The sequence below is a fragment of the Streptomyces sp. 378 genome (assembly GCF_030124145.1).
Taxonomy (GTDB): Bacteria; Actinomycetota; Actinomycetes; order Streptomycetales; family Streptomycetaceae; genus Streptomyces.
The window spans coordinates 1-97,436 of record NZ_JASKMS010000033.1 but is presented as its reverse complement, the minus strand read 5'-3'; the positions used below and the strand labels follow the sequence as shown (position 1 = coordinate 97,436).

The 97,436-nt window shown below is 67.7% G+C and carries 106 protein-coding genes, 5 tRNA genes and 1 pseudogene; 73 read left to right on the top strand and 39 right to left on the bottom strand.

Annotated features, from left to right (window positions below; translation table 11 throughout):
• The first annotated feature begins 192 nt into the window (after positions 1 to 192).
• Entirely contained in the window at positions 193 to 960 is a 768-nt protein-coding gene (locus QNO09_RS33005; protein ID WP_283973906.1) for a helix-turn-helix domain-containing protein, read from the top strand.
• Here QNO09_RS33005 and QNO09_RS33000 read toward each other — a convergent pair whose 3' ends face one another.
• From QNO09_RS33000 to QNO09_RS32970, 7 genes are all read right to left on the bottom strand, one after another.
• Positions 961 to 1,218 (bottom strand): hypothetical protein, encoded by a 258-nt coding sequence (locus QNO09_RS33000; protein WP_283973905.1) that lies wholly within the window; start codon positions 1,216 to 1,218, stop codon positions 961 to 963.
• Entirely contained in the window at positions 1,215 to 1,706 is a 492-nt protein-coding gene (locus QNO09_RS32995) for a phage terminase small subunit P27 family (RefSeq protein WP_283973904.1), read from the bottom strand. The genes QNO09_RS33000 and QNO09_RS32995 overlap by 4 nt, the downstream gene beginning before the upstream one ends.
• Positions 1,707 to 1,993: 287 nt before the next feature.
• Entirely contained in the window at positions 1,994 to 2,329 is a 336-nt protein-coding gene (locus QNO09_RS32990) for a hypothetical protein (RefSeq protein WP_283973903.1), read from the bottom strand.
• A complete protein-coding gene (locus tag QNO09_RS32985) occupies positions 2,326 to 3,693 on the bottom strand; it encodes a phage major capsid protein (protein WP_283973902.1) in 1,368 nt (455 codons plus the stop codon). The genes QNO09_RS32990 and QNO09_RS32985 overlap by 4 nt, the downstream gene beginning before the upstream one ends.
• Before the next feature lie 153 nt (positions 3,694 to 3,846).
• A complete protein-coding gene (locus QNO09_RS32980; protein WP_283973901.1) occupies positions 3,847 to 4,122 on the bottom strand; it encodes a hypothetical protein in 276 nt (91 codons plus the stop codon).
• Positions 4,119 to 4,856, bottom strand: coding sequence for a hypothetical protein (locus tag QNO09_RS32975; RefSeq protein WP_283973900.1), 738 nt, complete (start codon positions 4,854 to 4,856; stop codon positions 4,119 to 4,121). The genes QNO09_RS32980 and QNO09_RS32975 overlap by 4 nt, the downstream gene beginning before the upstream one ends.
• 47 nt (positions 4,857 to 4,903) lie before the next feature.
• Positions 4,904 to 5,116: a helix-turn-helix transcriptional regulator gene (locus tag QNO09_RS32970; RefSeq protein ID WP_283973899.1), complete on the bottom strand. Its 213-nt coding sequence runs from the start codon at positions 5,114 to 5,116 to the stop codon at positions 4,904 to 4,906.
• Positions 5,117 to 5,278: 162 nt separating this feature from the next.
• Here QNO09_RS32970 and QNO09_RS32965 point away from each other — a divergent pair, with 162 nt between their 5' ends.
• Together QNO09_RS32965 and QNO09_RS32960 are read left to right on the top strand one after the other, a co-directional pair.
• Positions 5,279 to 5,722, top strand: a complete 444-nt coding sequence (locus tag QNO09_RS32965) for a helix-turn-helix domain-containing protein (RefSeq protein ID WP_283973898.1) — start codon at positions 5,279 to 5,281, stop codon at positions 5,720 to 5,722.
• Positions 5,715 to 7,073, top strand: a complete 1,359-nt coding sequence (locus QNO09_RS32960; protein ID WP_283973897.1) for a tyrosine-type recombinase/integrase — start codon at positions 5,715 to 5,717, stop codon at positions 7,071 to 7,073. Before QNO09_RS32965 ends, QNO09_RS32960 begins: the two co-directional genes overlap by 8 nt.
• A gap of 19 nt (positions 7,074 to 7,092) precedes the next feature.
• On the opposite strand, the gene QNO09_RS32955 is transcribed toward QNO09_RS32960, so the two are convergent.
• Entirely contained in the window at positions 7,093 to 7,581 is a 489-nt protein-coding gene (locus tag QNO09_RS32955; protein WP_283973896.1) for a YajQ family cyclic di-GMP-binding protein, read from the bottom strand.
• A 220-nt stretch (positions 7,582 to 7,801) separates the two neighbouring features.
• Between QNO09_RS32955 and QNO09_RS32950 the strand changes: the two genes are divergently transcribed.
• A tRNA-Tyr gene (locus QNO09_RS32950) sits at positions 7,802 to 7,883 on the top strand.
• A gap of 163 nt (positions 7,884 to 8,046) precedes the next feature.
• On the opposite strand, the gene QNO09_RS32945 is transcribed toward QNO09_RS32950, so the two are convergent.
• From QNO09_RS32945 to QNO09_RS32885, 13 genes are all read right to left on the bottom strand, one after another.
• Positions 8,047 to 9,414: a tyrosine-type recombinase/integrase gene (locus QNO09_RS32945; RefSeq protein WP_283973895.1), complete on the bottom strand. Its 1,368-nt coding sequence runs from the start codon at positions 9,412 to 9,414 to the stop codon at positions 8,047 to 8,049.
• 69 nt (positions 9,415 to 9,483) lie between these two features.
• A complete protein-coding gene (locus tag QNO09_RS32940) occupies positions 9,484 to 9,672 on the bottom strand; it encodes a helix-turn-helix transcriptional regulator (protein WP_283973894.1) in 189 nt (62 codons plus the stop codon).
• A 474-nt stretch (positions 9,673 to 10,146) separates the two neighbouring features.
• Entirely contained in the window at positions 10,147 to 11,625 is a 1,479-nt protein-coding gene (locus QNO09_RS32935; protein WP_283973893.1) for an AICE element replication initiation protein, read from the bottom strand.
• A gap of 3 nt (positions 11,626 to 11,628) precedes the next feature.
• Positions 11,629 to 12,477: a bifunctional DNA primase/polymerase gene (locus QNO09_RS32930; protein ID WP_283973892.1), complete on the bottom strand. Its 849-nt coding sequence runs from the start codon at positions 12,475 to 12,477 to the stop codon at positions 11,629 to 11,631.
• Positions 12,474 to 13,223, bottom strand: coding sequence for a class I SAM-dependent methyltransferase (locus QNO09_RS32925; RefSeq protein WP_283973891.1), 750 nt, complete (start codon positions 13,221 to 13,223; stop codon positions 12,474 to 12,476). The genes QNO09_RS32930 and QNO09_RS32925 overlap by 4 nt, the downstream gene beginning before the upstream one ends.
• 91 nt (positions 13,224 to 13,314) lie before the next feature.
• Complete coding sequence (locus QNO09_RS32920; protein ID WP_283973890.1) at positions 13,315 to 13,779, bottom strand: hypothetical protein; 465 nt, start codon at positions 13,777 to 13,779, stop codon at positions 13,315 to 13,317.
• Between the two features lie 204 nt (positions 13,780 to 13,983).
• Positions 13,984 to 16,110, bottom strand: a complete 2,127-nt coding sequence (locus QNO09_RS32915) for an FtsK/SpoIIIE domain-containing protein (RefSeq protein ID WP_283973889.1) — start codon at positions 16,108 to 16,110, stop codon at positions 13,984 to 13,986.
• A gap of 98 nt (positions 16,111 to 16,208) precedes the next feature.
• The gene (locus QNO09_RS32910; RefSeq protein ID WP_283973888.1) at positions 16,209 to 16,526 is read right to left on the bottom strand and encodes a hypothetical protein; all 318 of its coding nucleotides are present in this window, start codon (positions 16,524 to 16,526) and stop codon (positions 16,209 to 16,211) included.
• Positions 16,527 to 16,528: 2 nt separating this feature from the next.
• Positions 16,529 to 16,876: an RRQRL motif-containing zinc-binding protein gene (locus QNO09_RS32905; RefSeq protein WP_283973887.1), complete on the bottom strand. Its 348-nt coding sequence runs from the start codon at positions 16,874 to 16,876 to the stop codon at positions 16,529 to 16,531.
• Entirely contained in the window at positions 16,876 to 17,733 is an 858-nt protein-coding gene (locus QNO09_RS32900) for a protein spdB (RefSeq protein WP_283973886.1), read from the bottom strand. The genes QNO09_RS32905 and QNO09_RS32900 overlap by 1 nt, the downstream gene beginning before the upstream one ends.
• Entirely contained in the window at positions 17,730 to 18,008 is a 279-nt protein-coding gene (locus tag QNO09_RS32895; RefSeq protein ID WP_283973885.1) for a DUF6303 family protein, read from the bottom strand. Before QNO09_RS32895 ends, QNO09_RS32900 begins: the two co-directional genes overlap by 4 nt.
• Positions 17,996 to 18,454 (bottom strand): Pycsar system effector family protein, encoded by a 459-nt coding sequence (locus QNO09_RS32890; RefSeq protein ID WP_283973884.1) that lies wholly within the window; start codon positions 18,452 to 18,454, stop codon positions 17,996 to 17,998. The genes QNO09_RS32895 and QNO09_RS32890 overlap by 13 nt, the downstream gene beginning before the upstream one ends.
• Complete coding sequence (locus QNO09_RS32885) at positions 18,451 to 18,720, bottom strand: DUF6284 family protein (protein ID WP_283973883.1); 270 nt, start codon at positions 18,718 to 18,720, stop codon at positions 18,451 to 18,453. Before QNO09_RS32885 ends, QNO09_RS32890 begins: the two co-directional genes overlap by 4 nt.
• A 473-nt stretch (positions 18,721 to 19,193) precedes the next feature.
• On the opposite strand from QNO09_RS32885, the gene QNO09_RS32880 reads away from it, so the two are divergent.
• The 3 genes from QNO09_RS32880 to QNO09_RS32870 all read left to right on the top strand — a co-directional run bounded on the left by QNO09_RS32880 (position 19,194) and on the right by QNO09_RS32870 (position 22,443).
• On the top strand, positions 19,194 to 19,952 hold the full coding sequence (locus QNO09_RS32880; protein WP_030954611.1) for a GntR family transcriptional regulator: 759 nt from the start codon (positions 19,194 to 19,196) through the stop codon (positions 19,950 to 19,952).
• Between the two features lie 40 nt (positions 19,953 to 19,992).
• On the top strand, positions 19,993 to 20,568 hold the full coding sequence (locus QNO09_RS32875) for a GNAT family N-acetyltransferase (protein ID WP_502962375.1): 576 nt from the start codon (positions 19,993 to 19,995) through the stop codon (positions 20,566 to 20,568).
• Positions 20,569 to 20,865: 297 nt separating this feature from the next.
• Positions 20,866 to 22,443 carry a HEPN domain-containing protein gene (locus QNO09_RS32870; RefSeq protein ID WP_283973881.1) on the top strand — a complete coding sequence of 526 codons (1,578 nt, stop codon included), beginning with the start codon at positions 20,866 to 20,868 and terminating at the stop codon, positions 22,441 to 22,443.
• Positions 22,444 to 22,754: 311 nt separating this feature from the next.
• Here the strand turns inward: QNO09_RS32870 and QNO09_RS32865 are convergent, their stop codons facing one another.
• From QNO09_RS32865 to QNO09_RS32835, 7 genes are all read right to left on the bottom strand, one after another.
• Positions 22,755 to 24,503 (bottom strand): phosphorothioated DNA-binding restriction endonuclease family protein, encoded by a 1,749-nt coding sequence (locus QNO09_RS32865; RefSeq protein WP_283973880.1) that lies wholly within the window; start codon positions 24,501 to 24,503, stop codon positions 22,755 to 22,757.
• A gap of 238 nt (positions 24,504 to 24,741) precedes the next feature.
• Complete coding sequence (locus QNO09_RS32860; protein WP_283973879.1) at positions 24,742 to 25,512, bottom strand: DUF6339 family protein; 771 nt, start codon at positions 25,510 to 25,512, stop codon at positions 24,742 to 24,744.
• Entirely contained in the window at positions 25,509 to 26,429 is a 921-nt protein-coding gene (locus QNO09_RS32855; RefSeq protein ID WP_283973878.1) for a hypothetical protein, read from the bottom strand. The genes QNO09_RS32860 and QNO09_RS32855 overlap by 4 nt, the downstream gene beginning before the upstream one ends.
• Complete coding sequence (locus QNO09_RS32850) at positions 26,429 to 28,267, bottom strand: hypothetical protein (protein ID WP_283973877.1); 1,839 nt, start codon at positions 28,265 to 28,267, stop codon at positions 26,429 to 26,431. The genes QNO09_RS32855 and QNO09_RS32850 overlap by 1 nt, the downstream gene beginning before the upstream one ends.
• Complete coding sequence (locus QNO09_RS32845; protein WP_283973876.1) at positions 28,264 to 29,280, bottom strand: PD-(D/E)XK motif protein; 1,017 nt, start codon at positions 29,278 to 29,280, stop codon at positions 28,264 to 28,266. Before QNO09_RS32845 ends, QNO09_RS32850 begins: the two co-directional genes overlap by 4 nt.
• Positions 29,277 to 31,859 carry a Z1 domain-containing protein gene (locus QNO09_RS32840; RefSeq protein WP_283973875.1) on the bottom strand — a complete coding sequence of 861 codons (2,583 nt, stop codon included), beginning with the start codon at positions 31,857 to 31,859 and terminating at the stop codon, positions 29,277 to 29,279. Before QNO09_RS32840 ends, QNO09_RS32845 begins: the two co-directional genes overlap by 4 nt.
• Positions 31,860 to 32,287: 428 nt before the next feature.
• Complete coding sequence (locus tag QNO09_RS32835; protein ID WP_283973874.1) at positions 32,288 to 32,788, bottom strand: hypothetical protein; 501 nt, start codon at positions 32,786 to 32,788, stop codon at positions 32,288 to 32,290.
• Between the two features lie 145 nt (positions 32,789 to 32,933).
• Here QNO09_RS32835 and fxsT point away from each other — a divergent pair, with 145 nt between their 5' ends.
• The 5 genes from fxsT (at position 32,934) to QNO09_RS32810 (ending at position 38,783) form a co-directional block, all read left to right on the top strand.
• Positions 32,934 to 35,834 (top strand): FxSxx-COOH system tetratricopeptide repeat protein, encoded by a 2,901-nt coding sequence (gene fxsT / locus QNO09_RS32830; RefSeq protein WP_283973907.1) that lies wholly within the window; start codon positions 32,934 to 32,936, stop codon positions 35,832 to 35,834.
• Between the two features lie 144 nt (positions 35,835 to 35,978).
• Positions 35,979 to 36,069 (top strand) — tRNA-OTHER (locus QNO09_RS32825).
• A gap of 158 nt (positions 36,070 to 36,227) precedes the next feature.
• Entirely contained in the window at positions 36,228 to 36,407 is a 180-nt protein-coding gene (locus QNO09_RS32820) for a hypothetical protein (protein WP_283973873.1), read from the top strand.
• 604 nt (positions 36,408 to 37,011) lie between these two features.
• Entirely contained in the window at positions 37,012 to 38,436 is a 1,425-nt protein-coding gene (gene rox / locus QNO09_RS32815) for a rifampin monooxygenase (RefSeq protein WP_283973872.1), read from the top strand.
• Positions 38,437 to 38,570: 134 nt separating this feature from the next.
• A complete protein-coding gene (locus QNO09_RS32810) occupies positions 38,571 to 38,783 on the top strand; it encodes a hypothetical protein (protein ID WP_283973871.1) in 213 nt (70 codons plus the stop codon).
• Between the two features lie 26 nt (positions 38,784 to 38,809).
• On the opposite strand, the gene QNO09_RS32805 is transcribed toward QNO09_RS32810, so the two are convergent.
• Positions 38,810 to 39,466 carry an NAD(P)H-binding protein gene (locus QNO09_RS32805; protein WP_283973870.1) on the bottom strand — a complete coding sequence of 219 codons (657 nt, stop codon included), beginning with the start codon at positions 39,464 to 39,466 and terminating at the stop codon, positions 38,810 to 38,812.
• Positions 39,467 to 39,530: 64 nt separating this feature from the next.
• Positions 39,531 to 40,787: an amidohydrolase family protein gene (locus QNO09_RS32800; RefSeq protein ID WP_283973869.1), complete on the bottom strand. Its 1,257-nt coding sequence runs from the start codon at positions 40,785 to 40,787 to the stop codon at positions 39,531 to 39,533.
• 237 nt (positions 40,788 to 41,024) lie between these two features.
• Here QNO09_RS32800 and QNO09_RS32795 point away from each other — a divergent pair.
• The 9 genes from QNO09_RS32795 to QNO09_RS32755 all read left to right on the top strand — a co-directional run bounded on the left by QNO09_RS32795 (position 41,025) and on the right by QNO09_RS32755 (position 46,168).
• Positions 41,025 to 41,097: transfer RNA gene (locus QNO09_RS32795), tRNA-Thr, on the top strand.
• 46 nt (positions 41,098 to 41,143) lie between these two features.
• A tRNA-Met gene (locus tag QNO09_RS32790) sits at positions 41,144 to 41,216 on the top strand.
• 88 nt (positions 41,217 to 41,304) lie between these two features.
• Complete coding sequence (gene rpmG / locus QNO09_RS32785; protein WP_003948671.1) at positions 41,305 to 41,469, top strand: 50S ribosomal protein L33; 165 nt, start codon at positions 41,305 to 41,307, stop codon at positions 41,467 to 41,469.
• A 102-nt stretch (positions 41,470 to 41,571) separates the two neighbouring features.
• Positions 41,572 to 42,024 (top strand): FAS1-like dehydratase domain-containing protein, encoded by a 453-nt coding sequence (locus QNO09_RS32780; protein WP_283973868.1) that lies wholly within the window; start codon positions 41,572 to 41,574, stop codon positions 42,022 to 42,024.
• A gap of 5 nt (positions 42,025 to 42,029) precedes the next feature.
• A complete protein-coding gene (locus QNO09_RS32775; protein ID WP_031141254.1) occupies positions 42,030 to 42,458 on the top strand; it encodes a MaoC family dehydratase in 429 nt (142 codons plus the stop codon).
• 112 nt (positions 42,459 to 42,570) lie between these two features.
• Positions 42,571 to 43,140 carry a TetR/AcrR family transcriptional regulator gene (locus QNO09_RS32770; protein ID WP_283973867.1) on the top strand — a complete coding sequence of 190 codons (570 nt, stop codon included), beginning with the start codon at positions 42,571 to 42,573 and terminating at the stop codon, positions 43,138 to 43,140.
• 92 nt (positions 43,141 to 43,232) lie between these two features.
• Positions 43,233 to 44,669, top strand: a complete 1,437-nt coding sequence (locus QNO09_RS32765) for an MFS transporter (RefSeq protein WP_283973866.1) — start codon at positions 43,233 to 43,235, stop codon at positions 44,667 to 44,669.
• Between the two features lie 31 nt (positions 44,670 to 44,700).
• A complete protein-coding gene (locus QNO09_RS32760; protein ID WP_283973865.1) occupies positions 44,701 to 45,102 on the top strand; it encodes a DUF3291 domain-containing protein in 402 nt (133 codons plus the stop codon).
• Positions 45,103 to 45,112: 10 nt separating this feature from the next.
• Positions 45,113 to 46,168, top strand: a complete 1,056-nt coding sequence (locus QNO09_RS32755; RefSeq protein WP_283973864.1) for a UDP-N-acetylmuramate dehydrogenase — start codon at positions 45,113 to 45,115, stop codon at positions 46,166 to 46,168.
• Between the two features lie 667 nt (positions 46,169 to 46,835).
• Here the strand turns inward: QNO09_RS32755 and QNO09_RS32750 are convergent.
• Positions 46,836 to 47,867, bottom strand: a complete 1,032-nt coding sequence (locus tag QNO09_RS32750; RefSeq protein ID WP_283973863.1) for an adenosine deaminase — start codon at positions 47,865 to 47,867, stop codon at positions 46,836 to 46,838.
• A gap of 131 nt (positions 47,868 to 47,998) precedes the next feature.
• Positions 47,999 to 49,225: a pyridoxal phosphate-dependent aminotransferase gene (locus QNO09_RS32745; RefSeq protein ID WP_283973862.1), complete on the bottom strand. Its 1,227-nt coding sequence runs from the start codon at positions 49,223 to 49,225 to the stop codon at positions 47,999 to 48,001.
• 306 nt (positions 49,226 to 49,531) lie between these two features.
• Here QNO09_RS32745 and QNO09_RS32740 point away from each other — a divergent pair.
• The 16 genes from QNO09_RS32740 to tuf all read left to right on the top strand — a co-directional run bounded on the left by QNO09_RS32740 (position 49,532) and on the right by tuf (position 69,098).
• A tRNA-Trp gene (locus tag QNO09_RS32740) sits at positions 49,532 to 49,604 on the top strand.
• A gap of 108 nt (positions 49,605 to 49,712) precedes the next feature.
• Positions 49,713 to 49,997: a preprotein translocase subunit SecE gene (secE, locus tag QNO09_RS32735; protein WP_215119482.1), complete on the top strand. Its 285-nt coding sequence runs from the start codon at positions 49,713 to 49,715 to the stop codon at positions 49,995 to 49,997.
• 80 nt (positions 49,998 to 50,077) lie between these two features.
• Complete coding sequence (gene nusG, locus QNO09_RS32730; protein WP_283973861.1) at positions 50,078 to 50,902, top strand: transcription termination/antitermination protein NusG; 825 nt, start codon at positions 50,078 to 50,080, stop codon at positions 50,900 to 50,902.
• A gap of 171 nt (positions 50,903 to 51,073) precedes the next feature.
• Entirely contained in the window at positions 51,074 to 51,508 is a 435-nt protein-coding gene (gene rplK / locus QNO09_RS32725; protein WP_003992325.1) for a 50S ribosomal protein L11, read from the top strand.
• A gap of 76 nt (positions 51,509 to 51,584) precedes the next feature.
• Positions 51,585 to 52,310 carry a 50S ribosomal protein L1 gene (rplA, locus tag QNO09_RS32720; RefSeq protein WP_283973860.1) on the top strand — a complete coding sequence of 242 codons (726 nt, stop codon included), beginning with the start codon at positions 51,585 to 51,587 and terminating at the stop codon, positions 52,308 to 52,310.
• Positions 52,311 to 52,437: 127 nt separating this feature from the next.
• Positions 52,438 to 53,292, top strand: a complete 855-nt coding sequence (locus QNO09_RS32715) for an SCO4651 family lipoprotein (RefSeq protein ID WP_283973859.1) — start codon at positions 52,438 to 52,440, stop codon at positions 53,290 to 53,292.
• 93 nt (positions 53,293 to 53,385) lie between these two features.
• Entirely contained in the window at positions 53,386 to 54,210 is an 825-nt protein-coding gene (locus QNO09_RS32710) for an SCO4651 family lipoprotein (protein WP_283973858.1), read from the top strand.
• 308 nt (positions 54,211 to 54,518) lie between these two features.
• The gene (rplJ, locus tag QNO09_RS32705; RefSeq protein ID WP_283973857.1) at positions 54,519 to 55,049 is read left to right on the top strand and encodes a 50S ribosomal protein L10; all 531 of its coding nucleotides are present in this window, start codon (positions 54,519 to 54,521) and stop codon (positions 55,047 to 55,049) included.
• Positions 55,050 to 55,163: 114 nt separating this feature from the next.
• Complete coding sequence (gene rplL / locus QNO09_RS32700; RefSeq protein ID WP_030839722.1) at positions 55,164 to 55,547, top strand: 50S ribosomal protein L7/L12; 384 nt, start codon at positions 55,164 to 55,166, stop codon at positions 55,545 to 55,547.
• A gap of 570 nt (positions 55,548 to 56,117) precedes the next feature.
• Positions 56,118 to 59,603, top strand: coding sequence for a DNA-directed RNA polymerase subunit beta (gene rpoB / locus QNO09_RS32695; RefSeq protein WP_283973856.1), 3,486 nt, complete (start codon positions 56,118 to 56,120; stop codon positions 59,601 to 59,603).
• Between the two features lie 94 nt (positions 59,604 to 59,697).
• Positions 59,698 to 63,615, top strand: a complete 3,918-nt coding sequence (locus QNO09_RS32690; protein ID WP_283973855.1) for a DNA-directed RNA polymerase subunit beta' — start codon at positions 59,698 to 59,700, stop codon at positions 63,613 to 63,615.
• Positions 63,616 to 63,883: 268 nt separating this feature from the next.
• Complete coding sequence (locus QNO09_RS32685) at positions 63,884 to 64,414, top strand: DUF1707 and DUF4190 domain-containing protein (protein WP_283973854.1); 531 nt, start codon at positions 63,884 to 63,886, stop codon at positions 64,412 to 64,414.
• A 323-nt stretch (positions 64,415 to 64,737) separates the two neighbouring features.
• Complete coding sequence (gene rpsL / locus QNO09_RS32680; protein WP_003948652.1) at positions 64,738 to 65,109, top strand: 30S ribosomal protein S12; 372 nt, start codon at positions 64,738 to 64,740, stop codon at positions 65,107 to 65,109.
• Between the two features lie 2 nt (positions 65,110 to 65,111).
• On the top strand, positions 65,112 to 65,582 hold the full coding sequence (gene rpsG / locus QNO09_RS32675) for a 30S ribosomal protein S7 (RefSeq protein WP_003992340.1): 471 nt from the start codon (positions 65,112 to 65,114) through the stop codon (positions 65,580 to 65,582).
• Positions 65,583 to 65,621: 39 nt separating this feature from the next.
• Complete coding sequence (gene fusA / locus QNO09_RS32670; RefSeq protein ID WP_283973853.1) at positions 65,622 to 67,748, top strand: elongation factor G; 2,127 nt, start codon at positions 65,622 to 65,624, stop codon at positions 67,746 to 67,748.
• A gap of 156 nt (positions 67,749 to 67,904) precedes the next feature.
• Complete coding sequence (tuf, locus tag QNO09_RS32665; RefSeq protein WP_030839706.1) at positions 67,905 to 69,098, top strand: elongation factor Tu; 1,194 nt, start codon at positions 67,905 to 67,907, stop codon at positions 69,096 to 69,098.
• A gap of 254 nt (positions 69,099 to 69,352) precedes the next feature.
• On the opposite strand, the gene QNO09_RS32660 is transcribed toward tuf, so the two are convergent.
• The 4 genes from QNO09_RS32660 to QNO09_RS32645 form a co-directional block, all read right to left on the bottom strand.
• On the bottom strand, positions 69,353 to 69,610 hold the full coding sequence (locus QNO09_RS32660; protein ID WP_283973852.1) for a hypothetical protein: 258 nt from the start codon (positions 69,608 to 69,610) through the stop codon (positions 69,353 to 69,355).
• Positions 69,607 to 69,954 carry a hypothetical protein gene (locus QNO09_RS32655; protein ID WP_283973851.1) on the bottom strand — a complete coding sequence of 116 codons (348 nt, stop codon included), beginning with the start codon at positions 69,952 to 69,954 and terminating at the stop codon, positions 69,607 to 69,609. Before QNO09_RS32655 ends, QNO09_RS32660 begins: the two co-directional genes overlap by 4 nt.
• Before the next feature lie 86 nt (positions 69,955 to 70,040).
• The gene (locus QNO09_RS32650) at positions 70,041 to 70,904 is read right to left on the bottom strand and encodes a helix-turn-helix domain-containing protein (protein WP_283973850.1); all 864 of its coding nucleotides are present in this window, start codon (positions 70,902 to 70,904) and stop codon (positions 70,041 to 70,043) included.
• A gap of 203 nt (positions 70,905 to 71,107) precedes the next feature.
• Positions 71,108 to 71,560: an ATP-binding protein gene (locus QNO09_RS32645; protein WP_283973849.1), complete on the bottom strand. Its 453-nt coding sequence runs from the start codon at positions 71,558 to 71,560 to the stop codon at positions 71,108 to 71,110.
• 155 nt (positions 71,561 to 71,715) lie between these two features.
• Between QNO09_RS32645 and QNO09_RS32640 the strand changes: the two genes are divergently transcribed.
• The 5 genes from QNO09_RS32640 to QNO09_RS32620 all read left to right on the top strand — a co-directional run bounded on the left by QNO09_RS32640 (position 71,716) and on the right by QNO09_RS32620 (position 75,112).
• A complete protein-coding gene (locus tag QNO09_RS32640; protein ID WP_283973848.1) occupies positions 71,716 to 72,591 on the top strand; it encodes a helix-turn-helix domain-containing protein in 876 nt (291 codons plus the stop codon).
• Positions 72,588 to 72,788, top strand: coding sequence for a DUF397 domain-containing protein (locus tag QNO09_RS32635; protein ID WP_283973847.1), 201 nt, complete (start codon positions 72,588 to 72,590; stop codon positions 72,786 to 72,788). Before QNO09_RS32640 ends, QNO09_RS32635 begins: the two co-directional genes overlap by 4 nt.
• Positions 72,789 to 72,965: 177 nt before the next feature.
• Complete coding sequence (locus QNO09_RS32630) at positions 72,966 to 73,661, top strand: hypothetical protein (protein WP_283973846.1); 696 nt, start codon at positions 72,966 to 72,968, stop codon at positions 73,659 to 73,661.
• A 48-nt stretch (positions 73,662 to 73,709) separates the two neighbouring features.
• A complete protein-coding gene (locus QNO09_RS32625; RefSeq protein ID WP_283973845.1) occupies positions 73,710 to 74,357 on the top strand; it encodes a hypothetical protein in 648 nt (215 codons plus the stop codon).
• Positions 74,358 to 74,731: 374 nt separating this feature from the next.
• Positions 74,732 to 75,112 (top strand): SMI1/KNR4 family protein, encoded by a 381-nt coding sequence (locus QNO09_RS32620; RefSeq protein ID WP_283973844.1) that lies wholly within the window; start codon positions 74,732 to 74,734, stop codon positions 75,110 to 75,112.
• Between the two features lie 29 nt (positions 75,113 to 75,141).
• Here QNO09_RS32620 and QNO09_RS32615 read toward each other — a convergent pair whose 3' ends face one another.
• From QNO09_RS32615 to QNO09_RS32605, 3 genes are all read right to left on the bottom strand, one after another.
• A complete protein-coding gene (locus tag QNO09_RS32615) occupies positions 75,142 to 75,648 on the bottom strand; it encodes a hypothetical protein (RefSeq protein ID WP_283973843.1) in 507 nt (168 codons plus the stop codon).
• Positions 75,649 to 76,373: 725 nt separating this feature from the next.
• On the bottom strand, positions 76,374 to 76,502 hold the full coding sequence (locus tag QNO09_RS32610; protein ID WP_283973842.1) for a hypothetical protein: 129 nt from the start codon (positions 76,500 to 76,502) through the stop codon (positions 76,374 to 76,376).
• 41 nt (positions 76,503 to 76,543) lie between these two features.
• Positions 76,544 to 76,717, bottom strand: a complete 174-nt coding sequence (locus QNO09_RS32605) for a DEAD/DEAH box helicase family protein (RefSeq protein WP_283973841.1) — start codon at positions 76,715 to 76,717, stop codon at positions 76,544 to 76,546.
• A gap of 147 nt (positions 76,718 to 76,864) precedes the next feature.
• Between QNO09_RS32605 and QNO09_RS32600 the strand changes: the two genes are divergently transcribed.
• The 31 genes and pseudogenes from QNO09_RS32600 to QNO09_RS32450 form a co-directional block, all read left to right on the top strand.
• On the top strand, positions 76,865 to 81,397 hold the full coding sequence (locus QNO09_RS32600) for a DUF6531 domain-containing protein (RefSeq protein ID WP_349637004.1): 4,533 nt from the start codon (positions 76,865 to 76,867) through the stop codon (positions 81,395 to 81,397).
• 46 nt (positions 81,398 to 81,443) lie between these two features.
• Positions 81,444 to 81,944 carry a hypothetical protein gene (locus QNO09_RS32595; RefSeq protein WP_283973839.1) on the top strand — a complete coding sequence of 167 codons (501 nt, stop codon included), beginning with the start codon at positions 81,444 to 81,446 and terminating at the stop codon, positions 81,942 to 81,944.
• A 406-nt stretch (positions 81,945 to 82,350) separates the two neighbouring features.
• Positions 82,351 to 82,659: a 30S ribosomal protein S10 gene (rpsJ, locus tag QNO09_RS32590; RefSeq protein WP_003948644.1), complete on the top strand. Its 309-nt coding sequence runs from the start codon at positions 82,351 to 82,353 to the stop codon at positions 82,657 to 82,659.
• A gap of 17 nt (positions 82,660 to 82,676) precedes the next feature.
• Positions 82,677 to 83,321 (top strand): 50S ribosomal protein L3, encoded by a 645-nt coding sequence (gene rplC / locus QNO09_RS32585; protein WP_102909540.1) that lies wholly within the window; start codon positions 82,677 to 82,679, stop codon positions 83,319 to 83,321.
• Between the two features lie 5 nt (positions 83,322 to 83,326).
• Positions 83,327 to 83,983, top strand: coding sequence for a 50S ribosomal protein L4 (rplD, locus tag QNO09_RS32580; RefSeq protein WP_283973838.1), 657 nt, complete (start codon positions 83,327 to 83,329; stop codon positions 83,981 to 83,983).
• The gene (rplW, locus tag QNO09_RS32575) at positions 83,983 to 84,402 is read left to right on the top strand and encodes a 50S ribosomal protein L23 (RefSeq protein WP_283973837.1); all 420 of its coding nucleotides are present in this window, start codon (positions 83,983 to 83,985) and stop codon (positions 84,400 to 84,402) included. Before rplD ends, rplW begins: the two co-directional genes overlap by 1 nt.
• 40 nt (positions 84,403 to 84,442) lie before the next feature.
• Positions 84,443 to 85,279 carry a 50S ribosomal protein L2 gene (gene rplB, locus QNO09_RS32570; RefSeq protein ID WP_145867745.1) on the top strand — a complete coding sequence of 279 codons (837 nt, stop codon included), beginning with the start codon at positions 84,443 to 84,445 and terminating at the stop codon, positions 85,277 to 85,279.
• Between the two features lie 12 nt (positions 85,280 to 85,291).
• Entirely contained in the window at positions 85,292 to 85,573 is a 282-nt protein-coding gene (gene rpsS, locus QNO09_RS32565; protein WP_003992359.1) for a 30S ribosomal protein S19, read from the top strand.
• A gap of 42 nt (positions 85,574 to 85,615) precedes the next feature.
• The gene (rplV, locus tag QNO09_RS32560; RefSeq protein WP_010036727.1) at positions 85,616 to 85,963 is read left to right on the top strand and encodes a 50S ribosomal protein L22; all 348 of its coding nucleotides are present in this window, start codon (positions 85,616 to 85,618) and stop codon (positions 85,961 to 85,963) included.
• On the top strand, positions 85,963 to 86,790 hold the full coding sequence (gene rpsC / locus QNO09_RS32555; protein WP_030860973.1) for a 30S ribosomal protein S3: 828 nt from the start codon (positions 85,963 to 85,965) through the stop codon (positions 86,788 to 86,790). The genes rplV and rpsC overlap by 1 nt, the downstream gene beginning before the upstream one ends.
• A 5-nt stretch (positions 86,791 to 86,795) precedes the next feature.
• Positions 86,796 to 87,215, top strand: a complete 420-nt coding sequence (rplP, locus tag QNO09_RS32550) for a 50S ribosomal protein L16 (protein ID WP_030839663.1) — start codon at positions 86,796 to 86,798, stop codon at positions 87,213 to 87,215.
• The gene (rpmC, locus tag QNO09_RS32545; RefSeq protein WP_003974259.1) at positions 87,215 to 87,439 is read left to right on the top strand and encodes a 50S ribosomal protein L29; all 225 of its coding nucleotides are present in this window, start codon (positions 87,215 to 87,217) and stop codon (positions 87,437 to 87,439) included. Before rplP ends, rpmC begins: the two co-directional genes overlap by 1 nt.
• On the top strand, positions 87,439 to 87,726 hold the full coding sequence (gene rpsQ / locus QNO09_RS32540; protein WP_030839660.1) for a 30S ribosomal protein S17: 288 nt from the start codon (positions 87,439 to 87,441) through the stop codon (positions 87,724 to 87,726). Before rpmC ends, rpsQ begins: the two co-directional genes overlap by 1 nt.
• Before the next feature lie 104 nt (positions 87,727 to 87,830).
• Positions 87,831 to 88,199: a 50S ribosomal protein L14 gene (gene rplN, locus QNO09_RS32535; protein WP_003992364.1), complete on the top strand. Its 369-nt coding sequence runs from the start codon at positions 87,831 to 87,833 to the stop codon at positions 88,197 to 88,199.
• A gap of 2 nt (positions 88,200 to 88,201) precedes the next feature.
• A complete protein-coding gene (gene rplX / locus QNO09_RS32530; RefSeq protein ID WP_003992365.1) occupies positions 88,202 to 88,525 on the top strand; it encodes a 50S ribosomal protein L24 in 324 nt (107 codons plus the stop codon).
• Positions 88,525 to 89,082 carry a 50S ribosomal protein L5 gene (rplE, locus tag QNO09_RS32525; RefSeq protein ID WP_283973836.1) on the top strand — a complete coding sequence of 186 codons (558 nt, stop codon included), beginning with the start codon at positions 88,525 to 88,527 and terminating at the stop codon, positions 89,080 to 89,082. Before rplX ends, rplE begins: the two co-directional genes overlap by 1 nt.
• A gap of 5 nt (positions 89,083 to 89,087) precedes the next feature.
• Positions 89,088 to 89,273, top strand: a complete 186-nt coding sequence (locus QNO09_RS32520; protein ID WP_003948630.1) for a type Z 30S ribosomal protein S14 — start codon at positions 89,088 to 89,090, stop codon at positions 89,271 to 89,273.
• 213 nt (positions 89,274 to 89,486) lie between these two features.
• Positions 89,487 to 89,885, top strand: a complete 399-nt coding sequence (gene rpsH / locus QNO09_RS32515) for a 30S ribosomal protein S8 (protein WP_030839654.1) — start codon at positions 89,487 to 89,489, stop codon at positions 89,883 to 89,885.
• 24 nt (positions 89,886 to 89,909) lie between these two features.
• Complete coding sequence (gene rplF, locus QNO09_RS32510; protein ID WP_003992368.1) at positions 89,910 to 90,449, top strand: 50S ribosomal protein L6; 540 nt, start codon at positions 89,910 to 89,912, stop codon at positions 90,447 to 90,449.
• 3 nt (positions 90,450 to 90,452) lie between these two features.
• Positions 90,453 to 90,836, top strand: a complete 384-nt coding sequence (gene rplR, locus QNO09_RS32505; RefSeq protein WP_007494754.1) for a 50S ribosomal protein L18 — start codon at positions 90,453 to 90,455, stop codon at positions 90,834 to 90,836.
• 66 nt (positions 90,837 to 90,902) lie between these two features.
• Positions 90,903 to 91,511, top strand: a complete 609-nt coding sequence (gene rpsE / locus QNO09_RS32500) for a 30S ribosomal protein S5 (RefSeq protein ID WP_007384078.1) — start codon at positions 90,903 to 90,905, stop codon at positions 91,509 to 91,511.
• Positions 91,511 to 91,693, top strand: a complete 183-nt coding sequence (gene rpmD / locus QNO09_RS32495; protein ID WP_005481207.1) for a 50S ribosomal protein L30 — start codon at positions 91,511 to 91,513, stop codon at positions 91,691 to 91,693. Before rpsE ends, rpmD begins: the two co-directional genes overlap by 1 nt.
• A gap of 2 nt (positions 91,694 to 91,695) precedes the next feature.
• On the top strand, positions 91,696 to 92,151 hold the full coding sequence (gene rplO, locus QNO09_RS32490; protein ID WP_031141307.1) for a 50S ribosomal protein L15: 456 nt from the start codon (positions 91,696 to 91,698) through the stop codon (positions 92,149 to 92,151).
• Positions 92,152 to 92,386: 235 nt separating this feature from the next.
• Entirely contained in the window at positions 92,387 to 93,700 is a 1,314-nt protein-coding gene (gene secY / locus QNO09_RS32485; RefSeq protein ID WP_283973835.1) for a preprotein translocase subunit SecY, read from the top strand.
• The gene (locus tag QNO09_RS32480; protein ID WP_266455466.1) at positions 93,700 to 94,362 is read left to right on the top strand and encodes an adenylate kinase; all 663 of its coding nucleotides are present in this window, start codon (positions 93,700 to 93,702) and stop codon (positions 94,360 to 94,362) included. The genes secY and QNO09_RS32480 overlap by 1 nt, the downstream gene beginning before the upstream one ends.
• Before the next feature lie 131 nt (positions 94,363 to 94,493).
• Positions 94,494 to 95,330 carry a type I methionyl aminopeptidase gene (gene map / locus QNO09_RS32475; protein ID WP_283973834.1) on the top strand — a complete coding sequence of 279 codons (837 nt, stop codon included), beginning with the start codon at positions 94,494 to 94,496 and terminating at the stop codon, positions 95,328 to 95,330.
• A 236-nt stretch (positions 95,331 to 95,566) separates the two neighbouring features.
• Positions 95,567 to 95,788, top strand: a complete 222-nt coding sequence (gene infA, locus QNO09_RS32470; RefSeq protein WP_003948620.1) for a translation initiation factor IF-1 — start codon at positions 95,567 to 95,569, stop codon at positions 95,786 to 95,788.
• A gap of 64 nt (positions 95,789 to 95,852) precedes the next feature.
• Complete coding sequence (rpmJ, locus tag QNO09_RS32465) at positions 95,853 to 95,966, top strand: 50S ribosomal protein L36 (RefSeq protein WP_003974245.1); 114 nt, start codon at positions 95,853 to 95,855, stop codon at positions 95,964 to 95,966.
• 194 nt (positions 95,967 to 96,160) lie between these two features.
• Positions 96,161 to 96,541, top strand: a complete 381-nt coding sequence (gene rpsM / locus QNO09_RS32460) for a 30S ribosomal protein S13 (protein ID WP_003974244.1) — start codon at positions 96,161 to 96,163, stop codon at positions 96,539 to 96,541.
• 64 nt (positions 96,542 to 96,605) lie between these two features.
• The gene (gene rpsK / locus QNO09_RS32455) at positions 96,606 to 97,010 is read left to right on the top strand and encodes a 30S ribosomal protein S11 (RefSeq protein ID WP_003956432.1); all 405 of its coding nucleotides are present in this window, start codon (positions 96,606 to 96,608) and stop codon (positions 97,008 to 97,010) included.
• 255 nt (positions 97,011 to 97,265) lie between these two features.
• Positions 97,266 to 97,436: pseudogene (locus QNO09_RS32450) on the top strand (DNA-directed RNA polymerase subunit alpha); the annotation flags it as partial.

The window sequence follows — 97,436 nt, the reverse complement described above, 5'->3', positions numbered from 1 at the left end:
TCATGATGTCGCAGCTCCTTTGCAGCTGTGGCCACGCCCCGGGAGGCCTCCACCTCGCCGGGGTCTTTCTGTGATCACCCACCGTGGCGGGACCATGACCGGTTGCGCGACGACGGTAGAGGCGTCATATCGGCGGCATACGGGGTGACATTCCGGTGTCATTGACGCCGCTACGGGTCTACGGTTGATCACATGACGACACCGAACAGCACCCTCCGGGCAGTCCGTATGGGGCTGCGCATGTCCCAGGACGAGTTCGCCCGCGAGATCCGGGAAGCGGGCCAGCGGGCAGGCCACCAGAACGACGCCTCCAAGCGGCTCGTGCAGCGCTGGGAGAGCGGCGAGACGGCTGCACCCCGTCCGGTGTACGCCCGGGCCCTCGAGACGGTCACCGGCATGCCCATTGAGGCCCTCGGCTTCACCCTGCCCTCCGTGCTCGCGCGAGTCTCCGACGACGGACACGGCGGCCACGACCTCGAGGACTTGCCCGTCGGCATCCCGACGTCGGCCGGCGCCCCGGCCGCGCAGCCCGCCCCGGCCCGCGGGAACTACTCGGGCGTGTGGCTGAGCACCTACGAGTACTTCTCGTCCGGCCGCAGCGACACCTTCACCGGCAAGCACTACGTCGTGCTCCTGCAGCACGGCAACCGGCTCACCGCCCGGAGCCTGCAGAACGCCTCCCTCAACCCTGACAGCCCGCTGACGCTCGATCTCCAGCTGGACGGCAACACCGTCACCGGCACATGGACCGAGCAGACCGCGAGCGACGGCTACTACCGCGGGGCGCGGTACTTCGGCGCGCTGCAGCTGCTCGTGGAGCCCACCGGCCGCCGCATGGCCGGTAAGTGGGTCGGGTTCGGCAAGGAGTTCGACGTGAACACCGGGCCGTGGGAACTGCGGCTCATGGACTCGTCGACGAGCAAGGCGACGCTCGACGCGTACAACCGCCCTCCTGAGTGATCAGGTTGCCGTGGCTGCCCAATCGGCCGCGAGGGACGGCAGGTCGAAGATGTGGCCGTCGATGTCGACCACGCTGCCGATCCGGATCGTGAACGTGCCGTCCTGACGGCGGTGAGCGAGCACGGCACCGGCGCGCATCGCGTCCTTCGCGTTCTCGACGTCGTCGGCGCTCAAGGTGCCGTTCTCGAGGGCCTGGCGCAGGGCGCTGGCGCTGTAGCGGGCGAGGTCCTCGCTGAAGCTGAGGGGCTGTTCGGTCATGTCAGTAGCCTTTCTGCTCCTGCTCCCATGTTGGGTGGGCTGATCTTGAGTTGGGCGCGGTCACTCGGTGTCAGTCCGAAGCGTCCGCCGAGGCTGGCGATGATCGTGCTGGACTCGCGGAAGACCTGTACCGCCGGGTTGCGTCTGAGGTCGTAGACGAGCGTGCCGTCCGCCAGCTCGCGGACCACCGTGGTGCACGTCGTGCCGTTGGTGTCGATGTCGGCGGCGGCGTCCTGGTTGATGACAACCGCCGAGCAGAGGGCGGCGAAAGCATCGACATCCCAGGGGGTGAGGACGTGCTTGTCGATGAGGTCGGGGGCGAGGCGGTCCCAGACGTCGGCTGCTCGCTCGGGCAGCCACTCGGGGCACTGGACGTCGCCGACGGCGGGGACGGGCTCGCCCCGGTTGATCCGCTGCGGGTTCTTCTTGTCGTCGCCGTGCAACAGCTTGAGCGCAGTCGGCTTCGGCGCGGGTCCGCGCTTGCCCATGGAACACCTCCGGTAGCTACACAGAGTCGCTGTAAACGATCTCCGGGGTTGATTTCGGAAACCCGTGGAGGCAGGAGGGGGCTCCCCCCCGCGTTCCGACCCCTCCCAGACCCAGAAATCCTCATAGCCCTGGTGTCACGCTGCGTGGTCGTCGTGGCGGTCGGTGGTTGGCGGGCCGGCCGCGACGCACACCCACGTCGTGGCCGGCCCGCCGGTGCCCGCGCGGGTGCTGCACCGCGGGCGCACAGCGGACGGAGGTGCCGCGCGCCCGGACACCCGCGCGGGAGTCAGTCGTGCCGGATGCTGCGTCCGCCCAGCGGGTCGAACACGGCGGGCTGTACGTCGGGGTTGTAGAACGGGTCTTCGGCCGGTGGCTTGGCACGCCTGCCTCGCCCTGACCTGACGGGCGTTGCCCCGCCCGCGCGCTTGGTGCGCTTGGGCTCGCTGTCCTCCTGGCCGTCGGCCTGGCCGTCGACGTCGGTGGCGGGCGGGGCGTCGGCCAGTGTGGCGCGGCCGGCACTGACCAGGCGCCGGGCGGCAGCGTCCTCGAGCTCGAGGACCTGGCCGGGTACGCCGCGGGCTGCACGGCTGAGGTACGGCACGCGCAGCCTGACTCGGGTCACGGGGTGGGCCCGATCGCCTGGATGAGGGCCAGGTGCGCGGGGCGGCCGATGGCCATGTCGGCGCGGCCCCACACGCGGACCTTGCGACCGAGGTTCTCGAAGGCGTTCCCGGCCTGGTTGGACACCTCGACTTTGAACGCCGACTGGATGCCGATGATCACGAATCCGGTGGCGAAGTTGCCCACGACGCTCACCGACTCGTCGCCTCCGGCACCCAGGGTCACGGGTGTCTGCGTGGTCCTGAAGTGGCGCAGCGCGGCGACCGAGGGCGGCGGGCTGATGTACAGCCCTTCGGTGGCGGACTTCAACTTGCTCAGCTGCGCGGCGGTGCGCGGGGAGTCGATGCGGACGTCGGCCGTGCCGTTGGCGTCCTCGACGAGCTGGATGGCGTCGATCCACTCGTCGTAGTCGGTGGGCGCGGCGCCGGCCAGGTCGACGGTTCCGACGTCGGGGTCGTCGAGGATGCCGGTGAAGTAGCGGCCTGCGACGTCGTTGCCACCGGTGCCGCCCGTCAGGCCGCGCCAGAACGAGCGGTCGAGGCTGTTGGCGACGGCCGCGGACAGTACGGCCTCGATCTGCGCCGCGGCGTTCGCGCCGTCCTGGATGAGCTCCTCGCTGATGTCGGCGACGCAGCCGAGGACCTTGGGCATGAGGGTCACCGCGTCGAACCGGACGTCGGTGTTGTTGAGCGGGCCGAGCTCCGGCTTCCACTCTGCGGTGGGGTCGGTGGCGGTGCGCAGGATTCTGGTTTCGCCGGAGCCGAGCGGGATCGTCATTGCGCCGGCCTGCGAGATGACGGACTGCGAGCGGGCCAGGTCGATGAACAGGTTGCCCAGGGTCGGGGTCACGAAGAATCCGCCGGCGGGGTCCTGGGCGACGACCTGAGCGCGCAGCTCGCGTTCCATCATCGCGTGGTCGCCTCGGAGGATGCCGACCAGGGCGCGGCCGAGCGAGAGGTCCTCGCCGTCGACGCCGACCGGGCGCGGGGCGCCCGCGGCCTGGGCGAACGACTCGCCGTTCCGTACGCCGCGGACCTTGCGGCCGTCCGCGGTGTGGAAGTACAGGTCCGGGGTGTCGCGGCGGCCCGTGGGCCGGTCATCACCGCGGCCGCGGTCGGTCTCGAGGCGTTCCTCGGCCTGCGTGACCATCTCGTCGAGGTCGTCGCGCTCGTCCATCAGCCGGTCGAACTCGCGCTGTTCGGCGCTGTTCGGCCTGTCGCCGGCGCGGGTCATGACCTGGCGGGCCTGGTCCTCGCGCTCGGTGCGCTTGCTCTTGAGTTCCCGGATCAGCAGCGGACCGTTCGCGCGTACGCCGAAGCGCTCGCACATGCTTTCGAAACTGCCGGGCAGGGTTCTCCTGGCCATCGTGGCTCCCGTGGGGTGCGGGTGCGCGCAGCAGCGCGCACCAAGGGGTGGTGTGGTTTGCTGCCGCCCACGGGGAGCGGTACGTATGCGCCGCGGAGCATGGCCCGCCTTCGGGAAGCGGGCGCCGGGGCTCGAACGCGGCGTATGGCCATGCTAGCGGTCCGTACGGACACCGGGGGTGAACTCCTGCACCCTCGCGCTGTCCGGCTCGCTGTGACGGCCGCTGCCGGTCTTGCAGGCCTCGCACAGCACGCCCTTGCGGATGCGGATTGCCGCGCTGAGGTCCGTCTCGTCGACGTCGCCGAGCTCGGCGCGCAGCTGCCGGTTCCCGCCGGTGATGTGCACGGGCGCCCGGAGGTAGCCCAGCTCGTCCATGAGCTCGTCGACCTCTGTGGGAAGCGTCGACTCGATAGCGGTGTGATCGATCATGAAACGGCTCCTGTCTGGCTCATGAGCCCGCAGTGCGGGCATGCGGGGCGCGACCGCAGGAAGGCCCGCATGCAGCCCTCACAGCGGCCGTACGGGACTGCGTCGTCGTCCTGGTCGTCGAGGCCCTCGCGCGCGTCCTGTGGCTGAGGTACTGCAGCAACCCCGTTCGTCTTCCTCGTGTTCTTGATTGTTTTCTCTTTTGACGTACCACCGTGTGGCACGTCGGTAGGCGGTACGTCGGTGCGACCTGCGGAAACGTCCGTTGTCGCAGGTGGGCCCGAGGTGCCACGTGGCGGTACGTCGGTAGGTGGGTTGCCGGTAGGTGAATCCGGCGTACCAACGTGTGGCACGTCGGTGCGACCTGCGGAAACTTCGGAATGCGCTGGTTGCTCCGATGTACCGGCTGGTGGCACATCGGTGCCGACTGGCACGTCGTACAGCGTCAGGACCGTGCCGAAGCGTCCGCGGCCGAGGCTCTCGCGTTCGGTGATGAGGTAGCCGGCGTCCTTGAGTTCGGCGAAGACGGCCCGCATGACCCGTCGTCCTTCGGCCTTCGCGCCGCGCGACTCGGTGGCCTTCCTCCAGAGATCGTCGGCCGTGGCCTCCCAGGGGTCGGGACGGCTCAGCAGCTCGGCGAGTACGCCACGTGCGGCGTAACTGAGCCTGTCGTCTCGCACCGTCCGGTTGGGGATCTGCACGAATTCGCTCGTAGGGCGCGACCGGCGGATCTTCATAGGAAGTGATCACCTCCTCTCGAGAACCTGAGCCACGGGGTGAGCCCTCATCGGCCGGTCTGCTGCTCGAGGTAGGCCTCAACGTCCTCCCACCGGGCGCGGAGATGACGGCCCACCTTGATGAACTTCGGTCCGTCCCCGCGGTACTTCCAGTTGTAGACCGTGGCGACCGGGACCCCGAGGTACTCGGCCACCTCCTGGGCGGTCGCGAGTGGCCGACGCTGGGAACCGCTGGCGGGGGCCTGCTTGCTGCGAGACATACCTCTCCCCTTGCTCGTCGCCACGACTGCGAGACTCGTCGATTCGTTGTAAGCAACTCGTCGATTCGGCATGCCGCATAGCTTCACACCGCCTCTTGCTACTCGTCAAGGTGGTGTCGTACGCTCGTCGCTATGACGAGTGCTCGCACGTTCAGTGACGTTGTGGCCGAGCGGGTCAGGGAAGTGCGCAGAAAGCAGGGCATGACGGCCGCCCAGCTTGCGGAGGTCTGCGCGAACCTCGGATACCCGGAGCTGACGACTCAGGCCCTGTCCAACATCGAGTCAGGGCGCCGGGACAAGGACGGAAGGCGCCGGCGGTACGTGACTGTCGACGAACTGATCGGCTTGGCGCGTGCCCTCGAGGTGGCTCCTGTGTACCTGCTGATTCCGCCGCTGCCTTCACCAGACCAGCCCCTGCCCGACGACGCGGCTGAGGCGAACGCTCTGACGCACGTCTGGCAGGCGTTCATCAAGGGAGAGCGTCCCCTGCCGGGCATGGACCCGCAGCGCTTCCTGTCCGAAGTGCCGCGCGAGGAGTTCACACGCCTCCTTCACCGCTTGGTCGAGGCGAACGACACGGGGGAGGCAGGAGGACCCCGTGGCTAGCGTCTACGACCGGTGGCACCTCTCCCGTCCGAAGAAGGGCGCCGAGCCCTGCGCCGAGCACTCCAGCAAGACCCGCGTCCCGGTGCCCAGCGCGGACCACGGCAAGGGGAAGCGCTGGCAGGTTCGTTGGCGTGACGCAGCTGGCGAACAGCAGAAGGAGAACTTCGCCAAGCGCAGCCAGGCCGACACCCGCGCGGCCACCATCGAGGCTGACCTCGCCCGCGGCCTGTACGTCGACCCGGCGGCCGGCAAGGAGAGCTTCCGGGCCGTTGCCGAGCGCTGGCGCACCACGGCTGTGCACCGCAGCGGCACCGCCTCGCGCGTGGAGCGGGCCCTGCGGATCCACATCTACCCGACGTTCGGTGACCGGCCGATCGTGTCCATCCGCCCGTCGGAGGTGCAGGCCTGGGTCAAGGACCGGTCGCAGGTCCTCGCCCCGTCCACGCTGCGCATCACGTTCGCCTACCTCGTGACTGTGATGCACACGGCCGTGCGGGACCGCACGATCGCGGTGAACCCGTGCGCCGGCATCAAACTGCCCGAGGTGCGCCGCCCGGAGATCGTGCCCCTGCACAAGGACGCGGTGCGCGCCCTGATCGAGGCGGCGCCGCCCCGGTACCGCGCGATGATCCTGCTGGCCGTGGCCTCCGGGCTGCGGCAGGGGGAGGTGTTCGGCCTGGAGGTCGACTGCATCGACTTCCTGCGCCGGGAGGTGACGGTGCGCCAGCAGCTCATCGTGCCGGACAAGGACGCCGATGCCGCCGAGGACGAGACACCCGAGCCGTACCTTGGCGAGCCCAAGACCCACGAGAGCTACCGCACGGTGCCCCTGGTCGGCCTGGCGGTCGACGCCCTGGCGGCGCACCTGCAGCAGTACCCGGCCGCGGTGGTGGACATCGAGGACCGGACGGACCCGCGCAAGCCGAAGCGGCGGAAGGCGCGCCTGCTGTTCACGACGGAGCGCGCCGACGTCATCAAGCGCGCCAGCTGGTCGCACGTCTGGGCGCGGATGGAGGAGAGGGCGAACGAGGCCCTCGGCAAGGCCTACGGCGAGGCCTACGCGGCGTGGGTGCAGCGCGGCCGGCCGGACGGCCAGGAGCCCGCGCCCGTGCGCGTGCCGGACGGGGCCAGCATGCACGACCTGCGCCACTTCTACGCCTCAGCGCTGATCAAGAACCGCGAGAGCGTGAAGACGGTTCAGCGGCGACTGGGCCACTCGAAGCCGTCGATCACGCTCGACATTTACACCCACCTGTGGCCCGACGACGAGGACACAACGCGAGCGGCCGTGGAGGCCGTGCTTGGCGATGTGCCCGCGTTGTGCCCTCCCGCCGTGATCACTTCCAGATAGCGCAGGTCGGCCGGTTGGGTCAGCGGTAGTTCACGAACTGCATCGCGAAGTCGAAGTCCTTGCCCTTGAGCAGGTTGATGACGGCCTGCAGGTCGTCACGGCTCTTGGAGCTGACCCGCAGCTCCTCGCCCTGGACCTGCGCCTTCACGCCCTTGGGGCCCTCGTCGCGGATGGTCTTCGCCACCTTCTTGGCGTTCTCCTGGGAGATGCCCTCCTTGATCGACGAGAAGATCTTGTACTCCTTGCCGGAGAGCTGGGGCTCGCCGGCGTCCAGAGCCTTCAGCGAGATGCCCCGCTTGATCAGCTTGGACTGGAAGACGTCGAGGATGGCCTTCACCCGGTCCTCGGAGTTCGCCTCCATGAGGATCTGCTCACCGGACCACGAGATCGAGGCGCCCACGCCCTTGAAGTCGTAGCGCTGCGAGATCTCCTTGGCGGCCTGGTTGAGTGCGTTGTCGACCTCCTGCCGCTCGACCTTCGAGACGATGTCGAAACTGGAGTCGGCCATGTCCTGTGGCTCCTTGTATCGGGGTGCGTATCGTGCGTACCGGCGTATGCGGGCGGCCGCAGGGCCCGTTCGGGTCCCGGGCCGCATCCGGACAAGCCTAGCCACCCCCGGCCCTCCGAGCGCCGATCAATCGGGTGGCGAAGCACCCCTCCGCATCGGGTATTGTTTACGTCGTTGCCACGGAGCGCCGCGGAAAAGCGGCTCGACGGGCAGCTACCCCGGCGGTGTGCCCGAGCGGCCAAAGGGAGCAGACTGTAAATCTGCCGGCTCAGCCTTCCCAGGTTCGAATCCTGGCGCCGCCACAAGACCGAAAGGGTCTGTGACCAGCAGCAATGCTGATCGCAGACCCTTTCGGCGTTCACGAGCCCGACCTGATCGTTATGGGTGCTTTTTCCCAGTGTGTCTCACCCTGATTCGGGCGTTGATCAGTGCGTGTGGGGCAGGCGTGGGGCAGCTTCCGGCGTCCTAGCTGCCGTTCTTCAGCGCCCACTCGATCCGGGCGTTGGCTGTGGCGGCGCCGCCATCCAGGCACTTCGCGTACACCCGGAACAACACGGCCACACTGTGGCCGGCGCGTGCGGCCACCTCCTGTGGTTCCACCCCGGAGCTGAGCCACGTGGACACGGCGGCGTGGCGAAGATCATATGGGCGCTTCGCTAGCAGCGACGCGCACTGAGCGGGCGCGAGCGCACGCGTGCGGGCTTCGGCCCACACCTCGCCGTATCCGGTGTCCTGGATGAGTCCGCCGCGTTGCGTCCGGAACAGCCGCCCGTCGGGGGCAACACCGTACGCCGTGACGTGCCACCGGAGCAGACTCACGAGATCGGGCGGGATCGGCACGGTGCGGACTGCCTTCCGGGGCCGGTGCTTGAGCCCTCGCCGGTCGTGAGCCTCACCGCTGTCAGTCCAGGCCGACCCAGAACGCGGGCGGGTCTCTCGGAGTCGCAGAGTGCCCCACCCTCGGCGAGGCAGGTCGCAGTCCTGGAGCCGGAGGCCGATGACTTCCGCTGGCCGTGCCGCCGCGTAGTACATGCAGCCGAAGAACGCGACTAGGCGCCGCCCGCGGGGGCTCTGCGTGCGCACGGCATCGAGCAGCGCGAGGGCCTGCCGGGGGTCTGGCACTGAGGCGGGGTCCAGTTCCTCCGTTACCTGCTCCGGAGCTTTCCACTGCACCAGTGGCAGCGGGTTGTCCGTCAGACGGCCGGCGTCGACGGCATAGCCGAGTGCGTTGTGGAAGATGGCTCGCTTCCGGCGAATGGTCGATGCCGCCGCCGTGGTGCCGTCCAGCTTCTTGGTCAGGGCGTCCAGGGCAGCGCGTACCTGCATGCGGTCGGCCAGCGCGGAAGTGGGCAGGGACTTCCGCTCGAACCACGCCAGCACGGCGGCCACCTCGTCGGGCGGGTCCTGGTCGCGGCGGCTCACGTTGAATGCCCAGCTATAGAGAGCCGTCCGAACCGTCGTGGCGTCGGCCATGCCCTTAGTGTCCTTGACGAGAGCCGGCGTCACGGTGGCCATGGCTTCCGCGAGCGTCCGGCGAGTCGAGCCGGGGGAGTGCTGCCACTTCATCTCGATGTACTCGCGGGCGTGCTGGTACCAGCTCACATCGTTGCGCTGTCGCAGCTCAGAGAGCGGCACCCCGGTGGACTCGTCGAACGGCTCACCGGCGTGTGCTGCCCGCAGCAACTCAGCTCGACGGCCCTCGGCCAGCGTCTTGGTGCGGAATGTCTGAGAGTGCGGAGTCTCACCCGTCTTCCAGCGCAGTTCTGCGGAGGTCTGTCCACGGTCCTTCCGCTGCCGGACGGACCAGATTCGAACGTCGTACGTCTTCCCCATCGGGGGCCTTCCTGCGAACGGGGCCCGGTATGAGCCGGGCCCCGATGGTGGGTTGGTCAGTCGGTGCGATCAGTAGGCAGGGGAGTCCAGATTGCTGAGCCAGTCGTCCAGATCGTTGCGGCGGACCCGCAGGTGACCGTTGGGCAGCTTCACGAGTCGCGGCGCCTGCCCACGGGCGCGCATGCGGTAGAAGGCGGCGCGGCTCATGCCGATCTCGGTGAGGACTTCGGGGAGCTTGAGCATCTTGGGGGCAGCCAAGTCAAAGACTCCTTCTCAGGGTTCGGCGGTGAGGGGGGCGAACCTCCCGGGGCGAGAGAGTCCGCACCTGTCCGAGGTGCAGATTTCTGCGTCACCTGCGTCATCTGCGTCATTCGCGCCTCTGACCTGCGGTTTCGGGGTGACGCAGGGTCCGGAGGGTGCGTCACCGGTGACGTAGACCTTCGTCATCGGGTGACGTGGGTGACGCGGGGTGACGCAGAAAGCGACCGTCTGCGTCACCCCTCTTTCGGCGGGTCACAAGCCGTTATCGGGGTGTGGGTGACGCAGGTGACGCAGGGTCTCTCTACTTCGGACAAGAGAGGGGGTGTCTGTTGTGGTGCGCGGCTCAGAGAGTGAAGAACGTGCCGCTTCGCGGCGCGACCATTGCAGGGCGGCGCCGCCGCCGAACAGCAAGAAGAGCACGCGCCGCCGGGGTGCTCCTCTTGCTGTGCGAGCGGTCGGGGCACCGCGCGGTCAGAAAGCCGCTGCCTGCTCGTGCGGAGGCGATGCAGCGGACGGCCGCGCGATTTCGATGTAGCGGGACGTGTTGGTGCGTCCCCAGTCGATGAGGACGCCCCGGGCAGCGAGGGTGGGTTGAAGGCGCTTGAGGCGGTCTGAGAGCACCTTGCCGGTGGTCGGCCAGCCTTTAGGCAGGGGACGGAAGTCCTCGCCCGCGTAGAGGCTCGTGAGGCAGTGCAGCCATTCGGCTGACGTCATCCGCTGCTCGGTGCCCGGGTCGATGCCGGCGGCGTGCTTGAGGACGGTCTGCGCCAGCAGGTCGCCCTCGATGACGTCGTCGTTGAGGTCGTCCAGGCTGGCCCGGTAGGCGGCGAGCGCCCCCAGACCGGTGGCCGCGTCGAGCTGCGCGCACAGGTGCGCGAAGTCGGCCATGCGCAGGTCCGTCGGGATGTCCGCCTCAGCTGCGCGCACCTGCACGGTGAGGTCCAGCAGCGAGCCGAGGATGACGGGCAGCACCTCTGCGAAGTCCGACCACAGTTCCGCCTCAGTGCGCCGGACCCGGGGGCGTTCCAGACGGAGGGGCAGGAGCCGTTCGGCGAGGTCGGGCCGGATCACGCCGACGTCGATGCCGGTCAGGAGCAGGGGGCGGCGGTAGCCGATGCGGAAGACGTCCCCGTCTGTGAACAGCGCGCGTTTGACGTTCTCCGCCCCGGTCACGATGCAGCACATCGCATCGGACAACTCCGGGGTCATGTGGGAGAGGTTGTCCAGGGCGGTGACCCAACCGGCCGCGACCGCCGTGATCAGGTTCTCCTCATCTTTGGGTGCCCGGCGCAGGTCGCCGCTCATGCCCTCGATGATCCGCACGAGCATCCGCCCGCCGGTGGATTTGCCCGCGCCCTGCGGTCCGGTGAGGAACGGGGCCGGGACGGGGACCGTCGGCCCCAGGCAGCCGATGAGCCAGGCGATGGCCAGGCACTCGGCCTCCGCGGTGGCGAAGTTGCACAGCCGCATCAGCAGATCGATGCCCTTGCCGTCGGTGTCCTTGACCGGCAGGGGCAGTTCTCCGGTGAGCTGGGTACGCCGCCAGCACACCTCACGCGGGTCCGGGGTGCGGATGTCCCATCCGGTGGGGTGGATACGCACGGACTGCCCGTCGCTGCGCCCGAGGTCGAGCCAGGTGGCCCCGTCGAATCCGGGGGCGACGCGGATGTGTACGGGTTGGACGTTCTCGGTCAGCGCGAGTGCCTCGATCAGGTCGAGCGCCTCTTTCATGGCGGTGCCGTTGAACACGCCGATGCCGTCCTTGAACAGTCCGACCATGAGTTCCTGCCGGTGGCTGCCCGTGGTGCCCTGGGAGCGGATCGGGCGGGCCACGGGGTGGCGGTTACGCTGCGCGTACACGGTGCCGTCGGCGGTGCGGAAGTACCGGAAGTGCGATTGCGCGTAGTCGGTGATGACCTCGCGGGCGGGGTTCTTGTCGTCGTCGGACACGGGTCACAGTCCCAACGTGGTGGAGGCGTTGTTCCAGGCGTCCATGCAGTGCCGCGGGGACTCCCCCTTGGACTGCGCGGCGGTGAAGAGCCGGGCGATGTGGGTGTCGGTGAGGCAGCCGCACCGGCCGTGCGTGGACAGCACCGCCAGGAACGTCCGATACACGGTGGCGTGGATCGCGCTGCGGGCCTGTGTGATGCGCTGCTCGGCCATGGCGATGCCACGCTCCAGGAAGACGGGCGTGCGGTGCGGGCACTGCCCGCCGCCGGAGTGTGCGGGCAGCGAGACGGAACGGGGCGCCGGCCGGACAGCGGGCGGCTCTTTCATGGCCAGCGCGCGCACGGCGTCCGGCAGGGCGGTCATGGTGCCTGCGCCGGGCCCGAGCCATCGTGCGTATGCCATGGTCGACTTGATGTCGACGCCGGGCCGGACCGCGTTGTGCGACGACATGGCGCCCCGGTAGATCCAGTGCTCACCGCGCGTTGTCTGCACGGTCCGTGTGGCGGGCAGCGTCTCGCGGGCCCACCCGACGGCCGCCGTGTCGTCGAGGTCGACCACGGTCAGCCTGGCGGCGCCCGGGTGGTAGGCGACGCAGACGGCCCGCCGCCATGCGGCCGTCCAGGCCGGGGAGGTGAGCACGTCTGGGTCGGTGGTGGCGGCGGCCCACGCGTGGCAGACGCCAGAGCATCGGCAGTGGCCTGCGCTCTTCATGTTGGGCCGGCCGCCGCACACGTTGTTCGCGCACTGGGTGCAGTTGCCGAACGGTGCCTTGCCCGCGCGCAGGGGCAGCACCGGCACACCGGCAGCGGCCAGCTCCAGCGCGGTCTGCAGAAGCTCGGGAAGCGTGCTCATGCGGCCACCTCCAGCGCGGGTGCGAGGGTGGTGAGGAAGGCGCGGCCGATCCACTCGGTGTAGGCGGGCGGGAGCGCCTCGCGCAGCCGAAGGTGATCGGTCGACCAGTCGATGCCCTTGGCCGCGCGGATCTCCTCAATGGTGGCCTTGCCGCCGCCCTTGCCGTACGCGGCGACGTAGGGGCCGTCGAAGTACTGGCCGTGCCGGTAGCCGCGCACCCGGCCCCGGTGCCGGGGGTGGGGCGGCTGCACGGTCGTCCAGCCGCCCAGTTCGAAGTAGCGGTGCATGATCACGTCGAGCCCGAACTGTTCCCCACACAGGCGGATGTCCTTACGGACCTCGGAGCCCGCCACGTTCTCGATCACGTACGGCCGGCCCGTGGCCTCCAGCGCTTTGCGGGCGGGGCCGATGAGGCGGGGGTAGGTGCGGCCGATCGCCGCGTTGCGGGCCCTGTTGGTGCCCTTGGTCGGAGCCCCTTCCCCCTGGCAGGGCGGAGAGACGTGGATGAAGTCGAACTCGTGGCCGTGGGCGCGGATGAACTCGATCGCGTCGCCCTGGTGGAAGTCGTCGCCCCGGTAGTCCGGTTGGGGCTCGATGTCGACGCCGGTGATGTGGCAGTCGGGGCCGAACGCGCGCCGGTAGCCCTCGCTGCCGCCGCCGATGCAGCAACAGCCGTCCAGCACCCGGAAGGGACGGGACGGGGCGAGTAAGGCGAGCGCTCGCCTGATGTCGGTGGGTTGGGTCATGCTGGATGTCTCCAGTTCGTCGTCAGCGTGCTGGATGGTCAGGGCGGCCCCGGTTTCATTGGCGTGAGGTTGGGGGCCGCCCTTGGCGTAGCTAGCCGTTGAAGTGGTTGCGCTTGAACGTGGCCTTGCGGATGTTCACGGTGGTGCCGCTCTGGTGGCCGCTCGCGCTGAAGATCTGCACGGCGATCCAGCCGCCGAAGATCACGGCGGCGAGGGTGATGAGTTGGGTGATGAACGCGGTGAGTGCGGCGATGAACGAGGTGAGCAGCAGCAGGCCGCCGCACACCGCGAGGAAGCCCACGCCCCCGAGGGCGACGTTCACGGCCGTCCGGGACACGGCCGGCTTGGCCGTGACCGGTTCGGGCTGGGCGGGGTTGATGGCGTAGCCGGTGACGACACGGCCGTCCGGCAGGACGATGCTCGCCACCGCTGGAACACTGCCGGGCTGCACTGGCACGACCGGTGCCGACACGGCCACGGCGGGCGGGAGCGGGGTGGGCTGGTGGACTTCCACGGCCCGCTGTGCGGGCACGTGCGGGGTGTGGTCGGGGTACATGCGGAATCCCTTCCGGTACTCGGCCGGGGAGGTGGAAGCACCCCGTTCGGGGTGCCGTGTGGAGGGGTGTTTCAGGGGTCCGAGCAGGGCGCCTCCCCGCCTCCCCGAAACGATGTTTGTACTGATCAACGCGGGGAAGCGGGCCCGGGGAGGGGATTGGGGAGTTCTCCCCGCCTCCCCGGGCCGGACCCTCGTTCCTCCCCGCTACTCGGCGGCGGAAGTGGAACCGTCGGCGTCGCGGTTGGCGAGGGCGCGGGCCACGTCGTCGCGGCGCACGACCATGACCCCGTGGGACTTCTTCGGCTCCTCGCCGTGCTCCTCCAGCAGCCGCTTCAGGCGGACGTTGTTCCACTCGCGGTAGACGGCCGTGTCCAGCGCGTGCAGCCGCTTCAGCACCTCATCCGTGCGCATGCGGGCCGCGTCGCCGATGACGGCGGCCACGTCGGCGAGCGGGTCACGCTCTTCGTCACGGTCGATGGCGTGCAGGGTGGCTACGCCATCGCGCAGCGCCTTGGCCCGGGCGGCGATCTCGGCGGCTGGCTCGTCGTCGATGAAGTGGGTCCGCACGGTGATGGAGGACTGGCCGGCGGGGATGGCGATGCCGTCGGAGGCGACCACGAGGGTGCCCTTGTCCAGGCCCTGACGCAGCAGGTGCGGGGCGGCGCCAGCGTTGACGGCCTTGGCCCCGAGCGCCATCTCAGCCTGCGATTCGGTGCCGACCACGAGGGAGGCGCGGGTGTGGGCGCCCTCGCGGACCAGCTTGGGAAGGTTCTGGTCGGTCGGGTCCTGGGTGCCCTGCCACATCAGCACGTCGACCGCACGACCCTGGTTGTGGATCTCGCGCACCGCCATGAAGTACCGGGAGGTGGCCTTGGCGCCGCCGTAGGGGCGGCCGTCCTCGCCCTTGGCCGGGCACATGAACGCCTTCTGCGCCTCATCCACCAGCACGATCAGCGGCGGGAACACGATGGACGGGTCCTTGCGAACCGCCTCGATCCGCCGGTTCATCTCCTCCACCGCGTCCTCGACCATCTCGGTCGCCTGAATGCAGTGGCTGTCCGAGGGACCCTCGATCAGGACTTTGGCGATGCCGTCGAAGGGTGCCCAGTCGCCGACGCCCTTGAGGTCGGCGATCCAGAACTGCACCGTTCGGTCCAGGGCCAGCCACAGTGCCAGGGCGCGCAGGGCGGCGGTCTTGCCCTGGTTGGACAGGCCCGTGACCAGCAGGTGACGCTGATACACGCTCAGCTCAGCGGCATCGCCGCGCAGGTCTTGGCCCCACGGGGCCCGGCCGGTTTTGTAGTTCGCGGTCAGCGTCTCGTCGGTGACCAGTGGAGAGGGGCCGATCGGCTCGTCCAGCGCCCCAGAGTCGGCGATCCACAGTCGCACCGTCCGTGCGGCCTCCGGGATGGTGATGAACACCTCGTGTTCGTGCCGGGTCAGGTTCTCGGCGAGCTTGCGGCGCTTGCCCTGCACCTCGTTCGTGGCCACCCCGGAAGGCAAGGTCACGTCGACTTCCACGCCGCATCCGGCGATCCGGATCGGCCCGAGCATGGAGGCGCCGGCGTCGCCCATCTCCTTGATGGCTCGCGCCAGGGCGGGCACTCCGAGGTCGCGCAGAGCCTTGACCACGATGGACGGGGTGATCGGCTCTCCCTCGCCGTTGCGGACGTTCGCCGGGAGTGCCCAGTTGGGGGCGGCTTGCTGCTTGCGGCCGACTGACCACAGGGCGAGCAGGGCCAGGAAGGGGCCGATCGTGAGGGCCGGGCCCCAGACGATCTGAACGATCCGGATGAGCAGGGCGATGAAGTCGATGGTCGCCGTGAGCGGGGTGATGACGTCGCCCACGTTGCCGGTACTGATGGCCATGATGACGCCGAGGGCGACCAGGACGCCGATGCTCATGCCTGCGCCGACGGCCACGCCCTTTGCGGCCTCCACCGGGGAGTGCAGCAGGTCCATACGGCGGTGGTGGCGGGCAGCGCGAAAGCGCTGCAACCGCTCCTCCCACTCCTCGGCCGCTTCCAGGTTCCCCGCGGCTTCCGCCGCCCGGATCATCCGCTCATACCGGGACCCGGTGCGGCCGTCCCATGCACGACGGGTCACGATCCGGCCGCCGTTGAGGGTGTAGAGGCTGTGCCGGGCCACCGTCTGCACCGTCGACTTTGTGCGCTCGTGCGTGACGCCGGTCTTGATGGCGCGGCCGGAGCGGACCCACAGCGGCACGGGCCGCGCCGGGGGCGTGTCGGGCACGACCGTGAGCACGGTGGGGGCGGTGTGGGGGGACGGGGGGTCGGTGGGCTTGTGGAGGTGGACGACGTTCTCAGACATGCTGGAAGTTCTCCTGACTGCCCCAATGGGGCGGGAGTGAGGGAGAGCCGGGGTGGCCGGGTCCGTGGAAAGAGCGGCCACCCCGGTGTGATGGCTGGTTAGAACCAGCCGGAAGACTTCTTCTTGGCTTTGTCGCGGGCGGCCTCGGTGATGAGCCGCTGCCGCTCGCTGTGCAGGGCGTTCAGTTCCGCGTTCAGCCGGATCTCGGCAGAGCTGCCGGTGGCGTCCATGCGCTGCTCTTCACGGCCCGCGCTACGGCCCCGGGCCACCTTGTAGGCGCCCCCGGCCAGGGCACGGGCCATCGCCCGGCGCTCACTTCCGTTCAGCGGCCACCACTCACCCCGGCGGACCGCTTCCAGCTTCTTCGTCGTCGCCTGAATCTCGCGGTCCAGACGGCGGATGTCGGCGTTACGCATGGTCAGGCACTCCTCGGAGGGGTGGCGGGGTCGGGGTAGGCGCAGGGCACGCAGGTGCCGAGGGACGGCGGGATGACGTAGCCCGCATCGGTCCGGCAGGCGGGGCAGATGCGGCGGGCGGCGTTGGCCTTGGCCAGTGCTGCCCACCGGCCCGGGGTCATCGGCCGCACGGGCTTGGCCAGGTCGACGCGGTAGAGGTAGGCGACCAGCGGCCCTTTGCGGCGCCGGGAGCGTTCGAGCTGCGCAGCCACGCCCTGGCCGCCGGGCCGAAGTCCACGGGCGCGGAGTTGGCGTCGGGTGGCGTAGCCGTCCGGTGCGAGGTGCCACCGGTAGACCGGCAGCGTGGCCATCAGGCGACGCGCTTCCACGCAGCCCGCAACCGGACCTCGGATGCGGAGTGGCCGGCCGCGCGGAAGCGGGCGGCCATCTCCCGGTACGACAGGGCCGGAACCTCACTGGTACGGATCTCGTCGACCAGCGCGTCAAGCGCTTCATCCGACAGCGCGGGGGCGGCTGTCTCCAGCGCCGGGACCGGCTCCGTTGGGCCCCAGACGGGCAGTTCCCAGTGGGGTGTGACGTCGGGCGTGACGGGGGTCGTCACGCTGGTCAGCGCCCTGCCGGTCTCCTCGCCCTTGCGTGCCGTCTCCAGCGTCGACCACGCCCCGGCAAGGGTCTGCGCGGTCTTCGCCTGGACGCGTGCGACGCGTGCCCCGGCGGCCGTCACGGCCGTCAGTCGCGTCTCCTCGGTGGCCGCTTCTGCCCGCAGCCGGGCGCGGGCCACGGCCGCCTCGTCGCGCGCTTCCTGTTGGATGCCTCGGATTGCGTCCAGCGCGAGCGGGGTGAGCGCCGTGCGCTCCCACAGGCTGTGGACGAGCCACAGGGCCTTGGCGGCGATGGGCAGCCACGCGACGGCCAGCCACGCCCCGGCGGAATGTTCAGCGGTTAGCGCGTGTGCCACGAGGACGCCGGCGGCGAGGATGCCGAAGGACCAGCCGACGGCCGTCACCGTGCGGTTGTGGTCGCCCTGCGCGGCAAGTCGGCGTTCGTAGGCGAGGGTGGCCAGCCATCCGCCGTCGATACCGAGACCGACGACCAGGGCGACCGACCACGGTACGGCTGTGCCCAGCCACATCACGACCACGGCGAGGGTCAGCACCATGGACACGGCCGTCATCGCGACGGCCGGCAGAACAGTCTTCGCGCTCATGCGGTGGCCCCTTCCTGCTCGCGCACGTCCACGGCCGCGATGAGGACGACCGGCGTGCTGTCGTCGTCGGGCTTCTGGCTGTCCTCGACCCAGGACCACTCGGCACCGGGTGCGACCTCGTAGCCGAGGGAAGCCAGTGCTTCCCGGCGCTGCGCTCCGGTGGGCACCGGGCCGGACTCCCACCGGACTGTGGGCCACTCGCTCTCGCCGTACAGGACGACGTACAGGCGCCACGGCCCGCCGTCGCTCGCCATCTGCGCGGTCAGCGTCCCCATGCGGCACCGCCCGCCGTGAGCAGGCCGGCGAGGATGAGCAGGGCCCCGCCGGACAAGGTGAGGTCGACCGCGCGGCGCAGGCAGGTGAACTTGACGACCGCGAGTCGGGACAGCCCGGCGATATCGGCCGCCAGGTCCCGCTCTACGGCGGTGGTGATCTCCTCGGCGGTGAGCGTGGCCCACAGCGGGAAACCGTGTCGGCCGCTCAGGTTCGGGCGGGTCGAGCGCAGCAGCAGACCGGCCGCCGAGACCAGCAGCAGCATCCCGAACCCGCCCGCCACGTAGGCGGGGAGCGTCAAGAGAAGCTCTTGAGCGACCGTCCAGGCGCCGGCGAGCACCGCGCCGACGAACGCCAGCAGCAGACCGGTCTTCGTGTCGGTCCGCGTGATCTCCGCCTTCACCTCAGTGTGCGCGGCGGTCAGGTTCTTCTCCGTCGCGGTGCTCACGCGGCACCCCCGGGCAGGCTCGTACCGGCCGCGCGGTTGACCAGCGCGACCCGCGCGGCGAGCGCCCGGCGGCGGGCCCGGCGGATGCGCCGCTCGTCCAGCTCGGACGGGCTGCGGTCGATCGTGATGATCTGCGCGTCCAGCAGCTCGACGTCCGCCAGGATGACGGGCATCTCCTGCTCGATCGCGTCCAGCTCCGCGTCCGTCGGCTCCATCCAGGGAGCGAACGCGGTAACAGCGTCCTGAACAGTAACGATGTGGTCCATTGGGTCTGGTTCCTCTCACACAGGAACGGCCCGAACAGCGGCTCCGGTGTTCCCGCACCGGGGCCGCGCGCCGTTGAAGTCGGAACATCCGGCTCCCCTCAGCGCTGCTCGTACGAGACGAGCAGCGGAGGCAACCGGCCGCAGCGAAGCGCTGCGGAGGCTGGTCGTGCAGTCGCGTACGGGGTGCACCCGCACGCATCCGTCCACTTGCTGGCAGGGGAGGGACGGCCTCCCCGGCACGCTGTTGAGTTGTCAAGCCACGAGGGCTCACTTCGTACTCACCCCGCCTGAGCTGGGCTTTCCTCCGGGCACCACGCATGTACGGCAGAACCGTACGTGACACCCCGTCCGCCTTGTCTGGAGGAGTGCCTCGGCAAGAGACTGCATGAGTCGCGCTTGGAGAGTCAAGCCCCCTGGTCTAACTTGTACGGAGGAGTCGGAGTAGAGGGGTTGCCTTGGCAGTGCGACGCGGTATGACGAAGGCGCAGGAAATCGCCTATGACCTGCGCGAACAGATCCAGTCCGGCAGGCTGACGGCTGGTGAGGCCCTGCCCAGTGAATCCAAGATGATGAGTCAGTACGGCTATAGCCGCGAGACGATTCGTGCCGGCGTGCGCCTCTTGATTGAGGAAGGCCTAGTCGTCACCGGTCAGGGCCAGGGCAAGTACGTCCGCGAGGACTACCCGCCGGTTGTCTGGAACTGGACGACGTTGGAGAGCCGGAGTCGTCACGCGAACGCGGTTGAAGGGCGGACGGCCGGCGACCAGTGGGCAAGCGTGATCGCGGAGAACGGCAATGCTCCCCGCCAGGACATCACGGTGTCCATCGTGGAACCGCCGCCGCACGTGCGGGAGCGTCTACAACTCCCCGCCGACGGTCTAGCCGTGGCGCGCAAGCGTGTCCGGTACATAGACAACCGGCCCTATGCCCTCGCCGATTCGTACTTTCCTCAGGAACTCGTGGTCGGTACGCCTCTGATGGAGCCCCGGGACGTCTCCGCGCCCGGCGGCATCCTCGCGTCTGTGGGACTCGTGCAAGCCAAGTACGTGGATGAAATCTCGGTCCGTATGCCGACTCACCAGGAAGCGGAGCAACTTGGCCTTCCCGCGGCTACTCCAGTCGCAGAACACACCCGAACGGGCTATGACGCGGACGATCGCCCCCTACGCTGCATGGTCACCATCCTCCCCGGAGACAGGCACAAGATCCTCTATGAAGTCAGCACGGACTGAGTACCTCCGCCCTGCAGCGGCGGAGGACGTACCCGCCCTCTTGACGCTCCGTACAGAGGCGGAAGAGTGGCTACGCAGCAAAGGCACGGACCAGTGGAGCGACCCTGAGACCGGCGAGAAGGCCATCGCGAAGTGGCGCGCCAGCATAGATGAGGGGCGCGCCTGGGTCGTGGTCGACGAGCGTGACGAGGTGCTCGCGACGGTCAGTCGCGGGCCCGTCGATCGTGACTTCTGGAGGGATGCAGACCGCCCTGAGTCAGCCCTGTACCTGTACAAGCTGATCGTCGCGCGGCAAGCATCCGGGCGGCACCTCGGCACACGGGTGATCGATTGGATGTGCCGTCTGGCGGCGCTGGAGGGACGCACGTGGGTGCGCATCGACACGTGGCGCACGAACACGGAGTTGCACACCTACTACGAGCGTCTGGGATTTAAGCACGTGCGCACCGAGGCGCCAGCGCATAGGCGCTCGGGGTGGCTTGCGCAACGGCCGGTGGGCAAGGTCGTCATGCCAGACGACCCGTTGCTGATCTCCGGCGAGGGGGCGCATAGAGACGCGGCCTCGCACATCGAGGTGCCGGTTCAAAGGCGAAAGACGCAGCATGAGCGCCCTTAACTCCCGTTCGCCTGGACCGTAAATAGGTGCCTGGTTCGGGCAGGCAATACGTAGCGCGAAATTCGCTCCACCTCCCCGTCATCCGTCATCTGGATGGCAGGGAGATGCTTCTAGGCTTGCGCGGCCAGGATCTGACCACATTCTTCGATTACGCCGAGATGGCGTCGTGCTTCCCGGTACTGTCAGGTTTCGCGGCACTGGCCATCTAAGGCGAGTAAAGCCTACAATCCGCACTCTTGGAGCTACTGAGGGGGAACCATGCCTTCGGCATTTCAGGTAGTTAATAACGTCTTCAGTGTGGACTTCTTGCGCTATGTGCTTGCACTTGATGCTGACGACTCAGTTGAGTCGGGTTTTGAGAGTGGAGACCCGCAAGTAAGCGAAGCAATATTCCAATTGGCTCTTACTCAACAAACAACTAGCAATGATCGGGACGCATATCTGAACACAATGCAAATTCTCACTAGCCACCCGGAAGGGGCATCTACCACAGTAGTGAATGACATGCGTTTGCGTAACGGTGGAGAAATCCCTGAAACCCCAAGCGTAGAAGGTGACAAATTTCTCGCCGCGCTATTGATTCTAGCGCGTGATATTTGGGCCGCCTATCTGGTGGTACCGCCCTCCTCCATGCTCGCGAACACTTTTTTCGCGGCGGCGCCTGTTGGGCTAATTCAGCACCCTATTCGTGCGGAAATGGGCCTTGCATTCGCCGAAGATCCGGCCCTGTCGAAACTCTTTCCTGACATCCCGCAGGCTGCCTCTTCTACCGATGTGCTGGGCCATATGGCGATGTGGTTTGCGACTGCCGGCTCAAACGGCAGTAAGTCACCTATGGGTGTCCTGTCTGGTCTTCTTTTCGATGCCAGCGTCCGCATGAGGTTTTCCTCCTCAGAGAGGAGCTATGACGCGTATTCGGAAGCCTTGACATCGTGCGTAGGTGATCTGCGTCTCCTGTCTCAGGGGCAGACCGTCCACGTCCCAGCCATTGTGGGATTTAGCGGCATAACCTTTCCTGGTGGAGCGGAACTATCGCTTACCAGCGGAATCATGCGTTCCCCTCGTCCCATCGAAAAGGAACTGCTGCTCGCTTCAGGCGATTCGGTCACAGCCGTTTTTGAGACGACCTTCCCTCTACGGATTATCCGCATCACGCAAAATGACCCAAGTGGACTTTCCGATGCCGAAGCAGAAAAGACGCGTGAATGCGTTCGAATCGCGTATGCGGAGTTCGAGGAAAAGCTCGACAAGGTGCGTCTAAGTCTGCTTCTGAGCTCCGATGGAAAGGACTTCCTCGCCTCGCTTGAGCACTCTAGATTCATTTTCGATCTGACTAGCGTGGGAGGATCTGCCGGGGCGCAGATGGTAGGTAACACTCTTAATTGTAGAAGTCTAGAGAATCGTACTATCAACGAGGTGGAGCGGATGCACGACACCATCTGTTCTAACCATCCAAACTCGCTCAATATTGCAATGCAGAGGGTGCTTCAAGCGGCCTCTGCGCGAGGTGATGATAGTGATGGTCTCATTGATGCCCTTATCGCCTGGGAAAACATGTTCGGTGCATCAACGGAGACTACTTTTCGCGTAACTGCATCGCTCGCCAAGCTGATCGAAAGTGGTGCGGAGCAACGGCGAGAAAAAAGGAAGGAGCTGGCCAAGATTTATGCCAGCCGCAGCAAAATCGTCCACGGTGCAAAAGAAATTCCAAGTCACACAGTGTACGAGCAGCGTCAAGAAGCAATTCTTATTGCTTGTCTAGCTCTCCGTATGCTCTACATGCACCGTACGGACCTGTTGGAGCTAAAATCAGAGGAGCGGGGAATCTGGCTGCTACTGGAAGACGCGCCCCCGCTGAGGGCCCAAGGCCAATAACGTGCTCTGGAATGGTGAGGTTAGACGGCAACCTCTGTCTGCCGCTTCGGCAGACAGATACGCCACCAACCGTCTCCGTTCTCAGCTAGTGGCTACGGCAGGGAGTGCGGTCGACCGAACTCCGGACCGGTCCCGACGCCTGTCCTGGCTGCCGGTGCAGACCCGTGGCTTCAATCTCGCTTCCCCCAGGTGTTCCCCAGGCACCAGCAGCGCACGTAAGGCCGCAGGTCGTAGCAGGTAAACGGGGCCCGCTGAAAAGCTGCTGCGTCGTCGCCTGCTGGCCGTCTGAAGAGGGCAGCAGGCTCGTGCTGTTATTCGTCGTCCCTGCCACATAGTGCGCGGTGGTAGCGGAGGTGTGCTTCGTTGATCTGGTGGGCGGGATGCCGGCGGAGTTGGCCTATGGGGTTGCCGTCGGCGGTCACGCGCACGGTGTCCTCGGTGTCGACGTAGATGGCAAGTGCGTCGAACTGCACGTGGTGATTGGGGCAGAGGACGAGCAGGTTGGATAGCTTGTCCGGGCCGTTGTGGGGGCGACCGAGGCCGCGGATGTGGGCTGCTTCGCTGTAGGTAGTGAAGCGGGTCGACAACTGCAGACCGCAGACCTGGCAGCGGTCGCCGTGCAGTCTCTTCACTGTGGCCGTCAGCTCAGGATCACGGACGATGCGGGAGAGGGTGACCGTGCGCCTTGATGCCGGGCCTGGTTCCATCTCTCGTTCCTCCCCGCCGTCGGGGACTCCGCTTGCGTTCTCGTAGCCGGCCAGTCCCAACCGGTCCATCAGCTCGGAGTGGTCGACATCAGCGAGGTAGGTCTCCCGTAGGACAGCAACTGCCTGAGAGCGCACGAAGGAATCACTCAGCAGGTGCGCGGCTTGCTCGTTCAGCCCGCCCTTGGCGTTGAACCGTTCGAGCGTTGCGATAGAGGGCTCGACGGATGAATCCGACGGGAAGCCTGTGACCTGCCACAGGTGGCTCGTCTTCAAGCGCCAGAACGGGTACTCAGGGGTCACGGAAGACTCGGGAAGGCCGAACTCGGCCAGTAGACCTCCCACTTCGTCGCGGAACTCCCGCCAGGGGGCGAGACGGGCTTTCCCCGCGGCGATCCGAGAGATCCCCCACAGCAGTGACAAGGGCTTGTGCCTGCTCGGGCGGCCGTTCAACCGATGGACTTTGAGGTTCCTCAGCCTGTCCACGAGGGCCGTCGCGGTCAGTTCCTCCTGCTGCTCAGTCGGGCCGAAGGAGACTGTGCCTGCGCTGTCTGGTTGGCGAGGTGCAGGAAACAGCCCTGCCGTTTCGTAGCTGTCCTCGGCCGAGTGAGAACGAGAAGCCGGGTCCCCTTCAGAGCGGACTTTCTGCCGTCGTACATCAGGCAGTGCCGGATGACCGTGCTTCACCCATTGACGCCAGGCACGCGGAGCGAGCTCGAGCGCGTCGCTGGCAGAGAGAGAAGGATTGCCTCGGGCTTCGATCCACGCCCAGTCGACCTGATCGTCTTCTGCGCTCAGGTCCAGGACAACCAGGTCATAGCGATAGTTGGGGAAGGGGCGTCCCTTGGTCTCCTGCTCTATCTGCTCGACCCGCTCGATGACCGCCACGCCACAGAACTCGACGTACCCCTTGGGGGTCTTGTTGCGCGTGACCGCTGCGAACAAAAGCAACGGCACGGCCAGGGCACGCTGCTCGGCGGTAGGTGCCTGGTGCTCTGCGAAGGCTTCCAGCAGCACCGCATTGCCCTGGGTGCTTCCCACGGGGACGGGGTGGTCGACTCGGTGATCGCCGAAGTAGCGCACGCGACCGTTGTCCAGGTCGAACACGTCATGCCACGGAGTCTCAGCCGTGCCGGCCTTCCACGGGCTGGACCGGATCAGAATCGCCGGACGGCGGCGCCCGCCCGGCGCCCTCACTTTGGCGACAGGGTTGATGCCTTTGCTCAACTGGATCTGAGCAAGAGTGCGGGAAGCGGTGACGTGGTGGATGTTCCGGTACCCATCGATGACCGGTGTGGAGGGATCCCGATTCTGCGCGGACCGCAGCACTTCACCGACACGCAGATGGCTTCCCACCAAGAACCTCCCCCATGACGCCACGGCTCTATGTGAAAGATCTTGTCATACCTGGCCAACCTAGTTTTGAAGTACAGCAGTTGGGCTCCTCTTGTGGTGGGCCTGACGAAGGAGGGCACACGGAACGCCGCAGGTCGTCGGTGGTGAACGGAGCCCGCAGTAAGTCTGCCGACAGGGCTCCCTTGAGCAGTTCAGAGGATTGGGCAGTCGATGCGGCAGTGGTTGTTAGCGGGTGGTGTCAGGGGTGAGTGCTGGCGTGTTGCAGGGCTTGGATGGATTGGGTGATGAGGGTGTGGATTCTGTTTTGGATGACGATTTCGTCGAGGGAGGTGAAGGAGGTATAGGGCAGGAGGCGGCGTAGGCGTTTGGTGGTGTCGCGGACGATGGCGCGGCGGGGGACAGACAGGGTGGTGAGGTGGGGGGCGGTCAGTTCGCGGGCGAGGGCGCGGGCGAGGGGTGGTGTGCCGCCGATGGTGCGGCGTTCGAAGATCTGGTTGAGGTCAGACTCGGTGAGTCGGTCGAGCAGGTCGTAGTGGGTGGCGCCGTCCCGGGTCTCGGCGAGGGCATGGGCCTGCCACCACAGGCGGGCGAGGGTGTGACGGACCAGGCCGGTGCCGATCCAGCGTTCGGGGGTGCGGGTACCGAAGCGCCAGGCGGTGACGTCGGGGACGAGGCACGTGGCGAGGTAGGTCCACATGTCGCCTTGGCCAGCCTCGGCGGGGGTGATGTCCATCGTGGTGTGCAGGGCTTTAGCCGCGGCGCGGTCGAAGAGGATCTTATTGTGGTCGCCGGCCGGGGCCGGCTGACCGGCGCGCCGTGCACACTCGCGCAGGGTGTCGGCGAGATGGTCGAGGTGGGCGGGGGTAACGGGGGTGCCGCCGGTGGTGCCGTAGAAGGCCGTGGGGGAGTGGCCAGCGTGGTTCTTGATGTCCTGTGGGTTCAGAGTCGTGTAGTGGGCCAGGAGCGTCGTGGCCTCGGCGGGGGTGATCCGTGGATAGAGCAGGCTCATGGCGTCTCCTGGCGCATTTGATGCTGGCGGCGCAGGGCGCCCTGCAGGGCAGCGGCGAAAACGGAGGGTTCGGCTTCACGCCAGGTAGCCACGGTTTGCAGTGACGCGCCGTGGAACAGATTGGAGACCAATACCGTCAGGCTTTCGGCCAGGCTGCCAGGTTCGTCGGCCGCGTCGGTGACGGCGTCGCGCCAGGCGGGGCGCAGACAGGCTTCCACCAGTTGGCGGGCGATGTCGTCGTACATCGTTTCGAGCAGACGGCGCTGCATCGAGGTGGGGGCTGCTGCCCGGGTGGCGGCGGTGACCAGTTCGGTGTCGGTCCGGTTGAGGTAGAGGCGGATGCCGCCGGTGACGGGGACGGCGGGGTCCTCGGGCAGGCTCAGCGCCCATCGGGCGTTCTCGTCGAAGCCGTGCAGAGGGAAGTGGATCACGGAGATGGGGAAGCGAGAGGCGCTGCCCTCCAGGCGGACTTCTGTGCTCTGTTCGCACAGGATCTCCCCGGCGTGAAAGGGGGTGAAGGGCGGCGCCGCATCGGGGTGGGGGACGTCGTCGGCGAGCACCAGGCGTGTGTGGATCACGAGGGTGCCGCCGAGGTCAGTGCCCGACAGTTTGATCTGCACGGTCAGGGTCGTCGCGTCGACCACGAGGCGGCGGAAGGCTGATCCCGTGTAGTGCGTGGCTGAGGAGTGCCAGTCGACGACTAGGGCGAGCGGGGTGTCGGCGGGCAACCTGCAGTCGGCCAGCGCCCACGGGTGGTCGACGGTGACGTGACGGGAAAGGGCGAGGTCGGCCTGGGGGTCCCAGTCCGGCAGCAGCGCGGGCAGCTCTCGGGTGCCCTCGGTGTCGTCGATCTGCCAGGGTCCGCACGTCAGGACCTGGGGGGCGGGCTGCAGGAAGGGCATGACGTCGTGTGCCATCAGCGGGCGCCTTCCTGCACGAGGTGGGCGCTGACGCGGACTCGCGTGGCAGCGCCCGCGACGGGGCGCACCATCACGACCCAGTCGCGTCGGTCGGCAGCGGTGAGGGTCAGAACGTCGCCCTCGCGCATCTCCGCCGCGTCGGGGCTGCGGAAGCCGACCACCTCCGGGCCGATCGCGCCGGCCGGTGGATCGTTCTCGCTGCCGTGGTCCAGGGCCACTGAAGCCATCGCCAGGACGCGGATGGGTGCGGCGGCCGAGGAGACGGTGATGTCGGTGATGACGTAGAAGGCGCCGTCGATCTCGACGAGTCGGGGCGGGGTGAGGGTGCGCAGTAGACTGCCCGTTCCCCCGCCCCCTGGCCGCCCTGGGGCGGGGGGCGGATGGTCGGCGCCCTGGCCGCTGCCGGTGGGCACCAGGGAAGCGAAGCGGTGGGACAGGGCGCCCAACGGCGGTTGGGGGCCTGCGGCCGACACCCGTTCGGGTTCGGCGAGGGCGTACTCGCGCATGCGGTTGTCGATCGTGCGCAGCGCCGAGCGCACCAGCTTCCTGGCGTCTGGGTCGGGCATGTTCTTGGGCACCCAGGCGTCGTGGGTGGGCGGTTCGGCGGCAGCGAAGGCGTCGTCCACGCCCACCGCGGTGCGGAAGACCGCGCCGTAGGAGACGTCGGTGTCGGGGAGTTGGGGGCCCGGTCGGTAGTGCACCACGAGGCCCGCCTGCCGCATCAGGGCGCAGTGGTGCATGGGCCCCTCGGATGGGGCGGCTACGTCCGTCCAGTGAGGGCGCACCGGTGTCATGAACGCCTCGAGGGCGAAGCGGCCGAGGTCGACGGCGGGATTCCTGCTGCGCACGTGACGCCCGTCGGTGTGGGCGCTTCGATGGGCGCGGATGAACGGTTGCAGCCGGGGGACCCGGTCCGGGTCGGGCAGGTCCAGCGGCCGGCCATCGACGCTGATGCGGCAGCGCATGCGCGGGGCGCCCGGGGCGTTGTTGATCATCACGGGCCACAGTTCCCAGAGCATGGCGGAGCCGAGGAATTGGGCGGCTTCCTCCATCGTGCGGGGGCGCTCGGGTTCGTCAGCCTCCACGGGGGCGCTCGAGCCGAGCCGGGCACCCACGATCACGATGTCGGTGCCCAGTTCGTCGCCAGCGCGTTCCGGCAGGCCCAGGGCGTCGGCGACGGCGTCGGCGTCTTCGTCCAGCAGCGGGTCGGGGATGTTGTCCACGGCGATGCGTCCCCACCAGTGGCGGCCGGTGTAACGGCGCTCGGCGTGGTCGAAGCCCGTTCCCAGCGCGGCGGCGATCAGGCGGGTCTGGACGCGGTCCTGCCACCGGCATCTGGTGCGCACCAGGACGGTGCCGGCCGCGCTGGTGGTGAACAGCACGCCCTTGCCGAATCCGTATGTCCCTCCGCTGTGCGCGCGGCGGTTGGTGCGGCCGATGTCGCGGACCAGTCCCACGAAGTCTGTACTGCCGTGGTACACGCGGTCGCCCCGCAGTGGGCCGCCCAGACCGCCGGTGCCGCGGTCGCTGACGGTCAGCAGCACGGTGTCGGGGTCGTGCAGCACTGCTGCCAGGCCCAGCGACGTGTCGTCGCCGAACACCGGCAACAGGGCATCGATCCAGGGCGCTAGACCGGTCTTGCCCGGTCGGGCGAGCGCTAGATCGAAACCGACCTCCCCGGCGCCCAGGCGGGCGTCCCACGTGTTTTGCGCGGCCTCCCGCACCAGGACCTGCAGGGGATCCAGGTCGGGGCGGCCGAGCTGTTTGCGGATGCCCTCCGCGTCGGAGGCACCCTCAGGGGCGGAAGGCTGGGCCCACCACACGGGAGCATTCATGGCGTCGACCGTCCCTCGAGCCGGGCCACGACCTGTTCGTGGTCGAAGGCGTCGGGCAGTCGGTCAGCCACGTCCAGGGTGTAGTGGACGGCGTCGATGCCGGGCGCCAGGGGGCCGCGCAGGTCGGCCGGTGTCAGGGCGGGGAAGCCGGCATCGACGGCGAGCCCGAGCAGCTGAGGCTGGCCGTAGCGCGCGCCGGCGTACAGATCCGCGTCCGCCGTGCTGTATCCGGCCTTGGCCAACTGCTCGATCACGCCGCGGGAGTCGGCGGCCGCGGCAACCACACGCTCGGCGAGCTCGGGCAGCGACGTGCCGGACGCGTCCTCGACCAGGCGGACCAGGACCAGCGTCAACCGGCCGCCGGGCGGAAGGGCCAGCTGGTCCAGACCGTGGATCTCCACGGTGGAGCCGCCCCGACCCAGCGTCTTGACCTCCACATCCCAGGTGCCGGGCAGGCGGAAGTCGTGGGGCAGCCGGTCGGGCCCGGTCCAGATCTGGGTGGGCCGCAGGAACGCATCGCCGTGCAGGACGTGCTCCAGCACGGTCAACTCTCCGAACAAACCGCGCTGTTCGGAGGTCGCCAGCCGCCCTCCGCGGCCCTGGAACATCTCCCGCCAGGCGTCCAGGGTCTGCCGGCAGGTCTGCGCGGGAGCGCCGCCGTCCTCGGCCAGGCGCTGCAGGACCTCGCTGACCACGTCGTCGAAGAGGTCGCCCAGGTCCGTGCGGTGGCACACCAGGTCCGCGTAGTGCTGCACCCGGCCCTCGACCCGCAGACTGTCCCGCTTGAGCCGCACGTGGGCCGAGCGCAGGTCCTCGTGTACCTCCTCCGGGCGGGCGACGGGCAGCAGCAGATGGCGATCCCCCCGGGCGTCCAGCCCCACCTGCACCTCGCCCGCCGTCACGGCCAGGCCGATCGGCGCCATCGTCATGTGCTCGCCGGCTATCCGCCTCGCCCCCACCACCGGCCAGGTGAACCGCAGCTCGCGCCGCCAGTCGGTGTCCGCGCCGCTCATGCGTCGTCCGCCTCGTCGTCGAGGGCGTTGGCCTGGTCGTCGTACTCCGCGTCATCGACCGCCTGGTGATCGACGCCCACCTGCACGTACCGGTTGGGGACCGTGTCCTTGGAGTTGCCGGGGAAGACGAAGGCGGCGCCGACGACGTGCTCGACGGCCTGAAGCGGCCGACGGGTGTCCCGGTTGGCCTCGTCGGGCGGGGAGTCCTTGGCGATCGGATACAGCAGGAGCAGACCCCGATCCTGGAAGTCCGGGTGGTCGTTGCGCAGCGCCACGAGGCCCGCCTCGGACCGGCGCCGTGCCTCGGCCGCGGGCACGTCCATGTCGACGACCCGGTGCTCCTTCGTCATCAGCGTCTTAATGTCGGCCTTCACACCGCCGCTGTCCTTCAACTTGGACCGGTTGATGGTGCCGACCCGCACCCGCTCGTCGAGCTCCACCACGTGCCGGGCGTCCGCGGCGGGGCCGCCCATGACGGCGACGGTCCAACTGAGCAGGCTCTGCGGCGAACGCCGGTTCTCGGTCTCAATGTAGGCGCGGATCAGACGCGGCTCGAGGTCCGGCGAGTCTTCGTGCACCCGATAGCTATCCAGGAAGTGCAGGACGTGACGCACGTCCACGTCACGCAAAAGCACCTCCCCGGAGCCGCGGTCGTCCAGCGCCGCGCCGTCGCGGAGCGCGTCGCCGACCAGGGTGCGAGCCGCGCGCAGGTTGCCGGCCAGCCACTCCCGCTCGTCCTCGGGGAAGTAACGGGTCTGCACCCGGCGACCGCCGTAGGAGGCGTATGCCGTCCGGGCCCGCCCCATCTTCGCCGTCACGTTCAGCACCGGGTGCGTGCGGATGCGCACCCCCACCTCGCCGGGCGGGATGTCGTCCTCCTCATAACGCCTGATGTCCAGGCGAATTTCGTGCTCGACCGTCGCCAGATGCCGGAAGTACTCCTTGAGCTGCTGCGTCATCCAGATCCGGGGCAGGTCCTCGTAGCCGGGACGGAACCCGAACCAGCGGCCCATCTGCAGCAGCGTGTCGTAGGTGCGGGCCGAACGGACGAAGAAGCTCACCACCAGCCCCTCGAGCGTCAAGCCCCGCGAGAGGGTGTTGCCACCCACCGCAATCGCCACCACCGGCTCGGGCCCGGAGTAGTCCAACCGGTCGCGGCTGCGGTGGTTGTCGAGGACCACATCGGTCTGCGCCACGATGCCGGGTAGGTGCTCGCGCAGTTCGTCGAAGGGGACGAAACGATTGCCGAACTGAGCGGCGGGAACCTTGCGGCTCTCCTCCTCCCACTGCTGGCGCAACCCTCCCACCACATCCTCGTCGTCCTGCTCCAGGGCGCGGACCATGGCCTGGCGCATCCGCTCCAGTGGCTCCCGGTAGGCCTCGTGCACCACCGTCTGCATGCTGGGATGCACGAGCATGGTGGAGTGCTCGTGGTCCCCGCGGCAGCGGCGGGCTGCGGTCGCCAGCCAGAAGTAGTGCACCGCCGCGGTCAGTTCGTCGGTCATGGTCGGGACGAAGCCGGCGGTGTCTGCCCGCCGGCGCGGCCGCAGCCGGTCGACCGTGGCAGTGGGAACGATGCGGATCATGTCGTGGCCGTCGAGATCACTGCCCGTCGCCTCGCCCTCGACCGCCTCCCGGCCGAAGATCTTCTCGGCGCCGAAGTACCCGTCTGGCTGGGGCAGGCTGAGGATGAACGTCTCCGGGTACAGATCACCGGCCGAGGGGTCGATGAGGACGTTGGCGAAGGGGGTGGCGGTGTAGCCCAGGTAGGTCCGCTTGTCGAACAGGTCGAGCAACTGGCGGATCTGCGGATTGATGATGGGGGTGTCCACGCTCGCCTGGTCGGCCTCGTCGTCGATGATCAGCACCGGCAGGTCGGCGAACGTCCCGGCCTTGACCGCAGGCCTGAGCCACTCGATCAACCGCTGCAGCCGTTTGTGGTTTTTCTTCACCACGCACAGGGTCACCCCGGTGCCGCTTTGATGCAGATACGCGGCCGCCTTGGAGTTCTGCTCCTCGAAGTCCGCCTCTGCGGACGTCAGGGTGAACCACCCGTCGTCCTTGCGGGCCAACAGTTGCTCGGCCAACCGCTCCTGGGTCTGCCGGCGCAACCCGTTGTGAATGCCGGACAGCACGATGATCAACCGGTACCCCACGTCGGCCGCCTTCGCGATCACCGCCGTGTAGTTCGTCGTCTTGCCCGACTGCACGTGCCCGACGACCAGGCCCTTCGTCAAGAACGTCGCGTGCGAGGGGTCGTTGGTGTACGCGATGATCTTCGAGGAGGCCTCGTCCAGCACCTCCAGGCGATCCGTGGGCCAGCCGTCCTGTCGCAGGAACTCGGCGTACGGCACCCAATAGGGATCATCCGCCAACGGCCCCGGATACCAGGGCTTCATCCCTGGCGCGGCAAGGATCTTCGGCGGGTAACCCACCCGGACCGATTCCGCACGCCTTTGGAACTCCCGGACGTAGCCCTCGATCTCGTCCGGGTCGAACCGCTTCTGGAACTTGAGCACCGTCTGCTCCAGACCATTGCGCTGAGCCTGAGCTGCAAAGACGTCGAAGAAGTCATCCACGGACCCGACTTTAGGGCAACCTACTGACACGCAGGTGCACTTGGGGCACTCCAGGCACTCGGGGTGTTTCCCGAACAGGACGGCGCCCGGGTCGGTGCGTTCCATGAGCCGTGGCGTCCGTCCGGGCCGAGGACGCATGGACTTGTGACTGCCACACGACTGTCATGGCGACAGAGCTGACTGAGCCGGAGCGGAAGGTCGAGAACCCACCTCATTCACTGCAGTAAGGTCCGCAGACGGCCTGCTGCGCTCGCTCGATGAGTGGACGTTCCCCAGGCGTCCCCCGACAACCTCAACTGCACGCAACACTGCAGGCCGCAGGTGATGGGCGGAGCCCGCTGTAAATCTGCTGCCGAGCCGAGCCAGGGCGACGGGTGCCATGTTCACTCGCGATCACGAGGAACGCCCTCCTCCCGCCTCGTGGTGCGTCAGGAGCGGGGGTTGGGATAGGCGCCGAGGAGGTTGGGTACGCCGCAGGCGGTGGCGAGGAGGTCGGCGTACGCAGCAAGGATGCGACGGGTGTCGTCCAAGGCAGTTCGCAGCTGAGCTGACTGGGGCCAGGCACGCTCATGGTCGCGGCGGGAGCGGTCCGCAGGGCGGCGGCTCTCCCAATCCTCCAACGCAGGGTGCCAGGCGGCTAGGAGCGGGCGTACACCGTAGTTGAGCGTAGCCACCGCCAGGTACCCGAAGTTGTACTCGCCGTTCCGTTTCGGTTCGGCGACTTGCGGCCCGTGACGGCGCAGGATCTCGCGACTGGTGCCGAACAGCGAGTGCAAGCTCGTCAGCGCCTCTCGCAGCAGACCCTCGTCCTCCCGCAGTGGCACCACAGACACTCGGGTGATCAGCTCTACATACAGCTCCCAGGCAGCTCGCCGCTCCGCGTCGTTCGGCTCCCAGCTGCCGGCGATCTCGAGCATCGGCAGCTTCAACCTGACTTCAACGTTCCTTGGCGCCTGGGCCACTTCACTCCCTCTTCCTATCACCGATCTCGGTGTTCTTCGCCTGCTACCAGGCTATACGCGAGATCATGGCTGTCGGTTAACGTGACAATTATCAGAGGATGGGGGGTCAATGGTGACCGACACCGCGCAGCGGTTCTTCGTCAGCTATGCGGGCCCGGACCGTGTCTGGGCGGAGTGGGTGGGCTGGCAGCTCAAGCGGGCGGGGCATGAGGTTGAGCTGGACAGGTGGGACTGGCGCACTGGGGACGACTTCGTCCAGAAGATGAACGTTGCTCTTGTCAGGGCCGACGCGATGGTGGCCCTGTTCTCCAAGAACTACTTCGCCGCCGGACGGTGGACCCAAGAAGAGTGGTCGGCCACCGTGGCCAAGCGGGGGCGGCTCGTTCCGGTGGTGATCGAGCCTCTGGCCGACGACGACATCCCAGCCCTCCTGGCTGGGAGGCTGCGTACGGACCTCCACGGGCTGGACGAATCTGCCGCTACTGCTTCCCTGCTCGAAGCGGTTCATGGACCGGTTCCCCCTGCTGGTCCGGTCGCCTTTCCTGGCGCTGCCTTGGCTGACTCAGATACAGAATCCGACCCACAGCGCCCCCGGCTACCTAGCAGTGTCGGTCTGCCCAAGGTATGGAACGTCCGCCGCCGTAATCCAGACTTCTTCGGTCGCGAGGCTGAAATGATTCAGCTTCGTGCCGGATTGCTCAGCGGACGCCAGGCAGTGGTCCAGGCACTGCACGGCATGGGCGGCATTGGTAAGACCCAGATTGCTTTGGAGTATGCCCACCGCTTCGCCAGCCAGTACGACCTCGTGTGGTGGGTTGATGCCGAACAAGCCGACCAGTTACCCGTCCGCTACACCGAACTCGCCGAACGCCTCGGCATCGCCAAATCCGACGCCGGTACCGAAGCGAATGCACGTGCTCTTCTCCAGTATCTGCGGGCGCGGCACCGATGGCTTCTCATCCTAGACAACGCTGAAAAGCCTGATCAGATCGAGCCTTGGCTCCCAGAGGGGACCGGCCACGTTCTGATCACCTCACGCGACCCAGACTGGCATGGGATTGCTCACCAGAGTGACCTGGGTGTGTTTACCCGCGCCGACTCCCTGGCCTACGTTCAGGCTCGTATCCCGACAATCGCCACGGAACAGGCCGACCTCCTCGCGCAGGACCTCGGCGACCTGCCCCTTGCGCTCGCCCAAGCTGCGGGAGTTTTGCGCAGCGGCATGACCGTGGACCGCTATCGTCAACTCCTGACCACCAACACCGCCCGCCTCCTTCAGGAGAGCGATGTTCGCGACTACCCCGCGCCGCTGGCTGCGACAGTTAACATCGCCGTCACCCGCCTCATGGACGACGGCCACCCCGATGCCACTGCTCTGCTCCGCCTCGGAGCGTTCCTCGGCCCCGAACCCATTCCCACCGCCTGGCTGGAGACAGCCCGCTCCCGACTGACCAGCATTCCCGGTGATCCAGACGACCCGATGTGGCTACGCAGCGCCCTTCAGCCCCTCAGCCGCTTTGGACTGGCCCGCACTGACGTCAACGCCTGCCAAATCCATCGACTGACTCAGGCCATCGTCCGCACGGAGACCAGCTCTGATCTGGCTGTAGCGATTGGCGACGACGTCATTGCCGTCCTCATGGCAGCAAACCCGGGCGACCCACAATCCCCAGCTGAATGGTCGGTGTGGGCATCCCTTACTGCCCACCTCACCATTCCCCACGTTTCCACTGCGGTTATCGACCGACCCGAAATGCGTCCAACGCTTTCCAAGGCTGTCCATTTTCTCCTCAGCAGCGGTCAACCACGCGTCGCCTATGACCTTAGTGCGACGCTGCATCAGGTGTGGATTAACGCATTGGGGCCAGATCACCCTGACGTGCTCACCTGCGCACAGCGTGTGGGACATGCCAGCGCTGACCTTGGCGACTACGCCAAAGCCCGCTCAGTCATTGAGGACCTTGTTGCTCGTCGTCGCCGTATTTTGGGGGAGGACCATCCTGACACCCTTCAATCCGCCAACAACCTTGCCAACACCTTGCATGCCATGGGGGATTACGCGGAGGCTCGGCGGATGCAGGAGGAGGTCCTTGCTCGTCGTCGCCATGTTTTGGGGGAGGACCACCCCGGCACCCTCGAATCCGCCATGAACCTCGCCAACATGTTGGACGATTTGGGAGAGTACGCGGAGGCTCGGGCGATGCAGGACGACGCCCTCGCACGTTGTCGCCGGGTCTTGGGTGAGGACCATCCTGACACCCTCCAATCCGCCAGCAACCTCACCACCACCCTGAGCGCATTGGAGGAGTACGCGGAGGCTCGGCGGATGCAGGAGGACGTTCTCGCTCGTCGTCGCCGTATTTTGGGGGAGGACCACCCCAGCACTCTCACCTCCGCCAACAATCTCGGCAACTCCCTGCGCGAATTGGGGAAATGCGCGGAGGCTCGGGCGATGCAGGAAGATGTCGTTTTTCGTCGTCGTCGTGTTTTGGGGGAGGACCACCCTCACACCCTCGCCTCTGTCAGCAACCTCGCCACCACCTTGAACGCCATGGGGGAGCACGTGGGGGCTCGGCGGATGCAGGAGGACGTTCTCGCTCGTTGCCGTCGTGTTTTGGGGGAGGACCACCCCAACACCCTCTCCTCCGTCAGCAACCTCGCCACCACCTTGAACGCCATGGGGGAGCACGTGGAGGCTCGGCGGATGCAGGAGGACGTTCTCGCTCGTCGTCGCCGTATTTTGGGGGAGGACCACCCCAATACCCTCCTCTCTGCCAGTAACCTCGCCAAAACCCTGCGCGATCTCCGTCGTAACTCGGAGGCCGTTGAGCTCCTGAAGGACGTACATGCTCGCTGCCCTCGCGTCCTCGGCGAGAAGCACCCCGGCACTGCGCGTGTCACCCGGAGTCTCGCTGCTGCGCTGACGGCGATGGGCAGGACATATGAGGCCCAACAACTGACGGGCCGAAAGCTCGGCAAAAGCAGGCGCCGTTTCGGCCGCAAGCGGCGGTGACCTCGCGGGTGCCGGCGCTTACCGTGTGCAATGCAAGACCGCGCTCACACTGTGACCAGTTGCTAGAGCAGATACGACACGAAAGCGGATGTTCCCTGATGGTCTCAGCTCTCTGTGGGGCAGGCCTGGGGCAATGCACTCTGTGGCAGTTCAATCTGCTGGTCATGAGCAGGGGCGCGCGCAGACTGTAAATCTGCCGGCTCAGCCTTCCCAGGTTCGAATCCTGGCGCCGCCACACTGGGGAAGACCCCCTCCGATCAGGTCGTTGACCTGCTCAGAGGGGGTTTTTCGTTATGTCGAAGTCTGCCGGGCGTGGAGCGCGGCTATCGGCCGGACGGCATGCGCGCGTCAGATGGGCTGCCGCCTCTCGAAAGGGCATCCTCCTGACGCGATGTGAATGAAGTCGACTCCAACCACGCCGAGTGCGAGGGCAACCTCTACATCGACCCGCACCCGAGCCAGGAGCACGTCGACTCCGACAGCACCGCCACGACCTGGAAGGTCGGCGTCGCGCGGCGGCTGTGGAAGGCCGAGGGCGACCTCGAGACGGGGAACGGGAGACGACGTCCATGACCGCCCAGCTCAAGCGCGCGGCCAAGGCCACCACCAACGTCTCGCCGGAGCCGGTCACCAAGGGCAAGCGGGGGTCTTTCGCCTTCGCCGCGGGGCGTCAAATGCCCTGGTGTCCCGGAGGAACGGCTGGGCGCAACAGCGGACACAGATATCCACGGTGTTGAGTGCGGCTCGCGGAGGGACAGCACCGCCGACACCGCCCGGGCCGGGGCCGTGACGATGTGGCGGCCGAAGCCGTCGATTCCGTCAACCGGCAGCGCGCCCAGACTGATTGACCGCCTGTGCGGCTGCGGGCCTCGTCGCCGAGAACATCGCCGCCAACCCCGGAACACCCGCGTCCGCCGTCCGCACCTGGGCGACATTCCCCAGCGACGGACCACATCCGGACCCGCCGTCACCCACGCGGGGGCCGGCGTCGCGAAGCCTGCGCCGTCGGTCCATTCCGCAAGGGAAAGGAGGCAGGAGCAGCAAAAGAAAGGGCAAGGAGCCACCTGCTCCTCGCCACTTTCAACCTATAGCGCACGGGGGGCCTTGCGACAAGGCCCCCGGGGTGCCGCAGAATCCTCGGCCTGAAGCCGGAAACCGGCGAGAACCGGGGGATGTCGTGATCGAAGTGATCATCGTCGGCGGTGGTCCGACCGGGATGATGTTGGCCGGGGAGCTGCGGCTGCACGGCGTGCGGGTGCTCGTGCTGGAGAAGGAGGCGGAGCCGGCCCCCTACGTGCGTGCGCTCGGTCTGCACGTGCGCAGCATCGAGGTGCTGGACCAGCGCGGTCTGCTGGAGCGCTTCCTCGCTGAGGGCAGCAGGCACCCGGTCGGCGGCTTCGCCGGCCTCACCAAGCCGCCGCCCGGCAGGCTCGACACCGCACACGGGTACGTCCTCGGTATCCCGCAGCCCGTGACCGACCGTCTGCTGGCCGAGCACGCCGCCGAGCTCGGAGCCGAGATCCGGCGCGGCTGCGCGCTGGCCGGGCTGAGCCAGGACGGCGACGGTGTGACCGCCGAGCTGGCCGACGGCACGCGGCTGCGCTCCCGCTACCTCGTCGGCTGCGACGGCGGCCGCAGCACGGTGCGCACACTGCTCGGCGTCGGTTTCCCCGGTGAGCCCTCCAGGGTCGAGACGCTGCTGGGCGAGATGGAGCCGGCCGCGTCGCCGCAGGAGCTGGCGGCCGTGACGGCCGAAGTCCGCAAGAGGCAACTCCGGTTCGGCGCCATGCCCGTGCGGGACGGGGTGTACCGCGTCATCGTGCCCGCCGAGGGAGTGGCCGAGGACCGCACGGTTCCGCCGACCTTCGAGGAGTTCAAGCGGCAGCTGCGGAAGTTCGCCGGCACCGACTTCGGTGTGCACTCGCCGCGCTGGCTCTCCCGCTTCGGTGACGCCACCCGGCTGGCCGAGCGCTATCGCGTCGACCGGGTCCTGCTGGCCGGCGACGCCGCGCACATCCACCCGCCGACCGGCGGGCAGGGGCTCAACCTCGGTATCCAGGACGCGTTCAACCTCGGCTGGAAACTGGCCGCCGAACTGCGCGGCTGGGCCCCGGAAGGACTGCTGGACGGCTACCACACCGAACGCCACCCGGTGGCCGCCGCCGTGCTGGACCACACCCGTGCGCAGATGCACCTGTTGTCGCCCGAGCCGGGGCCGCGGGCCGTGCGCCGGCTGATGGGGGAACTGATGGACTTCGAGGAGGTGAACCGGTACCTGATCGAGAAGACCACCGCCATGGCCGTCCGCTACGACGTCGGCGAGGGTCACGAACTGCTCGGACGGCGGCTGCGCGACGTGGCGTTGCGGCGGGGCCGCCTCTACGAGCGGATGCGCGGTGGTCGCGGACTGCTGCTCGATCAGACCGGCGGACTGTCTCCGGCGGGCTGGGCGGACCGGGTCGACCACCTCGTCGACGTCAGTGACGAACTCGACGTGCCCGCGGTGCTGCTGCGACCGGACGGCCATGTGGCCTGGGCCGGTGACAACCAGCAGGACCTGCTCGACCGGCTGCCGAGGTGGTTCGGAAGGGCAACCGGCTGAGCGGCCCCGGTGGTCCGGCCGGGGCGGGGGTGTGCGAGGCGACCGTACGCTCCCGCCCGTCCTGACCGCCCCGGAGAGGGCGGTCGCCGCAGGGGAGAGGCGTGGCAGGGCCGCTTGCGCGGCACACTGGCTCCATGTCCTCCCGCCGCAGGATCTGCCCCGAGTGCCGCCGCGAGATCGCCGTCGTCGCGGGGCGGTACGCGCGCCACGACCCGCCCGGCGCCCGCGAGCACGGTGAACTCACCTCGTGTCCGGGCTCCCGCCGCCAGGCCCGCCCGGGCCCCGAGCAACCGTCCCTCGACGGCTACACGGTCCCGGACTTCCCCGGCCAACTGCCCCTGTTCTGAACCCGTCGAGCGGCCGGCCGCGAACCTCAGTTCCCAGCGACGGACTTCACCGCGACGGACACCGGTGCGGACCCGCTGATCAGTTCCAGGGTGAGTCCGGCCGTCGCCGAGGTGTCCACCAGCTCCGCCAGTACGGCGGCCACGTCGTCGCGCGGAATCGGGCCGCGGCCCGTCCGCGCCTCCAGGCGCACCAGACCGGTGCCGGCGTCGTCGGTGAGCTGACCGGGGCGCAGGATCGTCCAGTCCAGAGCGTCCAGCCCGCGTACATACGCGTCCGCCTCGCCCTTGGCGCGCAGGTACACGTCGAAGATCTCGTCGCCCTGGTGGCGCGGGTCGGCGCCCATGGACGACACGATCACGAACCGCCGTACGCCCGCCGCAACAGCAGCGTCGGCGAAGAGGACCGCCGCGGCCTTGTCCACCGTGTCCTTGCGGGTCGCCCCACTGCCCGGGCCCGCGCCCGCCGCGAAGACCGCGGCGTCGGCACCCCTCAGCCGCTCCGCGACCTCGTCCACGGACGCCGACTCCAGGTCGAGCACGACCGGTTCGGCACCGGCCTGTCGCAGATCGTCGGCCTGCTCGGGCTTGCGGATGATTCCCGCCACTTCGTCCCCGCGCGCGGCGAGCAGCCGCTCCAGCCGCAACGCGATCTGACCATGACCACCAGCAATGACAATGCGCATGCCTCCGACCGTACGCCCGGACGGCACCGCGCGCCGCGCGACACCGGCCCCGCTCCGCCACCGCTTACGGCACTTCGCCCCGCCCCTGCCGCGGCAGCCCCAGTTCCACCGAGGCCGCCGAACTGCAGTACTCCCGCACCGCGCTGGTCCGCGCCACCACGCGCCCCTGGTGCACGACGATCCGGCTGTACCCCAGGGACAGCACCCCCGACAGCCGGTCCCCGCGCACCGCGAGCAACTCGGCCGGAAAACCCGCCTCCACCCGCACCTCGGGCAGCCCCAGCACCGCCCGTGCCGAGGAACTCACCCCGTCGTACGCCTCCTCGGGCGACAGCCCGTAGCGCGAGGCCAGCAGGAAGGCCGCCTCCAGGGGATCACCGCGCCCCACCGGGTTGGACACGTCCCGCAGCGCCCCGCTCCCGGCGGCCACCCGCACCCCGGCCGCGCGCAGCAGCCGTACCGGGGCCGCCCCGCGCCGGTCGACACCGCCGCAGCCGCCCTGTGGCAGGCACACCACCGCCACCCCGGCCGCCGCGAGCTGGTCGGCGGTGCGCGAGGCCACGTCGGACGGCAGCCGGCCGAGGTCGCCGCACGGGCTGAGGGTCACCCCGGGGCGCAGTCCGCCGGCCATCGCCGCGAGCCGGGCCAGCCGGGCCGGATCCGCGGCGTCCGTGTGCAGGTCGACGGGGCAGCCGTGCTCGGAGGCCACCTCCAGGACGGCTTCCGCGTAGCCGGTCGGGTCCGGGTCCAGGTCCGGCCGCCCGCCCACCACCGAGGCGCCCATCTTCACCGCGTCCCGCAGCATCGCCAGCCCGTCCGCACCGGCCACCCCGGTCAGCACCCGGGGCATCGCCACCGTCGTCAGCTCCGCCAGCCCCCGCAGCGCCCGCCGCGCCCCCAACACGGCCGCCAGCGCGCCGAGCCCCTGGACGTCGCCCACGCGCACGTGCGCCCGCGTCGCCGTCGCCCCGTGCCCGAGCTGGAGCAGCGCGGCCTCGGTGGCCCGGCGCTGCACGTCCTGCGGCTCGTACGAGACGGGTCCTTCGGTGGCGGCCGACAGGGCGGTGTCGGCGTGGGCGTGCGGCTCGGCCGGGGCCGGCAGCAGCAGATAGCCGCTGAGGTCCACGCGCGCGCCGCACGCGCGCGGTGCGCCGGTTCCCAGACTGCCGGCCGTGCCGACCGCCTCGATGCGCCCGCCGCCCAGCCGCACGTCCACGGTCCGTCCGTCGGTGAGTCGCGCTCCGCTCAGCAGCAGCGACGACGGGTCGGCCGGACCCGGCGAGGACGACGGGGGTGGTGGCTGCGGCCGGCTGTCGGGCATCGCACTCCAGGGGCTCGGGCTGCGCGCGGGAGGACGCGTGATCACGCAGAGTGAGACGAGCCTAGGACGGCCTTTGGCCCGGGACGGGGAGGAGCGCAATAGTCGTACCGGCGTGGTCCGCTCTTGCGACGGGAGGCACTGACGAGGCTGCCGGGAGGACGGTCCGGGCGCCCGGGGTGGGTGCCTCGAAACGGATTTGGGCGAACGGCGGCCGAGCGTGTAATGTCTTCATCGCTCGCCCCAATAGCTCAGTCGGCAGAGCGTCTCCATGGTAAGGAGAAGGTCAACGGTTCGATTCCGTTTTGGGGCTCTGGTGTGACTGGTTCCCGTCGCGAGACGGGGTCCTGACACATCAAAGCGGTGTAGCTCAGTCGGTAGAGCAAGCGGCTCATAATCGCTGTGTCACCGGTTCAAGTCCGGTCACCGCTACTGACAGTAGCCGATTGCGGGGTCGGTCCTTCGATCGGCTACTCTTCTTGCGTTAAACAGTCCATCCGTTCGTCTTAGGAGCACTCACGTGGCTGCCACCGACGTCCGCCCGAAGATCACGCTGGCCTGCGTGGAGTGCAAGGAGCGGAACTACATCACCAAGAAGAACCGGCGTAACAACCCGGATCGCCTTGAGATGAAGAAGCACTGCCCGCGTTGCAATGCGCACACCGCGCACCGCGAAACGCGATAAAAACAGGCTCGTACACGAGGCCGTTCCCGAGATGATCGGGGGCGGCCTCGTGTCGTTGAGGGGCCCGTACCGGTCAGTAGAGCTACCAGGAGGTACCGAGCCATGGCGCTCGACCAGTCCTTCGTGGGGCGGACGTACCCGCCCACCGCGCCCTACGAGGTGGGCCGCGAGAAGATCCGTGAGTTCGCCGAGGCGGTCGGCGACGCCAACCCGGCGTACACGGACGCGGAGGCCGCCAAGGCACTCGGTCACCCCGACGTGATCGCCCCGCCGACCTTCGTCTTCGCGATCACCTTCAAGGCCGCGGGCGAGGTCGTCCAGGATCCGCGGCTCGGCCTGGACTACAGCCGCGTGGTGCACGGCGACCAGAAGTTCGCCTACCGCCGTCCGGTCCGCGCCGGCGACCGGCTCACGGTCACCTCGACGATCGAGGCGATCAAGTCCCTCGCGGGCAACGACATCGTCGACATCCGCGGTGAGGTGCACGACGAGGCCGGCGAGCACGTCGTGACCGCCTGGACCAAGCTCGTGGCCCGCGCGGCCGAGGGGGCGTGAGCGACATGACCGCGAAGATCTCCTACTCCGACGTCGAGGTCGGCACCGAACTGCCCGCCCAGACCTTCCCCGTGACCCGCGCGACCCTCGTCCGGTACGCGGGCGCCTCCGGCGACTTCAACCCGATCCACTGGAACGAGAAGTTCGCCAAGGAGGTCGGCCTGCCGGACGTCATCGCGCACGGCATGTTCACCATGGCCGAAGCGATCCGCGTGGTCACCGACTGGGCCGGCGACCCGGGTGCGGTCGTCGAGTACGGCGTCCGCTTCACCAAGCCGGTCGTCGTCCCGAACGACGATCAGGGAGCCGTGATCGAGGTCGCCGGCAAGGTCGCCGCCAAGCTCGACGACAACACCGTCCGCGTGGACCTGACCGCGACCAGCGCCGGGCAGAAGGTGCTGGGCATGTCCAGGGCGGTCGTCCGACTGGCCTGAGGCCGGCCGCGACACGGTGTAGGGGGCGCTCTCCACTACGGGGCGCCCCTTACACGTAGGGCGCCCGGAGCCGCGCTTGACATGGTTAGTGATTGAGCACTAACTTGTGGGCATGGCAAGGATGAGCGCGGAGGAGCGGCGCGAAAGCGTGATCCGGGCGGCGACGACCGAGTTCGCCCGCGGCGGTTACCACGGCACCTCCACCGAGGCGATCGCCCGCCGGGTCGGCGTCTCACAGCCGTACCTCTTCCGGCTGTTCCCGGGCAAGAAGGCGATCTTCCTGGCGGCGGCGCAGCGCTGTGTCGAGGATTCCATCCGTACCTTCGAGGAGGCCGCTGAGGGCCTGGAGGGCGAAGCGGCGCAGCATGCCATGGCGAACGCGTACACCAGGGTCATCGCGGAACGGCCCGAACGGCTGATGATGCAGATGCAGATGTACGTCGCCGTGGCGGCCGCCGAGCAGGAGGGTGACCGCGAGTTCGGTGAGTCGGTCCGGGCCGGCTGGATGCGGCTGTGGGACACCGTCCACGTGCCGCTGGGCGCCGACGCCAAAGAGACGACGACCTTCCTGGCGTACGGAATGCTCATCAACTGCCTGCTGGGAATGGGCTTTCCTCCCGAGCACCGCGTCTGGGAGGGCCTGTACCCGTCGGCGAAGCTCACGGGCCGGCTGGAGGCGTGACGGGGGAAGGGTGCATCGACGCGCCTTTCCATGCCCGACAAGGTTAGTGATTAATGACTAATTGCTCGGCGAATCACCTCTCTGGGGGAGAGATGTCACAGCGGACCGCACATCGCGGGGGAGCCGCCTGGGCCCTCGTCATCACCAGCGTCGCCGGATTCATGGCGGCCCTCGACAACCTCGTCGTCACCACCGCCCTGCCCTCCATCCGCGAGGACCTCGGCGGAGGACTGCACGACCTGGAATGGACCGTGAGCGCCTACACGCTCACCTTCGCCGTCCTGCTGATGTTCGGCGCCGCCCTCGGCGACCGCTTCGGCCGCCGCCGGCTGTTCATCGCCGGAATCACCGTCTTCACCGGCGCCTCCGCCGCGGCCGCCATGGCACCCGGCATCGACTCCCTCATCGCCGCCCGCGCGGTCCAGGGCGCCGGCGCGGCCGTGATGATGCCGCTGACGCTCACCCTGCTCACCGCCGCCGTGCCCGTCGCCAAGCGCGGCATGGCCTACGGCATCTGGGGCGCTGTCAACGGACTCGCCGTGGCCTCCGGGCCGCTCGTCGGCGGCACCCTGACCGAACACATCTCCTGGCAGTGGATCTTCTGGCTGAACGTCCCGCTGGGCCTGGTCCTGCTGCCGCTCGCCCGGTTGCGACTCGCCGAGTCCCACGGCACCGGAGCCCCGCTCGACGTCCCCGGCACCCTGCTCGCCAGCGGCGGCCTCTTCGGCATCGTCTACGGCCTGGTCCGCGGCCCGGCCGACGGCTGGACCTCCTCCCTCGTCCTGACGGCCCTGTTCGCGGGGTCGGCCCTGCTCGCCGGGTTCGTCCTCTACAGCACCCGCGCCAAGAACCCCATGCTCCCGATGCGGTTGTTCCGCTCCCGGGCCTTCGCCGGCATCAACGCGGCGAGCCTGCTGATGTTCCTCGGCATGTTCGGCTCGATATTCCTGCTCAGCCAGTACATGCAGGGCGTCCTCGGCTACTCGCCCACCGAGGCGGGCCTCAGGATGCTGCCCTGGACCGGCATGCCGATGCTCGTCGCCCCCGTCGCCGGCATCCTGGCCGACCGCATCGGCGGCCGCCCGGTCGTCGCCGCGGGCCTCTTCCTGCTGGCCCTGGGCCTCGGCTGCATGGCGGTGGTCGCCACGGCCGACGCCTCCTACACCGCCCAGCTGCCCGCCCTGATCATCAGCGGCATCGGCATGGCGCTGTTCTTCGCCCCCGCCTCGCACCTGGTGATGTCCAGCGTGCGACCCTCGGAGCAGGGCATCGCCTCCGGCGCCAACAACGCCCTGCGCGAGGTCGGCGGGGCGCTCGGCATCGCCGTCATGGCGTCGATCTTCGCGGCCCAGGGCGGCTACGAGACCGGCCAGACCTTCGTCGACGGCATGCGGCCGGCCCTCGTGACCGGCTCCGCGGTGGTCGCCCTCGCGGGCATCGCGGCCCTGCTGACACCGACCCGGCGGCACCCGGAACCGCAGGCGCGGACAGCCGAACCCGCACCGGCGCCGGAGACAGTCTCCCCCTGACCCCGACGAACCCGAGCAAGGAGAAGCGGCCATGCCCACCCTTCCCTGGACCGTCCCGAACACCCCGCCCCGCGACACCGAGGTGCACGTCTTCGCCTCCCGCTTCGAGACCCGCACCCTGTGGGGCGCCCTCAGGTTCCTCGCCGGTACGCCCGCCGTCTGGCGGCAGATCCGCCGCAGCCCCGGCGCCTACGGGGCGACCCTGAAGGCGCGGCCCCTGAAGCGGACCTTCTGGACCCTGTCGGCCTGGGAGTCCGAGGACGCGCTCCACGCCTTCGTCCGCGCCGGTGCCCACGGCCCCGCCTCCCGGGGCCTGGCCCCGCAGATGAGGGACTCGGCCTTCACCACCTGGCAGGTGAACAGCGAGGACCTCCCGCTCTCCTGGCCGGAGGCACTCCACCGACTGCCCGACCCTGTCAGTGCCGTCTCGTAGTCTTGAGCCCGTGCAGGAACTCCACGACGCCCCCCTCGCCCCGTTGACGACCTTCCGCCTGGGCGGCCCCGCGACCCGGCTGGTCACCGCGACCACGGACGACGAGGTGATCGCCGCCGTCCGCGAAGCCGACGAGGCGGGCACCCCGCTGCTGCTCATCGGCGGCGGCTCGAACCTGGTCATCGGCGACAAGGGCTTCGAGGGCACCGCCCTCGTCATCGCCACCAAGGGCTTCTCCCTCGACGGCACCACGCTGGAGCTGGCCGCGGGCGAGGTCTGGACCGACGCCGTCGCGCGCACGGTCGAGGCGGGTCTGGCCGGCATCGAATGCCTGGCCGGCATCCCCGGCTCGGCGGGCGCGACACCGATCCAGAACGTCGGGGCCTACGGCCAGGAGGTGTCCTCGACGATCACCGAGGTCGTCGCCTATGACCGCCGCACCGGCGAGACGGTCACCCTGGCCAACGAGGACTGCGCCTTCTCCTACCGCCACAGCCGCTTCAAGTCCGACCCCGAGCGCTACGTCGTCCTGCGTGTCCGCTTGCGCCTGGAGGACGCCGAGGGCCTCTCCGCACCCCTCCGGTACGCCGAGACGGCCCGAGTGCTCGGCGTGGAAGCGGGCGACCGCGTCCCCCTCGCCTCGGCCCGCGACACCGTGCTGAAGCTGCGCGCCGGCAAGGGCATGGTCCTGGACCCCGAGGACCACGACACCTGGTCGGCCGGGTCCTTCTTCACCAACCCGATCCTCACGGACACGGACTTCGCGACGTTCCGGGCACGCGTGCGCGAGCGGCTCGGCGACGGGGTGGAGCCGCCCGCGTACCCGGCCGGCGAGGGCCGCACCAAGACCTCAGCGGCCTGGCTGATCGACAAGGCGGGCTTCACCAAGGGCTACGGCGACGGCCCCGCCCGCATCTCCACGAAGCACACCCTGGCCCTCACCAACCGGGGCAGCGCCACGACGGAGGAACTCCTCGCCCTCGCCCGCGAGGTCGTGACCGGCGTCCAGGAGACCTTCGGCATCACCCTGGTCAACGAGCCCGTGACGGTGGGGGTCAGCCTGTAGCCCCCGGCGGCGCGGGGTGCTTCCCCCAAGCTCTTCGAGCAGTGGGACCCCCATCGCCCCTAGCGGCACGCATATCCGCAGCGGGGGCGGCCCGCGCCCGCGTACGGCGAGAAGGGGCCGTGTCGGGGGGTGTCCGCCCGCAGCGGTTGGCGCGTCAACGCGAGTGAGTCGGCGTCCGACCCCATCGCGCCGTTCCGAGGACGGACACCCCCCGGCGCGGCCCCGACCCACACCCCGCGCCAGGCGAAGGCGGCACCCCCACCCGGCGTGAGGCGCGGAGGCGCACCGCCCCACCTGGCGTGAGGCGAAACGGAAGCGCACCACTCCCACCCGGCGTGAGGCGCGGAGACGCACCGCCCCACCCGGCGTGAGGCGCGGAGACGCACCGCCCCACCCGGCGTGAGGCGAAACGGAAGCGCACCACTCCCACCCGGCGTGAGGCGCGGAGACGCACCGCCCCACCCGGCGTGAGGCGCGGAGACGCACCGCCCCACCCGGCGTGAGGCGAAACGGAAGCGCACCACTCCCACCCGGCGTGAGGCGCGGAGACGCACCGCCCCACCCGGCGTGAGGCGAAGGCGAAGCGGAAACCCACACCCCCACCCGGCGTGAGGCGAAGGCGAAGCGGAAACCCACACCCCCACCCGGCCCCAAGCGCAGACGCGACCTACGCAGCCAGCCAGTCGTCCACCCCCGCCAGCAGCTTCGTCTTCACATCCTCCGGCGCCGCCGACCCCCGCACCGACTGCCGGGCCACCTCCGCCAGCTCCGCATCCGTGAACCCGTGATACCGCCGCGCGATCTCGTACTGCGCGGCGAGACGTGACCCGAACAGCAGGGGATCGTCCGCACCCAGCGCCAACGGCACGCCCGCCTCGAACAGGGTCCGCAGCGGCACGTCCTCCGGCTTCTCGTACACCCCCAGTGCCACGTTCGACGCCGGACACACCTCGCACGTCACCTGCCGGTCCGCCAACCGCTTCAGCAGCCGCGGATCCTCCGCCGCCCGCACCCCGTGCCCCACCCGGTTCGCCCCCAGGTCGTCCAGGCAGTCCCGCACCGAGGACGGACCCGCCAGCTCGCCCCCGTGCGGCGCCGACAGCAGTCCGGCCTCCCGCGCGATCGCGAACGCCCGGTCGAAGTCCCGCGCCATCCCCCGCCGCTCGTCGTTCGACAGCCCGAAGCCGACCACACCCCGGTCGGCGTACCGCGTCGCCAGCCGCGCCAGCGTCCGCGCGTCCAGCGGGTGCTTCATCCGGTTCGCCGCGACCAGCACCCGCATCCCGAGCCCGGTCTCCCGCGACGTCGTCTCCACCGCGTCCAGGATGATCTCCAGCGCCGGGATCAGCCCGCCCAGCCGCGGCGCGTACGACGTCGGGTCGACCTGGATCTCCAGCCAGCCCGACCCGTCCCGCACGTCCTCCTCCGCGGCCTCCCGCACCAGCCGCTGGATGTCCTCCGGCGCCCGCAGACACGAGCGGGCCGCGTCGTACAGCCGCTGAAAGCGGAACCAGCCCCGTTCGTCCGTTGCGCGCAGGCTCGGCGGTTCCCCGCTGGTCAGCGCCTCACTCAGCGCGTCGGGCAGCCGGACGCCGTGTTTGTCGGCCAGTTCCAGCACCGTCGAGGGCCGCATCGACCCGGTGAAGTGCAGGTGCAGATGGGCTTTCGGCAGCTCAGAGACATCACGTACACGCTCCATCCCAGGATCCTGCCGTACGTCCCGGCCGTCCCGGTAGCCGTTTCCCCTTTCGTGGTCTTGCTCGCACAAACAAATGGGGCACATACCGAAAACGGCATGTGCCCCAAGCCGGAGGACCGGCGAAGCGGACGTCAGTCCCGCGCCTCCGCCAGCAGCTTCTGGATCCGCGAGACACCCTCGACCAGATCCTCGTCACCCAGCGCGTACGACAGCCGCAGGTAGCCCGGCGTGCCGAAGGCCTCACCCGGTACGACCGCGACCTCGGACTCCTCCAGGATCAGCGCGGCCAGCTCGACGGTGTCCTTGGGCCGCCTGCCCCGGATCTCCTTGCCGACCAGCTCCTTCACCGACGGGTACGCGTAGAAGGCGCCCTCCGGCTCCGGGCACACCACGCCGTCGATCTCGTTCAGCATCCGCACGATGGTCTTGCGGCGCCGGTCGAACGCCTCGCGCATCGTCGCGACGGCGTCCAGGTCACCGGAGACGGCGGCCAGCGCGGCGGCCTGGGCGACGTTGGACACGTTCGACGTGGCGTGCGACTGCAGGTTCGTCGCGGCCTTGACGACGTCCTTCGGGCCGATGATCCACCCCACGCGCCAGCCGGTCATGGCGTACGTCTTCGCGACACCGTTGACCACGACGCACTTGTCGCGCAGCTCGGGCAGCACCGCCGGCAGCGACACGGCGGAGGCGTCGCCGTAGACCAGGTGCTCGTAGATCTCGTCGGTCAGCACCCACAGGCCGTGCTCGACGGCCCAGTGGCCGATGGCCTCGGTCTCGTGCTCGCTGTAGACCGCGCCGGTCGGGTTCGACGGCGAGACGAAGAGGACGACCTTCGTCTTCTCGGTGCGGGCCGCCTCCAGCTGCTCGACGGTCACCCGGTACCCGGTCGTCTCGTCGGCGACGACCTCCACCGGGACACCCCCGGCCAGCCGGATCGACTCCGGGTACGTCGTCCAGTACGGCGCGGGCACGATGACCTCGTCGCCCGGGTCGAGGATCGCGGCGAAGGCCTCGTAGATGGCCTGCTTGCCGCCGTTGGTGACCAGGATCTGGGAGACGTCCGGCTCGTAGCCGGAGTCGCGCAGCGTCTTCGCGGCGATCGCGGCCTTCAGCTCGGGCAGGCCGCCGGCCGGCGTGTAGCGGTGGAACTTCGGGTTCTTGCAGGCCTCGATCGCGGCCTCGACGATGTAGTCCGGGGTCGGGAAGTCGGGTTCACCGGCGCCGAAGCCGATCACCGGCCGCCCTGCGGCCTTGAGGGCCTTGGCCTTGGCGTCCACGGCGAGGGTGGCGGACTCGGAGATCGCGCCGACTCGGGCGGAGACCCGGCGCTCGGTGGGAGGGGTTGCAGCGCTCATGGGCCCCATCGTTTCAGACCGGAAACGTGCGCGGCACGGGGGTTTCACAGACTGAACAACGTCGGGCAAACCCGTGAACAACAGTGCGGATCGCCTGCACTGCCTGGGCGATCTTCGCAGGATTCCCGTCAGCCCGGCCCTCGCTCCCCAGGCGATCTTCCGCCAACGTGCCCTGCGCCGCGCCCATTCTGTTCGACGACCGGCCGCCGAGCACGTACACTCTCACCTCGTTGGCCTTCAGCAGGCCGCGCCCGTCCGGTGCACACCAAGCATCCGGATGAATGCGGTACGTTGGGGGACACACAAAGGGTCGTAGCTCAATTGGTAGAGCACTGGTCTCCAAAACCAGCGGTTGGGGGTTCAAGTCCCTCCGGCCCTGCTACACACTCCATCGCCAGGATGTGTGCGCATGTACGTACAGCAATGCACCGCCGTGCGGCTCAGACCGGGCGCGGCACGGCCACGACCCGGAATCAGGTGAGGACGAGTGACGGACGCCGTGGGCTCCATCGACATGCCTGATGCCCAGGACGAGGCGCCGGAGTCCAAGAAGGGCCGCAAGGGCGGCAAGCGCGGAAAGAAGGGCCCGCTGAAGCGGCTCGCCCTCTTCTATCGCCAGATCGTCGCGGAGCTGCGCAAGGTCGTCTGGCCGACCCGCAACCAGCTGACGACCTACACGACCGTGGTGATCATCTTCGTCGTCATCATGATCGGCCTGGTCACCGTGATTGACTATGGGCTCAGCAACGCCGCGAAGTACGTGTTCGGCTGAGCAGTCCGCGAAGAGCGCCGAGGTACCCGGCGCTCCTTTCGCATGTTCCACCCCTATGTATCCAGGAAGAAGCAGCCACCGTGTCTGACCCGAACGTGAACGACGCCATCGAGCCTGTCGAGTCCGTCGAGGACGAGCTCGACACCGTCGAGGGCGCGGACAGCGAGGACACCGAGGCCTCCGCCGAGGTCGAGGCTGCCGACGCCGTCGCGGACGACGCCGCCGAGGCGGAGACCGAGGACGACGAAGAGGCCGCGGAAGAACTCGAGGAAGAGCCCGAGGACGACCGCGACCCGATCGAGAAGCTCCGTGAGGAACTGCGGGTCCTGCCCGGCGAGTGGTACGTCATCCACACCTACGCCGGCTACGAGAACCGCGTGAAGACCAACCTGGAGCAGCGCGCCGTCTCGCTGAACGTCGAGGACTACATCTTCCAGGCCGAGGTGCCGCAGGAAGAGGTCGTCCAGATCAAGAACGGCGACCGCAAGACGATCAAGCAGAACAAGCTTCCGGGCTACGTCCTCGTCCGCATGGACCTGACGAACGAGTCCTGGGGCGTCGTCCGCAACACCCCCGGCGTCACCGGCTTCGTGGGCAACGCCTACGACCCGTACCCGCTGACCCTGGACGAGATCGTCAAGATGCTCGCCCCCGAGGCCGAGGAGAAGGCCGCCCGCGAGGCCGCCGAGGCCGAGGGCAAGCCGGCTCCGCAGCGCAAGGTCGAGGTCCAGGTGCTGGACTTCGAGGTGGGCGACTCGGTCACCGTCACCGACGGCCCGTTCGCCACGCTGCAGGCGACCATCAACGAGATCAACCCGGACTCGAAGAAGGTCAAGGGTCTCGTGGAGATCTTCGGCCGCGAGACGCCGGTCGAGCTCTCCTTCGACCAGATCCAGAAGAACTAACCGCTTCTGGACGCACCGCTTCCGAACAGGTCAGGCGATCGCTGAGCGGCCGCCTGACCTGCTCGGTTTTTGGCCGCACATGGATACCCGTTATCGTTGTGCGGTATGCCTCCATCCGGATGATCCGGTTCGGAGGCTGAAAAAACTCTCACTAGGACCCGGAGAGAGCACATGCCTCCCAAGAAGAAGAAGGTCACGGGGCTCATCAAGCTCCAGATCCAGGCCGGTGCCGCCAACCCGGCTCCGCCGGTCGGCCCCGCGCTGGGTCAGCACGGCGTGAACATCATGGAGTTCTGCAAGGCCTACAACGCCGCGACCGAGTCGCAGCGTGGCTGGGTGATCCCGGTGGAGATCACGGTCTACGAAGACCGTTCCTTCACCTTCATCACCAAGACGCCGCCGGCCGCGAAGATGATCCTGAAGGCCGCCGGCATCGAGAAGGGCTCGGGCGAGCCGCACAAGACCAAGGTCGCGAAGATCACGCGTGACCAGGTCCGCGAGATCGCCACGACCAAGATGCCCGACCTGAACGCCAACGACCTGGACGCCGCCGAGAAGATCATCGCCGGCACCGCCCGTTCCATGGGCGTCACGGTCGAGGGCTGAGCCCCAACCCCATCAGCAGAAGTGGCAGGGCCTGCTCGGCCCGGACCACGACTCCTAAGAATCCACAGGAGCAGTAGTGAGCAAGCGCAGCAAGTCCCTTCGCGCTGCGGACGCCAAGGTCGACCGGGAGAAGCTCTACGCCCCGCTCGAGGCCGTCCGTCTCGCCAAGGAGACCTCCACGACCAAGTTCGACGGCACCGTCGAGGTCGCCTTCCGTCTGGGTGTCGACCCGCGCAAGGCCGACCAGATGGTCCGTGGCACCGTGAACCTCCCGCACGGCACCGGTAAGACCGCCCGGGTCCTGGTCTTCGCGACCGGTGACCGTGCCGAGGCCGCTCGTGCCGCGGGCGCCGACATCGTCGGCGCCGACGAGCTCATCGACGAGGTGTCGAAGGGCCGTCTGGACTTCGACGCCGTCGTCGCCACCCCGGACCTCATGGGCAAGGTCGGCCGCCTCGGCCGTGTGCTCGGTCCGCGTGGTCTGATGCCGAACCCGAAGACCGGCACCGTCACCCCCGACGTCACCAAGGCCGTGACCGAGATCAAGGGTGGCAAGATCGAGTTCCGCGTCGACAAGCACTCGAACCTGCACTTCATCATCGGCAAGACGTCGTTCGACGACACCAAGCTGGTGGAGAACTACGGCGCGGCGCTGGAGGAGATCCTCCGTCTGAAGCCGTCCGCCGCCAAGGGTCGCTACATCAAGAAGGCCGCCATCAGCACCACGATGGGCCCCGGCATTCCGGTCGACTCCAACCGCACCCGCAACCTCCTCGTCGAGGAGGACCCGGCTGCGGTCTGAGCCTGACGGCTCACCCAACCGGTCACGGGCCCCGCACCTCTCACAGGTGCGGGGCCCGTTCCCTTTTCCGGTGCGTACGCCGGTGGCCTGGGTTAACGTGCGGGAACCGGATGCGAACGGGGGACGTATGCAGGGCACGACCGTGCACCGTGTGGGCCTGGTGCTCGCGGCGACCGCGTTGACGGGAGTGGCCGCCTGCACCTCTCAGGACTCCTCCGACGGCCCCGGCCACGACGACCGTGCCGGGCGCGGCCGGTCCCCGGCGGCCCTGCGCGCGGCCGAACGAGCCACCGAGCAGGCCGAGTCCGCCCGGGTCGAGTCCACGACGACTATGGGCTCCCTGATGTCCATGACCGCCGCCGGCACCCTCGGCTGGAGCGACGGCATCACCGGTACCCTCACCATCACCTACACCGGCGGCACCATGGCCGACACCATGCGCCGACTGGGCAGCACCTCGATGGAGGCCCGGTACCTGCCCGACGCGTACTACGCGCGGATGGGCGAGAAGTACGCCGAGAAGGCCGGCGGCAAGCACTGGATCCGGTACGCGTACGAGGACCTCGAAGCCCTCACCGGCGGCTCCGGCGGCCGGCTCGGCGACCAGATGCGCAGGACGACGCCCAACCAGTCCGTGAAGCTCCTGCTGTCCTCCGGCGACGTCAGGAAGGTCGGTGAGGAGACCGTCCGCGGCCGGACCGCCACGCACTGGTCCGGCACCGTGGCGGCGGCCGATGTCGCCGACGCCGGCCTGAGGAAGCAGCTCACCGAGGCCGGTGTCACCACCGAGACCGTCGACATCTGGATCGACGAGCGGAATTTGCTGGTCAAGAAGGTGGAGAAGGCGCGGACGGCCACGGGCCCGATGACCCAGACCGCGCACTACACCGACTACGGCGTGAGCGTCCGGGCCGAGCGGCCGCCGCAGTCCGACACCGGGGACTTCGAGGACCTCATGCGCACGCAGTCCGCTGCGCCCTGACCCGCCCATTATTCGAATAGATCGCTTGTGCGCCTGTGGGATAGGCTCGCGGCCTTGCTGTGAAGCAAGCATGTATTCCTTGGGGGGAATCCGATGAAGAAGTCCAAACCTGCCGTCGGCCTGGGCGCGCTGCTTCTCGCCGCCGGTGCCGTCGGCTGCGGTGCCGAGAAGTCGCCGGAGATGACGCCCGCGGCGGCCGTCGCCAAGGCGGCGAAGAACACGGAGGACATCACGTCCCTCCAGTACCGCATGAAGGGCTCGGTTCCCGAGTCCGGCCGCGTCGAGGGCGAGGCGTCCATGCGCCTGAAGCCCACGATCGCCATGAGCATGAAGATGAAGGCGCCCGACCAGGGCGCGGAGAGCGTGGAGATCCGTCTCGTCGACAAGGCCATGTACCTCGGTGGGGGAGCCGAGATGGCCAAGGAGATGGACGGCAAGCGCTGGCTGAAGTTCGACCTGTCCGGCTCCGACGCCGCCAAGGACCTGGACAGGATGGGGTCCACGAGCCAGGCCGAGCAGAACCCGGCGGCGCAGTCCACCTTCCTCACCGGCGCCAAGGACGTGAAGAAGGTCGGCAGCGAGAAGGTCGACGGCGTCGAGACCACCCGCTACTCGGGCACGGTCACCCTCGACGACCTGCGCGCCTCGCTGAAGGACGACAAGGCGGAGACGCGCGAGCAGCGCGAGAAGAGCATCAAGCAGTACGAGAAGCTCGGCGTCGACAAGTTCACGATGGACATGTGGGTCGACGGCGAGGACCACACCAAGCAGTTCCGCATGAAGGGCCAGGCCGACAAGGGCCCGCTCGACATGACGATCACCTTCCTCGACTACAACGAGCCGGTCACCGTGACGGCCCCGCCGGCCAAGGACGTCGCGGACCTGGGTGAGATGTTCAAGGAGCTGGAGCAGGGCTGAACCGCCCCGCGCTGATCAGCCGTACGGGCGGATTTGCTTGACGGCGATCCGTTCCCGTACTCTCCTACAGAAGCCAAAGACCGCTGGTCGTTACCGCGCGCTCATCAGAGGGTGCGGTGGCCGAAGGATCCGCTGAACGGCGGACGACCCGCGCAGGTGACACTGGAGAAGCTCCCGGAATCCGCCGCCTCGTGCGTGCGTGAAGTCGGTCGAGCTACGCCCCGTGCGCTTGCGCCGGGGCGTTTCGTTTTCCCCAGTCCTCCTTCGGGTCCGCGCGGTCCGAATCACCCGGAAGGAGGCCGAGGCTCATGGCGAGGCCAGACAAGGTCGATGCCGTCGAGGAGATGCGGGAGAAGTTCCGCAACTCCAACGCCGCCGTCGTTACCGCGTACACCGGTCTCACCGTCGCGCAGCTCCAGCAGCTGCGTCGTTCACTCGGTGAGAACGCTCAGTACCGTGTGGCGAAGAACACGCTGACCAAGATTGCGGCCAACGAGGCCGGGATCACGACGCTGGACGACCTCTTTGCGGGTTCGTCGGCCGTCGCCTTCGTGACCGGTGACCCGGTCGAGGCGGCGAAGGGTCTCCGTGACTTCGCCAAGGACAACCCCAGTCTCGTCATCAAGGGCGGCGTCCTTGACGGCAAGGCGATGTCCGCCGATGAGATCAAGAAGCTTGCGGACCTCGAGTCCCGCGAGGTTCTGCTCTCCAAGCTGGCGGGTGCCTTCAAGGGCAAGCAGTCCCAGACTGCTCAGCTCTTCCAGGCGCTTCCCTCGAAGCTCGTCCGCACCGTGGACGCGCTCCGTGCCAAGCAGGACGAGCAGGGCGGTGCCGAGTAACTCGGCTCGCATCCCGGCCGCCGCTGCCTGAACGCGGCGACCGTCGCGGGCCACACGTACGCCCGCCTCACATGTACATCCGGCACCTGCCGAATTAGTGGAAGGACCGCCATCATGGCGAAGCTCAGCCAGGAAGACCTGCTCGCGCAGTTCGAGGAGATGACCCTCATCGAGCTCTCCGAGTTCGTGAAGGCGTTCGAGGAGAAGTTCGACGTCACCGCCGCCGCGGCCGTCGCCGTCGCCGGTCCGGCCGGTCCGGCCGCCCCGGCCGAGGCCGAGGCCGAGCAGGACGAGTTCGACGTCATCCTCACCGGTGCCGGCGACAAGAAGATCCAGGTCATCAAGGTCGTGCGTGAGCTGACCTCCCTGGGCCTGAAGGAGGCCAAGGACCTCGTGGACGGCGCCCCGAAGCCCGTTCTCGAGAAGGTCGCCAAGGACGCCGCCGAGAAGGCCGCCGAGTCCCTCAAGGGCGCCGGCGCCTCCGTCGAGGTCAAGTAAGACCCTCGGATCCGTCCGGATCCACAACACGTCCGGCCGGACGTGTAACGCGTAAGCGCGGAAGAGCGATCATCCATCCGGGTGGTCGCTCTTCGGCGTTCTCGGGGGCCGGCCGCGGTTGCCTTGAACCCTTTGTGACGGGGGGTATGGTGATCTTCGTCGTGTCTCCGGGCGGCTCCGGATCGGGCAGGGGGGCCTTGACGAACCGCACGCAGCGCGCAATTCTCAGGACGCGTCGTCACAGGATCCGAATCCGAGGCATGGATCGGCGACGAAGAGGGCAGTATCAACGTGCGTTGAGGGCAGCGCCGTGTCGCAGGAGTGGAACAACGAGGGTGAACACGGGTTTCACGACCCGCACTGGACATCAGTGGGCCAAGTGGCTACACTGACCCTTTGCGCTGCCTGTTAGCTGTCCCCTGCCCGTCACCAGGGGTCTGCCCTCGCTCGAGCATCGACGACAAGACTTGTTGACCTGGCCTTTCGGCCGGATCCACGCGGCTTGTCTCCGTGTACGGGAGAGGGGCCGGTACGCGCGTAGTGAGTCCGAGCCCTCGGAAGGACCCCCTCTTGGCCGCCTCGCGCAACGCCTCGACCGCGAATACGAACAACGCCGCCAGCACTGCCCCGCTGCGCATCTCTTTTGCAAAGATCAAGGAGCCTCTCGAGGTTCCGAACCTGCTCGCGCTGCAGACCGAGAGCTTCGACTGGCTCCTCGGTAACACCGCCTGGCAGAGTCGGGTCGAGGAGGCTCTCGAGAACGGTCAGGACGTCCCCACCAAGTCCGGGCTCGAGGAGATCTTCGAGGAGATCTCCCCGATCGAGGACTTCAGCGGGTCGATGTCGCTGACCTTCCGCGACCACCGCTTCGAGCCGCCGAAGAACTCCATCGACGAGTGCAAGGACCGCGACTTCACGTACGCGGCCCCCCTCTTCGTCACCGCCGAGTTCACGAACAACGAGACCGGTGAGATCAAGTCCCAGACGGTCTTCATGGGCGATTTCCCGCTCATGACGAACAAGGGCACCTTCGTCATCAACGGCACCGAGCGTGTCGTGGTGTCGCAGCTCGTCCGTTCGCCCGGTGTCTACTTCGACTCCTCCATCGACAAGACGTCCGACAAGGACATCTTCTCCGCGAAGATCATCCCGTCCCGGGGTGCCTGGCTGGAGATGGAGATCGACAAGCGCGACATGGTCGGTGTCCGCATCGACCGCAAGCGCAAGCAGTCCGTCACCGTCCTGCTCAAGGCGCTCGGCTGGACCACCGAGCAGATCCTCGAGGAGTTCGGCGAGTACGAGTCGATGCGCGCCACCCTGGAGAAGGACCACACCCAGGGCCAGGACGACGCGCTGCTCGACATCTACCGCAAGCTGCGTCCGGGCGAGCCCCCCACGCGTGAGGCCGCGCAGACGCTGCTGGAGAACCTGTACTTCAACCCCAAGCGCTACGACCTGGCCAAGGTCGGCCGCTACAAGGTCAACAAGAAGCTGGGTGCGGACGCTCCGCTGGACGCGGGCATCCTGACCGTCGAGGACATCATCTCGACGATCAAGTACCTGGTGAAGCTGCACGCGGGCGAGACCGAGACGGTCGGCGACAGTGGTACGAACATCGTCGTCGAGACCGACGACATCGACCACTTCGGCAACCGCCGCCTGCGCAGCGTCGGCGAGCTCATCCAGAACCAGGTCCGCACGGGTCTGGCGCGTATGGAGCGTGTCGTCCGCGAGCGGATGACGACCCAGGACGTCGAGGCGATCACGCCGCAGACCCTGATCAACATCCGGCCGGTCGTCGCCTCCATCAAGGAGTTCTTCGGCACCAGCCAGCTGTCGCAGTTCATGGACCAGAACAACCCGCTGTCGGGTCTCACCCACAAGCGCCGCCTGTCGGCTCTCGGCCCGGGTGGTCTCTCCCGTGAGCGGGCCGGCTTCGAGGTCCGTGACGTGCACCCCTCGCACTACGGCCGCATGTGCCCGATCGAGACGCCCGAAGGCCCGAACATCGGTCTGATCGGCTCGCTCGCCTCCTACGGCCGGGTCAACGCGTTCGGTTTCGTGGAGACCCCGTACCGCAAGGTGTTCGAGGGCCAGGTCACCGACGAGGTCGACTACCTGACCGCCGACGAGGAGGACCGCTTCGTCATCGCGCAGGCCAACGCGCAGCTGACGGACGACCTCCGCTTCGCCGAGGCCCGGGTGCTGGTCCGCCGCAAGGGCGGCGAGGTCGACTACGTCACCGGCGAGGACGTGGACTACATGGACGTCTCGCCGCGCCAGATGGTGTCGGTCGCGACCGCCATGATCCCGTTCCTCGAGCACGACGACGCCAACCGTGCCCTCATGGGCGCGAACATGATGCGTCAGGCCGTGCCGCTGATTAAGTCCGAGGCCCCGCTCGTCGGCACCGGCATGGAGTACCGCTCCGCGGTCGACGCCGGCGACGTGGTCAAGGCCGAGAAGCCCGGTGTGGTCCAGGAGGTCTCCGCGGACTACATCACCACCGCCAACGACGACGGCACGTACATCACGTACCGCCTGGCCAAGTTCGCCCGCTCCAACCAGGGCACCTCGGTCAACCAGAAGGTCATCGTCAACGAGGGCGACCGGATCATCGAGGGCCAGGTCCTGGCCGACGGTCCGGCCACCCAGAACGGCGAGATGGCGCTCGGCAAGAACCTGCTCGTGGCGTTCATGCCGTGGGAGGGTCACAACTACGAGGACGCGATCATCCTGTCGCAGCGCCTCGTGCAGGACGACGTCCTCTCCTCGATCCACATCGAGGAGCACGAGGTCGACGCCCGTGACACCAAGCTCGGCCCCGAGGAGATCACCCGGGACATCCCGAACGTCTCCGAGGAGGTCCTCGCCGACCTCGACGAGCGCGGCATCATCCGCATCGGTGCCGAGGTCGTCGCCGGCGACATCCTCGTCGGCAAGGTCACGCCCAAGGGTGAGACCGAGCTGACGCCGGAGGAGCGCCTGCTGCGCGCCATCTTCGGTGAGAAGGCCCGTGAGGTCCGTGACACCTCGCTGAAGGTGCCGCACGGCGAGATCGGCAAGGTCATCGGCGTCCGCGTCTTCGACCGCGAGGAGGGCGACGAGCTTCCCCCCGGTGTGAACCAGCTGGTGCGCGTGTACGTCGCGCAGAAGCGGAAGATCACTGACGGTGACAAGCTCGCCGGCCGTCACGGCAACAAGGGCGTCATCTCGAAGATCCTGCCGATCGAGGACATGCCGTTCCTGGAGGACGGCACCCCGGTCGACATCATCCTCAACCCGCTCGGTGTCCCGTCCCGAATGAACCCGGGGCAGGTCCTGGAGATCCACCTCGGCTGGCTCGCCAGCCGCGGCTGGGACGTCTCCGGCCTCGCGGACGACTGGGCCCAGCGCCTGCAGGCCATCGAGGCCGACCAGGTCGCACCGGGCACGAACGTCGCCACCCCCGTCTTCGACGGTGCGCGTGAGGACGAGCTGGCCGGTCTGCTGAACCACACCATCCCGAACCGCGACGGCGAGCGCATGGTGCTCCCGACCGGTAAGGCGCCGCTGTTCGACGGCCGCTCCGGCGAGCCGTTCCCGGAGCCGATCTCGGTCGGCTACATGTACATCCTCAAGCTGCACCACCTGGTCGACGACAAGCTGCACGCCCGGTCGACCGGTCCGTACTCGATGATCACCCAGCAGCCGCTGGGTGGTAAGGCCCAGTTCGGTGGCCAGCGCTTCGGTGAGATGGAGGTGTGGGCGCTGGAGGCTTACGGCGCCGCGTACGCCCTCCAGGAGCTGCTGACCATCAAGTCCGACGACGTCACCGGCCGCGTGAAGGTCTACGAGGCCATCGTCAAGGGCGAGAACATTCCCGAGCCCGGCATCCCCGAGTCCTTCAAGGTGCTCATCAAGGAGATGCAGTCCCTGTGCCTCAACGTGGAGGTGCTGTCCTCGGACGGCATGTCCATCGAGATGCGCGACACCGACGAGGACGTCTTCCGCGCTGCGGAGGAGCTTGGCATCGACCTGTCCCGGCGTGAGCCGAGCAGCGTCGAAGAGGTCTGACGGGAGTCCGGAGGCCTTCGTCATGAAGGCCTCCGGCCCCAGGACCCCCGTATCAGACCCCATGACTTACAACCCTGAGAGGGATTGACGCATAGTGCTCGACGTCAACTTCTTCGACGAGCTCCGGATCGGTCTGGCCACCGCTGACGACATCCGTCAGTGGAGCCACGGCGAGGTCAAGAAGCCCGAGACGATCAACTACCGCACGCTCAAGCCCGAAAAGGACGGACTCTTCTGCGAGAAGATCTTCGGTCCGACCCGGGACTGGGAGTGCTACTGCGGCAAGTACAAGCGTGTCCGCTTCAAGGGCATCATCTGTGAGCGGTGTGGCGTCGAGGTCACCCGTGCCAAGGTGCGCCGTGAGCGGATGGGCCACATCGAGCTCGCCGCGCCCGTCACGCACATCTGGTACTTCAAGGGTGTCCCGAGCCGGCTGGGCTACCTGCTCGACCTGGCTCCCAAGGACCTCGAGAAGGTCATCTACTTCGCGGCGTACATGATCACGTACGTCGACGAGGAGCGCCGTACGCGCGACCTGCCCTCGCTGGAGGCCCACGTCTCCGTCGAGCGCCAGCAGATCGAGCAGCGCCGCGACGCCGACCTGGAGGCCCGCGCCAAGAAGCTCGAGACCGACCTGGCCGAGCTGGAGGCCGAGGGCGCCAAGGCCGACGTGCGCCGCAAGGTGCGCGAGGGTGCCGAGCGTGAGATGAAGCAGCTGCGCGACCGTGCGCAGCGCGAGATCGACCGCCTCGACGAGGTGTGGAACCGCTTCAAGAACCTCAAGGTCCAGGACCTGGAGGGCGACGAGCTGCTCTACCGCGAGCTGCGTGACCGCTTCGGCACGTACTTCGACGGTTCGATGGGTGCCGCGGCGCTGCAGAAGCGCCTGGAGTCCTTCGACCTCGACGAGGAGGCCGAGCGCCTCCGCGAGATCATCCGTACCGGCAAGGGCCAGAAGAAGACCCGTGCGCTCAAGCGCCTCAAGGTCGTCTCCGCGTTCCTGCAGACCAGCAACAGCCCCAAGGGCATGGTGCTCGACTGCGTGCCGGTCATCCCGCCGGACCTTCGCCCGATGGTGCAGCTGGACGGTGGCCGCTTCGCGACCTCCGACCTGAACGACCTGTACCGCCGTGTGATCAACCGGAACAACCGCCTGAAGCGCCTTCTCGACCTCGGTGCGCCCGAGATCATCGTGAACAACGAGAAGCGCATGCTCCAGGAGGCCGTCGACGCGCTGTTCGACAACGGCCGCCGCGGTCGCCCGGTCACCGGTCCCGGTAACCGCCCGCTGAAGTCCCTCAGCGACATGCTGAAGGGCAAGCAGGGCCGCTTCCGTCAGAACCTGCTCGGTAAGCGTGTGGACTACTCCGCGCGTTCCGTGATCGTCGTCGGCCCGCAGCTGAAGCTGCACCAGTGCGGTCTGCCGAAGGCGATGGCGCTGGAGCTCTTCAAGCCGTTCGTGATGAAGCGCCTGGTCGATCTGAACCACGCGCAGAACATCAAGAGCGCCAAGCGCATGGTCGAGCGCGGCCGCACGGTCGTGTACGACGTGCTGGAAGAGGTCATCGCGGAGCACCCGGTTCTGCTGAACCGTGCGCCCACGCTGCACCGCCTCGGCATCCAGGCCTTCGAGCCGCAGCTGGTCGAGGGCAAGGCCATCCAGATCCACCCGCTCGTCTGCACCGCGTTCAACGCGGACTTCGACGGTGACCAGATGGCCGTGCACCTGCCGCTGTCCGCGGAGGCGCAGGCCGAGGCCCGCATCCTGATGCTGTCCTCGAACAACATCCTCAAGCCGGCCGACGGCCGCCCGGTGACGATGCCGACCCAGGACATGGTCCTCGGTCTGTTCTTCCTCACCACCGACGGCGAGATGCGCGACCTCAAGGGCGAGGGCCGTTCCTTCGCCTCGGTCGCCGAGGCGATCATGGCCTTCGACGCGGGCGAGCTGTCGCTCCAGTCGAGGATCGACGTCCGCTTCCCGGTCGGCACCATCCCGCCGCGTGGCTGGACCCCGCCGGTGCCCGAACAGGGCGCCGAGTCCGGCACCGCCGCGGGCGAGTGGCAGCAGGGTGACCCCTTCCGGCTGAACACCACCCTGGGCCGCGCGCTCTTCAACGAGCTGCTGCCCGAGGACTACCCGTTCGTCGACTACGAGGTCGGCAAGAAGCAGCTCTCCGAGATCGTCAACGACCTCGCCGAGCGCTACCCCAAGGTCATCGTGGCGGCGACGCTCGACAACCTGAAGGCGGCCGGCTTCTTCTGGGCGACCCGCTCCGGCGTCACCGTGGCCATCTCCGACGTCGTCGTTCCCGAGGCGAAGAAGGAGATCGTCAAGGGCTACGAGGCGCAGGACGAGAAGGTCCAGAAGCAGTACGAGCGTGGTCTGATCACCAAGGACGAGCGCACGCAGGAGCTCATCGCGATCTGGACCAAGGCGACCAACGAGGTCGCCGAGGCGATGAACGACAACTTCCCGAAGACCAACCCGATCTTCATGATGGTGAACTCGGGTGCACGAGGCAACATGATGCAGATGCGTCAGATCGCCGGTATGCGTGGTCTGGTGTCGAACGCGAAGAACGAGACGATCCCGCGTCCCATCAAGGCCTCCTTCCGTGAGGGCCTGTCCGTGCTGGAGTACTTCATCTCCACGCACGGTGCCCGTAAGGGTCTGGCGGACACCGCTCTGCGTACCGCCGACTCGGGTTACCTCACGCGTCGTCTGGTCGACGTCTCCCAGGACGTCATCATTCGCGAGGAGGACTGCGGCACCGAGCGCGGTCTGCGTCTGAAGATCGCCGACCGGAACGCCGAGGGCACGCTGGTCAAGACGGAGGACGTCGAGACCTCCGTGTACGCGCGCTGCCTCGCCGAGGACATCGTGGTCGACGGGCAGGTGCTGGCCCCGGCCGGTACCGACCTGGGCGACGTCCTCATCGAGGAGCTCGTGCAGCGCGGTGTCGAGGAGGTCAAGACCCGCTCGGTCCTGACCTGCGAGTCCGCCGTCGGCACCTGCGCGATGTGCTACGGCCGTTCGCTCGCCACCGGCAAGCTGGTCGACATCGGTGAGGCGGTCGGCATCATCGCCGCCCAGTCCATCGGTGAGCCCGGCACCCAGCTGACGATGCGTACCTTCCACACCGGTGGTGTGGCCGGTGACGACATCACGCAGGGTCTGCCGCGTGTCGTCGAGCTCTTCGAGGCCCGTACCCCGAAGGGTGTCGCCCCGATCTCCGAGGCCCAGGGCCGCGTGCGGATCGAGGAGACCGAGAAGACCAAGAAGATCGTCGTCACCCCGGACGACGGCAGCGACGAGACGGCGTTCCCGATCTCGAAGCGTGCCCGTCTCCTGGTCAGCGAGGGCGAGCACGTCGAGGTGGGCCAGAAGCTCACCGTGGGTGCCACCAACCCGCACGACGTGCTGCGCATCCTGGGTCAGCGTGCCGTCCAGGTCCACCTGGTCGGCGAGGTCCAGAAGGTCTACAACTCGCAGGGTGTGTCGATCCACGACAAGCACATCGAGATCATCATCCGGCAGATGCTCCGCCGAGTGACGATCATCGAGTCCGGCGACGCCGAGCTGCTGCCCGGCGAGCTGGTCGAGCGCTCGAAGTTCGAGACCGAGAACCGTCGTGTGGTCCAGGAGGGTGGTCACCCGGCCTCGGGTCGTCCGCAGCTCATGGGTATCACCAAGGCCTCGCTGGCGACGGAATCCTGGCTGTCGGCCGCCTCCTTCCAGGAGACGACCCGAGTCCTGACGGACGCGGCGATCAACGCCAAGTCCGACAGCCTCATCGGCCTCAAGGAGAACGTCATCATCGGTAAGCTCATCCCGGCCGGTACGGGTCTGTCCCGCTACCGCAACATCCGGGTCGAGCCGACCGAGGAGGCCAAGGCCGCGATGTACTCGGCCGTCGGCTACGACGACATCGACTACTCGCCGTTCGGCACGGGCTCCGGCCAGGCCGTCCCGCTGGAGGACTACGACTACGGTCCGTACAACCAGTAAGCGAGTCGCTTGAGACGAAGGGCGGTCACCCGGGGGTGGCCGCCCTTCGGCGTTTCCGCGGGCCGGCGTCCCGGGTGGGGCGGGCCCGTACGCGGTCCAGGGGGGCCTGTGGCGCGTCCCGGGGAGTGCGGCGAGACCCGAGGTGCGTTCCCGCGCGGGGAGCGCGTCTGTCGGCTGTGTGGCCGACCTGTCGTGCTTCCCTCGTCACGCGCCGGTGCCGGATGCCGCGCCTGGGCGCATCATGGAAGGACTCCCGGGGAGGTGCTCCGTGTCGCAGCCGCACTATCCGTCCTGGCAGCCCTGGCAGCCCTGGCAGGGCTCCGGCGCTTCGTCGATGCTCGCGTCGCATGCCGATCGGGAGCGGGCCGTGGACGTGCTCAGAGCCGGGTACGGCGAAGGCCGGATGGAGCGGGACGAGTTCGAGAAGCGGGTGGGGCGGGCCTACGCGGCGCGGACCGTGGGGGAGCTGGCGCTGCTCGTCGCGGATCTGCCGCAGGGGCCACTGCCGCAGCCGTCCTCCGCCGGCTCCGTGCCACCGGCGTATCTGCCCGTGCCGCGCCCGCGGACCAACGGGAAGGCCGTCGCGGCGGGCGTCTGCGGGCTGCTGTGCGTGCCGACCATGGGGCTGACCGGCATCCCGGCCGTCGTGCTGGGACATGCGGCCCGGGCGGAGATCCGCAGCCGGGGAGAGCTGGGGGACGGGCTGGCGCTGACCGGGCTGGTGCTCGGGTGGTTGTCCACGGCGGGTTGGGCACTCGTTCTGGTGTTGCTGACGGTCGTGTCCGTCGTAGCGTCGTGAAGGTGTGCGCATATCGGACACACGCCACCGAATTGAAGATCGACAAGGGCCGGGGGGCTTGACATGTCCGGCGGGGCGATGCGGGCGGTGCCCATTTGTTTTGACCGCAGCGAATGCGGTAGGTACGCTCAGACCTTGTGCCTGGGGTGTGCCCTGGCTCGCGTGTGTGCCATGAACCGCACGGCGAGCTGACACCGGCCACCGCAATCTGCGCTTATTTCTGCCTGGCGGCGGGAGTCCGCGGGATTCGACACACCCGACCGCGTGGGTCGGAGATGTTCCAGGTTAGCTTCACCATTCGGCACACAGAAACCGGAGAAGTAGTGCCTACGATCCAGCAGCTGGTCCGGAAGGGCCGGCAGGACAAGGTCGAGAAGAACAAGACGCCCGCACTCGAGGGTTCCCCTCAGCGTCGGGGCGTCTGCACGCGTGTGTTCACGACCACCCCGAAGAAGCCGAACTCGGCCCTGCGTAAGGTCGCGCGTGTGCGTCTGACCAGCGGGATCGAGGTCACCGCTTACATTCCGGGTGAGGGACACAACCTGCAGGAGCACTCCATCGTGCTCGTGCGCGGCGGCCGTGTGAAGGACCTGCCGGGTGTTCGCTACAAGATCATCCGTGGCTCCCTCGACACCCAGGGTGTCAAGAACCGCAAGCAGGCCCGTTCCCGCTACGGCGCCAAGAAGGAGAAGTAAGAATGCCTCGTAAGGGCCCCGCCCCGAAGCGCCCGGTCATCATCGACCCGGTCTACGGTTCTCCTCTGGTGACCTCCCTCATCAACAAGGTGCTGCTGAACGGCAAGCGCTCCACCGCCGAGCGCATCGTCTACGGCGCCATGGAGGGTCTGCGTGAGAAGACGGGCAACGACCCGATCATCACGCTGAAGCGCGCGCTGGAGAACATCAAGCCGACCCTCGAGGTCAAGTCCCGCCGTGTCGGCGGTGCGACGTACCAGGTTCCGATCGAGGTCAAGCCCGGTCGCGCCAACACGCTCGCGCTGCGCTGGCTGGTCGGTTACTCCCGCGCCCGTCGCGAGAAGACCATGACCGAGCGTCTGCTCAACGAGCTTCTCGACGCCTCCAACGGCCTCGGTGCCGCTGTGAAGAAGCGCGAGGACACCCACAAGATGGCCGAGTCCAACAAGGCCTTCGCGCACTACCGCTGGTAGTCGCTACCCACATCGAGACCGAGAGAAGACTGAAGCCTTATGGCTACCACTTCACTTGACCTGGCCAAGGTCCGCAACATCGGGATCATGGCCCACATCGACGCGGGCAAGACGACCACCACCGAGCGGATCCTGTTCTACACGGGCGTGTCGTACAAGATCGGTGAGGTCCACGACGGCGCTGCCACCATGGACTGGATGGAGCAGGAGCAGGAGCGTGGCATCACGATCACGTCTGCTGCGACCACCTGTCACTGGCCGCTCGAGGACAACGACTACACCATCAACATCATCGACACCCCGGGTCACGTCGACTTCACCGTCGAGGTGGAGCGCTCCCTGCGCGTGCTCGACGGTGCCGTGACGGTGTTCGACGGTGTCGCCGGTGTCGAGCCGCAGTCCGAGACGGTGTGGCGTCAGGCCGACCGTTACGGTGTGCCGCGTATCTGCTTCGTCAACAAGCTGGACCGTACCGGCGCCGAGTTCCACCGCTGCGTGGACATGATCTCGGACCGCCTGGGCGCGCAGCCGCTGGTCATGCAGCTGCCGATCGGTGCTGAGGCGGACTTCAAGGGCGTCATCGACCTCGTGACGATGAAGGCCCTGGTCTGGTCGGCCGAGGCGACCAAGGGCGAGATGTACGACACCGTCGACATCCCGGACACCCACGCCGAGGCTGCCGAGGAGTACCGCGGCAAGCTGCTCGAGGCCGTCGCCGAGAACGACGAAGAGCTGATGGAGCTGTACCTGGAGGGCACCGAGCCCACCGTGGAGCAGCTCTACGCCGCGATCCGCCGTATCACGATCGCGTCCGGCAAGGGCGGCGGCACCACCGTCACCCCCGTCTTCTGCGGCACCGCGTTCAAGAACAAGGGCGTTCAGCCCCTGCTCGACGCCGTCGTGCGCTACCTGCCCACTCCGCTCGACGTCGAGGCCATCGAGGGCCACGACGTCAAGGACCCGGAGCAGGTCGTCGTGCGCAAGCCGTCGGAGGACGAGCCCCTCGCCGCGCTCGCGTTCAAGATCATGAGCGACCCGCACCTCGGCAAGCTCACCTTCGTCCGGGTTTACTCGGGCCGCCTGGAGTCCGGCACCGCGGTGCTGAACTCCGTCAAGGGCAAGAAGGAGCGCATCGGCAAGATCTACCGCATGCACGCGAACAAGCGTGAGGAGATCGACTCGGTGGGCGCCGGCGACATCGTCGCCGTGATGGGCCTGAAGCAGACCACCACCGGTGAGACGCTGTCCGACGACAAGAACCCGGTCATCCTGGAGTCCATGGACTTCCCGGCGCCGGTCATCCAGGTCGCCATCGAGCCCAAGTCGAAGGGTGACCAGGAGAAGCTGGGCGTCGCGATCCAGCGCCTGGCCGAGGAGGACCCGTCCTTCCAGGTTCACTCGGACGAGGAGACCGGCCAGACCATCATCGGTGGTATGGGCGAACTGCACCTCGAGGTGCTGGTCGACCGTATGCGCCGTGAGTTCAAGGTCGAGGCCAACGTCGGCAAGCCGCAGGTCGCGTACCGCGAGACCATCCGCAAGGCGGTCGAGCGGGTCGACTACACGCACAAGAAGCAGACTGGTGGTACCGGCCAGTTCGCCAAGGTGCAGATCGCGATCGAGCCGATCGAGGGCGGCGACGCCTCGTACGAGTTCGTGAACAAGGTGACCGGTGGGCGTATCCCGAAGGAGTACATCCCTTCGGTGGACGCCGGTGCGCAGGAGGCCATGCAGTTCGGCATCCTCGCCGGCTACGAGATGACCGGCGTGCGTGTCACCCTGATCGACGGTGGCTACCACGAGGTCGACTCCTCCGAGCTCGCGTTCAAGATCGCCGGTTCGCAGGCCTTCAAGGAGGCCGCGCGCAAGGCCAGCCCCGTGCTGCTCGAGCCGATGATGGCCGTCGAGGTCACCACGCCCGAGGACTACATGGGCGAGGTCATCGGTGACATCAACTCCCGCCGTGGCCAGATCCAGGCCATGGAGGAGCGGGCGGGTGCCCGCGTCGTGAAGGGCCTCGTGCCCCTCTCGGAGATGTTCGGCTACGTCGGCGACCTGCGCAGCAAGACGTCCGGCCGTGCGAGCTACTCCATGCAGTTCGACTCCTACGCCGAGGTTCCGCGGAACGTCGCCGAGGAGATCATCGCGAAGGCCAAGGGCGAGTAACGCACCGCGTCTACACGCCGTAGGCTTGACTCCGGAGCCTTGAGGGGCATTCCGCCGCAATCGCGGTGAGAGCGCCCCGGGGCCCGGGCTTTCCAGCAAAGATCACCTGGCGCCGACGAGTAAGGCGTACCAGAACCACTCCCCAGGAGGACCCCCGTGGCGAAGGCGAAGTTCGAGCGGACTAAGCCGCACGTCAACATCGGCACCATCGGTCACATCGACCACGGTAAGACGACCCTCACGGCCGCCATTACCAAGGTGCTGCACGACGCGTACCCGGACCTGAACGAGGCCTCGGCCTTCGACCAGATCGACAAGGCTCCTGAAGAGCGCCAGCGCGGTATCACCATCTCCATCGCGCACGTCGAGTACCAGACCGAGACGCGTCACTACGCCCACGTCGACTGCCCCGGTCACGCGGACTACATCAAGAACATGATCACGGGTGCGGCGCAGATGGACGGCGCCATCCTCGTGGTCGCCGCCACCGACGGCCCGATGCCGCAGACCAAGGAGCACGTGCTCCTGGCCCGCCAGGTCGGCGTTCCGTACATCGTCGTCGCGCTGAACAAGGCCGACATGGTGGACGACGAGGAGATCCTGGAGCTCGTCGAGCTCGAGGTTCGTGAGCTCCTCTCCGAGTACGAGTTCCCGGGCGACGACCTGCCGGTCGTCAAGGTCTCGGCGCTCAAGGCTCTCGAGGGCGACAAGGAGTGGGGCAACTCCGTCCTCGAGCTGATGAAGGCCGTCGACGAGAACATCCCGCAGCCCGAGCGTGACGTCGACAAGCCGTTCCTGATGCCGATCGAGGACGTCTTCACGATCACCGGTCGTGGCACCGTCGTCACCGGTCGTATCGAGCGTGGTGTCCTCAAGGTCAACGAGACCGTTGACATCGTGGGCATCAAGCAGGAGAAGACCACCACCACGGTCACCGGCATCGAGATGTTCCGCAAGCTGCTCGACGAGGGCCAGGCCGGTGAGAACGTCGGTCTGCTCCTCCGTGGCATCAAGCGCGAGGACGTCGAGCGCGGTCAGGTCATCATCAAGCCGGGCTCGGTCACGCCGCACACCGAGTTCGAGGCGCAGGCCTACATCCTGTCCAAGGACGAGGGTGGCCGCCACACGCCGTTCTTCAACAACTACCGCCCGCAGTTCTACTTCCGCACGACGGACGTGACCGGCGTGGTGACCCTCCCCGAGGGCACCGAGATGGTCATGCCGGGTGACAACACCGAGATGAAGGTGGAGCTCATCCAGCCCGTCGCCATGGAAGAGGGCCTGAAGTTCGCCATCCGTGAGGGTGGCCGGACCGTGGGCGCCGGCCAGGTCACCAAGATCAACAAGTGAGTCTTCGGACTGGCTTGAGGGTCTACTGACCTGAGTGGCTCGAAGGGGCCCGTACGACTTCGGTCGTGCGGGTCCCTTTGCTGTGTTCGGGGTGGTCACGGCATGTTCCGCCCACGCGGGGGGCCGTACGATTGCGCAGATGTACCTGTGCGAGGATCCGCCGACGAGGACGGACGCCAACCGGGACAAGGCGCTGGTGCGCTCACCGGCCCAGGGGCGCAGTCGTACGGCAGGTTGTGTCTCGTGCGGTCGAGTCAGAAGCCCAGGTACGTGATCTGGACGACGTAGATCCGCTCGCTGCGGACGACGATCTGGTACGTGAACATGCCGTCGGGGACGATGACGTCGCCACCCTTCGGGTCTGCCCCGTCATGCGCCTGTCCGTGAATATGCAAGGCTTCGGCGGCTCTGACCAGCTCATCTGCCTTGAGTTCCACCTCCGCGAGGAAGCCGGCGGGAGCGGTTCGGGCCACTTCCTCCGCGCCGAAGGCGTACTCCCATTTCCAGCTCACTCGCGGACTGCGTTCATGGCTTCGTCCAGGACAGCGCTCAGGTCACGCAGGGCCTCTTGGGCGATGGCGGGGTCCTCATGCTCCAGGTTGCTCTTCGCGCGGGCGTAGCGGGTGGACAGGTCGGGACGCCGGGCGATCTCGATGTCGCGGGCCCAGGCCAGCACCCAGCTCTGCACCGGGCTGAGGGACTGCCACTCCACCGCCTTGGCGAAGGCGTCGTCCTTCGTGGCCTGCATCTCTTCCAGGCGAGCCGGATCGACAGCGGCGAGGGCGGCGCGCAGGGCGTCAGGAGTGTGCTGGGGGCGGGGGGCCAGCTCATGCCCGTGGTCGGCCTGAGTGCTCATCGTGTCCACCTCCAGGTAGTGCCCCGGCCAGGCTATCCCGCCCGGGTGGCAGGGGAGCGCGGCAACGTGAGCGGCAGTTGCCCTCCTCATGCGGCTTCCAGGTGTTCGGTCCGACTGGCGCGGCAGTCGCGGCAGTGGCCGGGGGCCGGTGCGCGGAAGGCTCGGTCGCAGCCGTCGCAGGTCTGGAATCGGTGAGGCACGGTCGGAGGGGGCATAGGGGCGCGGAACGGGGGCGGGGGCGGGAGATGGGCTGTGAGGCGGTGGGCCAGGAGGGCGGCCGGACGGTGGAGGGGCTCCGGTGGGAGGTCCGTCGTCAGGGCCTGCCGCACGACGGCCGGGGTGACGTCTCGTTCGAGCCAGGCGGCGACTCCCGGGGCGAGGTGGGCCGTGTCGCACACGGACAGGAAGAGGCGGGGGTCGTCCCGGCGCAGGCCGGCGAGGAGGTCCGTGGCCCGCTGAAGGAGGGCGGGGGCAGGGTAGGCCGGGCCCGGTACTGCGGGGAGGGGTTTGCCGCCGGGCTGCCTCGTTCGCTTCCTCGAGGCCGGGCGCTGGGTGTCCGTGCCGCTGTGCCCCGGCTGGTTGCAGGAGATCGTGCGGGTGATGATCCGGCCGTCCGGGACGCGTTCGCGGGTGCGGCACAGGTAGCCGTGGGCTTCCAGCTCGCGCAGGGCGGCGGCGATGCGGGTCGCGCCCTCCGGGAAACGAGCCGCCAGGGACTTGATGTCGATGCGGGAGCCCGCGGGGAGCGACTGGATGTGCACCGAGAGCCCGATCGCGAGCAGTGACAGCTCCGGGTGCTGGGCCAGGTGGTTGCCGATCACCGTGAAGCGGGTGGTGTGGCGGGCGTTGTCGTGCACCAGACCGGCGTGGGGGTGGCGCCGGTTCGGGTGCTTCTTCCCCGTTACGGGGGTGCGGGCGTGCGGGGGCACGTTAGGGTTCTGCGTATCCATCGGGAAGGCCTTTTCTTCCTCGGTGGTCAGGCCCTCGCACTGGGATTGCCCGTCCCGGCGGGGGCCGTCTCATGTCTGCGGTTGTGTTGCGCCGAGCGTAGGGCAGGCAAGGGCCCTCGAATCCACCTGAGTTGGTGATGTTCACCCGCGAGGGTGAGGCAGCCCGGCGGCTGGGAGGAGGGGTGGGGTTTGGTGGGGTTCTTTCACTCTTGTGGTCCTTGGGGGAGGGCGCCTGTGCCGCCGGAACTCAGACTTTCGGGATCCGGTGAGAAGTCGACTTCGGCCCAGACGGTCTTGCGGGGTGGCAGGCCCGGGATGACGCCCCAGCGGTCGGCGAGTGCGTCGACCAGGAGGAGGCCCAGGCCGGGTCGGGCTGTCGGCAGCCGGTCGGCGCGGGTGTCCGTCACCTCGATGCGGAGGGTGCCGGCGACGACGTAGAGGAGCAGTCGGAAGTCGCGGCCGGGGGTGCGGCCGTGCGTTGCCGCGTTGGCCGACAGCTCCGCGATGACGTGCCGTGCCGGGTCCAAGGGGATTGCCCAGGAGCGCAGTTGCTCGGTGGCCAGCAGGCGGGCCAGGCGGGCGCCGCGTGGCGTGGAGGAGAGCTGAAGGCTGAAGTTGCGGATGCCGGTGGTGACTTCGGGGGAGTTCTGCTTCACGTCACTGAGCGTGGCTGTCCTTGCCTACCGTGAGCAGTGACTCAGCGGGTGCGTACGGTGACTGTCCGGAGCTTGTCCGGTGTTGTCCGGGCTGTCGGGGCCGGGCGTACGGGTAGGGCGCTGGGCACGGTCGTACGACGGCGGAAGGGTGCGGGATGACGGTCGAGGCGGACGCGGGGCGGCTCAAGGGCGAGGCGGACGAGCCGGGTTGGGAGGTGGACCCGGACGACGAGTGGGGCGTCGCGGTCATCGCCACGGTCGGGCGGCAGCTGAAGCTGCGGCGTGAGGCGGTGGGGATGCGGGCCGCCGAGTTCGGAACGGCCGTCGGGTACGGCGAGGACATGGTCTACAAGATCGAGGGCGGGAAGCGGATTCCTCGGCAGGACTATCTCGTCAGGGCTGACGAGGCGCTGGGGGCGGGTGGGCTGATTGCGGCGGCCTGGGAGGACGTGAAGAGGGTTCGGTATCCGAAGAGGGTGCGGGAGCTTGCCAAGTTGGAGGGGCAGGCGGTGGAGATCGGGGTGTACGAAAGCATCAGCATCAACGGCCTGTTGCAGACCCCCGATCATGCGCGAGCCCTGTTCGAGTCTTGGCAGCCCGCGTACTCGCCGGACGAGGTGGAGCGTCTGGTGGCTGCGCGTATGGCTCGGCAGTCCGTGTTCGAGCGGTCGCCGGCGCCGTCGCTCAGCTTCGTCCAGGAGGAAGCGACGCTGCGGCGCCCGGTTGGGGGCACAATGGTCTGGCGTCAGCAGCTTGAGCGCCTGCTGGAGGTGGGGCGGTTGCGTAACGTCAGGCTTCAGGTGATGCCGACGAGCAGCGAGGCCCATCCCGGTCTGAACGGGAGGATCGAGGTGCTGAAGTTCGGCGACGGTACTGCGGTGGGCCGGTCGGACGGTGCCTTCAATGGCCGACCGACCACCGACCCGAAGCAGATCCGGATCCTCGAACTGCGGTATGGCACCATCCGGGCTCAGGCCCTCCCACCACGGGAGTCGCTGGCCTTCATTGAGCAACTGCTGGGAGAGACATGATCCGCAAGTCCTCGATCGGGGACGCCTCCGAACTGGCGTGGTTCAAGAGCAGCTACAGCAGTGGCCCTGACGGAGACTCCTGCGTCGAGATCGCGACCACCCCAGGTGTGATCCACGTCCGCGACTCCAAGCACACCGAAGGCCCCCGGCTCGCGCTCACGCCGGAGGCATGGTCGGAGTTCGTGGCCTCCGCCTAGTCCTCGTTCCGCAGGACGCTCACCGCGCGGTCGAACGCCGAGTACCTCTTCTCCGCTGTGTGGTCGGTGCCCTTACGGTGCCTGGGGGAGTCGGGGGCGAGCCATCCGGTGGGCTGGGGGACGGGGGTGGGGACAGCCCCCGTCCGGTTCGTCACTGCCGGGTCGTAACACTGGAGCATGACTTTCGATGCGGCGCGCGATGAACTCGACCTGGACGCGATCGAGGAACTGTGCAGGTCCGCCACCCCGGGGCCGTGGCACGTCAGAAACCTCGACGATGACCACGCCATGAACCTGGTGGCGGTCAGCACGGTGCAGGACACCGGCCGGGCCGAGCGATGGCCCGACTTCGACCACCGGGAACTGATCGCGGCCACCCTCGTCCAGCAACCTCGCTACGTCGACTGCGCCGACGGACTCTGGGATCAGAACGCCGCGTTCATCGCCATGGCCAGACAAGCGGTACCACAGCTCGTGGCAGAGGTCAGACGCCTGCGGTGGCTCGTGGAATTCGGGGCGTGCCCCACGGCCGGCACGACGGGCACGGAGTTCGTCATGCCTCTCGACGACGAGATGCTCGTGTACTTCCGGGAGATGGTGGACGTACTCGTGGAACGCGTCGGTATCTGCCGCGCGGAGGCGGTCGCCAGGATCAACGCGGTATACGGGACGCGGGAGTCGGTTGCTTTCGGTGTGGGCCTGATGGGCCACGAGCTCCCGGAGTACTGGGCGTACGGGACCTACTACAGCCGGGACCACCGGGACCGTCTTCCCATCAGAGACCCGACCGCCGACGCGGACATCGACTTCGGTACCCATCCCGTGCGCCCGGCACCTCCGAAGGACTCACCGTTCTGGACGCTGGAGGAGTAGTGGCACGATGTGCGCACACGTGATCGAGGGAACGGGGAGGCCGGCGTCATGGCCCGCTACATGGAGGCACTGACCGTCGAGCGGGGCGGTTTTCGGATCAAGGTGCCGGAATCCTGGTGGGAGTTCGACGTACGGCCGGAGTCGCGGGACGACTCGATCCGTCGGATGGTGAGCGAGCGCGTGCGGCAGCGCCCGGAGCTGGAGCAGTACCGGGACGCGTACGTCGACTTCCTCCGGAAGGCCGCCGCGGATGCCTGGAAGTCGGGCGCGATGTACTGCGGCTGCATGGCGGAGAGCTTCGGCGGGGACACGCCGATCACGGGTTCGGTGACCGTCTCTCTCGTCGGCGGTCGCGACGAGCGCGGCGAGCCCTTGTCGAACGACCCCGCCGTCATCGCGAGCCAGCTCGCGGTCAAGGAGGCGAAGCGGGAGGGGGACTCGTGGCGGAAGGTCACGACCGTCGACATCCCCGGAGTCGGCCCGGCCGCGCGCACGCACGGCATCGAGGACATCGCCGTACCGGGCGACGCGCTCAACCGGACGATCCGTGCCGTGCTGATGCAGACATACATTCCCGTGCCCGGCCAGGAGGGCAAGGTCGCCCTGGTCGCCGGAAGCAGCCAGGTCCTCGACCTCGCGGACTCCTTCTTCGACATCTTCGACGCGATCACGTCTACGTTCCGGTTCACGGGTTGATGTCCCGTGGATGTGACGGGGAGGGCGGCCAGGGTCCCGGTGTGGTTGCCGGACGCCGGTCAGCGAGGGCTCGCCTTCGCAGTGGCGGGCCACGCGGCCTGGCTCAACGGCGAGTTGACCTCGGAGCTGTATGCGGCCCTGCGCGCCGAAGGCCATACGGCTTCGCCGAGAGCGCGATCGGGGACACGCTGACACGCCCTTCGTACCGTTCCGGAAGCTGCCGCCGTGGTTCAAGAGGCGGTGGGTGTATGCGGCTGTGCGGAACCATCAATTCGTTCAGTCCGCGTATCCGGTAGTCACGCATGCAGAGATTGGTCCAAGAAGTGTGGCGAGAAGTAGCAGCAGCGTTCCCGTCAGCGGAACTCCGTAGCCCTGTGGATGCCGCAAGCCTCGACCGCATCGAGGAAACTCTAGGGCAGTCGCTCCCAACCGATCTCCGATCATTCCTACTGGAGAGCGATGGGCTCTCCGATGAATATGGCGCCGACCTCATCTGGTCTGCGGAGCGCATCCTGAGTGACAATCTCTCATTCCGTGACAATGAGCAGTTCCGCTCGTTGTACATGCCCTTCGATCCACTCGTCTTCTTCGGCGACAGCGGCGGCGGCGACCAGTTCGCCTTTGTCCGGCTGCCGGAGTGCAACGAGGTGTTCGTCTGGGATCATGAGACGGACGACAGGAGCCTCGTAGCGCCGAACCTCAAGACCTACTTGCGCACCGCGCTCGAAAGTGACGGCGAGGACTGGTACCGGTAGGCAGGTGCGGGCTTCATTCCCATGTTGTCTCAGCCGCAGACATGGTGGGGGTTCCGGGCGATCGCGCTGTGCAGGACTGTGCCGGTGTCCCCGGACACGTCGGCGTCGGTCCGGCGGAAGGTGAAGTGCACGTCCGCCGGGGGGTTGGGCACCACCAGGGTGAGCTGGTCGGCCGGCTCGGGCCAGAGCCCCTCTCCGGCACGTATCCCCGCCGTGGCGAACGCCTCACGAAGCTGCGCGGCGCTCACAGTTGAGGGCAGTTCCTTCGTCTCGCCCGGTACGACGCTCGGAAGGTCGACGGCCCCGGTCCCGGTGCTCAGTGCCACGGCCTGAAGCGTGTCGCAGCAGACCTCGATGCGTACGTCGCCGTAGCGCACGTTGCGCGGCTCGCCCCTCTTCCGCCGCCGGCCCGGGAAGTACTCCCCGGGCTGAGGCGGCCCCAGCCGCTCGGATACGTCAGCGAGGGACGCCCCCGGTTTGAGTACGCCGATTCCGCCGGACTCGGCGAATTCCGTCAGCACGTCCACGATGGTCATGTTTCGATCCACCCCGCCGCCCGGCTCGGCCAGCGGTGAGAGCGCCTCCTGTGGCCAGGGGGCGCCCTCGATCCGGCGGGGACATCAGTCCGTGACGTACTGGCTCGGCCCCGGCACGGTCAGCGGCGTCGCGGCGCCGGAGGGCGACGATAAGGAAGCGAGCTGCGGCATCATTGCTCTTCGTGGGTCCTGATCTGTCGCAGCGACTGGTTCCTGACGGGTTGTGGGATCTGGTCACACCGTCGCTGCCGCCCTTCGCGCCGCGCCGCCAGGGCGGTGGCACGGCGCCGTTGGACGAGCGGGCAGTGTTCACCGCTCAGGCGCGGACCGCACCGCAGACGCCGCCTCGGGATGGGAAGGCGAGCGCAGTAACCCGACGAAGGAATGGTCGACGACATGGCGTCGCGACGAGGCGCACGCGCGGATTCAGGGCAACGGTCCGGTGGAGGTGGAGTTCACGCTCCGGTACCGGGAGGACGAGGAGGAATGGCCAAACCGGAAACGCATCGACGCCGCTTCCGCCTATGCCGTCCGCTCGCGCTGCTGCTGCTGCCAGCGCCGCGACGGGAGCGGGCGTAGGCCCACAACTTCTCGTATGCCTTGCGCCCGTGCCGGAAGGCGCGCAGATGTGCACCTCGTCCACGACGAGCAGGTCGAAGGCGCGCGAATGTTCGAACGTGGGGAAGGACCTCGCGCAGCATGCGCAGCGGGCGCTCAGGCTCCAGTCAGTCCACGGAGACGATCAGCCGCGGGTAATGCGTCCATGGATTCGCGTGCGGGCCCCGGGAGTGGCGCAGCTCCTGGAGCAGCTTGGTGTCGACGATGCGGAAGTCCAGGCCGAACCTGTCACGCATCTCGTCCCGCCACTGGAGGGTGGGCCCGGGCGGGCAGACGATCAGTATGGTGCGGCGCGGTGGCGCAGCATGAGCTCCTGCATGGCCAGGCCCGCCTCGACGGTCTTGCCCAGCCCCACGTCATCGGCGATCAGGAGGTTCGTCCGGGGCATCGACAGGGCGCGGACGACGGGGTCCAGCTGGTAGTCCTGAGCATGGAGGTGGGTTGTTCGCATCCCACCGAGATCGGGCGACAAGCCTGGAGGGGCGAGATCGACCCGATGGAACTTCCGCGCCGAACTTTTGATCGAACGACTGTGCCTTGTAAGTTCACACGCGCACATGGTTGTTGACAGTGACACGTCTGTGACGGGGGTTGCGGTATGGCGGGGCACAGGCCTTCGGATTGGCATGTCTTGGACTTGGACAAGGATCCGACGCCTGGTGATCCGCAACGGGTGCGCACACTCGCGAAGACCCTGCACGACTTCGCCGACGATGTGTCCGACGCGTTGCGTCTGGCCAAGGGCATGGCGGGGGAGGGGACGCTCCTTGAGTGGGCGGGCAAGTCAGCGGACGTCTTCAAGGAGGACTTCGCGGATGTCCCGAAGAACCTCAAGAAACTGAAGAAGTCCTACGAGATGTGCGGGGACGCGCTGGCGGACTTCTGGCCGAAGCTGGAGCGTGCGCAGTCGCTGGCGGACAAGGCACTGCGCAAGGGCCGTGAGGCGCGAGACAGCCTCTCCTCGGCGCAGTCGCGTCTGGCCTCGGCGGACTCGTGGGTGACACGGGCCGGCAAGGAGGCGGACAAGTACAAGGACGACCCCACCGGCAGTAAGTCGGACGTGGACAAGCCGGACGAGGCCAAGGTCCGCGCCGCCACCCGGGACGTCCAGCACGCCAAGTCCGCGCAGACCAGGGCCCAGTCGGACGTCTCCGACGCGCAGGACGCCCTTGCCGCGGCCAAGAAGATGGCCGAGGACGCGCGCAAGATGCGCGAGGAGGCGGCCCGTGAGGCCAAGTCGAAGATCGACGAGGCCTCCGACGCCGGTATTCAGAACCGGTCGTGGTGGGAGGAGGTCGGCGACTGGTTCACCGACAACTGGGACACCATCGTTGCGGTGTGCAAGGTCGTCGTGACCGTCCTCGGGATCGTCGCCATGATCATCGGCGGGCCGATCCTGGGCGCGATCGTGCTGATCGCTGCGGCGGTCGTCCTCGCCGACACCCTCTACAAATACTCAAAGGGGCAAGCCTCCCTATGGGATGTCGGGTTCGCCGCGCTGGACTGCGTACCCGGCATGAAGGGCCTGACCACTTTGGGTGGACTCGCCAAGGGGGTGAAAGCCTTCGGCAAGACCGGGCTCAAAGGCATGGCGCTCGGCGTCAAGGGTTTGGGTAAAGGCACCCGAGCGCTCGGCCGGCAGATGAAGAAGCTTGTCACCTGCGGCGACCCGATCGACATGGCCACCGGCCAGATGGTCATGTCCGAAACCGACTTCATCCTGGACGGTGTACTCCCGCTGGAACTGGAGCGCCACCACCGCACGGGCCTCCGGTCCGGCCGCTGGTTCGGACCCGCATGGGCATCCGCCCTGGACCAGCGACTGATCCTCGAACCCGACGGCGTCCGCTTCACCACGGCAGATGGCATGGTCCTCACCTATCCTGTCCCGGAGCAGGGCGTGCCTGTCCAGCCGGTCGAGGGTCCACGCTGGCCGCTGGAGTGGGACGGCTCGGAGAGCGGCACCATGACCGTCCGCCAGCCAGACTCCGGCTTGGCCCTCAACTTCCGGCCGCAACCCGCCCGATCGGCCGCCGAGCTCCCACTGACCGTGGTCAGGGACCGCAATGGCAACGCCATCGAGTTGCGGTACGGGGCTGACGGAGACCTCCAGGAGATCACGCACACGGGCGGCTACCGCATCGGCGTGGCCACGGACCAGGGCCGGATCACAGAGGTCACCCTGCTCAGTGACCCCGAGCAGCCGATTCTCATGCGTTATGCATACGACGCCGAGGCCAATCTCACGGAGATCTACAACTCCTCCGGGCTGCCGCTGCGCCTCTCCTACGACGACCAGCGCCGCATCACCGGATGGGAGGACCGCACCGGGACCTGGTACCGCTACGCGTACGACTCCGCGGGCCGCTGCACACGTACCACCGGCACGGACGGCATCCTCGACTACACCTATGTATATGACACGGAGAACCACATCTCCGTTGCGACGAACTCACTCGGCCACAGCACCACGTACCGCTTCAACGACGCCTTTCAGCTCGTAGCCGAGACCGATCCGCTCGGGCACACCACGACCCGTACCTGGGACCGCTACGACAATCTCCTCACCTTCACCGACTCGCTCGGTCGAACCACCACTCATGAGTACGACGAGATGGGCAACACCCTCCAGGTTGTTCACCCCGACGGAAGCTTCGCTGCATACGCCTACGACCACGATGGCGCACTGATCTCGGCCACTGAACAGGACGGTGCCCGGTGGCAGTATGCGTACGACGAGCGTGGAAACGTCGTCGCGATCACGGAACCCGCCGGCGCGACCACTGGGTACGGCTATGACGAGCGCGGTGCGGTCGCTTCGGTCACCGACGCGCTCGGCAACGAGAGCCGGGTGGGCAGCAACGCCGCGGGGCTTCCGACGACGGTGCTCTCTCCGCTGGGTGCAGCCACGCGCTTCGCATACGACGCGTTCGGCCGTGTCCGGGAGATTGTCGAGCCCGACGGTGGGACGACCGTGGTCGGCTGGACGATCGAGGGGCGACCGGCATGGCGGTCTCATCCCGACGGTGGCGTCGAGCGGTGGACCTACGACGCCGAGGGCAATCTCCTCACTCACACCGACAGGCAGGACCACGTCACCTGGTTCGAACCCGCGCCCTTCGACAGGACTGCGGCCCGAACCGCCCCGGATGGCAGTCGGATCGAGTTCACGTACGACACCGAGCTCCGCCCCGTATGCGTCCGCAACGCCCTGGGCCGGACTTGGACGTACGAATACGACCCTCTGGGCAACGTCGTCCGCGAAACGGACTTCAACGGGAGGACCGTCACCTACTGCTACGACGGGGCGAACCGCATCACCGACCGCACGAACGGAGCGGGGCAGACTGTCCGTTACCGCCATGACCTCCTCGACCGAGTGGTCGAGCAGCGGGACTCGGAAGGGCGAGTCACCACCTTCGAGTATGACCAGGCCGGAGGCCTGGTCCGGGCGGTCAACCAAGATGCCGAGCTCCGCTTCACCTACGACCCGCTCGGCCGCGTACTGACGGAGAGCTGCAACGGCCGGATTCTGACCAACGCATACAATGCCGTGGGTCGCCGTGTACGGCGTCGGACCCCTGGTGGAGCGCTCAGTGAGTGGCGGTACGACGCCGCTCACCAGCCGGTTGAACTGCGCGGCTCCGGACGGACGGTCGGGTTCGGGTACGACGCGGCAGGACACGAAATCCTGCGGTCCCTTCCAACGGGAGCGTCACTGCTCCAGGAGTGGAGCGCCGCCGGCCACCGGCTGCGCTCCCAAGCCGTGCGGTCACCGGAAGGCGCAGCCCACAGCATCGACCGGCAGTACTCCTATCGGCCCGACGGTCTGCCCAGCACCATCACCGACTCCGACACGGGCGCCGTGGCGTACGAACTCGATCCGACCGGACGCGTCACTTCCGTCACTGCCACGGACCGGCGCGAGATGTACGCGTATGACGTCCTGGGCAACCTGATCCATTCCGACCCGTCGGCAACGGCTGTCCACGGAAACGCCGAGGTCCAGGGACCGATGACCTACAGCGGCACGCTGGTGCAGACCGCCGGTCGGTCTCGGTACGAGCACGACGCCCAGGGGCGGGTGGTCCGTCACACGCGCGCCCTTCTGTCCGGCGGGTCCCGCACATGGATCTTCACCTGGGACGCGGAGGACCGTCTACGTGCCGTCACCACCCCTGACGGACGTCAATGGCGTTACCGCTACGACCCTCTGGGCAGGCGCATCGCCAAGGAACTCCTCTGCGCGGACGGCACGGCGGTGGTCGAGCGCACCGACTTCGTGTGGGACGGCACACGACTGGCCGAGGAGAGCTGCTCGGGTGTGGGCGGCGATGGTGAGAAGCGCGTCACCACGTGGGACTGGGAACCGAGCGGGGACCGGCCTCTGACTCAGCGCATCCGATCCGGTGAGCGGCAGGCCGACGACGCCTCGGTGGACGAGCGGTTCTACTCCATCGTCACCGACCTCGTCGGCACGCCCACCGAGCTCGTCGACGAGTCAGGACACATGGCATGGCGTGCCCACAGCACCCTCTGGGGCCTGCCGCTGGGGGACCCGCCCCCAGGCGCGGCCGACTGCCCGCTTCGATTTCCGGGGCAGTACTTCGACGCCGAAACGGGGCTGCACTACAACCACCACCGCTACTACGACCCGGCAACGGCGCGCTACCACAGCCCCGATCCGCTTGGTCTGGAACCGGCACCGCACCACCATGCCTACGTCGTCAACCCGCTCGTATGGATCGACCCGCTGGGCCTCGCGCCCTCGTGCAAGGCGGTCATCCGGCACTACACGGACAAGACCGGCTACAACAAGATCATGGGTGGCGGCGGCAAGGACGGAATCACCCTCAAGGTCCCGAGGAACACCAAGAGCAAGAACGCGACAGCGGTCTACGTCACCCCCATGAGTCCGGCGGACATTGCCAAGAAGCCTGGCGGCTTCAAGGCCTACCTCGGTCTCACCAAGGAAAAGAGCGAGTACATGATCGAGTTCGAGGTCGAGAAGAAACTTTTCTCAGGGCGCCTCAGGGGTGGTCGGGACCACATCTGGTTCTCCAACAGCGACGTGGCCATCCCGCGCGACGCGATCAGGTATCACGGTCCGACATCGGGCTGGAAGGCCTGACCGAAGCACCCGCTGTACACCTCCTACACCACCGCGAGGCACTCTTATGGATCTCACCGGACACTCGACCGACTTCGTCGTGGACGCGTCGTTCCCCGAGGGCATGCGCCGTTTCGTTCGACTCGGCCGGCAGCGGTGGCCAGAGATGTTCCTGTACGGGGAACCGCTCCCGCCCGGCGTCCCGGCCGACTGGCGGTTGCCCGAACCGGAGAACGACGGCCTCTCGGGGATCGTCACCTTCAGCTCCGGCCAGGAGATGGAGGATTTCTGGGAGGAACACGGCTACGCCCTCGACGTCGAGGGGCAAGGTCCCTACGCCGTCTTCTACCGTCATCACGCGCAGCCTCTGCACGCGACGACGGTTTCCGGGGTCCATGCTTCCTCCCAGGAGAACGCGGCGGCCGTCGAAGGGACGGGCCTCCTGCTGTCCGAGTACTACGCCGTCAGCATCGTCACCCCGGAGGATCCGGACACGGACCCGTTCTCCAGGAGTGTTGTCAATGACTTCCTGGCGTCCTTCGGAGAGCCCACGGCCGCCCCGGTTTGACCTACGTCACCCCCGGGGTATTCTCCTCGGCTCGATTGGCGTCGGCCCTGCCCCATATGGCAGACTGTCCGAGTTGCTCGGTCGAGTGTTGATGCTGCGCGCCTCCCGCCGGGGGGACCGGAAGCGAGTCCCACAGTACTCGTCGCCCTAACTGCCACCACGGCAGCGCTGGGGCGGACGTACGGGAATCTTCCGGGAAGTGTCAGTGCGGCACCGACCAGGCACCCGGTGGCCTTCTAGGTCCCGGTCTGCGGTTCCGGAAGGGCCGTGCGCAATCCCTGGAGGGATGTTCGAACAAGGGGCATCTGTGTCAGCGGAAGAGCGACACGCCCGACCGCGTGGGTCGGAGAGAACGAAGTGAACACCGGGTTCCAGAGCGTTACGAGAGACAGGACTACTAGTAGCCATGGCGGGACAGAAGATCCGCATCCGGCTCAAGGCCTACGACCACGAGGTCATCGACTCTTCGGCGAAGAAGATCGTCGAGACGGTGACTCGCACTGGTGCGTCGGTCGCGGGCCCGGTGCCGCTGCCCACTGAGAAGAACGTGTACTGCGTCATCAAGTCGCCGCACAAGTACAAGGACTCGCGCGAGCACTTCGAGATGCGCACGCACAAGCGCCTGATCGACATCCTCGACCCGACCCCCAAGACCGTTGACTCTCTGATGCGACTCGACCTCCCGGCCGGTGTCGACATCGAGATCAAGCTCTGAGGCCGGTGATCTGAACGATGGCTAAGCAGATCAAGGGCATCCTGGGCGAGAAGCTCGGCATGACGCAGGTGTGGGACGCGAACAACCGTGTCGTCCCGGTCACCGTCGTCAAGGCCGGCCCCAACGTCGTCACCCAGGTCCGCACGAACGACACCGACGGCTACGAGTCCGTCCAGATCGCGTTCGGCGAGATCGACCCGCGCAAGGTGAACAAGCCCCTCAAGGGCCACTTCGCCAAGGCCGACGTCACTCCCCGCCGCCACCTCGTCGAGATCCGTACCGCTGACGCCAGCGAGTACACCCTCGGCCAGGAGATCACCGCTGAGGTGTTCGAGGCCGGCATCAAGGTCGACGTGACCGGCAAGAGCAAGGGCAAGGGCTTCGCCGGTGTCATGAAGCGTCACAACTTCAAGGGCCTCGGCGCCGGACACGGCACCCAGCGCAAGCACCGCTCTCCCGGCTCCATCGGTGGCTGTGCCACCCCGGGCCGTGTGTTCAAGGGCCTCCGCATGGCGGGTCGCATGGGCAACGAGCGGGTCACCACCCAGAACCTGACCGTTCACGCCGTTGACGCGGAGAAGGGCCTGCTCCTCATCAAGGGCGCGGTACCTGGTCCGAACGGCGGCCTCGTCCTGGTCCGCACCGCGGCCAAGGGGGCCTGAGGACTATGAGCACCATTGACATTCTGTCGCCCTCCGGCGACACCGCCGGGACCGTTGAGCTCCCGGCCGAGATCTTCGACGTAGAGAAGATCAGCATTCCGCTGCTTCACCAGGTCGTCGTCGCACAGCTGGCCGCTGCCCGTCAGGGCACGCACAAGGTCAAGCGTCGTGGCGAGGTCCGCGGTGGCGGTAGGAAGCCGTACCGCCAGAAGGGCACCGGCCGCGCCCGTCAGGGCTCGACCCGTGCGCCGCAGTTCGCCGGCGGTGGCGTCGTCCACGGCCCCACGCCGCGTGACTACTCGCAGCGGACCCCGAAGAAGATGAAGGCCGCGGCCCTGCGCCACGCCCTCACCGACCGGGCCCGCAACAACCGCATCCACGTCGTCTCCGGCGTCATCGAGGGCGAGAGCCCCTCGACGAAGGCCGCGAAGACCCTCTTCGGCAAGATCAGCGAGCGCAAGAACCTGCTCCTGGTCATCGACCGCGCCGACGAGGCCGCGTGGCTGTCCGCCCGCAACCTGCCCCAGGTCCACATCCTGGAGCCGGGCCAGCTGAACACGTACGACGTTCTCGTCTCGGACGACGTGGTCTTCACCAAGGCCGCCTTCGAGTCCTTCGTGTCCGGCCCGAAGGCCAATGACACCGAAGGGAGCGAGGTCTGATGGCTATCCGTCACCCCGCTATCGCCTCCAAGGCGGCGAAGAAGGCCAAGGCCGCGCGCGTCGCCAAGGCGCGCCGCCACGCCGCCGAGGGCAAGAACACCGTCGAGACCCCGCTGAGCAAGTCCTTCACGGACCCCCGTGACGTGCTGCTCAAGCCGGTCGTCTCCGAGAAGAGCTACGCGCTCCTCGACGAGGGCAAGTACACGTTCATCGTCGCCCCGAACGCCAACAAGACCCAGATCAAGCAGGCCGTGCAGTCGGTCTTCTCGGTCAAGGTCACCGGGGTCAACACGATCAACCGCCAGGGCAAGCGCAAGCGGACCCGCACGGGCTTCGGCCAGCGCGCGTCCACCAAGCGCGCGATCGTGACCCTCGCAGAGGGCGACCGTATCGACATCTTCGGCGGTCCGACCGCCTGAGGGCGGTCCGGATCGTCCGATATCGGACGAGGACTGAGAAATGGGAATCCGCAAGTACAAGCCGACTACGCCGGGCCGTCGTGGCTCGAGCGTCGCCGACTTCGTCGAGGTCACGCGGTCCACGCCGGAGAAGTCGTTGGTCCGCCCCCTGCACAGCAAGGGTGGCCGTAACAACTCCGGTCGTGTGACCGTCCGCCACCAGGGTGGTGGCCACAAGCGCGCCTACCGCGTGATCGACTTCCGTCGTCACGACAAGGACGGCGTGCCGGCGAAGGTCGCGCACATCGAGTACGACCCCAACCGCACCGCGCGCATCGCGCTGCTGCACTACGCCGACGGCGAGAAGCGCTACATCCTCGCCCCGCGCAACCTGCAGCAGGGTGACCGCGTCGAGAACGGTCCCGGGGCCGACATCAAGCCGGGCAACAACCTTGCCCTGCGCAACATCCCGGTCGGTACCACGCTGCACGCCATCGAGCTGCGTCCGGGCGGCGGCGCGAAGTTCGCCCGCTCCGCCGGCGCCTCCGTGCAGCTGCTCGCGAAGGAGGGCTCCATGGCCCACCTGCGCATGCCGTCCGGTGAGATCCGCCTGGTCGACGTGCGCTGCCGCGCCACCGTCGGTGAGGTGGGCAACGCCGAACAGAGCAACATCAACTGGGGTAAGGCGGGCCGTAAGCGCTGGCTGGGCGTTCGCCCGACCGTGCGTGGTGTGGTCATGAACCCGGTGGACCACCCGCACGGTGGTGGCGAGGGCCGTACCTCGGGTGGTCGTCACCCGGTGTCCCCGTGGGGCAAGAAGGAAGGCCGTACTCGTTCGCCCAAGAAGGCGTCGAACAAGTACATCGTCCGCCGCCGCAAGACGAACAAGAAGCGCTAAGGACGGGTTGAGATGCCTCGTAGCTTGAAGAAGGGGCCCTTCGTCGACGACCACCTGATCAAGAAGGTGGACGCCCAGAACGAAGCCGGCACCAAGAACGTCATCAAGACCTGGTCCCGTCGCTCGATGATCGTGCCGGCCATGCTCGGCCACACGCTCGCGGTGCACAACGGCAAGACCCACATTCCGGTGTTCGTCACCGAGTCGATGGTCGGCCACAAGCTCGGCGAGTTCTCGCCGACCCGCACCTTCCGGGGTCACGTCAAGGACGACCGGAAGTCGAAGCGCCGCTAAGCGCGGGGTGGAATGACCATGACAGACACTGGAAGGACAACCATGGAAGCCAGGGCCCAGGCGCGGTACATCCGCGTCACGCCCATGAAGGCCCGCCGCGTGGTGGACCTCATCCGTGGCCTCAACGCCACGGAGGCTCAGGCGGTCCTGCGTTTCGCCCCGCAGGCCGCGAGCGTGCCGGTCGGCAAGGTGCTGGACAGCGCCATCGCCAACGCCGCGCACAACTACGACCACACCGATGTCGACAGCCTCTACATCTCCGAGGCGTACGTCGACGAGGGCCCGACCCTGAAGCGGTTCCGTCCGCGCGCCCAGGGCCGTGCCTACCGGATCCGCAAGCGGACCAGCCACATCACCGTGGTCGTCAGCAGCAAGGAAGGAACCCGGTAATGGGCCAGAAGGTAAACCCGCACGGGTTCCGGCTCGGTGTCACGACCGACTTCAAGTCGCGTTGGTACGCCGACAAGCTGTACAAGGACTACGTCAAGGAAGACGTCGCCATCCGCCGGATGATGACGTCCGGCATGGAGCGCGCCGGCATCTCCAAGGTCGAGATCGAGCGCACCCGTGACCGTGTGCGTGTGGACATCCACACCGCTCGTCCGGGCATCGTCATCGGCCGCCGTGGCGCCGAGGCCGACCGCATCCGCGGTGACCTCGAGAAGCTCACGGGCAAGCAGGTCCAGCTGAACATCCTCGAGGTCAAGAGCCCCGAGACGGACGCTCAGCTGGTTGCCCAGGCCGTCGCCGAGCAGCTCTCCTCCCGCGTCTCCTTCCGTCGCGCCATGCGTAAGAGCATGCAGGGCACGATGAAGGCCGGCGCCAAGGGCATCAAGATCCAGTGCGGTGGCCGCCTCGGTGGCGCCGAGATGTCCCGCTCGGAGTTCTACCGCGAGGGCCGTGTGCCCCTGCACACGCTCCGCGCGAACGTGGACTACGGCTTCTTCGAGGCCAAGACGACCTTCGGCCGCATCGGCGTGAAGGTCTGGATCTACAAGGGCGACGTCAAGAACATCGCCGAGGTCCGCGCCGAGAACGCCGCCGCCCGTGCGGGTAACCGCCCGGCCCGTGGTGGCGCTGACCGCCCGGCCCGCGGTGGCCGTGGTGGCGAGCGTGGCGGGCGCGGTCGTAAGCCGCAGCAGGCTCCGGCTGCCGAGGCCCCCAAGGCCGACGCTCCCGCTGCCGCTCCGGCTGAGAGCACCGGAACGGAGGCCTGACCGACATGCTGATCCCCCGTAGGGTCAAGCACCGCAAGCAGCACCACCCCAAGCGCAGTGGTATGGCCAAGGGTGGTACTGAGGTCGCGTTCGGCGAGTACGGCATCCAGGCGCTGACCCCGGCGTATGTGACGAACCGTCAGATCGAGGCCGCTCGTATCGCCATGACCCGCCACATCAAGCGTGGCGGCAAGGTCTGGATCAACATCTATCCGGACCGCCCCCTCACCAAGAAGCCCGCCGAGACCCGCATGGGTTCCGGTAAGGGTTCTCCTGAGTGGTGGATCGCCAACGTCAAGCCCGGACGCGTGATGTTCGAGCTGTCGTACCCCAACGAGAAGATCGCGCGCGAGGCCCTGACCCGTGCGGCTCACAAGCTGCCGATGAAGTGCAAGATCGTCAAGCGCGAGGCAGGTGAAGCGTGATGTCGGCCGGTACCAAGGCGTCCGAGCTGCGCGAGCTGGGCAACGAGGAGCTCCTTGCCAAGCTCCGCGAGGCCAAGGAAGAGCTGTTCAACCTCCGCTTCCAGGCGGCGACGGGTCAGCTCGAGAACCACGGTCGGCTCAAGGCCGTCCGCAAGGACATCGCGCGGATCTACACCCTGATGCGTGAGCGCGAGCTGGGCATCGAGACGGTGGAGAGCGCCTGATGAGCGAGAGCAACGTGACTGAAGAGACCAAGACGGACCGCGGTTTCCGCAAGACCCGCGAGGGTCTGGTCGTCAGCGACAAGATGGACAAGACCGTCGTCGTCGCCGTCGAGGACCGCGTCAAGCACGCGCTGTACGGCAAGGTCATCCGCCGTACGAGCAAGCTCAAGGCCCACGACGAGCAGAACGCCGCGGGTGTCGGCGACCGTGTCCTCCTCATGGAGACCCGGCCGCTGTCCGCGACCAAGCGCTGGCGCGTCGTCGAGATCCTCGAGAAGGCCAAGTAATCCCTCCTAGGGGGACCCCCTAGGCATCGTTCCGCCAGGCTCGGGGCGAAGCGTGAGTCCTTCGCGCTCCGCCCCGGGAACCGGCAGACAATCAGGAGATAGACGTGATCCAGCAGGAGTCGCGACTGCGTGTCGCCGACAACACTGGTGCGAAGGAGATCCTTTGCATCCGTGTGCTCGGTGGCTCCGGTCGCCGCTACGCGGGTATCGGTGACGTCATCGTCGCCACCGTCAAGGACGCGATCCCCGGTGGCAACGTGAAGAAGGGTGACGTCATCAAGGCGGTCATCGTTCGCACCGTCAAGGAGCGCCGCCGTCCGGACGGCTCGTACATCCGCTTCGACGAGAACGCCGCCGTCATCCTCAAGAACGACGGCGACCCTCGTGGCACCCGTATCTTCGGCCCGGTCGGCCGGGAGCTGCGCGAGAAGAAGTTCATGAAGATCATCTCGCTCGCGCCGGAGGTGCTGTAAGCATGAAGATCAAGAAGGGCGACCTGGTCCAGGTCATCACCGGTAAGGACAAGGGCAAGCAGGGCAAGGTCATCGCGGCCTTCCCCCGTGAGGACCGCGTCCTGGTCGAGGGTGTCAACCGGGTCAAGAAGCACACCAAGGCCGGTCCGACGGCTCGCGGTTCGCAGGCCGGCGGCATCGTCACCACCGAGGCGCCGATCCACGTCTCCAACGTCCAGCTGGTCGTGGAGAAGGACGGCAACAAGGTCGTGACCCGCGTCGGTTACCGCTTCGACGACGAAGGCAACAAGATCCGCGTTGCCAAGCGGACGGGTGAGGACATCTGATGGCTACCACCACCACTCCGCGTCTGAAGCAGAAGTACCGCGACGAGATCACGGGCAAGCTGCGCGACGAGTTCAAGTACGAGAACGTCATGCAGATCCCCGGTCTCGTCAAGATCGTGGTCAACATGGGTGTGGGCGACGCCGCCCGCGACTCCAAGCTGATCGAGGGCGCCATCCGCGACCTCACCACGATCACCGGTCAGAAGCCGGCCGTCACCAAGGCTCGCAAGTCCATCGCGCAGTTCAAGCTGCGTGAGGGCCAGCCGATCGGTGCCCACGTCACGCTCCGTGGCGACCGCATGTGGGAGTTCCTGGACCGCACCCTGTCGCTCGCGCTGCCGCGCATCCGCGACTTCCGCGGCCTGTCCCCCAAGCAGTTCGACGGCCGTGGCAACTACACCTTCGGTCTCACGGAGCAGGTCATGTTCCACGAGATCGACCAGGACAAGATCGACCGCACCCGGGGTATGGACATCACCGTGGTGACCACGGCGACCAACGACGCTGAGGGCCGCGCGCTCCTTCGTCACCTCGGCTTCCCCTTCAAGGAGGCGTGAGCGAGATGGCGAAGAAGGCTCTGATCGCTAAGGCTGCTCGCAAGCCCAAGTTCGGTGTGCGTGGCTACACCCGCTGCCAGCGCTGCGGCCGCCCGCACTCCGTGTACCGCAAGTTCGGCCTGTGCCGCGTGTGCCTTCGTGAGATGGCTCACCGCGGCGAGCTGCCGGGCGTGACCAAGAGCTCCTGGTAATCCCCCTTTTAAGGGATTTGCAGGACTCTCGGTAAGCATCCGGGGCGGCAGGACGCCCAGCCCACATGCCTTAGGCTTGTGGGGTTGGGCGTCTGCCGCCGCCCTTACGACTTACTACGCCGTAGGTCCACCGCGCCGCACCCGTCCCGTCTCGGATCGGGGAGAGGGATGGCGCACCAGGAAACCCCGGCGAGAGAGGCCACAGGCCAATTCATGACCATGACTGATCCGATCGCAGACATGCTGACGCGTCTGCGGAACGCGAACTCGGCGTACCACGACTCCGTGACGATGCCGGCGTCCAAGATCAAGTCGCACATCGCGGAGATCCTCCAGCAGGAGGGCTTCATCACGGGCTGGAAGGTCGAGGACGCCGAGGTCGGCAAGAACCTCGTCCTGGAGCTGAAGTTCGGCCCCAACCGTGAGCGCTCCATCGCGGGCATCAAGCGGATCTCGAAGCCCGGTCTCCGGGTGTACGCGAAGTCCACCAATCTGCCGAAGGTTCTGGGCGGCCTGGGCGTGGCGATCATCTCCACGTCCCACGGGCTCCTGACCGACAAGCAGGCGCAGAAGAAGGGCGTGGGTGGGGAAGTCCTCGCCTACGTCTGGTAATTCGGGAACGGAGGAGAGACAGCAATGTCGCGTATCGGCAAGCTCCCCATCCCGGTTCCCGCCGGCGTGGACGTCACCATCGACGGCCGTACGGTCGCGGTCAAGGGCCCCAAGGGCGAACTGACCCACACCGTCATCGCGCCGATCGACATCGCGAAGGCCGAGGACGGCACCCTTCAGGTGCTGCGGCCCAACGACGAGCGGCAGAGCAAGGCCCTGCACGGCCTGTCCCGCACGCTGGTGGCGAACATGATCACCGGTGTGACCCAGGGATACGTCAAGAAGCTCGAAATCAGCGGTGTCGGTTACCGTGTCGTGGCCAAGGGCTCCAACCTGGAGTTCTCCCTCGGCTACAGCCACCCGATCCTGGTCGAGGCCCCCGAGGGCATCACCTTCAAGGTGGAGTCCCCGACCCGTTTCTCGGTCGAGGGCATCGACAAGCAGAAGGTCGGCGAGGTCGCGGCCAACATCCGCAAGCTCCGCAAGCCCGACCCGTACAAGGCCAAGGGCGTCAAGTACGAGGGCGAAGTCATCCGCCGCAAGGTCGGAAAGGCGGGTAAGTAAGCCATGGCATACGGACAGAAGATCCTTAAGGGCGACGCCTACAAGCGCGCCGCGATCAAGCGCCGCCACATCCGGATCCGTAAGCACATCAACGGTACGGCGGAGCGTCCGCGTCTGGTCGTTACCCGCTCGAACCGCCACATCGTGGCCCAGGTGATCGACGACATCAAGGGGCACACCCTTGCGTCGGCGTCCACCCTGGACACCTCGATCCGCGGTGGCGAGGGCGACAAGTCCGCGCAGGCCAAGCAGGTCGGCGCCCTGGTCGCCGAGCGCGCCAAGGCCGCCGGTGTCGAGGCCGTCGTGTTCGACCGTGGTGGTAACCAGTACGCGGGGCGCATCGCCGCCCTGGCGGACGCCGCCCGCGAGGCCGGACTCAAGTTCTGAGTCGCCCGTCGCGTCAGCGACAAAACGTTGGCGCGTAGCTAGCGGAAACAGAGAGAGGTAATTCCAATGGCTGGACCCCAGCGCCGCGGTGGCGGTGCCGGTGGCGGCGAGCGGCGGGACCGGAAGGGCCGTGACGGCGGCGCAGCTGCCGCCGAGAAGACCGCTTACGTTGAGCGCGTCGTCGCGATCAACCGCGTCGCCAAGGTTGTGAAGGGTGGTCGTCGCTTCAGCTTCACCGCGCTGGTCGTGGTGGGCGACGGTGACGGCACCGTGGGTGTCGGATACGGCAAGGCCAAGGAGGTGCCGGCCGCCATCGCCAAGGGTGTTGAGGAGGCCAAGAAGCACTTCTTCAAGGTCCCCCGCATCCAGGGCACCATCCCGCACCCGATCACGGGCGAGAAGGCCGCGGGCGTCGTCCTGCTCAAGCCTGCTTCCCCCGGTACCGGCGTTATCGCCGGTGGTCCGGTGCGTGCCGTGCTCGAGTGCGCCGGTGTGCACGACATCCTGTCGAAGTCGCTCGGTTCGTCGAACGCGATCAACATCGTGCACGCGACCGTGGCGGCCCTGAAGGGTCTGCAGCGTCCCGAGGAGATCGCGGCCCGCCGTGGTCTGCCGCTCGAGGACGTCGCTCCCGCGGCTCTGCTGCGTGCGCGTGCCGGGGCTGGTGCTGCGTAATGGCTCAGCTCAAGATCACGCAGACGAAGTCGTACATCGGCAGCAAGCAGAACCACCGTGACACCCTGCGTTCCCTTGGTCTCAAGGGCATCAACACGCAGGTCGTCAAGGAGGACCGCCCCGAGTTCCGCGGCATGGTGCACACCGTCCGCCACCTCGTGACGGTCGAGGAGGTCGACTGATCATGGCGGAGAACAACCCGCTCAAGATCCACAACCTCCGTCCCGCCCCGGGCGCCAAGACCGCCAAGACCCGTGTGGGTCGTGGTGAGGCGTCGAAGGGTAAGACGGCTGGTCGTGGTACCAAGGGCACGAAGGCCCGTTACCAGGTTCCGGAGCGCTTCGAGGGTGGCCAGATGCCCCTCCACATGCGTCTCCCGAAGCTGAAGGGCTTCAAGAACCCGTTCAAGACCGAGTTCCAGGTCGTGAACCTCGACAAGCTGGCCGCGCTCTACCCCGAGGGTGGCGAGGTCACCGTCGAGGGTCTGGTGGCCAAGGGTGCCGTTCGCAAGAACAGCCTCGTCAAGGTCCTCGGCCAGGGCGAGATCTCCGTGGCGCTGCAGGTGACGGTCGACGCCGTCTCCGGCTCCGCCAAGGAGAAGATCACCGCCGCCGGCGGTTCCGTCACCGAGCTCGTCTGAACACCACAGGCATCTCGATGACCTGAGCGATCCCGGCCGGGGATACTCCACATATGGGGTATCCCCGGTTGGTCGTTCCTAGGGCGGCAGTCTCGCCGGTAAGGTGGCCTGCACTGCCCTCTTTTCACGGGGTGCTTCACTTCGGGCACTCTGAGCGGCAGTTGACCGTTACCTATTCGTCGAACCTCAAGACCGTCACCCTTGACGCAGTTGCGCGGGGGTCGCAGGAGGCACCGTGCTCACCGCGTTCGCCCGGGCGTTCAAGACGCCCGACCTGCGCAAGAAGCTGCTCTTCACGCTCGGCATCATCGTGGTCTTCCGGGTCGGTACACACATCCCGATCCCAGGCGTCGACTACCGGAACGTCCAGACCTGTATCGACAACGCCCAGGCCAACCAGGGTCTCTTCGGCCTGGTCAACATGTTCAGCGGTGGCGCGCTGCTGCAGATCACGATCTTCGCCCTGGGCATCATGCCGTACATCACGGCGAGCATCATTCTGCAGTTGCTGACCGTGGTGATCCCGCGTCTGGAAGCCCTCAAGAAAGAGGGCCAGGCCGGTACGGCGAAGATCACGCAGTACACGCGTTACCTGACGATCGCCCTCGCCATCCTCCAGGGCACCGGCCTCGTCGCCACCGCCCGCAGCGGTGCCCTGTTCTCGGGCTGCCCGGTGGCCAGCCAGATCGTGCCGGACCAGTCGGTCTTCGTCACCATCACCATGGTCATCACGATGACCGCCGGTACGGCGGCCGTGATGTGGCTCGGTGAGCTCATCACCGACCGCGGTATCGGCAACGGCATGTCGATCCTGATGTTCATCTCGATCGCCGCCACCTTCCCGTCCGCCCTGTGGGCCATCAAGGAGCAGGGCTCCCTGGCCGACGGCTGGATCGAGTTCGGCACGGTCGTCCTGGTCGGCCTCGTCGTGATCGGCTTGGTGGTCTTCGTCGAGCAGGCTCAGCGCCGGATTCCCGTCCAGTACGCGAAGCGCATGATCGGCCGCCGGTCCTACGGGGGTACCTCGACGTACATCCCGCTGAAGGTCAACCAGGCCGGCATCATCCCGGTGATCTTCGCGTCATCGCTGCTCTACATCCCGGCGCTGATCGCACAGTTCGCCGGAGGCAACTCCGGCTGGAAGATCTGGATCGAGAAGAACCTCGCGCTGCCGGACGCCCCGATGCACATGGTCCTCTACTTCCTCCTGATCATCTTCTTCGCCTTCTTCTACGTGGCCATCTCGTTCAACCCCGAGGAAGTCGCGGACAACATGAAGAAGTATGGTGGCTTCATCCCGGGCATCCGGGCTGGCCGACCGACCGCTGAGTACCTGTCGTACGTGCTCAACCGGATCACCTGGCCGGGTTCGCTGTACTTGGGGCTGATCGCTCTTGTGCCAACGATGGCGTTGGCCGGTTTCGGGGCAAACCAGAACTTCCCCTTCGGCGGGACGAGCATCCTGATCATCGTGGGTGTCGGTCTCGAGACGGTGAAGCAGATCGAGAGCCAGCTCCAGCAGCGCAATTACGAAGGGTTCCTCCGCTGATGCGTATCGTCCTCGTCGGGCCGCCGGGCGCCGGTAAGGGAACGCAGGCCGCGTTCCTGGCCAAGAACCTGTCGATCCCGCACATCTCCACGGGCGACCTGTTCCGGGCCAACATCAGTCGGCAGACGGAACTCGGCAAACTGGCGAAGTCCTACATGGACGCGGGCAACCTGGTGCCCGACGAGGTCACCATCGCCATGGCGAAGGACCGCATGGAGCAGCCGGACGCCGAGAACGGTTTCCTGCTGGACGGCTTCCCCCGCAACGTGTCGCAGGCCGAGGCGCTCGACGAGCTCCTCGAGACCGAGAGCATGCAGCTCGACGCGGTGCTGGACCTGGAGGTCCCCGAGGACGAGGTCGTCAAGCGGATCGCCGGCCGCCGCATCTGCCGCAACGACTCCTCGCACGTCTTCCACGTGACGTACAAGCAGCCGGCCAAGGACGGCGTCTGCGACGTCTGCGGCGGCGAGCTGTACCAGCGGGACGACGACTCCGAGGAGACCGTGCGGACGCGGCTGGAGGTCTACCACACCCAGACCGAGCCGATCATCGACTACTACAAGGCCCAGGGCCTGGTGGTCACGATCTCGGCGCTCGGCAAGGTGGAGGACGTCACGACGCGTGCCATGGAGGCGCTCAAGCGTGGCGAGGACGACAAGTAGTCGTCCGTACGCAGCTACGGCCGCGGTTCCCCTCGGGGGCCGCGGCTGCTGTGTGGGCGGGGTCGGGTGCACGGCCCCGTATCGTTGAAGGCGTCCGCAGTCGCCGAAGGTCCAGAAAGGCCGTAGCTCCCATGGTGCAGATCAAGACCCCCGAGCAGATCGCCAAGATGCGTGAGGCGGGGCTGGTGGTCGCAGCCATTCACGCGGCGACCCGTGAGGCCGCCGTGCCCGGGGCCACGACGAAGGATCTGGACCAGGTCGCGCGCAAGGTGCTCGCCGAGCACAACGCCAAGCCGAACTTCCTCGGCTACGGCGGCTTCCCCGCGACCATCTGCACCTCGGTCAACGAGGTCGTCGTCCACGGAATCCCCTCCGACGACGTCGTCCTCAAGGACGGGGACGTCATCTCCATCGACTGCGGCGCGATCATCGACGGCTGGCACGGCGACGCGGCCTACACGGCCTTCGTGGGCTCCGGTCACGCTCCGGAGCTCGTCGAGCTCTCCCGGGTGACCGAGGAGTCGATGTGGGCCGGCATCGCCGCCATGAAGCAGGGCAACCGCCTGGTCGACGTCTCCCGGGCCATCGAGACCTACATCCGCCGCCAGCCCAAGCCCGGCGGCGGCAAGTACGGGATCATCGAGGACTACGGCGGCCACGGCATCGGCACCGAGATGCACATGGACCCGCACCTGCTGAACTACGTCGACCGGCGGCGCGGCAAGGGCCCGAAGCTGGTGCCCGGCTTCTGCCTCGCGATCGAGCCGATGGTGTCCCTGGGGACGCCGAAGACGGAGGTCCTCCAGGACGACTGGACCGTCATCACGACGGACGGCACCTGGTCCTCCCACTGGGAGCACTCCGTCGCGCTGACGGAGGAGGGCCCGCTGGTGCTGACGTGTCCCGACGGGGGCAAGGCGAAGCTCGCCGAGCTGGGAATCGCCGCCGCGCCCGATCCGCTGGGCTGAGCACCGTCTGCGGCTGCGGGCCCGTAGGGGCTGTCCGCGCCCATGCGGTGGAGCCGCGTGTCGAACAGCCTCGCGTCCCTTCGGGGCGCGCTTAAGGATCTGTGGCACGGGGCAGGATCTCTCGATTCGTGTTTCCGAGGGCCCTGTCGTAGACTGACTCGTCGGCTCTTGTGTACCCGCATGCCTGCATGCGCCAGCACAGAGTCGATCAAGGTAGTCGATTCGAAGGGCGAAGCGTGGCCAAGAAGCAAGGTGCCATCGAGATCGAGGGCACTGTCGTCGAGTCTCTTCCGAACGCCATGTTCAAGGTCGAGCTCCAGAACGGCCACCAGGTCCTGGCACACATCAGCGGCAAGATGCGCATGCACTACATCCGCATCCTCCCTGACGACCGGGTCGTGGTGGAGCTGTCTCCGTACGACCTGACGCGTGGCCGGATCGTCTACCGCTACAAGTAGATCTTGCCTGTGTCCCACCGCCGCGTGCGGTGGGACTGCCGGCACTGACCCGGAGAACCTCACCATGAAGGTCAAGCCGAGCGTCAAGAAGATCTGCGACAAGTGCAGGGTGATCCGCCGTCACGGCCGGGTCATGGTCATCTGCGACAACCCGCGCCACAAGCAGCGCCAGGGCTGACGCACGACCGATCCCTCTGCATTCATCGCAGGGTTTCGCGCGACGCAAGCTGAATTTGTTCATACGCAGGACCCAGGGGAACGAGCGTTCGCCTGACACCCCCGGTTCGGAGGCTGGGGACCCAGTTCGTACCTGGTACGGCGGCTGGGAGTCGGTTCTGCGGAAGACCTCCGACAAGCAACTGGAGCCATTGAATGGCACGCGTTTCCGGTGTTGACATCCCGCGCGAAAAGCGCGTGGAGATCGCCCTCACCTACGTGTTCGGCATCGGCCGGACTCTCTCCCAGCAGACGCTGGCCGCCACCGGCGTGGACCCGAACACCCGTGTTCGGGACCTCTCCGAGGAGCAGCTGGTCGCGATCCGCGAGTACGTCGACAACAACATCAAGACCGAGGGTGACCTCCGCCGCGAGGTCCAGGCCGACATCCGCCGCAAGGTCGAGATCGGTACCTACCAGGGTCTCCGTCACCGTCGTGGTCTGCCCGTCCGCGGTCAGCGCACCAGCACCAACGCTCGTACCCGCAAGGGCCCGCGTCGCGCCATCGCCGGCAAGAAGAAGCCGGGCAAGAAGTAGTCCACAGCGGACGCCTGTCCACGGTCTTCGCTGTAGGACCGACCACCTCCCGTAGGAGTTATAGATGCCCCCCAAGGGTCGTCAGGGCGCTGCCAAGAAGGTGCGCCGCAAGGAAAAGAAGAACGTCGCTCACGGCCACGCGCACATCAAGAGCACGTTCAACAACACGATCGTCTCGATCACGGACCCGTCCGGTAACGTGATCTCCTGGGCCTCCGCCGGCCACGTCGGCTTCAAGGGCTCCCGGAAGTCCACGCCGTTCGCCGCGCAGATGGCCGCCGAGTCGGCTGCCCGCCGCGCCCAGGAGCACGGCATGCGCAAGGTCGACGTCTTCGTCAAGGGCCCGGGCTCCGGTCGTGAGACCGCGATCCGCTCCCTCCAGGCGACCGGCCTCGAGGTCGGCTCGATCCAGGACGTCACGCCGACCCCGCACAACGGCTGCCGCCCGCCGAAGCGCCGCCGCGTCTGACGCATCGGCTCAGCCGGTCGGCATCCTGCTGGGGGTGCGGGGGTCGCCCCCCGCAATGTCGCAGCACGGCTGCCGCCCGCCGAAGCGCCGCCGCGTCTGACGCGACGCCTTCGGGTTCACGGTCTTCGGGCGGTACGGCTCCGTAAAGGGGCCGTATCGCCCGTACCCTTGCAGTACCCGTCCCTTTTGTGCCGGGGACGGCTCACGTCGGGTGTCAAATAGCGGGCGCCCACGACTGAAGGATCTGATCCACACATGCTGATTGCTCAGCGTCCCTCGTTGACCGAAGAGGTCGTCGACGAGTTCCGCTCCCGGTTCGTGATCGAGCCGCTGGAGCCGGGCTTCGGTTACACCCTCGGCAATTCCCTGCGCCGTACGCTCCTGTCCTCGATCCCGGGTGCGGCGGTCACGTCCGTCCGTATCGAC

Bases quoted from the DNA above. Each gene is read 5' to 3' on its own strand.
- QNO09_RS33005 (WP_283973906.1), top strand. From the start codon at position 193: ATGACGACACCGAACAGCACCCTCCGGGCAGTCCGTATGGGGCTGCGC.
- QNO09_RS33000 (WP_283973905.1), bottom strand. From the start codon at position 1,218: ATGACCGAACAGCCCCTCAGCTTCAGCGAGGACCTCGCCCGCTACAGC.
- QNO09_RS32995 (WP_283973904.1), bottom strand. From the start codon at position 1,706: ATGGGCAAGCGCGGACCCGCGCCGAAGCCGACTGCGCTCAAGCTGTTG.
- QNO09_RS32985 (WP_283973902.1), bottom strand. From the start codon at position 3,693: ATGGCCAGGAGAACCCTGCCCGGCAGTTTCGAAAGCATGTGCGAGCGC.
- QNO09_RS32980 (WP_283973901.1), bottom strand. From the start codon at position 4,122: ATGATCGATCACACCGCTATCGAGTCGACGCTTCCCACAGAGGTCGAC.
- QNO09_RS32975 (WP_283973900.1), bottom strand. From the start codon at position 4,856: ATGAAGATCCGCCGGTCGCGCCCTACGAGCGAATTCGTGCAGATCCCC.
- QNO09_RS32970 (WP_283973899.1), bottom strand. From the start codon at position 5,116: ATGTCTCGCAGCAAGCAGGCCCCCGCCAGCGGTTCCCAGCGTCGGCCA.
- QNO09_RS32955 (WP_283973896.1), bottom strand. From the start codon at position 7,581: ATGGCCGACTCCAGTTTCGACATCGTCTCGAAGGTCGAGCGGCAGGAG.
- QNO09_RS32945 (WP_283973895.1), bottom strand. From the start codon at position 9,414: ATGGGGAAGACGTACGACGTTCGAATCTGGTCCGTCCGGCAGCGGAAG.
- QNO09_RS32930 (WP_283973892.1), bottom strand. From the start codon at position 12,477: ATGAGCACGCTTCCCGAGCTTCTGCAGACCGCGCTGGAGCTGGCCGCT.
- QNO09_RS32925 (WP_283973891.1), bottom strand. From the start codon at position 13,223: ATGACCCAACCCACCGACATCAGGCGAGCGCTCGCCTTACTCGCCCCG.
- QNO09_RS32920 (WP_283973890.1), bottom strand. From the start codon at position 13,779: ATGTACCCCGACCACACCCCGCACGTGCCCGCACAGCGGGCCGTGGAA.
- QNO09_RS32915 (WP_283973889.1), bottom strand. From the start codon at position 16,110: ATGTCTGAGAACGTCGTCCACCTCCACAAGCCCACCGACCCCCCGTCC.
- QNO09_RS32910 (WP_283973888.1), bottom strand. From the start codon at position 16,526: ATGCGTAACGCCGACATCCGCCGTCTGGACCGCGAGATTCAGGCGACG.
- QNO09_RS32905 (WP_283973887.1), bottom strand. From the start codon at position 16,876: ATGGCCACGCTGCCGGTCTACCGGTGGCACCTCGCACCGGACGGCTAC.
- QNO09_RS32900 (WP_283973886.1), bottom strand. From the start codon at position 17,733: ATGAGCGCGAAGACTGTTCTGCCGGCCGTCGCGATGACGGCCGTGTCC.
- QNO09_RS32895 (WP_283973885.1), bottom strand. From the start codon at position 18,008: ATGGGGACGCTGACCGCGCAGATGGCGAGCGACGGCGGGCCGTGGCGC.
- QNO09_RS32885 (WP_283973883.1), bottom strand. From the start codon at position 18,720: ATGGACCACATCGTTACTGTTCAGGACGCTGTTACCGCGTTCGCTCCC.
- QNO09_RS32880 (WP_030954611.1), top strand. From the start codon at position 19,194: ATGACGAAGGCGCAGGAAATCGCCTATGACCTGCGCGAACAGATCCAG.
- QNO09_RS32860 (WP_283973879.1), bottom strand. From the start codon at position 25,512: ATGAGCCTGCTCTATCCACGGATCACCCCCGCCGAGGCCACGACGCTC.
- QNO09_RS32855 (WP_283973878.1), bottom strand. From the start codon at position 26,429: ATGGCACACGACGTCATGCCCTTCCTGCAGCCCGCCCCCCAGGTCCTG.
- QNO09_RS32850 (WP_283973877.1), bottom strand. From the start codon at position 28,267: ATGAATGCTCCCGTGTGGTGGGCCCAGCCTTCCGCCCCTGAGGGTGCC.
- QNO09_RS32845 (WP_283973876.1), bottom strand. From the start codon at position 29,280: ATGAGCGGCGCGGACACCGACTGGCGGCGCGAGCTGCGGTTCACCTGG.
- QNO09_RS32810 (WP_283973871.1), top strand. From the start codon at position 38,571: ATGTCCTCCCGCCGCAGGATCTGCCCCGAGTGCCGCCGCGAGATCGCC.
- QNO09_RS32805 (WP_283973870.1), bottom strand. From the start codon at position 39,466: ATGCGCATTGTCATTGCTGGTGGTCATGGTCAGATCGCGTTGCGGCTG.
- QNO09_RS32800 (WP_283973869.1), bottom strand. From the start codon at position 40,787: ATGCCCGACAGCCGGCCGCAGCCACCACCCCCGTCGTCCTCGCCGGGT.
- QNO09_RS32780 (WP_283973868.1), top strand. From the start codon at position 41,572: ATGGCGCTCGACCAGTCCTTCGTGGGGCGGACGTACCCGCCCACCGCG.
- QNO09_RS32775 (WP_031141254.1), top strand. From the start codon at position 42,030: ATGACCGCGAAGATCTCCTACTCCGACGTCGAGGTCGGCACCGAACTG.
- QNO09_RS32770 (WP_283973867.1), top strand. From the start codon at position 42,571: ATGGCAAGGATGAGCGCGGAGGAGCGGCGCGAAAGCGTGATCCGGGCG.
- QNO09_RS32765 (WP_283973866.1), top strand. From the start codon at position 43,233: ATGTCACAGCGGACCGCACATCGCGGGGGAGCCGCCTGGGCCCTCGTC.
- QNO09_RS32760 (WP_283973865.1), top strand. From the start codon at position 44,701: ATGCCCACCCTTCCCTGGACCGTCCCGAACACCCCGCCCCGCGACACC.
- QNO09_RS32750 (WP_283973863.1), bottom strand. From the start codon at position 47,867: ATGGAGCGTGTACGTGATGTCTCTGAGCTGCCGAAAGCCCATCTGCAC.
- QNO09_RS32745 (WP_283973862.1), bottom strand. From the start codon at position 49,225: ATGAGCGCTGCAACCCCTCCCACCGAGCGCCGGGTCTCCGCCCGAGTC.
- rplK (WP_003992325.1), top strand. From the start codon at position 51,074: ATGCCTCCCAAGAAGAAGAAGGTCACGGGGCTCATCAAGCTCCAGATC.
- QNO09_RS32715 (WP_283973859.1), top strand. From the start codon at position 52,438: ATGCAGGGCACGACCGTGCACCGTGTGGGCCTGGTGCTCGCGGCGACC.
- QNO09_RS32710 (WP_283973858.1), top strand. From the start codon at position 53,386: ATGAAGAAGTCCAAACCTGCCGTCGGCCTGGGCGCGCTGCTTCTCGCC.
- rplJ (WP_283973857.1), top strand. From the start codon at position 54,519: ATGGCGAGGCCAGACAAGGTCGATGCCGTCGAGGAGATGCGGGAGAAG.
- rplL (WP_030839722.1), top strand. From the start codon at position 55,164: ATGGCGAAGCTCAGCCAGGAAGACCTGCTCGCGCAGTTCGAGGAGATG.
- rpsG (WP_003992340.1), top strand. From the start codon at position 65,112: ATGCCTCGTAAGGGCCCCGCCCCGAAGCGCCCGGTCATCATCGACCCG.
- fusA (WP_283973853.1), top strand. From the start codon at position 65,622: ATGGCTACCACTTCACTTGACCTGGCCAAGGTCCGCAACATCGGGATC.
- QNO09_RS32655 (WP_283973851.1), bottom strand. From the start codon at position 69,954: ATGAGCACTCAGGCCGACCACGGGCATGAGCTGGCCCCCCGCCCCCAG.
- QNO09_RS32650 (WP_283973850.1), bottom strand. From the start codon at position 70,904: ATGGATACGCAGAACCCTAACGTGCCCCCGCACGCCCGCACCCCCGTA.
- QNO09_RS32640 (WP_283973848.1), top strand. From the start codon at position 71,716: ATGACGGTCGAGGCGGACGCGGGGCGGCTCAAGGGCGAGGCGGACGAG.
- QNO09_RS32635 (WP_283973847.1), top strand. From the start codon at position 72,588: ATGATCCGCAAGTCCTCGATCGGGGACGCCTCCGAACTGGCGTGGTTC.
- QNO09_RS32630 (WP_283973846.1), top strand. From the start codon at position 72,966: ATGACTTTCGATGCGGCGCGCGATGAACTCGACCTGGACGCGATCGAG.
- QNO09_RS32625 (WP_283973845.1), top strand. From the start codon at position 73,710: ATGGCCCGCTACATGGAGGCACTGACCGTCGAGCGGGGCGGTTTTCGG.
- QNO09_RS32615 (WP_283973843.1), bottom strand. From the start codon at position 75,648: ATGACCATCGTGGACGTGCTGACGGAATTCGCCGAGTCCGGCGGAATC.
- QNO09_RS32610 (WP_283973842.1), bottom strand. From the start codon at position 76,502: ATGCGTGACAGGTTCGGCCTGGACTTCCGCATCGTCGACACCAAGCTG.
- QNO09_RS32605 (WP_283973841.1), bottom strand. From the start codon at position 76,717: ATGCGAACAACCCACCTCCATGCTCAGGACTACCAGCTGGACCCCGTC.
- QNO09_RS32600 (WP_349637004.1), top strand. From the start codon at position 76,865: ATGGCGGGGCACAGGCCTTCGGATTGGCATGTCTTGGACTTGGACAAG.
- QNO09_RS32595 (WP_283973839.1), top strand. From the start codon at position 81,444: ATGGATCTCACCGGACACTCGACCGACTTCGTCGTGGACGCGTCGTTC.
- rpsJ (WP_003948644.1), top strand. From the start codon at position 82,351: ATGGCGGGACAGAAGATCCGCATCCGGCTCAAGGCCTACGACCACGAG.
- rplC (WP_102909540.1), top strand. From the start codon at position 82,677: ATGGCTAAGCAGATCAAGGGCATCCTGGGCGAGAAGCTCGGCATGACG.
- rplD (WP_283973838.1), top strand. From the start codon at position 83,327: ATGAGCACCATTGACATTCTGTCGCCCTCCGGCGACACCGCCGGGACC.
- rplW (WP_283973837.1), top strand. From the start codon at position 83,983: ATGGCTATCCGTCACCCCGCTATCGCCTCCAAGGCGGCGAAGAAGGCC.
- rplB (WP_145867745.1), top strand. From the start codon at position 84,443: ATGGGAATCCGCAAGTACAAGCCGACTACGCCGGGCCGTCGTGGCTCG.
- rpsS (WP_003992359.1), top strand. From the start codon at position 85,292: ATGCCTCGTAGCTTGAAGAAGGGGCCCTTCGTCGACGACCACCTGATC.
- rplV (WP_010036727.1), top strand. From the start codon at position 85,616: ATGGAAGCCAGGGCCCAGGCGCGGTACATCCGCGTCACGCCCATGAAG.
- rpsC (WP_030860973.1), top strand. From the start codon at position 85,963: ATGGGCCAGAAGGTAAACCCGCACGGGTTCCGGCTCGGTGTCACGACC.
- rplP (WP_030839663.1), top strand. From the start codon at position 86,796: ATGCTGATCCCCCGTAGGGTCAAGCACCGCAAGCAGCACCACCCCAAG.
- rpmC (WP_003974259.1), top strand. From the start codon at position 87,215: ATGTCGGCCGGTACCAAGGCGTCCGAGCTGCGCGAGCTGGGCAACGAG.
- rpsQ (WP_030839660.1), top strand. From the start codon at position 87,439: ATGAGCGAGAGCAACGTGACTGAAGAGACCAAGACGGACCGCGGTTTC.
- rplX (WP_003992365.1), top strand. From the start codon at position 88,202: ATGAAGATCAAGAAGGGCGACCTGGTCCAGGTCATCACCGGTAAGGAC.
- rplE (WP_283973836.1), top strand. From the start codon at position 88,525: ATGGCTACCACCACCACTCCGCGTCTGAAGCAGAAGTACCGCGACGAG.
- QNO09_RS32520 (WP_003948630.1), top strand. From the start codon at position 89,088: ATGGCGAAGAAGGCTCTGATCGCTAAGGCTGCTCGCAAGCCCAAGTTC.
- rpsH (WP_030839654.1), top strand. From the start codon at position 89,487: ATGACCATGACTGATCCGATCGCAGACATGCTGACGCGTCTGCGGAAC.
- rplF (WP_003992368.1), top strand. From the start codon at position 89,910: ATGTCGCGTATCGGCAAGCTCCCCATCCCGGTTCCCGCCGGCGTGGAC.
- rplR (WP_007494754.1), top strand. From the start codon at position 90,453: ATGGCATACGGACAGAAGATCCTTAAGGGCGACGCCTACAAGCGCGCC.
- rpsE (WP_007384078.1), top strand. From the start codon at position 90,903: ATGGCTGGACCCCAGCGCCGCGGTGGCGGTGCCGGTGGCGGCGAGCGG.
- rpmD (WP_005481207.1), top strand. From the start codon at position 91,511: ATGGCTCAGCTCAAGATCACGCAGACGAAGTCGTACATCGGCAGCAAG.
- rplO (WP_031141307.1), top strand. From the start codon at position 91,696: ATGGCGGAGAACAACCCGCTCAAGATCCACAACCTCCGTCCCGCCCCG.
- QNO09_RS32480 (WP_266455466.1), top strand. From the start codon at position 93,700: ATGCGTATCGTCCTCGTCGGGCCGCCGGGCGCCGGTAAGGGAACGCAG.
- map (WP_283973834.1), top strand. From the start codon at position 94,494: ATGGTGCAGATCAAGACCCCCGAGCAGATCGCCAAGATGCGTGAGGCG.
- rpmJ (WP_003974245.1), top strand. From the start codon at position 95,853: ATGAAGGTCAAGCCGAGCGTCAAGAAGATCTGCGACAAGTGCAGGGTG.
- rpsM (WP_003974244.1), top strand. From the start codon at position 96,161: ATGGCACGCGTTTCCGGTGTTGACATCCCGCGCGAAAAGCGCGTGGAG.
- rpsK (WP_003956432.1), top strand. From the start codon at position 96,606: ATGCCCCCCAAGGGTCGTCAGGGCGCTGCCAAGAAGGTGCGCCGCAAG.